The organism is Pseudoduganella albidiflava, assembly GCF_004322755.1.
Taxonomy (GTDB): domain Bacteria; phylum Pseudomonadota; class Gammaproteobacteria; order Burkholderiales; family Burkholderiaceae_D; genus Rugamonas; species Rugamonas albidiflava.
In genome coordinates this window covers 1084484-1199826 of sequence record NZ_CP036401.1, presented here as the reverse complement: position 1 = coordinate 1199826, position 115343 = coordinate 1084484, and the positions used below count along the sequence as shown (strand labels likewise).

Here is a 115343-nt window from a genome sequence, read left to right as displayed (position 1 = left end):
GCAGCGCCAGGTGGTGCTTTTCATCGATGCCGCGGATGCGGCGCAGGCGCTCGACGGCCGCCTTGTCGTCCAGGTGGCACACCAGCGCATAGCACGAGTCGGTGGGCACGGCGACGACGCCGCCGCCGTGGATGATCTGGGCCGCCTGCTTGATCAGGCGGCCTTGCGGGTTGACAGGGTGGATTTCAAAGAATTGGCTCATGCCTCGATTTTTCCGGTTGACCGGGCACCTTACCTCAGTGCCTGCAATGCCGCGATGCGTTCCTCGAACGGCGGGTGGGTGGAGAACAGTGCCGACCAGCCGCCGCCGCCCGAGATACCGGAAGCGGCCATGTTCTGCGGCAGGCCGCCCGGCTCCATGCCGCCCAGGCGGGCCAGCGCGTTCTGCATCGGCGCGGTGCTGCCCAGCAGGCGGGCCGAGCCGGCATCGGCGCGGAATTCGCGCTTGCGCGAGAACCAGGCCACGATGATCGATGCCAGCAGGCCAAACACGATTTCGCAGACAAACACGGTGGCCATGTAGCCGATGCCGCGGCCGCCCTCGTTGCGCAGCAGTACCTTGTCGACGAAGAAGCCGACGATACGGGCGAAGAACACCACGAAGGTATTCACCACGCCCTGGATCAGGGTCAGCGTGACCATGTCGCCGTTGGCGATGTGCGCCACCTCGTGGCCCAGCACCGCTTCCACTTCTTCGCGGTTCATCGATTGCAGCAGGCCGGTGGACACGGCCACCAGCGCGGAATTCTTGAAGGCGCCGGTGGCGAAGGCGTTCGGTTCGCCGTCATACACGGCCACTTCGGGCATGCCGATGCCGGCGCGCTGGGCCAGGCCCTGCACGGTGGACAGCAGCCACTGCTCGGTGGAATTCTGCGGCGCGTCGATCACGCGGGCGCCGGTGGTCCACTTCGCCATCGGCTTGGAAATCAGCAGGGAGATGATCGAGCCGGTAAAACCGACCACCAGCGAGAACGCCAGCAGTCCGCCCATCTCCAGTTGCCCGCCAGCGCCGGGCCGGCCGATGCCGAGCAGCGACAGTACGATGGACAACACCAACATCACGGCGAGGTTGGTGGCGATAAACAGGACGATGCGTTTCATGTAGAAGTCTCCGGATGTGATCCGAGGGGCCATATAAGGCTATAACCACAGAATTACAAGGGTATTTCCGGCCTGGCGCCAGCCACGGAGATGCACTGGCCGGGACTTTTTCCGGCCAGGCGGGCCGTCAGGTCCAGTCGTGCCAGACCGGCGTGACGCTGGCCGGCAGCGGCGGCAGCGCGGCGAAATCCACCCGCGCCTCGCCCGGCGCATGGAAATCGGTGCCGCGCGAAGCCAGGAAGCCATAGGCATTGGCCAGCTGCGCATACACCGGGTACTGGTCCGGCGTATGGCTGCCGGTCACCACTTCGATCGCGCTGCCGCCCAGTTCCTTGAACTCATCGAACAGCACGCCCTGCTGCAACTGGGTGAAGCGGTAGCGGCCCGGGTGGGCGATCACGGCCACCCCGCCGGCGCCCCGGATCCAGCCGACGGCCTGTTCCAGGCTGGCCCAGCGGTGCGGCACGAAACCGGGCTTGCCTTCGGACAGGTACTTGCGGAACACTTCCGGGGTGTTGGCGCAATAGCCCTGCTGCACCAGGAAGCGGGCGAAGTGGGTACGCGACATCAGCGCCGGGTTGTCGACGAATTCCAGCGCGCCTTCGTAGGCGCCGGGGATGCCGGCCTTGGCCAGCTGTTCGCCGATCTCGCGGCCGCGCGCATCGCGGCCCTCGCGGGTGGCGGCCAGCCCCCGCAGCAGCGCGGGATCGTTCTCGTCGATGTTCAGGCCGACGATGTGCACCGTTTCGCCGCTCCACGTGATCGAGATCTCCACGCCGGCCACGAAGCGCATGCCCAGCTCGAGCGCCGCGGCGCGCGCGGCGGCGATGCCGCCCACTTCATCGTGGTCGGTCAATGCCCACACGTCCACGCCGGCCTGGCGCGCGTACTTCGCCACGGCGGCAGGCGCGAGGACGCCGTCGGAAACATTGGAATGGCAGTGCAGGTCGACTTTCAGCATGGGCGGAGGGAAACGGTAACGAGCGGTCATTGTACCGCCGCCCGCCGCGCGGCGCCGCAAGCGCGCATTTATGCGTGGCATGAGACGAGGCGTGGCATGAGCCTATGAACAAGACTCGGATGAACGACATGCGAATGAACGACACGCGAACGCGGCGGGAACTCAGGCCAGGAAGTCCCGGATCATCGCCGCCAGCAGCGCCGGCTGGTCGTGGTGCAGCATGTGGCCGGCATCGGGCACCATCTTCGGCGTGATGTCGGCGATATGCGCCATCCTGCGGTCGACCTCGCGCCGGCCCTCTTCCGGCCCGCCCAGCCACAGCCACATATTGGTGTCCGCCGCTTCCACCCACAGCACCGGGGCGGTGATGCGGCGCCAGCACGCCATGATGTCCTCGGCGTGGTACGGCAGCGGGCTGGCCTGCTTGTGCACCGGGTCGCCGAGGATTTCCCATTCGCCGGCCGCATTGCGGGCTGACCAGTGTTTCGCCAGGAAGGCCGCCCGCTCGTCGGTCAGGCGCGGGTTGGTCTTCTGCAGGCGTGCCGCGACGGCTTCCCGGGTCGGGTAACCCTTCATCGCCGGTGGATCGAGCAGTTCGTCCAGCCATTTCGCATAGCGCTTCGGCGCGTCCTCCGGCTTCGCGCCCGTCAGGCCGAAGCCTTCCAGGTTGACGAAGCGGCGGATCCGTTCCGGCCGCACGCCCGCATAGATGCCGGCGATGTTGCCGCCCATGCTGTGGCCGACCAGGTCGACCTGCCCTTCCGGCTGGTAATGGCGCAGGATCGCCTCCAGGTCGGCCAGGTAGTCGGGGAACCAGTAAGTGTCGGTACCGGACCGCTCGGTCAGGCCGAAACCGCGCCAGTCGGGGGCGATGACATGCCAGTCGCCACCCAGGTGATCGACCACGAACTGGAACGACGCGCCGACGTCCATCCAGCCGTGCAGCATGAAGATCTTCGGCGCGCCTTCGCGGCCCCAGTGGCGGACATGGGTGCGCAGGCCGCGCACGGTGAGGAAATCGGAACGGGACGGTGTCATGGGGCTGGTCTTGAAATGGTCGGTGTCGTCGCAATATGCGGACCTTCGTTGAAGAAAGTCCTTGTCGAAGCAAGTTTAGCACGATCGTGCTTATTCGCCTTGCAAATGTGAACGGCACGGCTTCCGGGGCGCAAGGGCGTAAAATGTCGCCAATATTTTCCCCGGACAAGGCCAAGCCATGACGATCTACCAGTTGGGCACGGATGCGCCCGACATCGACGCCACCGCCTTCGTGGCCGACACTGCCACAGTGATCGGCAAGGTCACGCTGGAGGCGAACAGCTCGGTGTGGTTCGGTGCCACGCTGCGCGGCGACAACGAGCGCATCACGATCGGCGCGAACAGCAATGTGCAGGAAGGTACGGTGATGCATACCGACATGGGCTATCCGCTGACGATCGGCCGCAACGTCACGATCGGCCACCAGGCCATGCTGCACGGCTGCACCATCGGCGACGGCGCGCTGGTCGGCATCCAGGCCGTGATCCTGAACGGCGCGAAGATCGGCAAGGGTTGCCTGGTCGGCGCGGGTGCCCTGGTCACCGAGGGCAAGGAATTCCCCGACAACGTGCTGATCATCGGTTCCCCGGCCAAGGCCGTGCGCGAGCTGGCGGCGGACGACGTGGCGCGGCTGCAAGGCAGCGCCGACAGCTACGTGGAACGCGCGCAGCTGTTCAAGACAAATTTGAAAAAGATTGGATAACGCATGACCCAGGATACCCTGCAAAAATTCATTTTCGAGAACGCCGCCGTGCGGGGCGAGCTGGTCGACATCTCGGCCACGTGGCGCGAGATCCAGGCGCGCCACCAGTATCCGGTGGCCGTCAAGCGGCTGCTGGGGCAGATGGTGTCCGCCGCGGCCCTGCTGTCGGCCAACCTGAAATTCAACGGCTCCATCGTGATGCAGATCCATGGCGACGGCCCGGTGCGCCTGCTGGTGGTCGAATGCGATTCCCAGCTGCGCATGCGCGCCACCGCGAAGCTGAACGAGGACGCCGCCATCGCCGACGATGCGAACCTGACGGACCTGCTGAACCAGACGGGCCGCGGCCGCTTCGTGATCACGCTCGACCCGGCCGAGAAAGTGCCGGGCCAGCAGCCGTACCAGGGCGTGGTGCCGCTCGACGGCGAGGATGTCGCCACCGTGATCGAACACTACATGCTCCGTTCCGAGCAGCTGGACACGCAGCTGTGGCTGGCCGCCGACGACAACGTGGCGCGCGGCCTGCTGCTGCAAAAGCTGCCGCTGCATGGCGGCAAGGCCGAAGCGAATCCCGTCACGCCGGAAGAGGCGCTGGAAACCTGGAACCGCGCCGTCATGCTGGGGCGCACGCTGAAGGAAGAGGAACTGCTGTCCACCGAGATCGACGTGCTGCAAAAGCGCCTGTTCTGGGAAGAAACCATCCGCGTGTTCGATCCGGTGCACCCGTCGTTCCACTGCAGCTGCACGCGCGACAAGGTCGGCAACATGCTCAAGATGCTGGGCCAGGCCGAAGTGGAAGACGCGCTGGCCGAGCAGGGCAAGCTGGGCATCAACTGCGACTTCTGCGGCAAGCACTATGAATACGACGCCGTCGACTGCGCCCAGCTGTTCGCCAGCGACGCCCCCGCCGAAGCGCTGATCCACCCTAGCGAAGCCAAGCACTGACCAGCCTCCCTTCCCTGCCCAAGCCCGCCCTCCCGGTGGGTTTTTTATTGCCTCAACGGTTGAGCTGGTCGCAAAACAACACCGGGGGCGCGGCAGGGGTTTCGCGGAGCATGCTCCGCGCCTGCCAAGCGGTAATGGCATGCATGCCATTACTCCCTCCAGTCCCTCCTGAAATATTCCTTATGAATTACCGTTAGTTATTCAACAGCAGGGACAGTCCCCGAGCTGCTTACAACACTCGTTCGGTGTTTCCTGTAACCGGGGTCAGACCCCGAATCTGAGGTGTTTCCTGTAACCGGGGTCAGACCCCGAATCTGGGAAACATTTCCTGAAACCGGGGTCTGACCCCGGTTTCAGAAAACATTGTTTCGGGCAGTCATCACGCCGTCACATCGTCTCGCTACGCTCCGCGTCGTTGCATTTTCAACCAACTTAACGACGAGCTAACGATGAAGAAACAGATCAAGGCCGCCATGGTGGCGAGCCTGGCGCTGGCGCCGCTGGCGATGGCACAGCAGGTGGCGACGGCGGTGGCGGCGATGGAAAGCGGCGCCGTGGATGCAGGCAGCGAAGCCGCGGCAGCGGCGGCCGGTCCGATGGCGACGGTGGAAGTGGCCACGCGCCGCACCCGCTCCTCGGTGGCGCTGAAGGGCGACGAGATCCAGAAGATCCTGCCCGGCACCAATCCGCTGAAGGCGCTGCAGACGCTGCCCGGCGTCAGCTTCCAGACCGCCGACCCGTGGGGCAACAATGAGCAGAACCTGTCGCTGTTCGTGCACGGCTTCTCGGGCCAGCAGCTGGGCTACACGATGGATGGCGTGCCGCTGGGCGACCAGCAATACGGCAACTACAACGGCCTGTCGCCGCAGCGCGCCGTGATCTCGGAAAACGTGCGCGGCGTGGTGCTGTCCTCCGGCGCCGGCGACCTGGCCACCGCGTCCACCAGCAACCTGGGCGGCACCATCGAAACGTTCTCGTCGGACCCGCTGGCCGAGCGCAACGTCGCCGTGCAGCAGACCCTCGGCAGCCACAAGACGTCGCGCACGTTCCTGCGCTATGACTCGGGCAAGATCGGCGACGCCAGCGTGTATGTCTCCGCCATGCACCACGAAGCGCGCGCCTGGGATTTCCACGGCCGCCAGGGCGGCGACCAGCTCAACGCCAAGTTCGTCAACGACAACGCCACCGGCCGCCTCACCGTCTTCTTCAACTACAGCGACAAGATCGAGCCGAACGAGGACAGCACGGTCCACTCGGCCACCGAGAAATACCAGCCGTACACCCGCCCCTTCCTGTACCCGGACTTCCAGGCCGCGCTCAACTACCTGTCGCCGGCCGGTGCCACGCCGCCCGCCGAAGGCAACAACTACCGCAACTACTACAGCGACGCGCAGCGCGAGGATTACCTCGGCTATGTGAAGTACGACTGGAACATCAACGACAGCACCACCTGGTCGAACCAGGTCTACTACCATTACGACGACGGCGTGGGCGTGGTTGCCGGCCCGATCGGCGTGGCCGGCCTGCCCGCGCTGTTCGCCGTCTACTACCCGAACCAGAACCTGAAGCAGGTGTTCGGCAATTCCGGCTATGCCACGCGCACCACGGAATACCGCATCAATCGCACCGGCTGGCTGTCGACGCTGCGCACCGAGATCGGCGACCACACGCTGCAGGGCGGCCTGTGGTTCGAGAAAAATGACTCGCAAGCGTATCGCCGCTGGTACGCGCTGGACGTCGACAACCCCAGCTCGCCCTACGACCGCCCGGAAAATCCGCTGATCACGCAGTACGGCAGCGAGATCGACAACAAGGTGGTCCAGCTGCACCTGCAGGACGAATGGCGCGTGCGCCCCGGCCTGGTGCTGCAGGGCGGCTTCAAGTCCAGCCTGCAGTTCGCCCGCGGCATGATGCCGGTGCAGCCGAAGGTGGGCGCCATCGCCGGCGGTTCCAGGGCACTGCCGGAAGGCGATATCGACACGAAGAAGTGGTTCCTGCCACAGCTGGGCGCACGCTGGGACATCACGGCGAGCGACCAGGCCTTCGTCAACGTGCAGAAGAACATGCGCCAGTTCGTCACCTATGGCGGCGGCGGCGCATCGCCGTGGAGCCTGGCCAGCCAGTCGGCGTTCGACCTGTTCAAGTCCACCGCGAAACCGGAAACCTCGGTCACGTTCGAAGGTGGCCTGCGCAGCAGCCGTTCGTTCAGCGCCGGCCCGCTGACCGGCTTCGATGGCCAGGTCAGCGTCTACCACGTGAACTTCAAGGACCGCCTGCTGACGATCAGCCCGACCCCGGTGATTTCCTCGATCATCGGCGGCAACCCGGTGCTGGCCAACGTGGGCAACGTGAAGATCGACGGCATCGACCTCTCCGGCACGTTCCACTTCGGCCGCACCTTCTCGTTCTACGACGCGATCTCGTACAACCGCTCGAAGTACGAGGACAACTACCTGAATGGCGCGGCCACCGTGCCGACGGCCGGCAAGAACATCCCCGGCAGTCCGCAATGGATGAACAAGTTCGTCGCCTCGCTGAACCTGGCGGGCGTCGAAGTCCAGCTGACGGGCGACTACGTGGGCAAGCGCTACGCGACGTACACCAACGACCTGTCCGTGAGCAGCTACTTCCTGATGGGCCTCGGCGTATCGGGCAAGCTGCCCTTCCTGGACGGCACCTGGGTGAAGAACGCGCGCTATCGCCTCAACGTGACGAACCTGGCCGATCGCCGCGGCGACCTGAACGTCGTCGTGGGCGCGGCCGACAAGACGTACAATACCTTCCCGATCGCCCCGCGGCAGGGGTTCCTCACCTTGATGGCGGACTTCAGATGACCGGACGATATCTCTCCCGCCGCGGCTTCATCGCGGCGGCCACGAAAACCGCGGCAGCCACCGCCGCGGGCCTGGCCGGTACGCTGCTGCCGGCCGCCGCGACAGCGGGGCCGGCGCGGCCGCTGGTGTTCGCGCACCGCGGCGCCTCGGCGCTGCGGCCCGAGCACACGCTGGCCGCCTATGCCAAGGCCATCGCGGACGGCGCCGATTTCATCGAGCCGGACCTGGTGTCGACCAAGGACGGCGTGCTGGTGGCGCGCCACGAAGCGTTCCTCGCCGAGACGACCGACGTGGCGAAACGCCCGGAGTTCGCCAGCCGCCGCGTGCGCAGGACGATCGACGGCGACACCCACGAAGGCTGGTTCGTCGACGATTTCACGCTGGCCGAGCTGAAGACACTGCGCGCCATCGAGCGCATTCCCGTATCGCGCCCGGAAAGTGCCAGCTACGACGGCATGTTCCAGGTGGTGACGTTCGAGGAAGTGATCGACTTCGTGGCCGCGCAGTCGGCCACGATCGGCCGCGTGATCGGCCTGGTGCCGGAACTGAAGCATTCCACCTACTTTGCCCGCGCCGGCCTGCCGCTGGAAGAGCGTTTCATGGCCACCCTGGCCGCGCACGAATACACGCGCCGCGCGCCGGTCGAGATCCAGTCGTTCGAAGTGGCCAACCTGCGCCTGCTGCGCGAGAAACTGGACAAGCGCACCAACCTGCGCCTGATGCAGCTGGTCGGCATCGGTCCCGTGAAGCCGAGCGACGTGGCCGCCGCCGGCGGTTCGCTCACCTACGCGGAGATGGCGACGCCGGCCGGCCTGCGCGAGATCGCCCGGTACGCCGACGTGTTCTCGCCGCCCACGCGTGCCCTGATTCCGCTGGCGAAGGATGGCCGGCTCGCAGCGCCGACCTCGCTGGCAAGCGATGCCCGCGCCGCCGGCCTTCGTCTGGAAACGTGGACGTTCCGCCCCGAGAACCGCTTCATCGCGGCCGATTTCCGCGATGGCGGCGGCGAGCACGCGCGCAACGAAGCGGGCTCCATTGCCGAGATGCGGCGCTACCTGGAGCTGGGCCTGGACGGCTTCTTCACGGACGATCCGGCCCTGGGCGTGAAGGCGGTCGCCGGCTGATCGTTATGCCGTGGCGCCCGGCGGCGCACCGCTCCTGCAGGCGCCGCCAATAACGGCTAGAGTCCTGCTTTGTCCAACAGGAGCAGAGCATGACCAACAAGGCACTCATCATCGGCAGCAGCGGCGTGGTCGGCAGCGCGCTGGCCGAACGGCTGCTGGCCGAAGGCTGGGCAGTGCATGGCGTATCGCGCGGCCGCACGCCGGGCGTGCCGGGCGTGCGCCAGATCAGCGCCGACCTGACCTCGCCCGACGTGGCGCAGGCGCTGGCCGGCGTCGACCCCAGCCACGTCTTCATCACCGCCTGGTCGCGGCAGGCCAATGAAGAGGAAAACATCCGCGTCAACGGCGCCATGGTGAAGAACGTGCTCGGCGCGGTCGGCCCGGCCGGCAGCGTGCGCCACGTCGCGCTGGTGACGGGCCTCAAGCATTACCTCGGACCGTTCGATGCCTACGGCAAGGGTGCGGTACCGATCACGCCGTTCCGCGAGGAACAGGGCCGGCAGGACGTGCCCAATTTTTACTATGAGCAGGAAGACCGCCTGTTCGACGCGGCGCGGCAGTATGGCTTCACCTGGAGCGTGCACCGGCCGCACACGATCATCGGCTTCGCGGTCGGCAATGCGATGAACATGGGCCAGACGCTGGCGGTGTATGCCGCGCTGTGCCGGCACACCGGCCAGCCGTTCGTCTTCCCCGGCAGCCGCCAGCAATGGGAAGGCCTGGTGGATATGACGGATGCGCGCCTGCTGGCACGGCACCTGCAGTGGGCCTCGACCAGCCCGGCGGGCGCGAACGAGGATTTCAACGTGGTGAACGGCGACGTGTTCCGCTGGCAGTGGCTGTGGCCGAAGCTGGCCGACTACTTCGGCGTGGCGGCCGCGCCGCTGCCCGTGGAGATCAGCCCGCTGGAATCGCGCATGCAGGATGCGCCTGCGCTATGGAGCGAGATCGCCCGGCAGCACGGGCTGGCCGAACCGGACGTCACGCGGCTCGCGTCTTGGTGGCATACCGACGCCGACCTGGGGCGGCCGATGGAAGTCATCACCGACATGACCAAGAGCCGCAAGGCCGGCTTCCTCGACTACCAGGGCACGCCGGAGGCGTTCTTCGACCTGTTTGAAAGGTTGAAGCGGGAAAAACTGATTCCGTGACAGTAGCGGGATGCCAGGGCAAACCCCGCGGCGGATGCCGGGGTCAGACCCGCAAGGCCGCTAACGTTTCCTCTGGCCGTTAGCGGTGTTGCGGGTCTGACCCCAGGTTTGCTTCCGGATTCGCGGGTAACCGTCAGGCCTTCGGCAGCGCGGCCGCCAGGTCCAGCCACGGCTGCGGCTGCGGCTTGCCCCGCTCGCGCACGCCGAAGAACGTGACCACCAGTTCGCCCTTGTCGTCGTAGAACTCCACCGACGTCACGCCGGCGCGCTGCAGCACATAGCCGGCCTTGAGCGCCTTGTCGCGCAGGTGCAGGTTGAAGTCCGGGTCCAGCACGTTGAAGTAGCCGGCCGACTCCTGCACCTTGTTCACCTTGCCGCTGTAGATCTGCGTGACGGCGCCGTTGCCGACGAACGCCATGATCGGCACTCCCTTCGCCGCGGCCTGTTCCAGCAGCTGGCGCACCGCCTGCGGCGCCACCTTCGTGACCACGCCGGCCGGCGCCAGGCGCAACGCCTGCTCGCGCGACAGCTTGAATTCCGAGACGATGCGGTTGAACTGGTGCACGTCCGACATGTCCTTCCACGCCTGCTGGAATTCCTTCACGTCCACCGAAGCATCGGGCGTATCGGCCGCCTTCGCCACGGCCGGCACGATCGCCAGCCTGCCGTCCTGCTGCGGGTGGCGGAAGTCGGCCACCAGCTTGTCGAACACGGCGACCTTGCCGTCATCCTTCAGGTACACCTTGTGCACGGCGGTGCCGTTCTCGTCGAAAAACTGCAGGCTGCGCGACACCGCGCCGTCCTTGCCCGGCTGGACCACGGCGAACGCGTGCTTCCACTTCGTGAAGTGGAAGCGCAGGTCGATCGGGCCGCCCAGGTAGCCGCCGGCGATGTTCAGTTCGCGCGCTTCACGTTCCGCATCCTTGGCCCCTTCGTCACCTTGCTTGGCGATGCGCGTTGCCTCGCCCGTGACTTCGATGACGCCGTTCTCGTTGCGCGTCAGCGCCATCACCTTGCCCAGGTCCAGCGCGCGGCGCATGATCTCGCGCGGCGCGTGGGGGGTGTCGGCCAGGCGCGTGACGGTCTTGCCGATGCCGGTGGCCAGCAGTTCGGCCTCCGATACGCTCAACTGTTTCGCGGCGTCGCGGATGCCCAGTTTCGGCTGCTCGGCGCGCAGCGTGGTCCAGCGCTCGGCGAGCGTGGCGGTACTGGCGTGGCTCGAGGCCATGCCAAGGATCAAGGCGCCGGACAGCGCCAGCAGGCCGGTATAACGACGGTGGGTTTTCATGCTTTCTCTCCTCAGTAAATCACTTTGAGCGTGACGGCGGCATAGCGGCCCGGGCGCGCCTGGCGCTCGATGTCGGCCAGCGTCGCGGCGGTGGTGCCGGCGGCCAGGCTGCGCGACGATGCGTAGTCCCAGTATTTCTTGTCCGTCAGGTTGTAGATGCCGGCCGTGATGGCCGCGTGCTTGCCGATGTTCCAGTACGCCGTCAGGTCCGCCACCGTGGCGCCGGGCACGTCGAAGCGCGCGCCGGTGACGCTGGAGATCACGTCGGGCCCGGCCTGCTTGCCGCGCACGTTGAACACCGACAGCGCCGCGCCGCCGCGCTTGGCCGGGTCGTCCCAGGCAAAGGTGGCGCTGATCTTGCGCGGCAGGGTGGACGCCAGTTCGCCTTCGGCACCGGTGTCGTGGTTGCGCGCCTTGCTGTGCTGGACACCGGCGCCCAGGTTGATGCTCGCGCCGTTCAATGCGGGATACCATTCGCCCAGCGCGAAGCTGGTGGAGATTTCGGCGCCCCAGGTTTTCGCCTCGCCCACGTTCTCGGGCCGGTACAGGCCCTGCGTGATGGTCGGGAAGTTGACCGGATCCGGCGGCTGGGTCGCGTACTCGATGAAGTTCTCGTACTTCGTGTGGAACACCGATGCGTCGAACGTCACGCCGCGCGCCGGGTGGCCGCTCAGCCCCAGCTCGAAGGCATTGCTGGTTTCCTTTTTCAGGTCGGCATTGCCGAGCACCGCGTAGCCGTTGCCGGCACCCGTGTAGCTGAACGAGTCGTAGGTGCCGGTCAGTTCTGCCGCGGTGGGCAGGCGCGTGCCGCGCGTGTAGGTCGCGTAGGCCATCAGCTCGGGGATGAATTTCCAGCTCAGCTTCAGGCTCGGCGTGAAGTAGTCGTCCTTCCGTTCGCGCAGCTCCTTTTGCGCGGCCGGCACGGCCACCACGTACTCTTCGATATTCTTCGGCTTCATTTCGCGCCAGTCGTAGCGCAGGCCCGGCGCCAGCGTCAGGCCCTCGGCCAGCACGATATCGGCGCTGGCGAAAGCCGCCAGCTTCGTCGTGTCGGTATCGACCATGCGGTTCTTGCTGGTGATCTGGTGTGCGCCGGTGGCGAGCACGGTGCGGTCCTCGCGCCACGGACGGCGCGTGTCGACGGTTTCCGCGCTGAAGCCATATGCCAGCTGGTGCGCACCGAGCGCCTTCACGGCATGGCTGGCCAGGCCGCGGCTCTTGTTGAAGTAGCCCGTCTCGATCGAGCGGTCATAGCGCTGGCCCTGGGATACGTAAGGGCCGGTGGTGTGGTCGTCGACCTCGGCGTTCTGCACATAGATGCGCGACTCGAGCTTGTCGAACAGCGCGGCCTTGCCGGTGAATTCATGGTCGAGCGAGAAGCGGCTGCGGCGCGTCTCCGATTGCTGGTCGACGCCGGCCGGGTACAGCGCGCTGGTCTTGTTGAGGTAGGCGCGCGTGTGGCTGGCCTGGTAGGCGTCGACCGTGGCGGTCAGCTTGTGCCCCGCCAGCGGCGACCATGCCAGCTTGGCCAGCAGCGCATCGGAAGTCCAGTCGTCCGGATTGGCGACGGCGCTGCCTTCGGATTCGTATTCCTTGCCGTCGCGGTGCACGAACAGCGTGAGGATCTGCAGGTTGCCGGCCTGCGCGGCGCCGGTCAGCGCGTGCATCCGCATGTTGTTCGAGCCGTCGTAGCCGAACTTGTAGTCGGCGTGGACGGGGCGTTCGGCGTTCAGGTAATCCTCCGGCGCCTTGGTGGTGAACTGCACGGAGCCGCCCAGCCCCGGCGTGCCGGGACCGGCGCCGATATTGCTGGTGGTGCCGGAAACGATGTTCACTTCGCGGAACGTCTCCGGGTCGAAGTAATCGCGGCCGATGCCGAAGCTGTTCAGGGTGGAGCCGTCCGGCTTGGGTGCCGCATCCGGCAGCGCGATGCCGTCCAGGTCCATGCTGACGCGGTTGCCGTCGATACCGCGGATATTGAAGCCCGTATTGCCGCTGCTGTCCCACACGCTGCCCGAGCCGCTTGCCGCATTCGGCACGCTGACCAGCGGCGCATAGCGGGCGATGTTCTGCATGTTCTGCGCGGCCTGGCGGGTCAGGTCGTCCGCCGTGACGGTGGTGGTGGTACCGGCCTTGGCGGCCACGGCGTCGCGATCGGCGGTCACCGTGATTTCGCCCAGGGCGGAGGGAGTTGGCGAAGCCGATTGCGCGTGGGCCAGCGGCGCCAGCGCGGACATCAACAGCGCCGGCAGCAGGCGCCGGCGCGCGGTAAGTGCATCCATGGTGTTCCAGTCAGGGAGTCAGTCGAAAGCTGGCGCCTGAAATGGAACAGGTGGCTGGCGAAGGCCACCATCTTAATGCGAATGATTCTTATTTTCAAGAACTAAAATGTTGCAGTTTCGTATCAGCCATTTACTGTGCGGTACATTCAGAACGTACCGCGACAGCGTGGCCGATGTGCAACGTCACGCCGTCACCCGGCGATGGTTTCCCGCTCCGGCGTGGCGCTGATCTTGTGGATCGACAGGTCGGCGCCGTCGAATTCCTGTTCGGGATCGAGCCGCAGGCCGGCGGTCACTTTCAGCACGCCGTACACGAGCGCGCCGCCGACGGTGGCGACGCAGATGCCCAGCACGGTGCCGGCGACCTGCGACATCAGCGATACGCCGCCCAGTCCGCCCAGTGCATGGCTGCCGAAAATGCCTGCCGCGATACCGCCCCAGGCGCCGCACAGCCCGTGCAGCGGCCACACGCCCAGCACGTCGTCGATCTTCCAGCGGTTCTGCGCCAGGGTGAACATCACGACAAAGATCGCCCCCGCCACCGCGCCGGTCGCCAGCGCACCCAGCGGGTGCATCAGGTCGGAGCCGGCGCACACGGCCACCAGGCCGGCCAGCGGGCCGTTGTGGACGAAGCCGGGGTCGTTCTTGCCCAGCACCAGCGCGGCCAGCGTGCCACCCACCAGTGCCATCAGCGAGTTCACCGCGACCAGGCCGTTGATCTTGTCGAGCGTCTGCGCGCTCATCACGTTGAAGCCGAACCAGCCTACCGCAAGGATCCACGCGCCCAGCGCCAGGAACGGGATGTTGGACGGCGGGTGCGCCGAGATGCGGCCATCCTTGCCGTAGCGCCCGCGGCGTGCGCCCAGCAGCAGCACGGCCGGCAGCGCCGCCCAGCCGCCTACGGCATGCACGACGACCGAGCCGGCAAAGTCATGGAACGGCGCGCCGAAGGTGTGCTCCAGCGTAGCCTGGATGCCGAGGTTGCCGTTCCAGGCAATACCTTCGAAGAACGGGTAGATGAAGCCGACCAGCAGCGCCGTGGCCACCATCTGCGGGTAGAATTTGGCGCGCTCGGCGATGCCGCCGGAGATGATCGCCGGAATGGCGGCGGCAAACGTCAGCAGGAAGAAGAACTTGACCAGCGCGTAGCCGTTGCTGGCCACCAGCGTATCGGTCGGCCCGAAGAAGTGCACGCCATAGGCGATGCCGTAGCCGACGGCGAAATACGCGATCGCCGACACGCAGAAATCGACCAGGATCTTGACCAGCGCATTGACCTGGTTTTTCTTGCGCACCGTGCCCAGTTCCAGGAAGGCGAATCCCGCATGCATCGCCAGCACCATGATGCCCCCCAGCAGGACAAACAAGGCATCGCCACCGCTCTTGAACGACTCCATCGACCGCCACTCCCCAGTAAAGTGCAAAAGCACGCAGGGAGTGCAAGAACTGTGCCGTCAAATAAGGAAATGCCCGCGACTGGTGCGGATTCTCAAATAAAGATATTTCGCACCGTTTTCGATAGCTGATCAGCACCGCCTTGGTGCGTGACGCGCCAAGTTGGGGCTCAACAATATTTCCTGGAAAATGGGGACGTACCCAATTTTTCTGGGGCATTGAAAACGCATGCGTGCACCCCAACGGCGAAGGGCTGGGGTCAGGAGGGAGTCCTGGCAAGCATGCCAGGACCGTTGCGCAGGCGCGAAGCATGCTTCGCGAAACCCCTGCTTCACCCCGCCGGGGCGTAGCCGGGTCTCAAGGAGCATCGCTCCTTGCCGGCGTAGCGGTACTGGCCTGCACGCCAGTACTCTTCCCTGACCCCGGAATTTGCACTTGGGGTGGGCTTATCTAGCGGGATTGGGTCTATCCCAATTTCTTCGCGGTTACCGTGCCGTCTTGCCTGGCTCGGGGGGAGGTGGTGGGGCCGGCGTGGCGCCGTCGCCAGGAATCTGGCCCTTGCGCAGGATTTGCACGTAGATTTCGTTTTGCTTGATCATCGACAGCTCGTAGCGCGCGCGTTCCTCGACGGCGCCGGTGCCGTCCTTCAGGTCGCGCACTTCGGAATCGAGCTTGGCGTTGCGGCGCCGCAGTTCCTCGTTCTTCGCGTGGGCCGCGTCGACCTGCTGTTCGAGGTCCTGCACCTTGAGCCAACCGCCCTTTCCCAGCCACAACGGATACTGAATCAGCAGCAGCAGCGCCGCCAGGACGAGGGTAATCAGACGCATGGAAATAAAAGCACCGGCCGGGAAGCCCGGCCGGTGTCATAGTGGTGAAAGATGCTGTTGTTACTTCACGGGCATTTTACTTGAGTCGCCGCACTTCGAACGCGTTTACCTCCAACGCGTCGACTCAGGGCGGCTACTTCAAGCGCATTACTTCAGGTTGTAGAACGCGTCGCGGCCCGGATAGGAAGCGATGTCGCCCAGGTCTTCCTCGATGCGCAGCAGCTGGTTGTACTTGGCCATGCGGTCCGAGCGGGACATGGAGCCGGTCTTGATCTGCAGCGCGTTCAGGCCCACGGCGATGTCGGCGATCGTCGAATCTTCCGTTTCGCCCGAGCGGTGCGAGATCACGGCGGTGTAGCCGGCGCGCTTGGCCATCTCGATGGCGGCGAACGTTTCGGTCAGCGTGCCGATCTGGTTGATCTTGATGAGGATCGAGTTGGCGATGCCTTTCTGGATGCCTTCCTTCAGGATCTTGGTGTTGGTGACGAACAGGTCGTCGCCCACCAGCTGCACCTTCTTGCCCAGCGCTTCGGTCAGGATCGCCCAGCCTTCCCAGTCGCCTTCGTGCATGGCGTCCTCGATCGAGATGATCGGGTACTTGTCGCACCAGGTCGACAGCAGGTTGGTGAACTCGGTGGCCGTCAGCGACAGGCCTTCGCCTTCCAGCTGGTACTTGCCGTCCTTGTAGAACTCGGAGGCGGCGCAGTCCAGGCCGATGGCGATCTGCGTGCCCGGCTCGTAGCCGGCTTCCTCGATGGCCTGGATGATCAGCTTGATGGCATCTTCATGGTTCGCCAGCGACGGTGCGAAGCCGCCTTCGTCGCCCACGGCCGTGCTCAGGCCCTTCTTGTGCAGGATCTTCTTCAGCGTGTGGAACACTTCGGCGCCGTAACGGATCGCTTCCTTGAAGGTCGGTGCACCGACCGGGATGATCATGAATTCCTGGATGTCCAGGTTGTTGTCGGCGTGCGCGCCGCCATTGATCACATTCATCATCGGCACCGGCATCTGCATCGAGCCCGAACCGCCGAAGTAGCGGTACAGCGGCAGGCCGGCTTCCTCGGCGGCGGCCTTGGCGACAGCCATCGACACGGCCAGCATCGCGTTGGCGCCCAGGCGCGACTTGTTCTCGGTGCCGTCCAGGTCGATCAGGGTGCGGTCCAGGAAGGCCTGCTCGTTCGCGTCCAGGCCCATGATGGCTTCGGAGATCTCGGTGTTGATGTTCTCGCAGGCCTGCAGCACGCCCTTGCCGAAGTAGCGCTTCGGATCGCCGTCACGCAGCTCGATGGCTTCGCGCGAACCGGTCGACGCGCCCGACGGCACGGCGGCACGGCCCATCACGCCCGACTCCAGCAGCACGTCGCATTCGACGGTTGGATTGCCGCGCGAGTCGATGATCTCGCGGCCGATGATATCTACGATTGCACTCATGTGTAGTCTCCAAAGTTGGGGGTAGCAGGCGGTGCGCGTTTCCCGGACATGGCTGCATGCATCGCCGCAGCACGCTGTCGCATTGTTCCGCGCGCAAAATTGCAGCAAGGGTAACAGAGGATGGCCATGTAGGGAAGCGCGGCGGCTTACTACAAAATGCTCCTGCAAGGCGCTGAATGGTGCTGGCATGGCCCGGTAAACGACAAAAACCCAACGACAGATGCCGGGGTCCGACCCGGCGGGTCGGACCCCAGTTTCATGCCGTTGGGTTTTATGGAGCCTTGGCTCGCGAGCGCTTACTCGAAGCTGTTTTCGAGGAAGCCCGACTTCTTGGTGATGCGATCGAGTTCGATCAGCGTGGACAGCAGTTCCTTCATGCGGCCCAGCGGCACGGCGTTCGGACCGTCCGACAGCGCGGTGGCCGGCGTGGGGTGCGTTTCCATGAACAGGCCGGCCACGCCCACGGCGACGGCCGCGCGCGACAGCACGGGCACCATGTCGCGCATGCCGCCCGACGAGGTGCCGTTACCGCCCGGCAGCTGCACCGAGTGCGTGGCATCGAACACCACCGGCGCGCCGGTTTCGCGCATGATCGCCAGCGAGCGCATGTCGGACACCAGGTTGTTGTAGCCGAACGAAGCGCCCCGCTCGCAGGCCATGAAGTTGTCTTCGTTCAGGCCCTTCGCCCTCGCGGCGGCACGGGCCTTGTCGATCACGTTCTTCATGTCGTGCGGCGCCAGGAACTGGCCCTTCTTGATGTTCACCGGCAGGCCGGACTGCGCGCAGGCATTGATGAAATCGGTCTGGCGGCACAGGAAGGCCGGCGTCTGCAGCACGTCCACCACGGACGACACGATCTCGATTTCCTCGATCGAGTGCACGTCGGTGAGCACCGGCACGCCCAGCTCGCGCTTCACGTCGCCCAGGATCTCCAGGCCCTTTTCCATGCCCGGCCCGCGGTACGAGGTGCCCGAGGAACGGTTGGCCTTGTCGAACGACGATTTATAGATATAGGGGATGCCCAGTTCGGCGGTCATTTCCTTCATCGCGCCGGCGACGTCGAACGCCATCTGGCGCGATTCGATCACGCAGGTGCCGGCGATCAGGAAGAACGGCTGGTCGAGGCCGATCTCGAAGCCACAAAGCTTCATGCTGCGTCTCCTTTCGGTTGGCCCGCCGCCTTGTGAGCCAGCGCAGCCTTGATGAACGACGTGAACAGCGGGTGGCCGTCGCGCGGCGTCGACTTGAATTCAGGGTGGTACTGCACGCCCATGTACCACGGGTGCGCGTTGTCGCCCGTGCGCGGCAGTTCCATGATCTCGCACAGGTCTTCGGTCGGCGTGCGCGCCGCCACCACCAGGCCCGCTTCTTCCACGCGCGACAGGTAATGGTTGTTCGCTTCGTAGCGGTGGCGATGGCGCTCGGTGACCACGCCGCCGTAGATGTCGTGCGCCAGCGTGCCCGGCTTGACCGCGCAGGCTTGCGCGCCCAGGCGCATCGTGCCGCCCAGGTCGGAATTGATGTCGCGCTTTTCCACCTTGCCGTCCTGGTTCTGCCACTCGTCGATCAGCGCCACCACGGGCTGGTCGGTCTGCGGTTCGAACTCGGTGGAGTTGGCGTTCACCAGGCCGGCCTTGTGGCGCGCGTATTCGATCAGCGCCACCTGCATGCCCAGGCAGATGCCCAGGTACGGCACCTTGTTTTCGCGTGCGAACTGCGCCGCGCGGATCTTGCCTTCCACGCCGCGCTTGCCGAAGCCGCCCGGTACCAGGATCGCATCGTACTTGGCCAGCGTCTCGGTGCCCTTCGATTCGATCTCTTCCGAATCGATGTACTCGATGTTGACACGGCTCTCGGTATGGATGCCGGCGTGGCGCAGCGCTTCGGTGAGCGACTTGTACGACTCGGTCAGCTCCACGTACTTGCCGACCATGCCGATCGACACCTCCTGCTTCGGATGCTCGAGCGTGTAGATCAGCTTGCTCCACACGGACAGGTCGGCCGGTGCCGGCTCGATGTCCAGCGCTTCGCAGATGATCGCGTCGAGGCCCTGGTCGTGCAGCATCTGCGGCACTTTATAGATGGTGTCGACGTCCCACACGGAGATCACGGCGCGTTCCTCGATGTTCGAGAACAGCGAGATCTTGGCGCGCTCGTCATCCGGGATCTTGCGGTCGGCACGGCACAGCAGCGCGTTCGGCGAAATGCCGATCTCGCGCAGCTTCTGCACCGAGTGCTGGGTGGGCTTGGTCTTCAGTTCGCCGGCGGAGGCGATGAACGGCACCAGCGTGAGGTGCACGAACGCGCAGTTCTTGCGGCCGGCGCGCAGGCTCAGCTGGCGCGCCGCTTCCAGGAACGGCAGCGATTCGATATCGCCCACGGTGCCGCCGATCTCGCACAGCGCGATGTCGTAGCCTTCCGCGCCGCGGCGGATGTAATCCTGGATTTCATTGGTGATGTGCGGGATCACCTGGACCGTCTTGCCCAGGTATTCACCACGGCGTTCCTTGCGGATCACGGATTCGTAGATCTGCCCGGTGGTGAAGTTGTTCACCTTGCGCATGCGGGTGCTGATGAAACGCTCGTAGTGGCCGAGGTCCAGGTCGGTTTCGGCGCCATCGTCGGTAACGAAGACTTCACCGTGCTGCATGGGGCTCATCGTGCCGGGGTCCACGTTGATGTACGGGTCCAGCTTGAGCATGGTGACTTTGAGGCCGCGCGATTCGAGAATCGCGGCGAGGGAGGCGGCGGCAATCCCCTTACCAAGGGACGACACAACGCCACCAGTGACGAAGACAAATTTGGTCATTGCGAGATCGGGCGCCGGAAAGGCGCGATGCGGGAAATTGAAATTATAGCTTAATTCGCCAGCCGGATCATCCGCCGCCCCCGTCTCCCACCCCTGTCGAGGCGGCGTAATTGTGCGCGAACGAACAGACCGCGCGGCTGCCCGGACGGAAAATATCTTTATTTCAACAGGAGGCGACCATGAGTTTCGAACGCGATGGATACGGCAACTATGTCGACCAGGGGCACCAGGGCCCGGGACCGCGCCTGATGGGCGCCGATACGCTGATCGGCGACCACGTGCACAACATGCAGGACGAGCACCTGGGCACCGTGAAGGAAATCATGCTCGACATGCAGAGCGGCCAGGTGGCCTACGTGGTGATGGCATCGGGCGGCGTGCTGACGATCGGCGAAAAGCTGTTCGCGATCCCGTGGGAAGCGCTGGCGCTGGATACGGCCAATCACCAGTTGCGCCTGAACATCGACAAGGAGCGCATCGAGAACGCCCCCGGCTTCGACAAGGACCGCTGGCCCGACATGGCCAACCGTGCGTGGGCCGATGAAATACACAGTTATTATGGCACCAGCGGCGGCACCAGCCGTGCCGCGACCAGTTCCACGAGTTCTGCAGGTTCCACCAGTTCGCCGCTCGGGCACGATTCGGGCCGCGTATTGTGATGGCATGACGGGCCGGCTGTACTGACCCGTCATCTCCCTTGCCGGTTGCGTCCTGCGCGGGCCGCCGGCTTCGGCCATAACCCGGCCGCAACGCACCCTCTACGGAGGGTGCGTCTTTTTCAGCCTCCGGTTCCGCTTTCCTGGCAGCCTGCCCTGCCCTGCCCTGCCCTGCCCTGAGTCTGCCCTGCCCTGAGTCCGCTCTGCCCTGCGGCGGATGTCCTCAGTGGGCGTTTTCCCTGTCCTCCGGTTTTTCCCACCGCATCGGCACGTCGACGATGCCATCGTGCTCGACCGGCCCGCCCGCCTGCACGAAGCCCAAGCGCAGGTACAGCCCGGTGGCGCGCCGCGCCGAGTTGACCGTGAAGCGGCCCGGGTTGCCCCTTGCCATGGCGTCGTCGCGCGCCACCTCCCACAGGCGCCGGCCCAATCCCTTGCCGTGATGCGCTTCCCGGATGAACAGGTGGAACAGATGGGTATTGTCGCGCACGGCGACGACGCCCAGCAGGTGCTCGCCCTGCAGCGCGACGTGGTAGCGGAAAATGTCCTGGCCCAGGTAGCGCCGCTGGGCATCGATGCCGACATTGGCGACGAACTTTTCCGCGCCCAGCCCTTGCGGGTGCACGGTCAGGTACGGCAGCAGGTCCAGGATCAGGGAGCCGATGGCGGACGCATCGGCAACGGTGGCGGGTCGTATTGTCAAATTGTCCATCGGCCTATTTTGCCAGCAAAGGCCGATGGCGGGAATACGCGGTTCAGTCGGCGATCACCCAGTCGACCACGCCCTGCCCGGCGTCCTTCACTTCGCGCAGGCCGTCGACCAGCCGCGCCAGCGAGGCATCGGTGACGAGCGCGCGCCCGGTCACGGGATGGTAGCCCCCCTCGGCAGACGGGTACGCGAACGTGCAGTAGAAATTGAAATGCGGCGTGACGTAGTCATCGAAACCGAGGATGACGCGCGTTTCGTCGGGGCCGCCGAACGGCAGCCCGCCGGCGGCCGGTGCGGCATGGGCGGCGATCTTGGCCAGCACATCGTGCAGGTTTTCCAGTTCGCCGTCGCGCAAGGTGACCGCCGCCGGCAGCGCTTCGCCGTTACTGTCCAGCATCGTGAACTGCACCGGCCAGGCATCGGCCGAAGACAGCTGGACTTCGATCCGCAGCGAGGTGGCGATGCGTTCATCCTGCAATGGCTGGTTCATGGCATTCTCCTTGATGATGAGTGAGGTTGGTAAGGGTTGGTGGGATGGGTGAGGCTGGTGAGACTGGTGAGGTTGGTGAGGTTGGTGAGGTTGGGACGCTGGTGATATCGGTCATCCCGCCATGCTACCCCGGATGCGCCGCGGATTGGCGCTCAGCAAAAATCCCGGCTCGAGGTAGGCAGGCTGCCCAGCATCGGCGACAGGTCGACCAGCCGCTTGGCGACCAGGTGCCGCACGATGCCTTCCTGCTGCCATACACCATACACGCCCAGCAGCGAGGCGCCCAGTACCTCGCGCCGGAACCGGTCGACCAGGTCGGGCCAGACGATCACGTTGACATTGCCCGTTTCATCTTCGATCGTGATGAACAGCACGCCCTTCGCGGTGCCGGGCCGCTGGCGCACGGTGACGATGCCGGCGCCGCGCGCCAGCTGGCCGTCGGCGAAGGTGTTCAGCACGTCGGCCGGCAGGAAGCGCTTCTGCAGCAGTTGCGGGCGCAGCAGCGCCAGCGGATGCCGGCCCAGCGTCAACCCATGCGAACGGTAGTCGCCGACGATGTCGTCGCCTTCGCTGGGCGCGCGCAGGAGCGGGGTTTCCTCGACCGGCTGGGTGGGGCGCAGCAAGTCCTTGTCCGGCACCGCGCCCACCGCTTCCCACAACGCCTGGCGGCGGTTGCCGGCCAGGCTGGCCAGCGCATTGGCGCCGGCCAGCACCTGCAGGTCGTGGCGGTCCAGCTGCGCGCGGCGTGCCAGGTCGGCCACGTCGGCGAACGGCCGCAGCGCGCGGGTCTGCTCGATCCGCTCCGCCGCCTCGAGCCGCATGCCGCGCAGCAGCGACATGCCTAACCGCACGGCAGGCTGTTCGCCGTGCACCTTCCCATCATGCACGGCAGGCTGCTCGCCGTGCGCTCTCCCATCATGCACGGCAGGCTGCTCGCCGTGCGCCCTCCCATCATGCACGGAAGGCTGCTCGCCGTGCGCTCTCCCATCATGGACCGCCGGCTGGCCACCATCGTCCTTTTCTTCCAGCGCCGAATCCCAGCCGCTCACCGTGATGTCGACGGGGCGCACTTCCACGCCATGCCGCCTGGCATCCTGCACCAGCTGGGACGGCCCGTAGAACCCCATCGGCTGGCTGTTCAGCAGCGCGCACAGGAACGCGGCCGGCTCGTGGCACTTGATCCACGAGCTCACGTAGGTCAGCAAGGCAAAGCTGGCCGCGTGCGATTCGGGAAAGCCGTATTCGCCGAAGCCCTGGATCTGTTCGCAGATGCGGTGCGCGAACTCGATATCGTAGCCCTTTGCCGTCATGCCTTCGATGATGCGGCCCCGATATTTGTCCATGCCGCCCTTGCGCTTCCAGGCCGCCATCGCGCGGCGCAGCTGGTCCGCCTCGCCCTGCGAGAAGCCGGCGGCGATCATGGCCACCTGCATCACCTGCTCCTGGAAGATCGGCACGCCCAGCGTGCGCTCCAGCGCCGGCTTCAGGCCTTCCGGGTAATCGATCAGCGTGGGGTCGAGGCGGCGCTGCAGGTAGGGGTGCACCATGCCGCCCTGGATCGGGCCGGGCCGCACCAGCGCCACCTCGATCACCAGGTCGTAGAAGCGGCGCGGGCGCAGCCGCGGCAGCATCGTCATCTGCGCGCGCGACTCGATCTGGAACACGCCCACCGTATCGGCTTCGCACATCATGTCGTAGGTGGCGGCATCGTCGCGCGGCACGTCCTGCATGCGAAACTCCTCGCCGCGGCGCACGCTGACCAGGTTCAGCGCGCGCCGCAGGGCCGACAGCATACCCAGCGCCAGCACATCCACCTTCAGCAGGCCCAGTTCTTCCAGGTCGTCCTTGTCCCACTGGATCACGCTGCGGTCCTTCATCGTGGCGTTCTCGATCGGCACCAGGCGCGACAGCTTGTCCTGGGCGATGACGAAGCCGCCCACGTGCTGCGACAGGTGGCGCGGAAAGCCCAGCATCTTCTGCGCCAGGCTGGCCCACTGGTTGGCCAGCGGGGTTTCCGGATCGAGCCCGCATTCGGCGAAGCGGTTCAGCAGCTCGTGCTTGCTGTCGAACCAGTGGTGCGACTTGGCCACTTTTTCCACGATGGCCAGGTCCACGCCGAGCGCCTTGCCGGCATCGCGCAGCGCGCTTTTCGGCCGGTAGCAGATCACGGTGGCGGCCAGCGCGGCGCGGTGGCGTCCGTATTTCGCGTAGATGTACTGGATCACTTCCTCGCGCCGCTGGTGCTCGAAGTCGACGTCGATGTCGGGTGGTTCGTCGCGCTCGCGCGAAATGAAGCGCCCCATCAGCAGCGTGCTCTCGGCCGGATTGACCTCGGTGATGCCGAGGCAGTAGCATACGGCGGAGTTGGCCGCCGAACCGCGGCCCTGGCACAGGATTTCCTGCTGGCGGGCGAAGCGCACGATGTCGTATACGGTGAGGAAGAAGTATTCGTACTTCAGTTCGGCGACCAGTTCCAGTTCTTCCTCGACCTGCCGCTGCACCTTGGCGGGAATGCCGTCGGGGTAGCGCACCAGCGCGCCCGCATAGGTTTCCTGCCGCAGGTAGGAGGCCGGCGTGTGCCCCGCCGGTATCAGCTCGCTCGGGTATTCGTAGCGCAGCTCGTCCAGCGAGAACGTGCACTGCGCGGCGACGCGCACGGTTTCCGCCAGCGCCTCGCGCGGGTAGACATTGGCGAGCCGCACGCGCGAGCGCAGGTGCTGCTCGGCGTTCTGCGCCAGCGCGTAGCCGCATTCGGCCACCGGCTTGCCGAGTCGGATCGCCGACAGCGTGTCGTGCAGCGGCTTGCGCGAGCGCACGTGCATGCAGACCTGCCCCGCCGCCACGACCGGCAGCTTGTGCTGGGCCGCCACTTCCTCGATGCTTTGCCGGTGGCCTTCGTCGAAGGCGCGCTGCAGCAGCGTGAGGCCGAGCCAGGCGCGCCCGCCGAAGGTGGCGGCCATCCACGCCGCCTGCGCATGCAGCCGGTCCACGTCCGCCGCTTCCCACACGGGATACGTGGGCAGCAGCACCAGCAGGCAATCGGGCATGCCGCGCAAGTGCGCGCGCTCGGGCGGCGGTGCCGCGAAATCATCGGGCTGCAGCAGGTATTCGCCCTTGGCGGCGCGGGTGCGGCCCAGCGTGATCATTTCCGACAGGTTGCCGTAGCCGTTGCGGTTCTTCGCGATGGCGAGCAGCGACAGGGCTTCGCCGCCATCCGGCCTGGTCAGCCGGAACCAGCTGCCGATCAGCAGGCGCTGGTGATCCTCGCCATGCCACTTCGACGCCTTGGCCTCGCCATGTGCCCGCACCACGCCGGCCAGCGAGCACTCGTCGGTGATGGCCAGCGCCGTGTAGTCGAGCTGCATGGCGCGGGCCACCAGTTCCTCGGCATGCGAAGCGCCCTGCAGGAAGGAAAAATTCGTCATGCAGAACAGCTCCGCATAAGGCGGCAGGCTGAAGGGTGGCGTGGCGGCGGACATGATCGGATGGCACTTGATACTGTATAAACATACAGTATTATACGTGGCGGAACCCGTTCGATCCGCGTTTTCGTCATCCGTGCCGGGCAGCGGTTTCCATACCAGAATTTCACGGGCGCGCGGAGGAAAGCTGCGCTATTTGTAAAATAGTCACACTTGGCAATTTGCTCCCTAGGTCAAACGTTGACAGGCCGATAAAATTCCCGCTTTACCCGCCGGGAGACCCCCTTGTCCACGCTACGCCTTGCTGTCCTGTCCGCCCTGTATGGTTCATCCGCCCTCGTTTTCATGCCTGCCGCAATGGCGCAGCAACAACCGGCATCCGAGCCGGTGCAGGTAGCGACGCCGCAGCAGATGCAGACCGTGAGCATCGTCGGTTCACGCCGCGCCACCAGTTCCGCCACCGATACCGTGGTGCCGATCGACGTGATCCCGCTCACCGCCGCCGCCGAGAAAGGCGGCCAGTTCGACCTGTCGCAGACGCTGACCAATATCTCGCCCTCGTTCAACTCCACCCGCCAGTCGGGTGCGGACGGCGCCGACCTGGTCGACTCGGCCGCGCTGCGCGGCCTGGGCTCGGACCAGACCCTGGTGCTGGTGAACGGCAAGCGCCGCCACACGTCGTCGCTGGTGAACCTGTTCGGCGCGCGTAACCGGGGCAACACGGGCACCGACCTGAACGCGATCCCGATGCTGGCGATCCGCGACGTGCAGGTGCTGCGCGACGGCGCCGCGGCGCAATACGGCTCCGATGCGATCGCCGGCGTGATGGATATCGGCCTGAAGAAAAGCCTGGGCTGCGAAGCCGTCACCGGCTACGGCCAGTACTCGGCCGGCGACGGCGAGAACTGGCTGGCATCGGCCTACTGCGGCATCGCGCTGGGCGGCGGCGTGGTCGGCATCACCGGCGAATACCTGGACCGCGGCCGCTCCGACCGCTCCGAGCCGGACAACCCGCGCATCATCGGCGACTCGAAGACCGAGAACCAGACGCTGTACGTGAACGGCGAAATCCCCACCGGCGTGGCCGGCGGCACGGGCAGGTTCTACTTCACCGGCGGCGTGCAGAAGCGCGACGCCTCGTCCGCCGCCTTCGGCCGCGGCGGCGTCGGCACCGACGATATCCCGAGCCGCAACTCGGCGGCCATGTATCCGGAAGGCTTCGTGCCCTTCATCAATGGCGACATGGATGACCGCACCGCCATCATCGGCCACCGCGCCCGGCTGGGCGAGTGGAATGCCGACATCTCGCAGACCTACGGCTACAACCGCCTGATGTACGACATCAGCAACACGCTGAACGCGTCGATCGCCAATGCCGACCTGCTCGGTGGCGGCCAGGGCATCAGCCCCGACCACTTCGATGCAGGCGGCTTCTCGTTCGAGCAGTGGACCACCAATGCCGACTTCGCGCGCTACTTCGACGGCGTGATGGGCAAGGGCCTGAACGTGGCATTCGGTGGCGAATACCGCGTCGAGAAATACAAGATCTTCGCCGGCGAGCCGGGCTCCTACGTGGATGCCGATGGCGTGGGCGAAGGCGGCAATGCCGGCAGCCAGGGCTTCCCCGGCTTCCAGCCCGGCGACGTGACGAATGCGCGCCGCCACAGCACCGCCCTGTACCTCGACCTGGAAGCGGACCTCACCGACGCGGCCAAGCTGCAAGGCGCGGTGCGCTGGGAAAAATACAGCGACTTCGGCTCCACCGTGACCGGCAAGCTGGCCGGCAGCTACCGCGTGGCGCCGGCCGCCCTGCTGCGCGCTTCGGCCAGCACCGGCTTCCGCGCGCCGTCGCTGCAGCAGGCGTTCTTCTCCTCGACCTTCACCGACTTCATCGGCGGCGTGCCGACCGACGTGGTGCTGGCCCCGAACGGCGGCGCCGTCGCCAGGCTGGCCGGCATCCCGAACCTGAAGGAAGAAAAGTCCACCAGCTTCACGCTGGGCACCACGTGGACGCCGACCGACACGATCTCCGTCACGGCCGACCTGTACCACATCAAGATCAAGGACCGCATCGTGCTGTCCGGCCGCTTCGATGCCGACAACTACCCGGAACTGGCCGCGCGCCTGTCGACGCTGGGCGTGGGCCAGGCACAGTTCTTCGTCAACTCGGTGGACACCAAGACGCAGGGCCTGGACCTGACCGCATCGCACCGCGGCACGCTGTTCGGCAACCGGCTGACGACCTTCCTGGCGGCGAACTTCTCGAAGACGACGGTGGAAGACATCCACGCGCCGGCTTCGCTGGCCGGCTTCGAAGACGTGCTGCTGTCCGAACGCGAACGCCTGTTCATCGAGCAGGGCGGCCCGCGCCGCAAGGCCACGCTGGGCTTCAGCTACGTGACCGGCCCGCTGGACACGGACTTCAAGATCATCCACTTCGGCCCGCAGACCTTGGGTACCTTCAGCGGCACCGCCGCCGGCGTACCGAACCTGTACTACAAGGCCAAGACCTCGGCCGACCTGTCGCTGAGCTACAGCGTGAACCAGAACATCAAGTTCACGGCTGGCGCCAACAACATCTTCGGCGCCAAGCCGACCGCGCAGAATCCGGACGAAACCGACAACGGCTTCAAGTACGACAGCGTGCAGTTCGGCCTGAACGGCACGTCGTACTTCGCCCGGCTGCATGTGAAGTTCTGACGTCAACGTTGCTTGAAAATGGGGCGGTTCGGCGATCCGACGTACCCCATTTTCCGGGAAATGTTTCCAAAAACCGGGGTCTGACCCCGGTTTGAAGAAATATTTCCAGGAATCGGGGTCTGACCCCGGTTTTGGGCAACTCTTAAAAAATGGGGACAGGCTCCGATTTTCGAGAAACATTTCCAGAAAATCGGAGCCTGTCCCATTTTTATGTGTCATCTTCGCGTCACATCGCGCCGCTACAGTCGCGTTTTATTTTTGCCGGGGACAATGAACATGAAAACGAATATGGCGATGCTGGCGGCACTGATCGCGGCTGGCGTGGTGGGTTGCGGCAGCGATAGCGACGACCCGGGCGGCGTGACGGCACCGGCGGCCGGCGGCATCCCGGAAGGCACCACCGTCACGTTCGCGCTGATGGAAACCACCGACCTGCACTCGAATGTCCTCGGCTACAACTACTATGCGCTGGCCGACGATGCGAGCCTGGGCATGGACCGCACCGCCACGCTGATCGCCGCCGCGCGCGCGGAAAACCCGAACAACGTGCTGCTCGACGATGGCGACGTGATCCAGGGCACGCTGCTGTCCGACCTGCAGGCGGTCACGAAACCGATCCCCTGCACCGCCACGCTGGCCGTGCACAAGGCCATGAACGCGCTGAAGTACGACGGCGGCGGCTTCGGCAACCATGAATTCAACTACGGCCTGCCGTTCCTGTCGCAGGTAACGAACACGGACCTGAACATTCCCGGCGTGACGAAACCCGCCGGCAACTGCGGCGCGCCCGCGTTCCCGCTGGTGCTGACCAACGTGACCGGCGTGGCCAGCGGCAAGCCGCTGTTCCAGCCCTACGCGGTACTGCCGCGCGCCTTCGTCGGCAAGGCGCCGGATGGCAGCGATATCAACGTCGTCATCAACATCGGCATCATGAGTTTCGTGCCGCCGCAGATCCTGGAGTGGGACCAGAAGAACCTGGCCGGCAAGGTCGCCGTTTCGGGTTCGAAGGAAGCGGCGGCGCAGTATATTCCCGAGTTGCGCGGCAAGGGCGCGCACGTGATCGTGGCCCTGTCGCACGGCGGCCTCGATGTAGGCGCCTACAGCCCGAAGATGGAAAACCAGAGCTACCACCTGGCCGGCACCGGCATCGATGCGCTGATGATCGGCCACTCGCACCTGATCTTCCCGAAGGGGAAGGAAAGCGGCGCCGCCGCGCTCGATCCTTCGCTGGCGGCGCTGCCGGCCAGCGCCAACGTCGATGCGGTCAACGGCTTCGTCAACGGCGTGCCGGCGGTGATGGCGCAGAGCTGGGGCCGGCGCCTCGGCATCATCCGGATGACGATGGTGTACCAGGGCGGCAAATGGGTCACGCAGCCGGCCAAAACCACCGTCGAGTCGCGCGGCTTCAAGTACACCGACGGGGTGACCACCGTGAAGGCCGATCCCGCGATCGCCGCGCTGATCGCCGACGAGCATGCCGCCACCATCGCCTACGCCAAGGAACCGCTGGGCGTGACGACCGACTTCGAGATGTCGTCGTATTTCTCGCTGGTGGGCGACGTGACCGCGATCCAGCTGGTGAACCAGGCGCAGATCGCCTACGTGAAGAACTTCATCGCCACGTCGACCGATGCGACGCTGGCCAGTTACAAGAACATCCCCGTGATCTCGTGCAGCGCGCCGTTCAAGGCGGGCCGCAACGGCCCTTCGGACTTCACCGACGTGGCGCCGGGCGCCACCGCGGCCGCGCCGGTCGGCCTGCAGATCCGCAACCCGGGCGACCTTTACCTGTACGGCAACAACAACCTGCAAGCCGTGAAGATCAAGGGTTCGGACCTGAAGGCCTGGCTGGAAGCTTCCGCGAAACAGTTCGGCCGCATCGACCCGGCCAGCACGGCCGAGCAGGACCTGGTGCCCAGCTACGGCACGATCTACAACTACGACGTGTTCTATGCCGAGGACAATGCGCTGACCTACCAGATCGACGTGACGCAGCCGGCAGGCAGCCGCATCGTCAACCTCGTCTACCAGGGCAAGCCGGTGGCGGATGGCGACGACTTCATCGTGGCCACCAACGATTACCGCGCCGGCGGCGGTGGCGGCGTGCCGGGCATCGACGGCAGCAAGACGATCATCAAGTCGCCGGATGCGAACCAGGCGGTGGTTTCCAGCTACCTGCAAGGCATCGGCAAGGCGGGCGGCGGCAAGGTCACGCTGGCCGCCAACGGCAGTGCGCGCAGCTGGTCGTTCGCGAAGGTGAAGACGGCCGGGCCGGTGATCCTGCGTTCCGCGCCGGGCCACCTGGCCATCGCGCGCGCCAACGGCATCGCCGTCGTGACTGGCGAAAGCGGCCTCGATGCCAGCGGCTTCGGCAAGTACACCATCGACCTGTCGAAATGAGCCGCGCCTTCCGGTCGATGCGGCAGGGATTGCCAACAATGGTGCCAAAAGCGGTGCCAAAAGCGGTGCCGAAAACGGTGCCGAGGTCGATGCTGGCGGCGGTGCTGGTGGCCGTGCTGGCCGCTTGCAGCCACGAACCGCCACCCGATGCGGCGCGGATCGAGGCGCTGTCGATGGCCGCGGCGCAGCGCAACGATGGCGCGGCCGAGCGCGAGCTGCTCCGCCTGGCCGAACACGGCAATGCGGTGGCCGAGCGGGAACTGGGCATCCTGTACCGCTCGCGCCCGGAGCGGCGCGCCGAAGCGATGGCGCTGCTGCGCCGCGCCGCCCTGGCGAACGATGCCCAGGCCGCGTTCCACCTCGGCGAGCTGTATCGCACTGCCGAGGGAAATCCCGCCGGCCCGCCCGCCGCGTGGGCGTGGTACCAGCGCGCCGCCGAGGGGGGCCAGGCCAGGGCCGCGCTGAAGCTGGGCATGATGGCGCGCAACGGCGACGGCGTGCCCCGCGACGCGGCCACCGCCGCGCGCTGGCTGCAACTGGCCAGCGACCTGGGCAACGCGCATGCGATGTTCCTGCTGTCGTATGCCTACCGCAATGGCGACGGCGTGGCCGCCGACCCGCAGAAAGCCCGCTCCTTGCTGGAAGAAGCCGCCGAGCGGGAGTATCCGCCGGCGCTGCAGGAACTGGCGCTGACGGTCGACGACCCGCAGCGCGCCAGCCACCTGATGAAGGAAGCCACCGAACACCGGCGCAACAACTGGAATCGCTTCTAGCTTGCCACGCGGGTACCGGCAGCAGTGAAAAACGAAAAACGGTGACAGTCACCATTTATTGGGAAATATTTCCCGGAAATTGGAGCCTGTCACCGTTTTTTGGAAATTGGAGCCTGTCACCGGTTTTCGGCATGCCCGACGATCAGCATCGTATCCACCGTGAAGCTGCCATCCTCCTCGATGGCGAAATACTCCCGCACCTCCGTCCCGGCGCGCCGCTGCAGCGAACGGATGGCAGCGACGTGCGCTTCCGGCGTCTTCATCCGCTCCACCCATGACGCGAACTCCAGGCGCAGCCGGAAGGTCGTCACCTCGCCGACAGCGAAGCCGGCGGCGGCCAGGGCCGTGCGCCATTCATCCAGCGAGGCGTTGCGCACGTGCGAAGGGTCGCGCAGCAGTTCCAGGCTTTGCAGCCACGTGTCGAGCAGCGGCATGCCGGGCGTGACGACGTCCATGAAGATGGCCATGCCGCCCGGCTTCAGTGCGCGGCGCATCTGCGCGAGGCCGGCGGGCACGTCGCGCCAGTGGTGTGCGCTGTACCGGGTCACCGCCACATCGAAGGATGCAGAAGGACATGGCAGCGACTCCGCGGCGCTGCGCTTGGTGACGACATTGCCGAACCCGCGGCGGTCGGCCTCCCCGGCCACCACACGCAGCATCGGCTCGGAGAGATCGCAGGCGACCACCTTGCCCACCAGCGGCGCCAGGTGGAACGTGGCATGGCCGCCGCCGCACCCCATGTCCAGCGCGACCGCTTCCGGACGCAGGCCCACCAGGCTGGCCATCCGCTCCAGGTCCGCGCCGCTGGCATGGACCGCGCTGGTGAGATAGGCATGCGCCTGCGGGCTGAACTGGCTGTCGACGATATCGTTGTGGCTGGGGGCGTTCATGATGGACTCCTGGGTCAGTGGGAAGACCATTGTGTCCACGTCCTTTAACTGGTACAAGATGGCAATTTATCCTGGTATAAATGGTCCCACGAACAATAGTCCCGTTGACCAGCCTCCCGTGCACCATGCCCCCATTCGCCATCCTCCCATGAACCAGCCCGCCACGCCCCCTTCCCCATGACCCAGCCCGATCCCCGCCACCTGCTCGGTACCTTCATCCGCGCCCACCGCGAGCGCCTGCCCCCACCGGCCAAGGCATTCGGCCGGCGCCGCACGCCCGGCCTGCGGCGCGAGGAACTGGCCGATGCGGCCGGCGTCAGCGTTACCTGGATCACGTGGTTGGAACAGGGGCGCGATGTCGCGGCATCCGCCGCCGCACTGGCCCGCCTGGCCGATGCGTTGCGGCTGACCTCGGCCGAGCGCGCCTCGATGTTCGACCTGGCGCAAAAGCGCGATCCCGCCCCGGCCACCGCCCACGCCGACCTGCCCGGCAGCCTGCTGACCCTGCCATCGCTGGTCACCGTCCCGGCCTACCTCCTCGACCGGACCTGGACGGCCAGGGCCTGGAATGTCCCGGCCGCCGGGCTGTTCAGCGGCTGGCTGGATGACGGGACGGCTGACCGCAACCTGATGCGGTTCGTGTTTCTCTCGCCGCTTGCCCAGGACCTGATCGCGGACTGGCCGGAACGGTCCCGGCGACTGGTCGCCGAGTTCCGTGCCGACTACAGCCGTTGTCCGCACGATGCGGTGTTCCTGGAATTGATCGACGAACTGTCGATGAAAAGCGAGCTCTTCGCGCGCCATTGGAAGGAGCAGGCGGTGCTGCATCGCGAAGGCGGGCAGCGGGTATTCCACCACCCCGAGCGCGGCGTGCTGCGCTTCCTGCAAACCACGCTGCTGGTCGCCGCGCAGCAGGAGTGCAAGCTGGTGTGCCTGGAACCCGCATGAGCGGCCCGGGAAAGGTGGGGCCACCCAGGCGGTGCCTTACAGCTTGCTGTTCTGGCAGCCCGAGCTGACGCATTCGCGCACGCGGTCCTGCAGGAACTGGGCGCGCGAAATCGTGGTATCGGTGGCGCATTGCAGGTCGACGAAGAAGTGGCCGGGTTCCAGCTTGGAGCAGGATTCGTTGCGGGAACGGATCCATGCGAGCTGGCCTTTCTTCAGAGCCTTCTTGCCATCGGCATCAAGCTTGCCGGAGAGCTTCTGGTAGTTGTCGTTCAGTTCGCGGTCGGCTTCCTGGTACACCTTGTTCAGGCAGTACAGGCCATCGAAATCGTTTTTCGGCTTGTCGCAGGCGGAATTGGCCAGGGCGGCGCCCGATGCGGACAGCAGGACAGCAAGTAATAAGCGTTTCATGTTTTCCTCGGCATGCGGCGGGCCCTGCGCCGCCACCGGCGCTGCGGACCCGCGCAAGGGCGGGAAATTATCATAATGAAAACTGTTTGGCAAACCGGGAGCAGGAAGTCATCCGCGTCGATCTCTTCCGAAAGTAATGGTTTTAATGCAATAGTTTTAATGTAATAGTTTTACAATCACGGCTTTTCCCGAAAAGAATTCCATGCGTACAGTCACCGCCATCACATTATTCCTGCTTGCCACCACCGCTGTGCGGGCCGAAGAACCGGAAAGCCGGCCGGGGTCGCTGCACATCACCGCCCTGAGCGACGCGCGCACGGTCATTCGCAGTATTCCCGAGGAAGCCGCCACGGAGCGTTTCGAAGTGCTGACTTCGAACGGCGGCACGGTCAGCTACGTGGGCCTGACGGACGGGCCGACCGGCGGCGTGGTCTTCAAGGACGGCAAGCTGTACGGCACGCTGACCCGTGCGCAGGCGGAAGCGTTCTATTCCTGCCGGGGTTACGCCACGGCGCGGCATCATTACTGGGCCCAGGAAGCGGGCCGATGGGCCGAGTCGCTGGTTCGGGCGGCGCAGCCCGCGCCGGACGTCGCACTGCAATTCAGTGGACAGTCCACGATGAAGAGCATCAAGGCCGTGCTGGAGAACCCGGCCATCGGCCAGGTCAAGGCACTGGTTGAAATGGGCACCAATCCGTTCAAGGTCGTCAAGGTATTGTCCAAGGCGCGCAGCGATCACCGGCAGCGCGAGTTCGACGAAGACATGCTCGAAGAACTTGGCGAACTGGTGCCGGGCGATTCCGAACAGCGCCTGGCCGATGTGTTGCGGCCACAGGACCTGACGTTCCTCGAGCAAGGGATCGTCATGGCGTATCCCAAGTATTCGGTGGAATTCCTCGTCAATGACGGCAAGATCCAGGCCCTGCAGCAGCCCTCCTTCCTGCAGATCGCGCGCGCCAGGCCGGCGATGTTCTATGCTCCCAACACGCTCTGGTCGAGCTGCACGCCCGAGAAATGGGTAGAGGCCGTGCGCCCGGTGCCGCAGGGGTAAGACCCGGCATCGCGCCAGCGCCGGCGGCCACGGCACGCGCCGGTGCGCTGGGCAAGCCGCACGGCCCGGCTGTGCAAGGTCATCTTTCCGCCGGCGCGAGGTGTTTCGCCACCCCGCCCAGCAGGCGGTGCCGGGCCGCGCGCACGCCGTCCTCGACAGCCATCCGGGCCGCGACCACGCGCGCGTTGTCGCGCAGGCCGGCGGCCCGGTCCATCAGGCCGCGCAGCATGGCGCTGTCGAGCTTGCGCGGCGCCGGGCAGACGCCGGCGATGCCGAGGCGGGCCAGCCGGTCGGCCCAGAAGAACTGGTCGCCGGCAAACGGCACGACCACGGAAGGCACGCCGGAGCGCGCGGCGGCGTGGCTTGTACCAGCGCCGCCGTGGTGCACGATGACCGAGGTACGCGGGAACAGCCAGTCGTGCGGGGTATCGTCCAGCACGTGGAAATTGGCTGGCAATCCGGCCGCGTCGATGCCGCTCCAGCCAGGATAGAACAGCGCGCGGCGCCCGCCCACCGCCTCGACGATGGCGTGGCGGAGCGTGCGCGTGTCGAACCCCGCCATGCTGCCGAAGCCGATATAGGCCGGCGGCTCGCCCTGCTCCAGGAACGCGGCCAGCGCTGGCGGCGGGCGCCATGCGCGGTCGGCGGCATGCCAGGCGCCGCACACTTCCACTTCGCCCGGCCAGTCGGCTGGTTCCGGCAGCAGCGTCGGCGAGCAGCCGTACAGGACCGGATAACCGCTCCACATCCTCGTCACGGGCGGCTGGCCGAACACGGCGTGCCTGCCATGGTTGATATTGTCCCGGAAGGATGACCAGGCCAGTCCCGCGAACAGGCGGTGGGAAGCCCGGTTGGCCCAGCGAGGCCAGCGCCGCTGGCGCAGGAACACGGACGGGAAGTCGCCGGTGGGTGTCATCGGCCACAGCCCGGCGCCGACACAAGGCAGGTCGAGTCCCTCGGCCACGGCCAGGCCGGCATAGCTGGCCAGGCCGGAAAACACCAGCGCATCGCTGCCTTCGGCCGCCTCGCGCGCGGCGCGCATCCATTCGACCGTATGGCCGCTGGCGATGGCGGCGAAGGCCCGCGTGATCTTGTCGAGATTGGCCCCCTGCCGCACCACGCGGCCCAGCGAGCCATGCGGCGCCAGGGCTTGCCGGATATCGCCCGCCAGAGGCGTGAAGCCGATGCCGCGGGCCTGGGCGCTGGCGCCGGCCGAGCGATCGGCCAGCAGGTGCACCTGGTGCCCGTGCGCGGCCAGCGCCTGCGCGAGCGCCACCAGCGGCCGGGTGTCGCCCTCGGTGCCGTAAGTCAGGAAGGTGAATTTCATGCGTGGTCCTCATTGCTGTCATCCGCCCGGTGCGGGCGGACGACATCCTCCACGCTCCTGCTAGCCGGTGTCTTGAAGAAAAGCGACAGCGCCGCCATCCAGGCGATACACCCAGTAGTCGGGATCGTGCGCGACCGCCGCGGCCAGCCGCGCCGGCGGCAGGCCGGTCAGGTCGCAGATGTCGCGGGTCAGGTGGGGCTGGTCGGCGAAACCCAGGTCGGCCGCCAGCCGTGCCAGCGGCAAGGGAGCGCCTTCGCCGCGCGGGCCGGCGAGCCTGCCCAGCGCTTGCTCCGCCCGTTGCAGGCGATGCACCCTGGCGGGCGGCAGGCCGATTGCCGCCAATGCCTGGCGCTGCAACTGGCGGTGGCTGACACCGATGGCGCGCGCCGCGTCCGCCGGCTTGCGCACGGCGGGCGCCCGCACCAGGGTACCGATATTCCTGTCCCAGCGCGGCCGCACCGGCAGCCAGCGGCACAGCAGCCATTGTTCCATCCACGCGATCTGCGCATCCGGCTGGCTGGCCCGCGCCTGCAGCGCCGCCGGCCACTCGTTCCATTCGTCCGGCAGCCAGGCCTGGCCGGCATCGTTGCGGTCCTTCAGCCGCGCCGGCTCGCACCCCGTCAACAGCCGGAAGGCATCCGGATACAGGATGGCGGTGACGCAGCGCAGCGGCGCCAGGGTCAGCGATGCCACCGGGCGGGTGCGCGGGCCGGACACGGTCCAGTGCGGAGCGATCCGGCCAGGGCATCCGCCATCGTCCAGCAGCGCGACCTCGCCATCGGTGATCATCGTGACACCGCAGTAGACCATCGCCGGGAAACGGTTGATTGGTGCGCCACGCGGCGGCCACGGCTGGTCCAGCATGGAGACGGCGACGAATCCGCGCACCGCTTCCGCCAGCGGCCCGGAGGCTGCCCGGAGCACGCTGAACATGGTGTCAGGCCAGCTGCGCCAGCTCGCGCGTCATGTTGACGATGGCCGGTTCGTTGTACTGCTCGGCAAACCATGGGTCGGCATACAGCGTGCCGGCATAAGCCTTGCCGCGCAGGTGTTCGAGCACGGCGGCGCGCTGGCTGCCGTAGCGCTCCTCGGGCACGTGGCCATATTCGGCGCGGATGCCGCGCGCGTAGTGGGCGTACACTTCCTCGTCCTGCCCCAGGATCGCCAGGTCCACGCCCAGCAGGATTTCCTTGAGCGGATGGGCCACGTGGCCGCCCTGCAGGTGGTCGGTGGCGCGGATCAGCGTCGCCACTTCGCCGGCCCGGCCGGCATCCGGTTCCAGGCCGCTGCCGAGCCACAACTGCGCGCTGGCTTCCTCGTTCGACACGGCCCCCGGCCCGTGGCCGTAGTACGCGTCGTGGAACCAGAACGCGGCGCGCACCAGGTCCGCGTCGGCCGCGGTCGCGCCCGTGTTGGCGGCCCAGGCGCGGATCTCGGCCAGGCCGTGCACCAGGTGGTCGAGGTTGTGATAATGGCGCGTGGCGCCGCCGTAGGCGTCGGCGCCGGTCAGCCGGGCGAACCAGCCTGGCGCCGCGTCGCCCTGGAACAGCGCCTGCCATTCCTTGTGCAGCCAGCTGAGGATCCAGGCGCGGTAGGCCGGCGCCGGCACGAATTTCTTGGTCGTCCAGTTCCAGCCCACCGGGCCTTCCAGCGCCTTGACGAAGCTGGAGCTGACCGAGCCCAGGTCGCGCGGCGGCATCACGAACAGCGTCTTGGCGCCGCCGATCACTTCCACGTTGGTCTGCTGGATCAGGTTTTCGTAATCGAAATCGGCCGTGGTGCGGATGCCGCGGATCAGGTAGTCGACGCCATGCTTGCGCGCCACGCGCGCCGTATAGTCGCTCTTCACGATCAACACCTGCACGTTGTCCCACTGGCGTTCGGCGCAGCTTTCCAGCACGATCGCGCGCCGTTCCTCGGCCGAGAAACGGGGCTGCTTGGTGGAATTCTGCGACAGGAAGACGATCACTTCATCCGCGATCGAACGGGCTTCGCCGATCACCCACATGTGGCCATTGGTGATCGGGTCCAGCGTGCCCGAGAAACCGATTCTTTTCATGCGCCGCCCTGTTGGCTGTCTGTCAATACGGGCATTCTAGCCCAGCACCAGGGACAACCGCTTCAAAAAACCGGTGACAGGTCGATGCCGCCTGTATAAGCCCACCCCAAGTGCAAATTCGGGGGTCAGGGAGGAGTACTGGCCTGCAGGCCAGTACCGCTACGCCGGCAAGGAGCGATGCTCCTTGAAACCCCGGCTACGCCCCGGCGGGGTGAAGCAGGGGTTTCGCGAAGCCTGCTTCGCGCCTGCGGAACGATGCTGGCATGCATGCCAGCATTCCTCCCTGACCCCAGCCCTTTGCCGTTGGGGTGAATGCATGCGCTTTCAATATGTCGTCGCGCTCTTGGCCAGGGGGACCTTGCTGGTGGCGGCCTTCGCGCCGGGGAACGTCACGCGCACCAGCAGGCCGCCCAGCCGTTCGGAAGCGTCCAGCGACAGCGTGGCGCCATGGCGCTCGGCGATCGCCTTGATGATGGCCAGGCCCAGGCCGCTGCCCGTCGCGGTCGTGCCGGGCACGCGGTAGAAGCGGCTGAAGACGCGCTCGCGCTCTTCCGGCGAGATGCCGGGACCGCTGTCCTCGACGACCAGCTCGGCGGCGCCGCTGCCATCCGCATGCCGCACCGACACGTCGACGGTGCCGCCGGAAGGCGTGTACTTGATGGCGTTGTCGACCAGGTTACGCAGCAGCACGCGCAGCGCGTCGGCCTGGCCCTGCACGGTGGCTTCGGCCACTTCGTGGATGCCCAGGTCGATCTCGCGTGCCTGCGCGGCGCCCACCATGTCGCCCAGCGTGCGCCGCGCCAGCTCGGCCAGGTTGACCGGGTCCATCTTCGGCTCGGCCGCCTCCTGCCGCGCCAGCACCAGCAGCTGCTCGACCAGCCGGGTGGCCCGTTCGATGCCCGCCGTCAGCCGCGCGATGGCCAGCTTGCGGGCATCGGCATCCTCGGCGCGGTCCAGGCTCAGTACCTGCAGCTTGAGTGCCGCCAGCGGCGAGCGCAGCTCGTGGGCGGCATCGGCCACGAAGTGCTGCTGGGCGTCGAACGCCGTGCGCACGCGGCCGAACAGCAGGTTCAGTTCGTGCACCAGCGGCTTCACCTCGTCCGGCAGGTCGGCTTCGGACACGGGCGACAGGTCCTCCGCCTGGCGCGAGGCGACCTGTCGCCGCACCCGGGCCACCGGTGCCAGCGAGCCGCTGACGACCCACCACACCACCAGCATCAGCATCGGCGCCATCAGCGCGATCGGCCCGACGGTGCGCAGCGCCAGCGCGCCGGCCATGCGCTTGCGCACCGACATGTCCTGGGCGATCTGCACCGTCTGGTTACTGGTCTGCACCGAGTACACCCGGTAGACCGTGCCCTTGGCCTTCACGTTGGAAAAGCCGAGCACCGCGCGCTGCGGCAGCTCGGCGCGGGAAATCGAGCGGAACACCTGGATACCGTCCGGCGTCCAGACCTGCACCACCATGTCGTCGTTGCCCGGATCGGCGCTGGGGCCATGGTGGGCGTTCGCCAGCGGCGCACCGGAGCGCAGCGCCAGCGCCATCTGCTGCATGTGGTAGTCGAAGATCTGGTCCGCATCGTGCAGCGCGCTGCGGTAGGCGATCATCGCCTGCGCCAGCGCCGCCATGGTGATCGCCGCCAGCAGGAACCACAGCAGCCGGCCACGCAGCGAGTGCGTGTTGACCTTCATGCGGGAGACCCCCGGCACCTTCATGCTTTCGGCACCATGTAGCCGAGGCCGCGCACGTTCTGGATCAGTTCCGCGCCCAGCTTCTTGCGCAGGCCATGGATATACACCTCGACGGCATTGCTGTTCACTTCATCCTTCCAGCTGTACAGCTTTTCTTCCAGCTGGGCGCGCGACAGCACGATGCCGGGGCGCGCGATCAGCGCTTCCAGCACGGCCCATTCGCGCGCCGACAGGTTGACCTGCACGCCGTTGGCGATCACCTCGCGCGTTTGCGGGTTGATCGACACGCCCTTGTGCTCGAACACCGGTTCGGCGCGCCCCGCCGAGCGGCGCAGCAGCGCGCGGATGCGGGCCAGCATCTCATCCAGGTCGTACGGCTTGAGCACATAGTCGTCGGCACCGGCATCGAGGCCGGCGATACGCTGCTCGACGGCGTCGCGCGCCGTGGCGACCAGCACCGGCGTCAGCTCCTTGCGCGCGCGCATGGAGCGCAGCACTTCCAGGCCATCCTTGCGCGGCAGGCCCAGGTCGAGCAGCACCAGGTCGTAGGTCTGGGTCTGCAAGGCCGTGTCGGCCATCGCGCCATCCTTTACCCAGTCCACGGCATAGTGCTCGGCGCGCAGCAGGTCGAGCACCACTTCACCGATCATCACATCATCTTCCACCAGCAGCAGCCGCATTTTTTATTGTCCTTTCATGTTCGCGGGCCGCCGCGGCGGCCCGTCTTCCAGCGGCGCAGTTTATCCCAATCGCACGGGAATAAAAATGCGTTCCTCGCCGCGCTGGATCAGCAGCGCCACCGATTTCGACGATTTCGACACCACGTCGCGCACCTGTTCGACCGAGTTGACGGGCCGGCCGTTCACCGACAGCAGCACGTCGCCCGGCTGCAGCCCGGCGCTGGCGGCCGCGCCGCCGGCACGCTCGATGACGAGCCCGGAAGCCAGGCCGACCGCCTGTTTTTCCAGCGGGTCGAGCGGGCGCAGGGCCAGGCCCAGGCGCGACTTGGCGACCGGGCTGTCGTCGTCGCCGCCGGCATTGGCCAGCGTGCGCTCGGTAGCATTGCCCAGCTTGCCGGCCAGCGACACGGCCTTGCCCTGGCGCCAGACATCCAGCGTCACCTTGTCGCCCGGCTTGGCCAGCGCCACGTAGGACGACAGGTCGCCGGACGCGACGATCTTCTGGCCATTGATGGCGCGCACCACATCGCCCGGCTTCAGGCCGCTCTGCTCGGCGGCGCTGCCCTTCTCCACGTTGACGATCAGCGCGCCTTCCGGCGACGGCAGGTCGAACGAATCGGCAAAGCTCTGGTCCACTTCCTGCGCCAGCACGCCCAGCTTGGCATGCACCACCTTGCCGGTGGCCACGATCTGGTCGCGGATGCGCTGCGCCACGTCGATCGGGATCGCGAACGACAGGCCCTGGTAGCCGCCGGTCTGGCTGTAGATCTGCGAATTGATGCCGACCACTTCGCCCTTCGTGTTGAACAGCGGGCCGCCCGAGTTGCCGGGGTTGACCGCCACGTCGGTCTGGATGAACGGCACGCTGCCATCGTCCAGCGCGCGGCCCTTGGCGCTGACCACGCCGGCCGTCACGGTGTTTTCCAGGCCGAACGGCGAACCGATGGCCAGCACCCATTCGCCCACTTTCACGTCCATCGACCGGCCCAGCGGCACCACGGGCAGGTTCTTCGCATCGATCTTCAGCACGGCGACGTCGGTCCGCGGGTCGGAACCGAGCACCTTGGCGCGGAACTCGCGGCGGTCCGTCAGCTTCACGGTGACTTCGCTGGCATCACGCACCACGTGGGCATTGGTCATGATCAGGCCATCGGCACTGACGATGAAGCCGGAACCGACGCCGTGGCTGGGTGCCTGGCCGCCCCGTTGCGGGCCTTGCGGGCCCTGGAAGCGGCGGAAGAATTCAAAGAACGGATCGTCCGCGAACGGCTCGCCGCGGTTGTCGTAGCTGGTCTTCACGCTGCCGGTGGTGCTGATGTTGACCACGGCGGGGCCATTGCGGGAGGCGACCACGGAAAAGTCCGGCAGCGCGATCATCGGCGCCGGCGTTGGCGCCGGGGCGCCCGCGGCGGCATTGGCCGGCACGCCGGGTGCCGGCGTGGCTGCGACCTGCGCACCGGCGGCCGGCGCATCGTGGGTTCCCTGCACGGCGATCGCCGCGCCTGCGCCCAGTACGCCCACCGCGCACAGGGCCAGGACCAGGCGTTTCATGTTCAAGACCTTGTCCTTGCTCATTTCTGTACTCCCCATTGGATCAAATTCGATGGTAGCAATATGAGGTCAACAGCTTATACGCTCCTTAACCATGCCACCAGGAGGCCAGGCCACCAGGAGCCGCTCATGGCTGCGTTGCGGCGTCTTGCCGTGCTGAAGCACTGTCTGCGACGCCACGCCTTGCCCTGGGCGCTCCTGGTGGCCTGGCGACCATGGCCGTGGAAACTGCCTGGAACGCAAAAAAGGCCGGGTTGCCCCGGCCTTTCGTATTACCTCGACGCAGGCCGAAGCCTTCGGATTTTATGCGGCGTTGCGCTTCTGTTCCAGCGCGGTCACGTTGCTGGCGGCTTCATTGGTGACGCCGTCGATGGCGATCTTGCGCGGCCGGAAGGCTTCGGGCACTTCGCGCACCAGGTCGATCGTCAGCATGCCGTTGTCGAACGCGGCGCCGGTGACCTTCACGTGATCGGCCAGCTGGAAGCGCTGCTCGAAGTCGCGGGCGGCGATGCCGCGGTGCAGGAAGGTGCGTTCCACCGCATCCTTCTGCTTGCGGCCGGTGATCACCAGCGAATCGCGCTCGGTGTTGATGTCCAGCTCGGAACGGTCGAAGCCGGCCAGCGCCATCACGATGCGGTATTTGTCTTCTGCCACCAGTTCCACGTTGTACGGCGGATAGGTGGGCGCTTCGGCGGCGTTCAGCTGGCTGGCCAGGCGGTCGATGCCGATGGCGGTACGGTACAGGGGAGTCAGGTCAAAAGTACGCATGATCATATCCTTTCATTAAGCGATATCGGGTGCGGCCCCCATGCGGGCAACCGCGGGTACAAGGTGGTTTCCAACGAATTTTTTCAGGGCGGGCACGCGGCCCGCCAGGCCCGCCGGGTGACGGGCCGCCCAGGCTTCAGGCTGCGGCTCAGGCCGCGGCGCGCGATTGCTCGATCGCGGGAGCGCTGTCCGCGCTGCTGCCGATCTCGATCTTGCGGGGCTTCAGGGCCTCGGGCACTTCACGCACCAGGTCGATCGTCAGCATGCCGTTCTGGAACGAGGCGCCGGTGACCTTCACGTGGTTGGCCAGCTGGAAGCGCTGTTCGAAGTCACGTGCCGCGATGCCGCGGTGCAGGAAGGTGCGTTCCGTCGTGTCCTTCTGCTTGCGGCCGGTGATGTGCAGCGTATCGCGCTCGCTGGTGATGTCGATTTCCGACCGGTCGAAACCGGCCAGCGCCATCACGATGCGGTACTGGTCTTCGGAAACGAGTTCGATGTTGTACGGCGGATAGCTGGGCTGGGATTCGGCGCTGTTCAGCATCTGGGCCAGGCGGTCGAAGCCGATGGCGGTACGGTACAGCGGAGTCAGGTCAAAAGTACGCATGATGGATATCCTTTCAAAGTTAAGCGATATCGAGCCGTGGTTCTGGTTCGGCTCACTGTCGGCCCCCTGCTGGGCAACCGATGTACCCAATATACGGCGGGTCAAAAAGGTTTCAAGGGGCACTTTTTGAAAATTTTTCGTTTTACTTTCTGAAACATTTTCGCGTTGCCTGCGTGCTACACTCGCCCGCTCGCATCAACCATGATCCCAACCCCGACCCTATCGCCGATGACCCTGCCTTTGCCCCTGCGCGCAGCGATCCTGCCAGCGCTCGTAGCGACCACTTTTGCTTCCGCCGTCCTCGTCAAGTCCGCCAGCGCCGACCCGCTGCCCCCTTCGGTGGACCAGCCCTATCCCGGCACGATCCAGATGAAGATCGATGCGTCCGATACGGCCCGCAACATCTTCCGCATCCAGCAGTCGATCCCCGTGAAGGCGGGCAAGCTCACCCTGCTGTATCCGCAATGGGTCACGGCCCAGCACGGCCCGACGGGCGCGCTGCACCAGCTGGCCGGCCTGAAGGTATCGGCGAACGGCAAGCCGGTGGCATGGAAGCGCGATCCGCTGAACGTGTTCGCGTTCCAGGTGGACGTGCCGCAGGGCGCGAAAAACCTCGAGGTGGAGTACCAGCACCTGTCGCCGAATGAAACCGGCCAGGGCCGCATCGCGATGACGCCGGACATCCTCGGCATCCAGTGGCAATCGATGACGATGTACCCGGCCGGCTACCACGTGCGCCGCATCCCGATCCAGACCACGCTGACCCTGCCCGCCGGCTGGCAGTACGGCACCGCGCTGGAAACCGCGTCGCGCCAGGGCGACGAGGTGAAATTCAAGACCACCGACCTGGAAACCTTCATCGATTCGCCGCTGTTCGCCGGGCGCCACTTCAAGCAGATCGACCTCGATCCGGGCGCGAAGCTGCCGGTGCGCCTGAACATCGTGGCGGACACGCCGGAAGCGCTGGAAGCGAAACCCGAGCAGATCGCGGCGCACCGCGAGATGGTGAAGCAGGCCTACAAGCTGTTCGATTCGCAGCACTACGCGCACTACGATTTCCTGTTCGCGCTGTCCGATGAATTCGGCGGCGTGGGCCGCGAGCACCACCAGTCCAGCGAGAACGGCGTGAAGGCCAACTACTTCACCGAATGGAACAAGACGGAAGCCGTGCGCACCCTGCTGCCGCATGAATTCACGCACTCGTGGAACGGCAAGTTCCGCCGCCCGAAAGGCCAGGACGTGCCGAACTTCAACACCCCGCTGGACAACAACCTGCTGTGGGTCTACGAAGGCCAGACCCAGTACTGGGGCCAGGTGCTCACCGCCCGTTCCGGCCTGGCGCAGCAGGCCAGCGTGCGCGACATGATCGCCAACATGGCGGCCACGTATGCCAACGTGCAGGGCCGCACGTGGCGTCCGGTGGTGGACACCACGAACGACCCGATCATCAGCCAGCGCCGCCCGCAGGTCTGGCCGAACTGGCAGCGCAGCGAAGATTACTACTCCGAGGGCGCGCTGATCTGGCTGGACGTCGACACGAAGATCCGCGAACTGTCGGGCGACAAGCGCTCGCTGGACGACTTCGCCCGCGTGTTCTTCGGCGTCGACAATGGCGTGATCCAGGCAAAACACTACACCTTCGATGACGTGGTGAAAGCCCTGAACGGCGTGCAGGCGTTCGACTGGGCGCCGTTCCTGAAAAAACGCGTCGAGGAAACCGGCCCGGCGCCGCTGGACGGCCTGGCGCGCGCCGGCTGGAAGCTGGTCTACGCCGACAAGCAGACCGACTTCCTGAAGGGCGTGGAAGACATGAGCAAGACCGCGAACTTCCAGTACTCGCTGGGCTTCTCGGTGGCCAGCGACGGCAAGATCGCCGCCATCGTGTGGGATGGCCCGGGCTTCAAGGCCGGCCTGTCCGGCAACACCACGCTGGTGGCCGTCAACGGGCGCGCCTACAAGCCCGAACTGCTGCGCGCCGCCGTGACCGCGGCCACCAAGGACAGCAAGCCGATCGAGCTGCTGGTCAAGCGCGGCAACGATTACCGCACCGTGCCGCTCGACTACCACGGCGGCCTGAAGTACCCGCGCCTGGAGCGCATCGAAGGCACGCCGGACCGCCTGCAATCGATTTTGCAGCCGCGCAAGTGATCGTAAAGTAAGCCTGTCGCCAGCTGGCCGGCGGGCGCACCTCCTTCGCGGGATGTGCGCCCGCTTTTTTTCGTTCACGCTAGAGTGTGCCGACCTGGAGACCACGATGATCACACTGCATACCTGGACCACCCCGAACGGCCGCAAGCCCATCATCCTGCTGGAAGAACTGGGCGTGCCTTATGACACCGTGCCCGTCGACATCGGCAACGGCGAGCAGTTCCAGTCCGAATTCCTCAAGCTGTCGCCGAACAACAAGATCCCGGCAATGGTTGACGACAATGCGGACGACAATGCGGACGACGAAGCCGGTGGCGGCCCGCTGTCGCTGTTCGAGAGCGGTGCCATCCTCACCTACCTGGCGGACAAGCACGGCAAGTTCCTGGCGCCCTCCGGCGCGGCGCGCTGGCAGGCCATGCAGTGGCTGCACTGGCAGATCGGCGGGCTGGGCCCGATGCTGGGCCAGCTGGGATTTTTCTCGAAGCAGGACGATGCATTCGCGCTGGAGCGCTTCGTCACGGAAGGCGGGCGCCTGCTGACGGTACTCGACACGCAGCTGGGGAAGGCCGACTATGTGGCCGGTGACGCCTACACTATCGCCGATATCGCCTGCTACACGTGGGTCATGGCGGCCAGCGAGCGCCTGCAGGAGCCGCTGGCGGACGCGCTGGGCAAGCCGAACATCCAGCGCTGGCTGGCGCTCGTCGGTGCCCGGCCGGCCGTGCAGAAAGGCATGCGCTGGAAGCCGCGCGGCTGATCCTCGATCAGTAACCGGCGGAGGATGCTTCAGTAGCGCTTGCGCCTTTGGTGTCGGACACCGGCTCTTTGGTGTCGGACACCGGTTTTCCGCAGCGATCGACGACGCCCGCGCAAAATGCTTTACCTTCCGATACGACACACCTCGTGAAGGTTCACTCTTTCAGATAACGTTCGCTCCACGCGGCGATCAGGTTCGCCACGTAGGTTGCATCGTCGCGCTTCGTCAGCAGGTGGTCGGCCGTGTCGAGCGAGATGTAGCTCTTCGGGTGCTTGGCCGCGACGAAGATGTTCATCGCATTCTCGATGCCGACCGTCGTGTCGTTCGGCGCATGCATCACCAGCAAAGCCTTCCTCAGCGCGCCGATCCTTTCCTTCAGCTTGTGCTCGGCCACGTCGTCGAGGAACTGCTTGCGGATGCGGAACGGCCGCCCCGCCAGCTGCACCTCGGCCTCCCCTTCCGCGGTGATGGTGTCGATCTGGTCGCGGAACAGGTGCGTGACATGCGAGGGATCGCTGGGCGCGGCGATCGTCACCACGGCCTGCGCTTCCGGCACGAGCCCGGCCACCGCCAGCGTGGCGGCACCGCCCAGGCTGTGGCCGATCAGCAGGCGCGGCGCCGCGAAGTGCTCGCGCAGGTAGCCAGCCGCGGCCAGCAGGTCTTCCACGTTCGACGAGAAATTGGTGTTGGCGAATTCGCCTTCGCTGGCGCCCAGCCCCGTGAAGTCGAAGCGCAGCACGGCGATGCCATGGTCGGTCAGGGCCTGGGCGATGCGGCTGGCGGCAAACACATCCTTGCCGCACGTGAAGCAGTGGGCGAACAGGGCATACGCCCGCGCCGGGCCATCCGGCGCGTCGAGGCGCGCGGCCAGGCTGGTGCCGTGCGCGCCCATGAAGTCGAGTCGTTGTGCCCGCATGAGGGTCTCCGTTGACGGTTGATGATGCGCCACTGTGCATCGAAAAGGTGGATGGAGACAGTGTACTTTTGGCAGAGCCGCGATGGCGGCGGCCGTGAGGGACACAGCTGGTGCGGCGGATGTGGTGATGCGGTTGATACCTCATGGACGCCTGCTTCCGCAGCGATGGCGGAAGCAGGGAACCCGTGATCCGCCTACAAGCGATTTTCCGGATCGGTCCGTCGTTCAGGAGGATCGCCCTCCTCGAACCCCGCTACAAATAGCAGGAGCAAGTCGCTGGCAACTTTCTCGTGCCCTGCTTCCAGCAAGTCGTTTGCGATCTTTGTCAGCTCGATCGGCTGCTGGCTGACGCCCAGGCGATCGATTGCATGCCTTGTGACCTTGCCAAGCTCGAACACCAGCTCGGCAACCATGTTTTTTTCTGTAGCACTCATTCACTCTCTCCGTTTCTGGGTGCGCGGTACTCCACGCCAATGACTGTCGCAGGCCTGGCCTGCCCCGTTCGGCCCAGCATAGCAGGTCGCTGGCACGCCAGACCTTTCGCCAGGCGTGGCCGGGATGTGCCTTTTCAAGCGATGATCTCGCGGCGCAACCCGCTGGCTTGACTGCCGCCGGGATGATTTGGCATTGCCATTTTCACTGCCGCAGAAGTGCCTTGATCCAGCTCTGCCTTACAAGTGGTAACGAGTGATACAGGTCACGATGTAGCCTGTACCCGCCTCAGCCCTTAATCTACCTCTGCCGGCCAATCAATGGCCATGAGGAGAAAAGATCATGGAAAAAATCGCTACCGCAAGCCGTATCCACCCACTGTTTGCCGCCGCAGCCGTCTCGGTGATCGCCTTGAGCGCCACGGGTATCGCCGCCCTGACCGGCGTCCTGCCATCGAGCAAAGCCGAACCGGCCGCGCAAATCCTTCCAGCGGGCCTGGCGGCGCAGCAAGCCATCGGCGCCCCCCAGGCTGTCGGAGCGCAGCAGCTGGCAGCGGCACAGCCGGCCGCGCAGCAGCTCGCGCCGCAAGCGCTGCAGCAGCCGGCACTCGCACCGGAGCCGGCGCCTGCTGTACGCCAGCCGGCCGCGCCGGAACGCGTGGTCGTGCGGGAAATCGTGTACCGCGAACCCGCACCGCGCAAGGTCGTGCACAAGGCGCCGGTCCGCAGCGAGGCACCGCAGCAGCAGCCGGTGTACGCCGCTGCCCCGGTTGCGCAGGAAAGCAAGCCGAACTATGTGGCCATCGGTACCGGCGCCGTGGTCGGCGGCCTGATCGGCAACCAGATCGGCGACGGCAATGGCAAGAAGCTGGCGACCCTGGCCGGTATCATCGGCGGCGGCTATGCCGGCAACGAGATTGCCAACCGCAGCAAATAAGCATGCATGCAGCAGAACCAGTGGCCGAAAAAGTGCGCGGTTGAAGTATCAAGCCGGCCCCGCATGATCAGCAGGCGGGCGCCGGGCGGTGCTCGCGCGGGCAGGCGGCAGTGCCCAGCAGGTCTTCCACGTTCAATGAGAAATGTGTGGCGGCGAATTGGCCTTCTACCCTGGTGGAATGTCCAAGTTCCACACAGCACTTTGTTACAAAACAGTCATCAAACGTCTTTGACATGGCGTAAGTCGCCGTCGAGAATGGCCGTGTATCCCTTAAGTAAAAATTAAGTGTCAGCGCCTTGCCCGAGCGCTGGCTGGCCCCGCTTACCCTGCGGCGGCGCGGCGATACGAGGTCATTCAACACACAAGGACGACTATGAAGAAGACTTTGACGATGTTGTTGTTGGCTACATTGCAGGCTACCGCCACTGCCGCCGGCAGCACGGTGACTTTTTCGAACGGCCAGGAAGGCTGGCATGGCCTGCAACCGCTGGACGGCAATGGCGGTTCCTCGATCGATCACTCGCTCGGCAACGATGCCCCGTCGCTGCGCACCCGGATGGAAAACTTCGGCGTGGCCTGGAGCACGCGCGACAACACGGACTTCGTGCGCGACTACACCCAGATGGGCGGTGTTACCTTCGGCATCGACGTATCGGCCCAGAGCGTCTTCTTCTTCAACCGCGAAGTCACGCGCGACCTGGTGCTGGAACTGCGCGACTACGACAACATGACCAACGGCCTGCCCTACACGAGCGTCTGGGTCAAGGTCGGCACGCTCGATGCCAGCAAGCCCGGCTGGCAGCACCTGTCGGTCACCATCGACGATACATCGGCCACCGCGCTGCCAGCCGGCTGGGGCGGCTACGGGGCGGAAGACAGCACCGGCATGCCCTACCTGCCGTCGAACCGTACTTTCGCCAGCGTGCTGGCCGGTGTCGATGAAGTGGCGTTCACTACCTATGTACCGGGCATGATGTTCGGCTACACCTATTTCGACGTCGCCGTCGACAACATCTCGATCAGCCCGGTACCCGAGCCGGCGCAAGGCCTACTGCTGCTGACCGGCCTGGCCGGCATCGCCGCCCTCGCCCGCCGCCGGCGCCACTGACGGCAGCGGTGACGACCCGGCCACGATTCGGTAGCCGGTGAATGGCGCCCGTTGTACTGGGCGCTATTGCATGACACTAAACTCATAACCATTCGTCGGCAATTACGGTTTTTGCTGCGTTACTTTTCCCGGCGAATATCGAGATTGGTCCAGTCGTTCCAGTCAAATGTCGTTACATAGGAATACAGCCGGCCCAGGCTGGTGCCGACCGCCCAACTGCCATTCGATGTTGGTGGCGGTGGCTTGAGTAACTCCTTTCCAAACAACACAAGGATCGTGCGAGGGGTAGCGCTGATGACGTAGCCGATGGCGCCCCTGGGCAATGACATCCGTTTGCCGGTGTTGTCGTTGCGTCCGGTAGTGCCCACCCCGAGGCGTATGTGTTTCTCCTTCCAGTCCAAGCCAAAAGTCTGCGCATCGATGAATTCCATGACATTCCCTTTCAGAATAATGAAATGAACACCGTCTTCGCCTGGCTGTGTTGGCGAGCAAGTTTCCTTGACAATTACTGTAGAGGAGCCTGGTTGTCGTACTCAGCCATTTGAGCCGCTGCCAAGGCATGTTCCCGATGCCTTCCGTTAAGTCGACATCACCCGAACAGCCCATGCAGATACCACCGCGGTTCAGCCTCCTCGTCCGCCCCCGGCAGCCGTTCGCGATACACCCAATAATGCGCGTTGTCCTCGCCCTGGGCAATGAAGTAATCGCGCGTCTGCGTATCGCTCCACCAGCCCGCCTCGATGCGTTCGGCGGCCGACACCATGCGCAGCGGCGAGCAGTAGAAAGGCCGGTGATCGCGCACCAGCAGCGCGATCGGCTTCGGCAGCAGCCACGTGGGGCGCGGCAGGCCGCCGGGCGGCAGGCAGGCCGCCACGTCCTGCGGGCGGATCTTTTGCTGCACGGGCACCCACGCATTCGCGTGCTCGGGCCGGTAATCGGCTTTCGGCGCCGCCTGCAGCACGTTGTCCGCCCCCAGGCGCGCCACCAGCACCTCGAACAGGCGCTGCCGGTCTTCGCTGCTGCCGCCCGGTTCGGGGAACAGCGAATCCGACAGCGGCGCCATCGGCTTGACATGCGGCGCTTCCAGCACCAGCCCGATCACGGGCGCTTCGAGTTCCAGCTTGGCGAGCCGTTCCTTCAGCAGGCGCACCAGGTGGTCGTCGCGCCAGACCGCTTCGGCCAGCACGATCTCCACGGGCGTGGGCGGCCGCGCCACCTTGCCCCGCTCGTGCTCCAGCAGCAGCGTGATGCGCTCGACGGCCAGCTGGCGGGCGTTCAGCCAGCCCGTCATCTGCTGCAGCAGGCGGCAGGCGCCGGCCAGCAGCAGGTCCGTATTCTCGATCCGGCCGAACAGCTCCAGCCTGGCATGGAACGTGGTGGGCGCCTCGATCCAGTGGAACATCTCGGCCGCGTGGCCCAGCGCCGCATCGAGCACGTCGAGCAGCGCGCGCCCACAGCGCCGCTGCAGGCCCGGCCGCGGCAGGCGCGCCACGTCGCCCACCGACAGGCAGCCGATACCTTCCAGCCATGTCATGTAGGGCCGCGCCGGCGGCAGCAGGCTGGCCGGCAGCCGGTGCAGCCGCGCCGTCATTTTCTCCAGCCGGATCGCCCGGCTACCGCCGCCGCGCGCCAGCAGCCAGGCGCCGCGTGCCGTGGGCGCCACGCCCAGCACGGCGGTGAAACCCAGCTTGCGCAGGCTGGCGCGCACCAATGCGCACAGGCGGCGGATGCCACCGAACAGGCGCAGGCTGGCGCCCACGTCCATCAGCAGCGTGGCTTCCTCGGCTTCGGCCACCTGCGGCGTGAATTGCAGCATCGCCATCGCCACCGCGTGCAGCGCTTCGCTTTCCCGTTCCGGCGCGCGTTCGTGCAACTGCGCTTCCGGCGCCATCATCAGCGCGCCGCCGCGGCGCATGCCCGGCACGATCCCGGCGCGGCGTGCATCGTCCGACACGGCCAGCACCGCGTCGTGGTCCAGCACCGCGGTGAGCGCGTCAGCCGACCAGCTCGGGCAAAATACTTCGAGCGGGAGCCGGGGCAGGTGCAGGCCGATCCAGAGGCGCATGTCGTTGCAGTAAAGAAGGGGTCAAGGGCAGGAACAATGGCGCATCGCGTTGCGGCCCCCGGCGTTTTACAAAATCGATCTGCAGTCCCCCGGCGGCGGGCCGCAATGCCAGCCGCAACGGCGCCGGCGACGCATCCTGCGCGGCCGCCAGCGGCCGCATCAGGCAGAACAGCGTTTCGCCGCTTTGCGCCGCCAGGTGCAGGCGGCGCAGCGCTTCGCTGCGCACGTGCTGCTGCCACAGCAGCAATGCGCCGCAGCAGCCGCTGCGCAGGATCTGTTCGGCGGCCCACAGCGCATCGGCGCTCTTGCCAGTGTTGCGGATCCATACCAGCTGGGTGGGGGAAATGCCCAGCGCATCGAGCGCCAGCGCCTGCGGGGCATACGGCGGCTGCACCAGCACGATGGGCCGTTTCAAGGCCCCCAGTGCCGGTTGCAGAAGGCGCATTTCGCCGATCCCCGGCTGCTGCAGCAGCAATTCCACCAGCGTTCCCGTCGGCCAGCCGCCGCCCGGCAACTGGGCCGACAGGACCGGGTGTCCGGTGTCGACGCAGCGATCGTGCGATTGCGCCAGTTGCGATGCAAGCCAGAGTGAGGGATGCAAGGCTTCCGGCGCCGCGAGCGGAGCAAGTTGGGCCATGGGTGATGATTCAAAGAAATACTGTATGCATATACAGTACTATCGATGGGCCGTTTTGACAATGACATTCTGGCAATCGTGTGGCGCCAACCCGGCTCGAGGGCGTGCCAAGGCACCATGGCGATGGCTGCTCCTACCGCCGGTGCTTGCCGAAAAACTCCAGCATCATCCTGCTGGCATCCGGCCCTTTCCCGTGGAAGGCGATCATCGTGTCGCCGCCGCTCCACGCATGGTCCAGCGTATCGACCCGCACCACCCGCAGCACCACCTTGCTGCCGACCTGGTAATCGCGGATCTCATGCCCGCTGCGGGTGCCGCGCCGCGTGACCTTGACCGGTGTATCGGCCGGCACGCCGTTCAACAGCAAACTCTGTCGCACGAGCTGCTGCTGGTTCACCGCGTGCACCACGGTATCGGCATCGCCCTGGAACAGGATGGCGGGCATCAGCGGGAAATTGGCACGCCGCGCCAGCACTTCGCGGATGGCCGGCTCGGTCCGCAAGCCACCGCCATGGCGCATCACGCCCAGCGCGCCGACGGTACCGTGGCCGGCGCCGAACACGGGCCCGGAATGCAGGCCGACCGCCGCGAACAGGTCGGGGAAATTGAGCGCCAGGATATTGGCCAGGCCGGCACCGGCCGAGATGCCGCACACGTAGATGCGGCGCCGGTCGATCGGGTACTGCGCCAGCACCTTGCCGAGGATGGCCGCCACCGGCTGCACGTCGCCGCCGCCCTGCTGCGTGGCGCGGTCGAACCAGCGCCAGCAGCGCTGCGCATGCACGGTGACGGATTGCTGCGGATAGAGCACCGCATAGCCCTTCTTTTCCGCCACCGTGTTCATCCGCGTGCCCTGCGCGAACTGGGTGGCGGTCTGCTGGCAGCCATGCAGCATCAGCAGCAGCGGCCAGCCATCGCGGGGCACTTCGCCCTGCGGCAGGTACAGCCAGTACTGCATCTGCTGGGCCCCCGCCAGGTGATGGCCGGCCAGCCAGCGTCCGGGCGCCACCGGCGTGGCCGGCGGCGTGCGCGCGCGGGGCGCCGCCACCGCGGCCTTCTTCGCGGGCCGCTTGCGCACGCTGCTCTTCGGCAACGCCAGCATGGACCCGACCATCTTCACCGCCGCCTTCTGCTGGGCGGTTCCCGCCTTCATCAACGAGCGCACCAGGCGCGCGCCGGCATTTCGCTTGACCATGATTCCTCCGTTTTGCCGGGCCTCCGTGCCACGGAGCCCGGCCACACTATTGAATTCCGGTAAGGACGCGAAAAATCCGCTTGCGCTATTCTGGCATGCGCACCGCCGGGCCACGCGCGGCGGCCTTTCCACAAACTGCATCACAGGAGACCAACATGAGCTATCTCGACCGAGACCCGTTTGGCATTTACCGTGACCGCGACAACGATGGCCCCGGCCCGCACCTGATGGGTGCCGACACGCTGATGGGCGAAGACGTGTACAACCGCCAGGAAGAAGACCTGGGCGACATTAAAGAAATCATGATCGACATGCAGTCCGGCAAAATCGCCTATGCCGTGCTGTCGTTCGGCGGCATCCTGGGTATGGGCGACAAGCTGTTCGCCGTGCCATGGCAGGCGCTGCAACTCGATACCGTCAACAAGCGCTTCATCCTGGACGTGGCGAAAGAACGCCTGGAAAACGCCCCCGGCTTCGACAAGGACCGCTGGCCCGACATGGCGAGCGCCGAATTCGGCAGCCAGATCAGCAGCTTCTGGGGCGGCGCCGCGCAGGCGATGCCTGGCCAGATGACCTCCACCGGCAGCGTGATGAGCAGCGGCAGCAGCACCATGCAGAGCGGCTCGAGCTTTGGCCAGAGCCAGTCGGGCAACCTGTCCGGCGGTTCGGGCAGCAGCATGGGCAGCGGCAGCATGGGCAGCAGCAGCGGCCTGTCCAGCCAGAGCGGCAGCCTGGGCAGCGGCACCGGCCTGGGCAGCGATGCACTGGACCTGGGGCGCGGCGACTCCGACCTGACCGACAAGAACGTCAACCAGGCCGGCGGGCTGTCGAACCAGAACACCAGCATCGACCCGAACAAGAAGTACTGACAGGCCTGGCCGCCGTAGTGCCGTTAAGTTAAGCGTAATCCGGCACATTGGAAGCGCATGCATCCACCCCAACAGCGAAGGGCTGGGATCAGACCCGCCGGGTCTGATCCCGGAATTTGCACTTGGGGTGGACTTAACAGAACGGCATTACCGCTCCGCGCGGCTTTTGACTACCTCTGCATCGACTCCCACACTTTAAACAAGCGCTTGACCGACACCGGCATCGGCGTGCGCAACTCCTGCGCGAACAGCGAAACGCGCAATTCCTCCAGCATCCAGCGATACTCCACCAGTTTTGGATCGGTATTCTTGCCGGCCGATTTCTCGCGCATCACGCGCAGGTAAGGCTGCGCCGCCTGGTGCCAGTCGGCCATCGATTTCGCATCGCGTGCCGGATCGGTGCGCAGCTTTTCCAGCCGCACGTTCATCGCCTTCAGGTAGCGCGGGAAATGCGCCAGCTGCGCGAATTCGGTATCGAGCAGGAAGCGCTTGTGCACCAGCCCTTTCAGCTGCTCCTGCATGTCGGCCGCGGCCTGCGGGTTGATGCCCTGCAGCCGCTTCGGCAAGCCGTGGAACTCGGTCAGCACCTGCGACACCAGCCGGGCGATCTCGTTCACCAGCAGCACCAGCCGCGACTTGCCTTCGTCCTTGCGCTTGTTGAACGCGGCCGCATCGAGCGGCAGCGGATCCTGCAGGCAGGCGATGTCGATCGCCTTGGCGATGATCTGGTCGCGCAGTTCCTCCTGCGTGCCCATGCTCATGAACTGCATGCCCATCTGCTGCAGGTTCGGGATGCTTTTCTCGACGAACTTGATCTGGTCCTTCATCTGCAGCGCGAACAGGCGGCGCAGGCCGATGCGGTGCGTGCGCGCGGCCACGTTCGGATCGTCGAACACTTCCAGGTCGCAGTGCGTGCCCTTGTCCACCAGCGCCGGGAAGCCGATCAGGGTCAGCTTGCCCTGCACGATCTCCAGCAGTTCGGGCAGTTCGCCGAACGACCATGACGTGATGTTCGTATGCGCGGCGGCCGGTGCCGGGGCGGTGGCTGCCGGTGCCGGCACGGCCGCACCCGGCATGCCACCCGCCTTCACCTCGCCCGCGATACCGCCGTGCTTTGCGCCCCTGTCCGGCCCCTTGTCCTGTCCCTTCTCCGCCCGTCCTCCGCCCAGCTGCGCCAGCGAAGCGGCGGATGCGGGCGGCGCGTTTTCCGCCATCCTCTGGAAACTCTGCCGCGCCTGGATGCCGTATTCCGCCTGCAGGGTGGCCAGGTTGCGGCCCATGTCCAGCTGGCGGCCATGCTCGTCGATCACCTTGAAGTTCATGAAATGGTGCGCCGGCAGCTGTTCCGGCTTGAAGTCGGAGGTCAGCACCGTGATCGTGATCTGCTCGCGGATGTCGGCGATGATCGCGTCGACCAGGTCGCCGCGGCCGAACGCCTGCTTCTCGTGGATGCGGTCGCAGAACTTCTGCGCATACTCGGGCAGCGGCACCATGTGCCGGCGCAGTTTTTGCGGCAGCGATTTCAGCAGCAGGTGCACCTTTTCCTTCAGCATGCCCGGCACCAGCCATTCGCAGCGCTCGCGCGACAGCTGGTTCAGCGCATACAGCGGCACGTGCAGCGTAACGCCGTCGCGCACCGTGCCCGGCTCGAAGTGATACGTGAGCGCCATCTCCACGCCGGCGGCCAACAGCTTCTTCGGGAACAGCTCGGTCGTCACGCCGGCCGCCTCGTGCCGCATCAGGTCTTCCTTGACGAGGTACAGGATCTTCGGCTCGGCCTGCGCGGCCTTCTTGTACCAGGCTTCGAAACCGGCACCGTTGACCACGTCGTGCGGGATCAGCTTGTCGTAGAACGCCTCGATCAGCTGGTCGTCCACCAGCACGTCCTGCCGGCGCGACTTGTGTTCCAGGTTCTCGATTTCCTTCACCAGCCGGTGGTTGTGGGCGAAGAACGGCGCGCGCGTGTCATAGTCGCCGGCCACCAGCGCGTCGCGGATGAAGATCTCGCGTGCCTCGGCCGGATTGTGCAGCGCATAGTTGATGCGGCGCTGGCTGTAGATCGTCAGGCCGTACAGGGTGGCCTTCTCGGCCGCCGTCACCTGTGCCGGGCGCTTTTCCCAGCGCGGTTCGCCCCACGATTTCCTCAGCAGGTGCGCGCCGATCTTTTCCAGCCACTCCGGCTCGATCTTCGCGATGGTGCGCGCGTAGAGCCGCGTGGTCTCCACCAGTTCGGCTGCCATCACCCACTTGCCGGCCTTCTTGCCCAGCGAGGAACCGGGCCAGATATTGAACTTGATGCCGCGCGCGCCCAGGTAGCCGGGATCGTCTTCCATCTTGAAGCCGACGTTGCCCAGCAGGCCCGTGAGCAGCGCCATGTGCACCTGCTCGTAGGTGGCCGGCGTTTCGTTCATGCGCCAGCCCTGCTCCTTGACCAGCGTGAGCAGCTGGGAATGCACGTCGCGCCACTCGCGCAGCCGCACCTGCGACAGGAAGTTGGCACGGCAGTTGTCCTGCAGCTGGCGATTGGTCTTCTTGTGCTCGATGGCTTCCTCGAACCAGCGCCAGATCTTGATGTAGGAAAGGAATTCGGACTTTTCATCGGCGAACTTCTGGTGCGCCTGGTCGGCCGCCTGCTGGTGCTCGATCGGCCGGTCGCGCGGGTCCTGCACCGACAGCGCGGCCGCCACGATCAGCACTTCGGTCAGGCAGGTGAAGTCCTGCGCGGCCAGGATCATGCGCCCCACGCGCGGATCGAGCGGCAGCTTGGCCAGCTTGCGGCCCAGGTTCGTCAGCCGGTTGTCGTCATCGACGGCGCCCAGTTCCTGCAGCAGCTGGTAGCCGTCGGCGATCGCGCGCGCCAGCGGCGGTTCGATGAACGGGAACGTCTCCACGTCCGCCAGGTGCAGGGACTTCATCCGCAGGATGACCGATGCCAGCGACGAGCGCAGGATTTCCGGATCGGTAAACTTCGGCCGCTTGTTGTAATCCTCTTCGTCGTACAGCCGGATGCACACGCCATCGGCCACGCGGCCGCAACGGCCGGCGCGCTGGTTGGCCGCGGACTGCGCCACCGGTTCGACCTGTAGCTGCTCGACCTTGTTGCGGTAGCTGTAGCGCTTCACGCGCGCCAGGCCGGCATCGACCACGTAGCGGATGCCCGGCACCGTCAGCGACGTCTCGGCCACGTTGGTGGCGAGGACGATCCTGCGCTGGTTCGTGGTGCGGAACACGCGGTCCTGCTCCTCCACCGACAGGCGGGCGAACAGCGGCAGGATTTCCACGTGCGGCGGATGGTGCTTGCGCAGCGCCTCGGCCGCATCGCGGATCTCCCGCTCGCCGGGCAGGAACACCAGCACATCGCCGGGGCCGATGCGGCATACCTCGTCGACGCCGTCGAGGATGGCATCCATCAGGTCTCGCTTTTCCTTTGCGGCGGCGGCCGTGCGCATTTGCGGTTTCGCCGCGTTTGCCCCTTCCGGCAACCTGACCGGCTCGCGCTCCACCGGCCGGTAGCGCACTTCCACGGCATACAGGCGCCCGGAGACCTCGATCACCGGCACCGGCGGCTTGCCGTGCTGGCTGAAATGGCGGGCGAAACGCTCGGCATCGATAGTGGCGGACGTGATGATCACCTTCAGGTCCGGCCGGCGCGGCAGCAGCTGCTTCAGGTAGCCCAGCAGGAAGTCGATGTTCAGGCTGCGTTCGTGCGCCTCGTCGATGATGATCGTGTCGTAGCCCTTGAGCAGCGGGTCTGTCTGGGTTTCGGCCAGCAGGATACCGTCCGTCATCAGCTTCACGTACGCGCCCTTGTGCAGGGTATCGTTGAAGCGCACCTTGTAGCCCACGTGCTCGCCCAGCGGCGAGCCCAGTTCCTGGGCGATCCGCTTGGCGGTCGAGGAAGCGGCGATGCGGCGCGGCTGGGTGTGGCCGATCAGGCCCTTTTGCCCGCGGCCCAGCTCCAGGCAGATCTTCGGCAGCTGCGTGGTCTTGCCGGAACCGGTCTCGCCCGAGACGATCACGACCTGGTGCTTCGACAATGCCTCGGCAATCTCGCCCCGCCGGCCCGACACCGGCAAGTCTTCCGGGAACGTGATGGGCGGCAGCGGATTGCGGAACAGCCGTTCGGCCTCGCGCGCGGCAAGCTGCTCGGGCGTTGGTTTTTCGCGCGCGCCACCCTGCCTCGGCGCGCGCTTTTCGCCCGCGGCACCCTGCTCCGGCGTTGCTTTTTCCCGTGGCGCGCCGCCGCGGCGGCCGTCATCGCGGCGCGGGGTACGCGCTTCGTTCGTTTTCGGGGAAGAAGAGGAAGGGGACTGCTTGATGGCTTCAGACATTGTTTTTACGAGGTTTTGCTGCGAGTTTTACGACGAATGCCGCGCAGCGAATTATAATGCGGCGCATGGAAAATCCCGTCGAATTCGTCCAGTGGCTGCGTTCCGTCGCGCCTTATATCCACGCCTTCCGCGGCAAGACGTTCGTGGTGGCCTTCCCCGGTGAACTGGTGGCGGCCGGCGCCCTGCCGGTGCTGGCGCACGACCTGTCGCTGCTGCACGCGCTCGGCATCAAGGTCGTTGTCGTGTACGGCTCGCGGCCCCAGGTCGCCGAACAGCTGGCGCTGCGAAACGTCGAGGGCCGTTTCCACAACGGCATCCGCGTCACCGATACCGCGGCGATGGAATGCGCCAAGGAAGCCGCCGGCGAACTGCGCCTCGATATCGAAGCCGCGTTCAGCCAGGGCTTGCCGAACACGCCGATGTCGAACGCGGCGATCCGTGTCATTTCCGGCAACTTCGTCACGGCCCGTCCGCTCGGCGTCATCGACGGCGTCGACCTGGAACTGACCGGCGTGACGCGCAAGGTCGATGCCGAAACGATCCACTCGATCCTGGCCGCCGGCGGCGTGATCCTGCTGTCGCCGCTGGGTTTCTCGCCCACCGGCGAAGCGTTCAACCTGACGATGGAAGACGTGGCCGTCTCGGCCGCCGTGGCGCTGCATGCGGACAAGCTGATCTTCATCACCGAGACCGAGATGCTGCGCGACCTGGCCGGCACGGAAATCCGCGAACTGTCGTCGCACATGGCCGAAGCCGTGCTGCAGGCGAATTTCCTGTCGCCGGAAAGCGCGTTCTACCTGCGCCACTGCGTCAAGGCCTGCAACAGCGGCGTGGAACGTTCGCACATCGTGCCGTTCGCGATGGACGGTTCGGCCATGCTGGAACTGTTCACGCACGATGGCGTGGGCACCATGATCAGCCACGAGAACCTGGAAAGCCTGCGCCCCGCCACAATTGAGGACGTTGGCGGGATTATCAAGCTGATCGAACCGCTGGAAGCGGACGGCACGCTGGTCAAGCGCGGCCGCGAGCTGATCGAACGGGAAATCAATTATTTTTCCGTCATCGAACACGATGGCGTGATCTTCGGCTGCGCCGCGCTGTACCCGTTCCCGGAAGAGAAGATGGCCGAAATGGCATGCCTGACGGTCAACCCCGAAGTGCAGGCGCAAGGCGATGGCGAGCGGATCCTGAAGCACATGGAAAACCGCGCGCGCGCCTCCGGCATCACCAGGCTGTTCGTGCTCACCACCCGCACGGCGCACTGGTTCATCAAGCGCGGCTTCGTGCCGGCCACCGTGGATGCGCTGCCGAAGGACCGCCAGCGCATGTACAACTACCAGCGCAAGTCGCAGGTGCTGGTCAAAACGCTGTGAGCGGCGTTTGCCCGAGAAGCTTTACAATGCACGTTTCTGCACACTGAGGAGCACCCGAGATGGCCCGTACCGTCCAATGCATCAAACTGAACAAGGAAGCCGAAGGCCTGGACTTCCCGCCGTATCCAGGCGAACTGGGCAAGAAGATCTATGAATCCGTGTCGAAAGAGGCCTGGGCGGCCTGGCTGAAGCACCAGACCATGCTGGTCAACGAAAACCGCCTGAACCTGGCCGACGTGCGCGCCCGCAAGTACCTGGCCGCGCAGATGGAAAAGCATTTCTTCGGCGAAGGCGCCGACGAAGCCCAGGGTTACGTGCCGCCGACGGCGTAAGCACTGCTCCCTCAGCAAAACGGCACCCGCGGGTGCCGTTTTTCATTTCAAGGCGCTGTCGGCCTCGTTTGAACCCAGGCGCAAACCTGGGGTCAGACCCCCGTCACCGCAAACGACCGGGCTTGCCGCCAGCGGTATCGGGGGTCTGACCCCGGCAGTTGCCGCCGCTTGCCAGCTCAACAAACCCTGCGGGTCTGACCCCGGCAGTTGCCGCGCTTACCAGCTCAGCGTCTTCACACCCTCGGCGGTACCCAGCAGGCACACATTGGCGCCGCGCGCGGCGAACAGGCCCACGGCGATCACGCCGGTGATCCCGTTGATGGTGTTTTCCAGCCCGACCGGATCGGTGATCGACAGGCCGGCCACGTCGATCAGGTGGCCGCCGTTGTCGGTGACGAACGGCTCATCGGTACCCGGCTTGACGCGCACCTTCGGCTGGCCGCCCAGCGCCGCCAGCTGGCGGAACACGGCATTGCGCGCCATCGGGATCACTTCGACCGGCAGTGCGAACTTGCCCAGCGTGCCGACCAGCTTCGAGCCGTCGGCGATGCAGACGAACGATTTCGACACCGATGCCACGATCTTCTCGCGCGTCAGCGCCGCGCCGCCGCCCTTGATCATCGCGCCGGAAGCGTCGATCTCGTCGGCACCGTCGATGTAGACGGCGATCGAGTCCACCTCGTTCAGGTCGAACACGGGAATGCCGTGGCCTTGCAGGCGCGCCGCGGTGGCTTCGGACGAAGCCACGGTGCCCTTGATGCGGTGCTTGATGGCGGCCAGTTCGTCGATGAAGAAATTGGCGGTCGAGCCGGTGCCGACGCCGATGATTTCGCCGTCGACCACGTAGCCGATGGCGGCGCGCGCCACGGCCTGTTTCAGTTCGTCTTGAGTCATGATTGAGGATAGGGGATTACGGATTCGAGGGCCGCCATTTTAACAGCGCACCGGGCGGCCTTTGTGGGAAAATAGCCAATCTCCATAGGTCAGCCCAACAGAACATGACATCCACGCCCACCGCCCCCACCGACTCGTCCCCCGCCGCGCCCACCACCGCGCCCACGGTCCTGATCGTCGACGACAGCCGCGTTTCCCGCCTGGTGGCGCGGCAATACATCCTCGCGCTGCACGCCGACTGGACCGTGGTGGAAGCGGCAACCGGCGAGGAAGCGCTTGCCAGGGCGCCGGAAGTGCAGCCGCAACTGGTGCTGATGGACGTGAACATGCCCGGCATGGGTGGCATCGCCTGCGCCGAGAAGCTGCGTGCGCTGCTGCCCGATGCGCACATCTCGCTGCTGACGGCCAATGTGCAGGACGCCACCCGCAACCGCGCCAGCGAAATCGGCGTCGGCTTCATGGAAAAGCCGATCACGCCGGAACGCATCGCCCGCCTGACCGCCCTGCTGGGGCATTGACATGGTCGCCGCCATGGTCGCGCTGACCGAGCTGGAACACGACGCGCTGGTCGAGATCTTCAACATCGGCGTGGGCCAGGCCGCCGCGGCGATGAGCGGCATCGTCGGCGAGGAAGTCACGATGTCCGTGCCGTCGATCACCTTCCTCAGCCGCAGCGAAGCGGCCCAGCTGCTCGAGGAGGCGCACCGGAACAACCAGGGTTCGCCCGATAACAGCAGCAACGAACGCATCTGCGGCGTCAGCCAGCATTACGAAGGCGCGTTCTCGACCGAAGCGCTGCTGATGTTTCCCGAGGACAAAAGCCTGGAAATCGTGCGCCTGATGGTGGGCGAGGCGGTGCCGCTGGCCGAGCTGTCCGGCATGGAACAGGAAGCGATGAGCGAGATCGGCAACATCATCCTCAATTCCTGCGTCGGCACGCTGGCCAACATCTTCCAGCAGGAACTGCACGGTTCGCTGCCGGTCTACCACGTGGGTTCCAGCGACGAGATCCTCGACGCCACCGGCACCCGCGCCGATACCGTGGTGATGATGCTGCACATCGACTTCATCCTGGAAAAGCACCAGATCCACGGCTACGTCGCCTTCATCCTCGACGTGACCGCCCTCACCGACCTGAAGGAACAGATCGACCGCTACCTGCAACGCGCGATGGGACTTCAATAAGGATGCACCCGTCCCGCCTGCCATTGCTGGAAAGCGTGCTGGAAGCGGTCAGCGCCGGCATCGTCGTCGTCGACCAGGACCGCCGCATCGTGCTGTGGAATAAATGGATGAGCCGCCATACCGGCTGCGCCGCCCACAAGGCGCTCGGCATGGACCTGTTCGAGCTGATGCCCGAGCTGCGCGGCGGCCGCGTGGAAGCCGCCGTCACGCAGGCCCTGACGAACCATTTTTCCTCGCTGCTGTCCCCCACCCTGAACCGCGCACCGTTTCCGCTGTATTCGAACCCGGCCGCGATCGCGCGCAGCGACCGCATGCAGCAGGCCATCGCCGTCACGCCGCTGGCGTTCCCCGACGGCCAGGGCGGTTCCCACTGCCTGATCCAGCTGAACGACGTCAGCATGGCCGCCGCGCGCGAAAAGCTGCTGCGCGAACAGACCGAACTGCTGCGCATGCAGACCTTCTCGGACGGCCTGACCGGCGTTGCCAACCGCCGCGCCTTCGACGCCGCGATCGACCGCGAAGTGCGGCGCGCCAAGCGCAACGGCGGCATGCTGTCGCTGCTGATGATCGACATCGACCATTTCAAGCCCTACAACGACCATTATGGCCACCAGAAAGGCGACTGGTGCCTGATCCAGGTGTCGGCCGCCCTGCAGGCTTTGCTGCAGCGCTCGGTGGACATGCTGGCCCGCTACGGCGGCGAGGAATTCGCCGTGATCCTGCCGGACAACGATCCGCGCCAGGCGCTGCGCATGGCCGAAACGCTGCACGAACGCGTGCTGCAGCTGGCGATCCCGCACGAGTACGGCGGGCCGGAACAGCAGGTCACCGTCAGCATCGGCGTGGCCACGCTGCAGGCGGGCCAGACGGCCACGCCGGCCGCCCTGATCGGCGCCGCCGACGGCGCGCTGTATGCCGCCAAGCGCCAGGGCCGCAACCGCATCGTCTCGGCACTGCCCGAACAGGCGCCCGGCGGCCAGGCACCGTAAAGTACAGGAACGTGATGTAATGTGATGCGATGTGGCGTCACGTGATGTGACGCGCTGTGACGCGCTGTGACGCGCTCGCGACCGGCGCAGCCGGCCATCGCCACGGCTACCGCTGCTGCAGGATCTCGCGGTCGATCGCCTTCAACGGCACGCTCTTTTCCACGCCGCCGCGCTTCACGGCTTCCTTCGGCATGCCGTAGACCACGCAGCTTTCCTCGTCCTGCGCCACGGTGCGGGCGCCGGCCTTGCGCATTTCCAGCAGGCCGGCGGCGCCGTCGTCGCCCATGCCCGTCATGATGATGCCCAGCGCATTGGCGCCCGCGTGCCGGGCCACGGAGCGGAACAGCACGTCCACCGAGGGCCGGTGCCGGTTCACCAGCGGGCCGTCGATCACGTCGACGCAATAGCGCGCGCCATCGCGGCGCAGCAGCATGTGCTTGCCGCCGGGCGCGATCAGCGCGCGGCCCGGCAGCACGCGGTCATTGTGCCGCGCTTCGCGTACTTCGATCTGGCACAGCTTGTCGAGGCGGTCGGCAAAAGCAGCCGTGAACTTCTCCGGCATGTGCTGCACGATCACGATGCCCGGCGTCACGCGCGGCAGCGCCGTCAGCACTTCCTCGAGCGCCAGGGTGCCGCCGGTCGACGTGCCGATGGCCACCACCCGCTCGGTGGTCTGCAGCGGCGTGCGGGCCTCTGCCGCCGGCGGCAGGATCGCATCGGCGGTCAGCTTGGCGGGCGCCTGGGCGGGCGCGGCCGCGCGGGCGGCGAGCCGGCGCACGTTGACCTGCGCGGCGGCGCGGACCGCGCTCACCAGCTCGGCGGAACTGTCGTTGAGGAAGTCCCGCAAGCCCAGTTTCGGCTTGGCGATCACGGCCACCGCGCCGGCCGCCATCGCCGCCATCGTGGTCTGGGCACCCTTCTCCGTCAGCGTCGAGCAGATGATCACCGGTGTCGGGCGCTCGGCCATGATCTTCTTCAGGAAGGTGATGCCATCCATGCGCGGCATCTCCACGTCCAGCACGATCACGTCCGGCCATGCCTGCTTCATCCGTTCGATCGCCAGCAGCGGGTCCGATACGGCGTGCAGCAGGCGGATGCCGGGCGCCGCCGCCAGCATTTCACCGACGATCTTGCGTACCACGGCCGAATCGTCGACGACCATCACATTCACAGGCTTCATCAATTCCCACGACCCTTCCATGGATGCGGCAACGCCCGCGAACGACGCGCCCGCACGGCGCAGGGGCGGCATGGCCAGGCCACGCGCCGCGCTCCGTCACGGGGTTCGTCCAGGCGCACCTTGCCGATCATGCGCCTTGCCGCTCAGGTACCTTGCGGCCATGCACCTTGGCCGTCATGCGGCCTGGCGATCGCGCGCCTGCCCCGCCGCGGCCTTGCGGTACACCGACGGTACCACGGGCTGCACCGCGTTGCTGATGTCCTGCAGGCTTTCCGAATGGCCGATGAAAAACTGGCCACCCGGCTTCAGGCGCGACGTCACACGCGCCACCACCTGCCGCTTGGTCTCGGCATTAAAGTAGATCATCACGTTGCGCAGGAAGACCACGTCGAACATGCCGAGTTCATTGGGCAGCTGGGTGTTCAGGTTCACCTGCCGGAACTGCACACGCTGGCGCAGCGCCCGGTCGACCAGCAGCGTGCCCTGCTGCTCGCCGATGCCTTTCAGGCAAAAGCGCTTCAGGTAGCCGGGCGGCACATGCGAGGCCCGCTCCATCGGATAGTGCGCGACGCGGGCGCGCTGCAGCACGCGCGTGCTGATGTCGGACGCCACCACTTCCCACGGCGCGTTACCCAGCACGTCGGCCAGCACCATCGCGATGCTGTACGGCTCCTCGCCGGACGAACAGGCCGCGCTCCACACGCGGAACGGCGTGGTGCCGGCGCTGCCGTGCGCCGTGGCCGCTTCGCGCAGCAGGTCGAAATGGCGCGCCTCGCGGAAGAAGTAGGTTTCGTTGGTGGTCAGCAGGTCGACCGCGACCTGGGCCTCCTCCGGATGCCGCCCGTCGGCCAGCAGCTCGAAATACGCGTCATAGCTGTCCAGCCCGAAGTGGTGCAGCCGCTTGGCAAGCCGGCCGCTGACCAGCGCCTTCTTGGCATCGGACATCGTGATGCCGGCGATGTCGAGGATGAAGCGCTGGAAGCGCGCGAATTCGCGCTCGTTGATCGCGATCGCGCTCATGCCGCCTGGGCTTCGCTGTCGACCAGCGTGGCCAGCCCGTCCAGCGCCAGCACGTGCGCAACGTTCAGCAGGATCACGAACTTGCCGTTCACCTTGGCCATTCCGCCGATGAAGTCGCCGCGGATGCGCGTGCCGAACGACGGCGCCGGCTCGATCTCGGCCAGCGCGATGTCGAGCACCGCGCTGACGGCGTCGACCACCACGCCCGTCACCTGCCGTTCGCCATCGGCTTCCAGTTCGACGATGACGATGCAGGTGCGCTTGCCCGGCACCGCCAGCGGGCGGCCGAAGCGGGCCGCCAGGTCCATCACGGGCACCACGGCGCCGCGCAGGTTGATCACGCCGCGGATCGATTCCGGCATCATCGGCACTTCGGTGATGCCGGAGAACTCGATGATTTCCTTCACGGCCATGATGCCGATGCCGAACGCTTCGCCGCCCAGCATGAAGGTCAGGTATTGCGCGGACTCGCTTGCCGCCGCGCCGCTGTCTTGCTTGGTGTGTTTCATGATCGGTCCATCAGAAGTTGGTGAAGCTCTTTTCATCCAGCTCGCCGTGCGTGAAATCGTCGGCCGGGCGCAGGTTGACGCCACGCCGTGCCGGCCGGGCGCTGCCGGTGCGCACCTTGGCCACGACCCGCGCGCCATGGTTGCCGGCCAGGTGGAAGAAGCTCATCGCCTGCTGCAGCTGCTCGGCCTGGCCGCTCATTTCCTCGGCGGTGGCGGCCAGCTCCTCGGAGCTCGACGCGTTCTGCTGCGTGCCCTGGCTCATCTGGCCCACGGCCGAGTTGATCTGGCCCACGCCGGCCGACTGTTCCTCGGAGGCGGCGGTGATTTCCTGCACCAGGTCGGACGTCTTGCGGATGTTCGGCACCATCTGGTCCAGCAGCGCACCGGCCCGTTCGGCCAGTTCCACGCTGGACGTGGCCACTTCGCCGATTTCCTGCGCCGCCACCTGGCTGCGCTCGGCCAGCTTGCGCACTTCGGCCGCCACCACCGCGAAGCCCTTGCCATGTTCGCCGGCGCGGGCCGCCTCGATGGCCGCGTTCAGCGCCAGCAGGTTGGTCTGGTAGGCGATATCGTCGATGATGCCGATCTGTTTCGCGATCTGCTTCATCGCCGTCGCGGTGGCCTTGACGGCTTCGCCGCCTTCGGCCGCCTCGCGTGCCGCCTGGGTGGCCATGCCATCCGTGACGCGGGCATTCTCTGTGTTCTGCGAGATCGACGCCGTCATCTGCTCCAGCGATGCCGAGGTTTCCTCGACGCTGGCGGCCTGCTCGGAAGCGGCCTGCGACAGCGACTGCGCCGTGGCCGACACTTCCTCGGAGGCCGAGGCCAGCGACTGCGCACTGGCGTTGACATCGCCGACCACCTGCGCCAGCTTGTCCATCGTGCCGTTCGAGTATTCCTTCAGCTTGCCGAACGCGCCGTGGTATTCCTTGTCGATGCGCGAAGTCAGGTCGCCTTCGGCCAGTGCCGACATCACGCGCACCACGTCGTCGATGCTGGCGCCGGTCGTCGCCACCAGCTGGTTCAGGCCATCGCCCATCTCCTTCTGGAAGCCCTGCATGCCCGCCGTGTCGACGCGCGCCTCGAAGTTGCCGCGGTTGGCGGCCTCGATCACGGCGCGCTGGCCGGCGATCACCAGGCGCAGCTTGCCCACCATCTGCGCCACGGCGAACAGCATGCTGTGGTTGTCGCCCTTGCGGACGGCGACTTCGCCGGACAGGTCGCCGTCGGCAATGCGCGTCAGCAGTGCGGCCGCGTAGGCCGGTTCGCCGCCGAGCGTGCGCGTCAGGCTGAGGGTGATCCAGAACGCCATGCCGATGCCCATCAGCACGGCCAGCGTGCCCAGCATCACCTGCTGGTTGCGGGCGCTGACATACGCCTCGGTGGCTTCCTGGCCGGATTTCGCCATCGAGTCATCCTGGTGTGCGATCAGCTTGCGGATCGTGGCGATATAGGTCGTCTGGATGCCTTCGAGCTTGTTGACCAGCAGGTCGCGCGCCTCGGCGCGCTGGCCGGCGGCGACCAGGCGCAGGAACTCTTCCTGGATCACGCGGTATTGCTCGCGCGTTTCCACCACGGCCTGGAGCACTTCCTTGCCTTCCGGCGAGGCGACGACCTTCTTCAGCTTCTCGAGCGTCTCGCGCAGCTTGGCGCGTTCCGCCTCGATCGTCGCCAGCTCGCGGCGTGCCACCGCCGCATCGTCGAAGATCACGACATTGCGCATCGCGATGGCGATCGTGGTGATGTTGCCGATCAGGTCGTGGGCCATGGTGACCTTCGGGTACTTGTCGGCGACCAGTTCGTTGACGTTGTCGCTGACGCCGGCCAGGCTGCGGATACCCAGCAGGATGCTGGCCGCCAGCAGGATGCCGACGACGCCGAAGCCCAGGGCCAGGCGGGCGCTTACTTTCAGATTACGGAACAAGATTGTCTCCTTGCGGCCACCGGCCGCGGGTTGTTTGCGGGTTTTTTAACGGATTGAAGCGGTCTTGCAACGGCGCTCAGAAGCGGGTAAAGCTGGCTTCGTCCAGCCCTGCCTCGGCAAAGGCCGGTTGCAGCGCGATGTTCTGGCGCTTCGGCACGGCGGCCGCGCGCGGCACGCGGCCAGCCGGCTTGCGCACCGACGAACCGCTCTCGAGTTTGAAGAAGCCCATCGCGGCCTGCAGCTGCTCGGCCTGGCCGCTCATTTCCTCGGCGGTGGCGGCCAGCTCCTCGGAGCTCGACGCGTTCTGCTGCGTGCCCTGGCTCATCTGGCCCACGGCCGCGTTGATCTGGCCCACGCCGGCCGACTGTTCTTCGGACGCGGCGGTGATTTCCTGCACCAGGTCGGAGGTCTTGCGGATGTTCGGCACCATCTGGTCCAGCAGCGCACCGGCCCGTTCGGCCAGTTCCACGCTGGACGTGGCCACTTCGCCGATTTCCTGCGCCGCCACCTGGCTGCGTTCGGCCAGCTTGCGCACTTCGGCCGCCACCACGGCGAAGCCCTTGCCATGTTCGCCGGCACGGGCCGCCTCGATGGCCGCGTTCAGCGCCAGCAGGTTGGTCTGGTAAGCGATATCGTCGATGATGCCGATCTGCTTGGCGATCTGCTTCATCGCCGTCGCGGTGGCCTTGACGGCTTCGCCACCTTCGGCCGCCTCGCGCGCCACCTGGGTGGCCATGCTGTCCGTGACGCGGGCATTCTCGGTGTTCTGCGAGATCGACGCCGTCATCTGCTCCAGCGATGCCGAAGTTTCCTCGACGCTGGCGGCCTGCTCGGAGGCGGCCTGCGACAGCGACTGCGCCGTGGCCGACACTTCCTCGGAGGCCGAGGCCAGCGACTGCGCGCCGGCGTTGACATCGCTGACCACCTGCGTCAGCTTCACGATCATCTGGTTCATCGCATGCAGCAGCTGGCCCGTCTCGTCGCGCGAATCGCTCTCGATGCGCACGGTCAGGTCGCCTTCGGCGAGGCTGTTCGCGGCATTGACCGCCTTGCGTAGCGCGCCGGTAACGGACAGCGTGATCGACGCGCCGATGATGATCGCCACCAGCAGCGCGCCGCCGGTCATCAGCATCACGGTGGCGCGGGTATCCTCGTAGGTATGCTTGGCGGTCTCGGTCAGATCCTGCATCAGCTTGCCCTGGTGCTTGATCAGCGCGTCCAGAGCCTGGATCAGCTCCCGGTTGGCGGGCGCGTAGTCATTGCTGATGAAATCGGCGCCTTGCTGGCGGTCGGCGCGCATCAGGGCATAGAACTTGTCGTACTTGACGTCCAGCGCCACGCGCTTCTCGGATACGGCGCGCAGCAGTTCCTTGCCGCGCTCGGAGAACACCACTTTTTCCATCTCGGCGATGCGGCGCACCGTATCGGCACGCATGCCCTCGATGGCCTTGCGGTGGCGCTCGATCTCGCTCTCGCTGCTGGTCAGCAGCATGCCGCGCATGTGGCGCCCGGCATCGATCGCGTCGCGCACCATGTCCTGCGCGGCGATCACCTTGGGATAGGCCTCGCCGGTGATCTCGTCGGTCACCTTGTCCATGTCCGCCATGCGGGTAATGGCCAGGAACGCGACGCCCAGCAACAGCAGCAACAGCACGCCGAAGCCCAGCCCCAGGCGAACGCCGATTTTCAAGTTCTTAAGCACGATGGCTCTCCAGGATCAGTAAAAAACAATAAGGTTGTTGGAAGTCATTCGGCGACCGCATGGCGTTCGCTCTCGACGCCGGACAGCAGCGCCGCCATGTCGAGGATCAGTGCCACGTCGCCATTGCCGAGGATCGACGAGCCGGACAGGAAGCGCGCGCCGGCGAACACCTTGCCGAGCGGCTTGATCACGGTCTGGAACTCGCCCAGCAGCGAATCGACGACGAGGCCGGCCCGGCTGCTGCCGTAGCGCACCACCACGATGCTCTGGCGCCGTGCCGGCGCGCCGGCGAGCGCGAAGCGTTCGCGCAGCCGCACGAACGGCATCGGCGAGCCGCGCAGGTCGATGTAGTCGGAAGCGTGCGCACCTTCCGCATCGTCGCGGAACTCCACGCATTCTTCCACCATGTCCATCGGGATCACGAACACGGACTTGCCGACGCCGACCTGGAAGCCGTTGATGATCGCCAGCGTCAGCGGCAGGCGCACGGTCACCGTGGTACCCGCCCCTTCCGTGCTGGCGATTTCCACGCTGCCGCGCAGCGCCACGATGTTGCGCTTGACGACATCCATGCCCACGCCGCGGCCGGACAGGTTGGTCACCTGCTCGGCGGTGGAGAAGCCCGGCTCGAAGATCAGGCCGAAGATTTCCTTGTCCGACAGCACGCGGCCCGGCTCCACCAGGCCCCGTTCGATGGCCTTGGCCAGGATGCGGTCGCGCTTGAGCCCACCGCCGTCGTCGGAGACTTCGATCACGATGCTGCCCGAGTCGTGGTAGGCGTTCAGCGCCACCGTGCCCTGGGCCGGCTTGCCGCGGGCGACGCGCACGTCGGCCGGTTCGATGCCGTGGTCCATCGCGTTGCGTACCAGGTGGGTCAGCGGGTCGCCGATCTTCTCGACCACCGTCTTGTCCAGTTCCGCGTCCTCGCCGGAGACCTGCAGGCGGATATCCTTGCCGATCTCGCGCGACACGTCGTGCACCACGCGCTGGAAACGGTTGAAGGTGGCGCCGATCTTCACCATGCGCAGCTGCAGCGCGCTGTCGCGCACTTCCTCGACCAGGCCGGACAGGGTCGAGGTACATTCGAGCAGGTCGGGGATCTGCGTGCGCCGGGCGATCAGGTTGGCGCCCGCGCCGGCGATGATCAGTTCGCCGACCAGGTTGATCAGGCGGTCCAGCTTGTCGGCGTCGACGCGGATCGAGCGGTTTTCCGGCTGCGCCTTCGGTTCCGGCGCCTGGCGCTGTTTCGCCAGCGCGGCTTCGACGACGGTGGGCAGCACGGCGCCCTGGCCGACCAGGATCTCGCCCAGCGGCACGCTGCCGGTGCCGGCGGCCTGCACGGCCAGCGCCTGTTCCAGCTCGTGCGCCGTGACGCTGCCGCAGCGCACCAGCATTTCGCCCAGGCGCTCGCGCTCGTCCGGCACTTCGTCGAGCCAGGCCAGGTATTCGGTGATGCGGTTTTCCGGCGGCAGGATGCGGATCTCGCAATCGTCGCGCACGAAGTCGAACACGCCATCGATGGCGGCCTTGTCGGCACTGCTCAGGAAGCCGATCTCGAAACCCAGGTAGCACGCTTCGGGATCGAATTCGGCGGCCGGCGGCAGCGCGTCGGCCAGCGTGGCGATGCCCGTGATCGTGCCCATCTGGCCCAGGTAGCGCACGAACGACAGCGGATCCATGCCGTTGCGCAGCACATCACGGCCGAAGCGCAGCGAGATGTGCCACTGCCCGGAAATGCCGGCTGCCGCCGCGGCGGTGGCCGTGGTCCGGGCAGGCGCCGGCGCGCCGGCGCCATCGAGATAGCCATGCAAGGCTTCCAGCAGCGGCGCACCGGCCTCGACCAGTGCCGTGTCGCTGTCCAGCGTGCCGGCCTCGACCGCGTCGACCAGGTGGCCGATATGGTCGCAGCAGCCCAGCAGCAGCGCCACCAGCCCGTCGTCGACCGCAACGGCGCCGTCGCGTACCTTGTCCAGCACGCTTTCAGCCACGTGGGTGAAGTCGACCACCGCGTCCAGGCCGAACATGCCGGCCGAACCCTTGATCGTGTGCGCGGCGCGGAAGATCGCGTTGACCGCTTCCGGGCCATCGTGCGCTACGGCCAGCAGCGCGTTTTCCATCTGTTCGAGCAGCTCGCGGCTCTCGGCGATGAAGGTGTGCATCACCTGGTCGATATTCATGCGGCGCGTCCTTCCACGTTGCTTGCCTCGCTGGTTTCCCGGATACCGGCGAATGCCACGCCGAGCAGTGCGAACACGTCGCGCACGGCGGCGCTGGCGCCCTGCACGCGCAGCGTCTTGCCGAGGCGCGCGGCTTCCTGCCGCGCCACCAGCAGCAATTGCAGGCCGGCGCTGTCGAATTCGGTGACGGCGGACAGGTCGAACACCGGCGCGGCATGCTGCCGCACCGCGTCCAGCAGCACGTCCTTCAGCTCCGCCGCGCGATAGATCGTCAGCTCGCCTTCGACTGCCAGGGCCGCAGCGGGCCCTTGGCTCTCGCCAATACTCATGTGGTTCTCCGTGGGGAATCTGCCGCGGCCGGACGGCCGCGGGCAAGTGGCTTTAAGGCATGACCAGCTTCTGGACGGCCGCCAGCAGCGCTTCGGGCTTGAACGGCTTGACCATCCAGGCACGCGCGCCGGCCGCCTGGCCCTGCGCCTTTTTTTCCTGCTGCGATTCGGTCGTCAGCATCATCACCGGCGTGAACTTGTACGCGGGACGGGTCTTCAGCTCGCGCACGAAGCTGATGCCATCCATGTTCGGCATGTTGACGTCGCTGATGATCAGGTTGACTTTCTGACCGGTCAGCTTGGCCAGCGCATCGACGCCGTCGCTGCCTTCGATGACGTCGTAGCCGGCCTGGCGCAGTGCGATGCCGACAACCTGGCGGATCGATGCCGAGTCGTCCACGACCATGATGGTTTTTGCCATGTGAAGCTCCTAGAAAAAGGTGATTTCTTCGTCCTGCTGCGGCGCCGGCTTGGCGCCGCCCAGGTGAAGCGTGTGTTCTTCGGCCATCGCGTACGTGCTTTCCAGCTCGGCGAGCAGCGGGCGCGGATCGATCTCCAGCGCCCTGCCCGTGGCATCCTGTTCATCCAGGTACGACGGCAGGCGCGCGATGTTCTGCTGCACGTGCGCCAGGATCTGGCTGACACGGTCCTGGAACTGCAGCTGCACCAGCGCCTCGGCCACTTCGGACTTGATGCCGGCGCTCTCCGCCTGCAGCACGTCGGACGACTGCACCAGCGCGTCGGTAACGCCGCGGAACGCGGTCAGCACGTTGCCGATCATCTGCTCGGAAGCCTGTACCGCCTGGCCTTCGGCGCGCATCGACTCGGTCGCCGCGCCACAGGTGGCATTGATCGCCGCGCTGATCTGGCCGACCTGCTGCGCGATATGCTTGCCGGCATCGGCCGAGCGGTTCGACAGCATGCGCACTTCGTTGGCGACGACGGCGAAGCCGCGCCCCGCCTCGCCGGCGCGGGCCGCCTCGATGGCGGCGTTCAGGGCCAGCAGGTTGGTCTGCCAGGCGATGCTGGCGACGTCCGCCGCCATCGTCTGCAGCTGGGCGGTGATCTGCTGCAGGCCTTCGATCTTCTGCAGCATCTGGCCCTTGCTGGACGCGGCGCTGGCCAGCATGTCCAGCAGCGAGCGCAATTCCTTCTCGCTGGCGGCGAATACCTCGACGATGCTGCCGCCTTCATGGTTGCGTGCCGCGCCGGAGGTGGCCAGCGCCTGCTCCAGCTTGTATACGATGCCGGAAAAACGCTCGACCAGCGCGACCACGGCCTGCTCCATCTGCGTGCGCGACGCGTCGATGTGCGAGGTCCACACGCCCGACACCTGCTCGGCGAAGTCGCGCCGGCTGGACAGGTATTCGCGGGCCAGCCCGGATTCCTGCGCTGCCGCGCCCGGGTGGAAGAAGAAGGCACAGGCACCGGCGGCCAGCAGCACGGCGGCGATGGCGAAACCATGCCATTGCCAGCCGGCCAGCGGCACGATGGCGCACGTGGCCGCGACGGCCAGGGCCAGGGGATAACAGGAATGCAGGGGGCGTTGGCGCATCACGCGTCGCTCGTCTCGTCGGCAAGGGTTGAAATGGCAATTAACGATTGCCGCGCTGGTTTGATTCGGTGCCATGGAATGTGAAATCTGTGGCACGGACATATGATTGCAGGGTTTATTGCCGTAGCGCAAGGCAACGTCGAATAAATCGGCGACGGTGGTCGCAAAAAACCGACACCGCTTGAAGAGAAGCTAACGTGTTGTCGCGATTGAATTTTTTTTCCTGCCGGAACGGCCTTGCCAGTATATATAGCCGAAATAAACATCCAAAGCAGTGTGCAGATAAAAGCATTACCCGACTTTTACTACAATGCCTGCTTTCGCCAGCGGAGTGACTTGCCTTATGCATGCCGGATCAGCACGGGAGCAATCGACGTTATTAAATTGAATATTTATTATTGCAATATTAGAATCGGCATACCGCCCAGCTACCGGAGAAAAACGCCGTCGCAGGGCATCCCCCCTTCTAATAATCGCAAGAGGACCGCATGCCAACCAACTCGCCAGTACTTGATATTCCGCTCCCGCCCCCCAGCCGACGCCTGATTCCTCACCTGCTCCCTCTTGCCCTGGCGCTCGCGGTCAGCCAGGCCAATGCCGTGACCGTCAGCGGTCAATCCGGCACTCCGGGCAGGCACGCGACGACACCGGGCGCATCCGGCGGCCACGGTGGTGCCGGCAAGAGCGCCACCGCCGTGGCCGGTGCGGCCGACGATGCAGCGAGCGCCTACGGCGGCTACGGTGGCCGCGGCGGCGATGGCGCCGCGGGCGCACCTGGCCAGAATGGCGGCAACAGCGGCAACGGCGGCAATGGCGGGTCGGCCACCGCAAGTCACATCATCCGTTCGACCGCCGCGACCTTGACGGGCAGCGCATCGGCATCGGGCGGCGAAGGTGGCCGGTTCGGCCAGCCTGGCGAAGGAGGTGCCGGTGCATCCTACGGTACGCTCGGGACCGCTGGCGATGGCGGCTCCGCGCAAGCACTCGTCGATATCGCCGGGACCGGTACTATCAGCGGCACCGCGACCGCGAAAGGCGGTTCGTCGGACTCCGGGTACAGCGGCCAGGCTGGCAAAGCCACCGCGACAACGACCATCGATGGTGGCAACACGGGAGTTGTCCTCGCGCGCGCCAATGCTGTCGGTGGCTCCGGTACCCCCGCTGGTGGCGATGCAGCGTCCGCCATTACCGCCAGTGGCCACTCCCTCGACCTGGCCGCCACGGCCACGGGCGGTTCAGGTTTCGCCGGCAATGGCGGTACGGCCACTGGCGCGATCCGCGCAACGGCCGGAAGCGGCGGCATCAAGGCGAAACTGTCACTGCACGGAGGCACCAGCTATGGTGCGGAACATGGCACCGACGTCGTCAGCCGCAACGCTTTCGCCGCGCAGACCACCGGCGCCCTGGCGCTGACGCTCGAGGGCACTGCCGGTGGTTACGGCGCCGTGCAACATCCAGGCCATGGCGGTAACGCCGACCTGGCGCTGCTGCTCGACGACCAGACCGCCACCAGCGTGACGTCGACCGTCCGCGCAACAGGAGGCTACGGCGGCAACCTGTACCACAACTTCGGCGGTGTCGACGGCGTCGCAGGCAATGGCGGGCAAGCCAGGGCCGACCTGCAGGTCCGGGCGAAGGCACCGGTGACATTGAACGCAGCGGCCGTTGGCGGCAAGGGAGGCGGGGGCAGTATCGGCGTTGCCGGGATTGGCGGACTGGCGGTCGCCAACGTCATCGGCCACGCGGACGGCAGCGCAGAGGCCTCCAGTACCGCTACCGCCACGGGTGGCGCAGGGGGGAGCATATCCAGCGAGGGGAGGCACGGCGGCACCGGCGGGGAGGCACTGGCCCGTGCCGCGGCACACAGCGGCACCGGCACGGCACGCGCCATCTCGACCACGATCGGTGGCGAAGGCGGTACCGGTGGTGCCAGCGCCAGAAGTGGCGACGGCGGCGTCGCCAGGGCAATCAATAGCGTGGCCGGCAGCACTGCCGGCAACCTGGTGCTGCAGCAGGTCGCACAAGGCGGCGCAGGCGGCAGGAATTCTTACGCCGGTGGCGCGGGTGGTCAGGGCGGCAATGCGGTCTCGCGGCTGGCAATGATCGACAGCGCCGCGGCGCGCATCGATGCAAGGCTGGAAGCCCGCGGCGGCGCGGGCGGCTACAGCGCAGCGGGCGTTTCCGGCAATGGCGGCGGTGCCGAGGCGGTACTGGAGCTTACTTCGCGCAAAGCCGGCGCAGCCATTACCGCCAATGTGTACGCGGACGGCGGCACCGCTTCCCGCCAGACCGGCGGCAACTACGGCGACGCGGTCGCGCGCAGCACGGTCTCGGCCCTGGGATCGGTGCGGAACACAGCGGTGGTGGATGCACGGCGGGCCGACCTCCATGCCCCCTACGGAAACGGCAACGCCACCGCGTTTGCGCGCTCGGAATCGACCATGGACATCGAGACGAGAGCCTATGCGCGAACCACCATTATGGCCGGCACCGTGGCGCAGGCCCGCGCCGAATCGGTCAGCACGGGAGCCCACGGTCTGGCCATTGCCGAAGGCCGGGGCGGGAATGTTGACGTGGCCGCAATTGCCCAAGGTACCGGCGCCATCCGTAACTATGCAGTTGCAAGCGGTACCGGCCTGACTGGTACCATCCAGGCAACCAGCATCACGTCGGCAGACGGGGTGCGCGTCGAAACCACCGTCAGCACGCCCGTGTACCACGAGCATTCCATTGAAGTGAGGGCCACCGCCGGCATCCTCGACACCATGCAGTGGCACGGTAACGGCAACGCTTCCACTGCCAGCTACCGGCCATTCAATCCCGCCCTGTTCGACAGGGCACCGACGGTCGGGGCAGCGTTCGCGCAAACGGGCCTGGTCGGCGCTGGTTCCATGAGCTTGACTGGCATCAATGCGGTGACCCCAGGCCTGTATCACCAGGTGACAACGGCCCGTTTCAATTTCGATACCACGGCCGCAGGCGACCTGACTCTCGGCCTGTTCAATTTCTACCCTTATGGCGCGGCGTTCGAGGAGCTGGAACTGACCGTGTCGAACCATGGCGTGGAAATCCTCACCTATACGTTCGACAGCCTGGCCGCGGCCAGTGCGTTCTTCCACGACAATGTGCTATCGCTCGGCACGTTCGGCGCCGGCGGCCAGGACATCTTCATCTCCGCCGATATCGTCTATGGTGCCGAATACGGCCACACGAATTTTGACTATGCGCTGGGAGCGGACAACCTCGCGCCTGTACCAGAGCCCGGCACGTGGGCGATGTTGCTGCTGGGCTTGTCCGTGGTGCTGATCAGGCAGCGCCGCCGGGTCTGACCGGCGGCGCAGGCAGCATGCAAAAAGCCGGGTGAATGCTGCGCAGGTCAGCCGCGTTCACCCGGCCTGAATCCGGCCAGCGCCGCACCGACGCCATACGCGGTGCTGTCCGTCCCCCATCGCGTGTTGGCCTGGCCGCAGGAGCGCCCGAGCATGAACATGGCCAGCAAGGCCAGCACCCAGGCCGCGCCACCCCAGGCAAGGCCGATCGCCAGCGCGAGAAGTGGCAGCGCAATGCGCAGCAGGCGCCGGGAAGTACAGGGTAAGACCAGATCGTGCGGGGAACGCATGGCGGGACCTTTCATGGTTGCCGCAGGCCTGGCGCGGCATTGCTGCCGCCGCGCTAATGCCCTACGGAAATTTTGGGATCCCCGAGTGTACGAAGTGAAAACGCAGCGCGTTCTGATCGGGCGCAAGGAACGCGCTCATTGCCGCACGGTGACGTCATGGCGCAGGTGAAAAGACCTATCCCGGGAACAGGCATTGCGGCCTGACTGCAACGGTCCGGAGCCAGCGCGCGGCCTTGCTGCTCGATCAGCCTGGCCAGCCGATCGAGCACCGCACCGCACCTATCCGGCGCCCACAATGCGCTCGGCGGGCTTAACGCCGCGCGGGTCTCGCGCGCACCAGCAACACCGTCAACCCCAGCAGCATCAGCATCCACACCTGCGGTTCCGGCACCGGTGCCAGGCCTTGGGCGCCGAGCACGTAGTCGAAGTCGAACCTGCCAGAGGCGCCGAAGGTGAAATCGGCGGCGATCAGGATGTCCTGGCTGCCGGCGCCGAGCATGCCCAGGTCGAGCACGTTGTCATCGAAGAAGGCCTGGGCGGCGGCGAGACTGTCGAACGTCCACGAGAACAGCTCGCTGCCATGGTTGCTGACGATCAGCTCGAGCTCGGTGAACCCGATGCCGGCACTGCGGAAATCGAGCAGGCCCAGCGTGAGTGCGCCCGGTGCGAGGGTATCGAAGCGGAAGCTGGCCGTCGTCAGGTGATGCGCGCCCGGCACGGCGGGAGAAGTGCTGACGCCGAGCATGCGTCCGACCGCGGCGATCGGCTGCCCCTCCAGCGCAGCGGCAACGGTGGGCGCGCCGGCGGGAATCACGGCGCCGACCGGCAGCGCGTTGGCGAAGGAACCGGTGTGATAGGCCTGGCCAGCGACGGTGCTGCCGATGCTGGTCCTTGCCTCGAACCCGAAGTATCCGCGCGATGCGAACTTGGCACCGGCGGTCGTCTCCACCCGCATGCCGGACCCGGTCGAGGTACTGGTGGCCAGGGCAGTCGCGTCACCCCGGCTCCCTTCCACTGTCGCGCGGCTGGCGGCGCTGCCGCTTGCCTGCGAATGCGCAGAGATATCGAAGATGCGGCCGCGGCCTTTCGCGAACGCCGTGCTCGATCCGCCGGTGGAGATGGACTCGGCGCGCGCCCGCGCGATGCCGGGATTGCTTGGTTCCGTTTCAGCATCAGCGTCGGCCAATGCCGTGGCGGCCCCGCCGGCTTCCGCGCGGGAGAATGCCGTCGCAGCCGACTGGGCGCCGGGATTCCAGGTCTCCCCCGCCAGCGCGTACGCCCTGCTCTCCGCCTGGCCCGCGGCACGCACGGTCGACCGTGCCAGCGCGTCTCCGGCCAGCGCCCGCATGCCCGCATCGCCGCCCTTTGCGTGCGTATTTCCCCGTACGGCCGCGCCAATGCTGGTCGATGCCAGTTCCAGGATGGCCTGGGCGCCGCCGCCGTTGCCGCCCGCGCCGTGGCCGCCGTGGGCCAGCACGTCCACGGTCAGGGCAGGCGTCACGGCATCGGCCAGCGTCAGTTGCGACAACGCGGCGCCGCCGCTGCCGCCGACACCCCCGCCCGTGTGGAGGCCGCCGGCGCCGCCGTACGCTTCCTGCCGTAACTCCAGCCTGCTGGCCGCGGAGCCGCCGACGCTGTCGACCAGGCTGACCGCACCGCCGTTGCCGGCGATGCCGCCCAGGGTGGTGGCCTTGCCTCCCGCGCCACCGGTCGCCAGCGCCCTCGCCTCGGTGAGGTCGAATTCGTAGACTGTCCTGGAATGCACCGAGGCGGATGCTTGCGCGGTGCCGCCGTCGCCGGCGCGCACGCCGTCGCTCCAGGAGATTCCGCCGGCGCCTCCCACCGCAACGGCCGACACATCGCCCGGGTATCTGCTGCCCCAACGTGGCGGAAGGTGCGTGGTGCCGGAAGCGGCAGCCAGTGCATCGCCACCGTTTCCGGCCGCGCCACTGCGTGAGGCACCGCCCGCGCCGCCGGTGGCGTTGGCCACCAGCTCGATTTCCCCCTTCGTCGTACCCTGCAGTTTTGCCGACGCGTGGCCGCCGCGTGTGGCCTGGCCGCTATCCGTCGTCGAAGCAAGGGAACCTGCGCCGCCCGTCGCGCGCACCCGCATGGCAAGCGACGAGGCGCTCGGGTCGTCGAGCACCAGTTCGAGGTCGGCATTGCCGGCTCGCCCGCCCGTCGCGCCGGGGTTGGCCGAGCCGGCGTCGCCGCCTTTCCCGGAAAGAGACAGGCTCAGGCGGCCGGTGGTGGTCACGTCGAATGGATTACGAGCCACGACATCGGCGCCGTTGGCGCCGCTTCCCCCGGCGCCGCCTTCGAGTGTCAACAATGCCGAGGCGCCGCCCAGCCCCGCCGTTCCGCTGATCTTGCCGGTGGCGCTGCCGCCATCGTTGCCGCCCAGGCCTGTCAGGCCATTGTGATAGGCACCGCTGCCGCCCGTCACCTTGCTGCCGAGACTGAGCTGATAGCCGGTCGCGTGCAGCGTTGCGGCCGCATTGCCACCGCCTTGCGCCCCTGCTGTCGCGTCGGCGTCAGCCGTCACGGTCGCGCTGCTGCCGCCATCGACGGTCGTATTGGCGATGGCCGAGCCAAAGCGCTCGCCGGCGCCGATGGGAGCCAGATAGCCACTGGTTCCGCCAGTGGCGGCCGACGTGGCGGTGATCGTCCCTGAACCCGTCGCGGTGACGCTGGCCGTGGCGTTGCCGCCGCGTCCGCCGGTTCCTTGCGGTCCCCTGGCGGCGCCGGCACCGCCTTCGCCGGGAATGCCCGGGTCGCCGCCCCGTCCCGCTGCCGCGAGCGCCGACGCAAGCAGTTGCGCGGCCGACGATTGCACGGCATGACTTGCCGTGGCATGGCCGCCATGGCCGCCGTTGCCGCCCTTCCCGCCGGCCTGGCCAGGAGCGCCCGCCGCGCCATCACCGCCGCGCCCACCTTGCCCGCCCGTGGCGACGGCACCGGGATCGCCCGCGCCGGCGGTGGCGGTGGCGTCCTCGCCATGGCCAGCGGCACTACCAGCCGTTCCCGGCAATGAAGCGTGCGTGCCGTCGGCACCGGCGGCTCCCGTCACGGTGGGAGCGGCATAAGCCTGGCTGACGGCAAGCGCCAGCATGAGGGGAATGAGACGGGGAGGAACGCGCACGACTGTCCTTTCGGGGAAGTTTGTCCGCACGGCGGCCGCGCGATGGCGCGGGTTCGCCGCGACGGACACAGCGGCGACCGACGCCAGTCTACATTGCCTTTTTATATAGTCAATTGAATAATAAGACTTGCAAAACAGGAGCCGCTTCGCGCTCCGGTTGCGGCATCAGCGCGCCGCCTTGTCCTGCTCGATCAGTTTCGCCAGCTGCGATGCGCCCCCCACCTGCTCGATCGTCATCACCTTGTCGAGCGGGATCGTCATCGACTGCGGACCGTGCCAGTCGTTCTTCTGGCGGCTCACCACCCGGTTGCCCTGGCGGCCGTCCGGTGCCGTGAAGGTCTGCACGTAATACACGTCGTCGAGCTGGAGGTGGCGCGGCCCCACTTCGCGCAGCAGGCCATAGAACATCTGCCCGTTCTGCAGCTGCACGCCGTAGCGCACGCCCAGCGCTCCGGGCGCGAAGGCCGGGTCGGACTGCTGGCGCCAGAAGAACAGCGCCAGCACCACCAATGCCGCGGCCGCCACGGCCGCCACCAGCAACGCGGTGCTGGAACGCCAGCCGGGAGCGGGAATGCCGCCGGGAGTGAATGCGGGATTGGGCAGGTCGCGGTGGTCGGTCATCGAGGTCTCCAGGTTAAGCGGCTGTAGCAGATTCTAAGCGTGCCACGGCGGCGTACCAATACGCCAGATGTAAAAACGGCGCCTGCCGGCGCCGTTGTTTTTCGCATCGTGTGGCGATCAGCCGCGCAGTGCACTGGCCGCCTTGGCCAGGGCCGTGATGTGGGCCCAGTCGCCCGCCTGCATCGCATCCTTCGGCGTCAGCCAGGAACCGCCCACGCACGCCACGTTCTTCAGCGCCAGGAAGGCCGGCGCGTTTTCCTGCGAAATGCCGCCGGTGGGACAGAACGTGATGTCCGGCAGCGGGCCGCCGATGCCGTTCAGCATGCCCACGCCACCCGCCGGCACCGCCGGGAACAGCTTCAATTGCCTGAAGCCCTGTTCGCGCGCCTTCATCACTTCGGATGGCGTCATCACGCCCGGCAGCAGTGGCAGGCCGGACGATTTCGCGGCGCCGATCAGCGCATCGGTCAAGCCCGGCGACACGCCGAACACGGCGCCGGCATCGCGCGCGGCGGCGAATTCTTCCGGCTGCGTCAGCGTGCCGACGCCGACGATCGCGCCTTCGACTTCGCTCATGGCGCGGATCGCGGCCAGGCCGTGCTGCGTGCGCAGCGTGACTTCCAGCACCCGGATGCCGCCGGCGACCAGCGCCTTGGCCAGGGGGACGGCGTGGTCGGGATCGTCGATCGCGATCACGGGGATCACGGCCGAGGTACGCATAATGTCGAGCAGGTTCATGGTCATTTACGCTTTCTTGGCAAGGAAATCTTCATCGGAACCGGGCACGGTATTGCCCACGTCGTCACCGCCGTGCAGCTCGACGGTGGTATCGATCGGCGACGGCAGCGGGAACGTGGCGGCGCCCGCCTCCGCGGCCGACACGCTGTTGCGGAACATGGCGAACAGTTCGCGACCCATGCCGATATGGCTCGGCGTCAGGTCGGCCTGGGCCAGCGCGCGCGAATGCCAGACATCGGCGGGCACGTTCGCTTCCAGCGTGCCGGTGACCGCGTCGACGGTGATGATGTCGCCGTCGCGCACCAGGCCCAGCGGGCCGCCGGCCAGCACTTCGGGCGACACGTGGATCGCCGCCGGCACCTTGCCGGACGCGCCGGACATGCGGCCATCGGTCACCAGCGCCACCTTGCGGCCGGCATCCTGCAGGTTGGCCAGCGCCGGCGTCAGCGAGTGCAGTTCAGGCATGCCGTTGGCGCGCGGGCCCTGGAATCGGATCACGGCCACGAAGTCGCGATCGAGCTTGCCGGCCTTGTAGTCGGCCATGAAATCTTCCTGCGAATTGAACACGATCGCCGGCGCTTCCACGGTGCGGTGCTCGACCTTCACGGCCGACACCTTCATGATCGCGCGGCCCAGGTTGCCCTCCACCTTGACCATGCCGCCATCCTTCGAGAATGGCTCGGCGGCGGTGCGCACCACCTTGTCGTCGCCCGAGACCAGCGGCGAATCGCGGAACACCACGCCCTTGCCGCCTTCGGCCAGGAACGGCTCTTTACAGTGGTTGCGCAGGCCCTTGCCGAGGATGGTGGTGACGTCGTCGTGCAGCAGGCCGGCGTCGAGCAGTTCGCGGATGATGAAACCGGTGCCACCGGCCGCGTGGAAGTGGTTCACGTCGGCTTCGCCGTTCGGGTAGATGCGCGCCAGCAGCGGCACCACGGCGGACAGGTCGTTGAAATCGTCCCAGTCGATCAGGATGCCGGCCGCGCGGGCGATCGCCGGCAGGTGCAGCGTGTGGTTGGTGGAACCGCCGGTGGCCAGCAGCGCCACGATCGCGTTGACGATCGACTTTTCATCGACCACGTGGCCGACCGGGATGTACTCGTTGCCCAGTTCCGTGATCTGCGCCGCGCGCTGCGCCGCCGCGGCGGTGAGCTGGTCGCGCAGTTCCGTGTACGGCGTGATAAAGGCGGCGCCCGGCAGGTGCAGGCCCATCACTTCCATCAGCATCTGGTTGCTGTTAGCGGTACCGTAGAAAGTACAGGTGCCGGGGCCGTGGTACGACTGCGACTCGCCTTCCAGCAATTCCTCGCGGGTGGCCTTGCCTTGCGCATAGCGCTGGCGGATCGCCGCCTTTTCCTTGTTCGACAGGCCGGACGTCATCGGGCCGGCCGGTACGAACACGGCCGGCAGGTGGCCGAAGTGCAGCGCGCCGATCACCAGGCCCGGCACGATCTTGTCGCACACGCCCAGGTACACGGCCGAGTCGAACATATTGTGCGACATGGCGATCGCCGTGCTCATGGCGATCGCATCGCGCGAGAACAGCGACAGCTCCATGCCCGGCTGGCCCTGGGTCACGCCGTCGCACATGGCTGGCACGCCGCCGGCGAACTGCGCCACCGCGCCTACCTCGCGCACCGCTTCCTTGATGATCGGCGGGAAGTGCTCGAATGGCTGGTGCGCCGACAGCATGTCGTTATACGCGGACACGATCGCCACCGAGGGCTTCTTCACCTCTTTCAATACCAGCTTGTCGTTGGCCGGGAAGGCGGCGAAACCGTGGGCAAGGTTGGTGCAGGCAAGCGTGCTGCGTTGCGGGCGGCCCTTGATGCGGGCGGCTTCGAGATGCGCCAGGTAGGCGCCGCGCGACGGACGGCTGCGCTTGATGATGCGCGCAGTGACTTGTTCGAGGACTGGGTGCAAGGCCATTATGCTTCCTTATCGATGAATTCCCGAAATTTTACTACAGAAGGGCAAGGGCGTGCTGCCTGGCGTGGTTTTGACTCGCTTCGCGAGCGCCGCGACCGCCGGAAATCGCACGGCGGCCAGAGCATAAAAACAAACATTTTTACCGCAATTGAAGCTTATCCGTAGTGAAGTTACCGACATTTCCTGTATAGTTCATCTATCCAAAACTGACACAGAAGTCTCATGCGCCAGCCAATGCTCACCACCACCGCCGCCTACCAGGCCCTGCAATCCCACGCCACCGATGCACGACAATGGCACCTGCGCGACCTGTTCGCTGCGGAACCGCAGCGTTTCCCCGCGCTGACCGTCGACGCCGCCGGCCTGTTCCTCGACTATTCGAAAAACCGCATTTCCCGGCGCACCGTGGAATTGCTGGTCGACCTGGCCCGCGAGCGCGGCGTGGAACGCCAGCGCGACGCCATGTTCGCTGGTGAGAAAATCAATCTTACCGAACAACGCAGCGTGCTGCATACGGCCCTCCGTATGCCGCGCGGAAAGCAGCTCGTCGTCGACGGCCAGGATGTCAATGCCGACGTGCACGCGGTGCTCGACCGCATCAAGACCTTCACCGACCGGGTGCGCAACGGCAACTGGCTGGGCTACAGCGGCAAGCCGATCACCGACATCGTCAACATCGGCATCGGCGGCTCCGACCTGGGCCCGAAGATGGCCGTGCTGGCGCTGCGCTCGTATGCCCATCCGCGCCTGAACATGCACTTCGTGTCCAACGTGGATGGCCACGACATGGATGCGGTGCTGACCAGCCTGAACCAGGAGACCACGCTGTTCATCGTGGCCTCGAAAACCTTCACCACCGCCGAGACGATGCTGAACGCGCAGACCGCGCGCCGCTGGTTCCTGTGCGAGGGCAAGGAAGAAGACCTGGCGCGCCACTTCGTGGCCGTGTCGACGAACACCGAAGCGGTCACGAAATTCGGCATCGATCCGGACAACATGTTCCCGTTCTGGGACTGGGTGGGCGGGCGCTATTCGGTGTGGTCGGCGATCGGCCTGTCCGTGGCGCTGGCCGTGGGCTTCGGCTACTTCGAGACCTTCCTGGCCGGCGCGCACGAGATGGACGAGCATTTCCGCAGCGCGCCGCTGGAGCAGAACATGCCGGTGCTGCTGGCGCTCCTCGGCTTCTGGAACCGTGAATTCATCGGCGCTTCCTCCCTGTCGATCGCGCCGTACCACCAGGACCTGAACCGCTTCCCGGCCTACCTGCAGCAGCTGGACATGGAAAGCAACGGCAAGCGCGTCACCAAGGGTGGCCAGCCGGTCGACACCGCCACCTGCCCGGTGGTGTGGGGCGAGTGCGGCACCAACGCGCAGCACGCGTACTTCCAGCTGCTGCACCAGGGCACCGACATCGTGCCGATCGACTTCATCGCCGCGCTGCTGCCCACGCACGACCTGGCCGGCCACCACGATGCGCTGCTGGCCAACTGCTTCGCCCAGTCGGAAGCCTTCATGAAGGGCAAGACGGGCGACGAGGTGCGCGCCGAGCTGGCCGCGCAAGGCGTGCCGGAAGCGAAGATCGACGAACTGGTACCGCACCGCACGTTCCCCGGCAACCGCCCGTCGAACACGATCCTGATGGAACACCTGACCCCGGCCACGCTGGGCGCGCTGATCGCGCTGTACGAGCACAAGACCTTCGTGCAGGGCGTGCTGTGGGATATCGCCAGCTTCGACCAGTGGGGCGTGGAACTGGGCAAGGTGCTGGCGAAGAAGATCCAGGCCGAGCTGGAAGGCGACGTGGACCCGGCCGCGCACGACAGCTCCACCAATGGCCTGATCGTGATGGCCAAGGGAGCGAAGATCGAATGAGCACCTATGATGTCACCGTCGCCTTCGATGGCGTGATGCAGGTGGGCGAAGGCCCGCTGTGGCTGGCGCAGGAACAGGCGCTGTACTGGGTCGATATCGATGGCCTGGCCGTGCACCGGCTGAACACGCGAACGGATGCGGGTAGCGGCGCCCACACGTCGTGGATCATGACCAGCGAACCGTCGTCGCTGGCGCGGCATGCCGGCGGCGGCCTGGTGGTCGCCACCCGCAACGGTTTCGTGCACCTCGATACCGGCACGGGCGCCGTGACCGAGATCGCGCCCTCCCCCTTCGACCGCACCAAGGCCCGCTTCAACGACGGCAAGCCGGACGCCACGGGCCGCTTCTGGGTGGGCACCATCTACGAACCGCGCGACCAGCCCGCCGCCGAGATGTATGTACTGGAAAAGGGCGCGGTGCGCCTGGCCTGGTCCGGCGGCATGACCAATTCGAACGGCCTGGGGTTCAGCCCGGACAACCGCACGATGTACCACGCCGACACCACGTCGCACCGCATCACCCGCTACGATTTCGATCTCGCGGGCGGCACGGTAGCCAATCCGCGCGAAATGCGCCAGTTCTCGATGGACAAGGAGAACGGCTATGGCGGCCGGCCCGATGGCGCGGCGGTCGACAGCGAAGGCAATTACTGGGTGGCGATGTTCGAGGGCGGGCGGATCGTCAAGCTGTCGCCGTCCGGCGAGGAGCTCGATGCGATCGCGCTGCCGGTGCGCTGCCCGACCATGGTGGCCTTCGGTGGCGACGACCTGCGCACGCTGTACATCACCACCGCGGGCAAGCGCCCGGCCGCGGAACTCGAACAATTCCCGCTGTCGGGCCGCGTGCTGTCGGTGCGCGTGCCGGTCGCCGGGCTGGAGCCGCCAGCCTACCAGCCCTGAGCTGCAGGCTTGACGATTTTGTAGTATATTTTCGTCAAATCCAGCAATTCAAGTAGTAAGCTTTCAGCGCGCAGCTTCCGCGAGGCGGTTTCGCCGCCTTGCACCGCGCTTTCTCTACGATCTTACAAGACACCCATCATGGCACTTTCCGATTTTGACCTGGTACTGTTCGGCGGCAGTGGCGACCTCGCGATGCGCAAGCTGCTGCCCGCGATGTTCTCGCGGGACGTTTGCGGCGACCTGCCGCCCACCGCGCGCATCGTCTGCGTCGGCCGGCACGAGAACACCACGGAAGAATTCATCGACATGGTCAACACCACGTCGCGCCCGCACATCAAGACCCCCAAGGTCACCGCCGAGAACTGGGAAAAATTCACGCGCCGTATCGTGTACGTGGCCGTCGACGCGGCCGACCCGTCCAGCTACCGCGGCCTGGCCGATGCGCTGCGCCCGGATGCGGGCCTGACCCGCGTGTATTACCTGGCCACGCCGCCGGCGCTGTTCGCGCAGATCTGCGACAACCTGAAGGAAAACGGCCTGGTCACGCCGGCGTCGCGCGTGGTGCTGGAAAAGCCGCTGGGCCGCGACCTGGCCTCGGCCAAGCAGATCAACCGCGAAGTGGGCGAGGTCTTCGAGGAATCGCAGATCTACCGGATCGACCACTACCTGGGCAAGGAAACCGTGCAGAACCTGCTGGCGCTGCGCTTCGGTAACATCCTGTTCGAGCCGCTGTGGCGCCGCGAATGGATTTCGGACGTGCAGATCACCATCGCCGAGAAACTGGGCGTGGGCAACCGCATCGGCTACTACGACACCTCGGGCGCGCTGCGCGACATGCTGCAGAACCACCTGCTGCAACTGCTGTGCATCGTGGCGATGGAACCGCCGGCATCGACCTCGCCGGACGCGGTGCGCGACGCCAAGCTGCAGGTACTGCGCTCGCTGAAACGCTTCACCCCCACCACGCTGGCGCAGAACATCGTGCGCGGCCAGTACCGCGCCGGCCATGTGGATGGCCAGGCCGTGCCGAGCTACCGCGACGAACCGGATGCGCCGCAGGGCTCGCGCACCGAGACCTTCGTGGCGATGAAGGCCGAGATCGACACGTGGCGCTGGGCCGGCGTGCCGTTCTACCTGCGCACCGGCAAGCGCATGGCCGATGGCCTGGCCGAGATCGTGGTGCGCTTCAAGCAGATCCCGCACTCGATCTTCCAGCAGCCGACGTCGAGCTTCCAGCCCAATTCGCTGGTGATCCGCCTGCAGCCGGACGAAGGCCTGCGCATGAACCTGATGGCGAAGACGCCGGGCGAAGGCATGCGCCTCAAGCCGGCCGAGCTGGAACTGGATTTCCGCGAATCGTTCAAGGCGCCGCGCATGGATGCCTACGAACGCCTGCTGCTCGACGTGCTGCGCGGCCAGCTCACGCTGTTCATGCGCGGCGACGAACTGGAAGCGGCCTGGGAATGGGTCGAGCCGATCCTGACCAACTGGGAACAGGACGACACGGCGCCGCTGCCGTATTCGTCGGGCACGTGGGGGCCTGCCGCCTCGTCCGCGCTGATCGGGCGGGACGGGCTGCAGTGGCGCGAAGAAGCATTGCCCGAAGACTGAGGCGAGGAATAGACACGCATGCTGCTTGACTCCATCCGCACCCAGCTCGATTCGCTGTCCAAGTCCGAGCGCAAGGTGGCACTGGCCGTGCTCGACAATCCGTCGCGCACGGTGAGTTCGAACATCACGGCGCTGGCCAAGAGCGCCCAGGTGTCCGAACCCACGGTCGTGCGGTTCTGCCGCACGCTGGGCTACGATGGCTGGCACGAGTTCAAGCTGAAGCTGGCGCAGGGCCTGGCCGTGGCCCTGCCCGGCCTGAACGAAGCACCCTCGCAGGACGATCTCGCCGCGGACCTGATCAACAAGATCTGCAGCCGCTCGATCAACACGCTGCTCGACCTGCGCAACAACCTGCACCACGAGCCGGTGCAGCGCGCGCTGGACATCCTGTCGCTGGCCAACAAGATCGAGTTCTACGGCCAGGGCACCTCCGGCATCGTGGCGGCCGACGCGCAGCACAAGTTCTTCCGCTCCGGCGTGCCCACGGTCGCGTACAGCGATCCGGCCATCCACAACATCGCCGCCGCGCTGCTGCGCAAGGGCGATGCGCTGGTGGCCATCTCCCAGCGCGGCAACAGCCCGGCACTGGTGCGCTCGGCCCAGCTGGCGCGCGACGGCGGCGCGGACGTGATCGTGCTGGCGCCGTCCGGCACGCCGCTGGCGGACCTGGGCACGGTGCTGATCCCGATCGACCTGATCTTCAACACCGATCCCTACACGCCGATCTCGGCGCGCCTCGCCTACCTCGTCGTCATCGACGTGCTGGCCGTGGGGCTGGCCCTGCAGCGCGGCCCGGAATTCCGGCGCAAGATGCAGAACGCGCAAAAGGCGCTGCAGGAGTTCGAGGTGCAGTTCGATTCGTTCATCGGATAAGGCAGTCGGCACTACATGTTTTCCCACGTTTTCATCGGCGTCACCGACTTCGACCGCGCGCTGGCGTTCTATGAACCGCTGATGCGCATCCTCGGCATCGAACAGCGCTTCTGCGACCGCGGCCGCCCCTGGGCCGGATGGCAGAGCGCCAGCGACGATGCCCGCCCCCTGTTCCTGATCGGCGCACCGCAGGATGGCCGGGTGCACGAGGCGGGGAACGGGCAGATGGTGGCATTCATGGCCGGGGACCGGGAAATCGTCCGGCAGGCCCACGCCGAAGCGCTGGCGTGCGGCGGGACATGCGAAGGCGCGCCGGGCCCGCGGCCCGCATACCACGCGCATTACTATGGCGCGTACTTCCGCGATCCGGACGGGAACAAGATCTGCGTGGTGTGCCACGCACCGCCGGCGTAGCCTCCCTTTCAGGCCGCCAGCGGCGAACGCGCCGCGCCCGGCTGCATGGTTTCTTCGACTTGCCGCGCCACCTGTTCCGCCGTGGCGGCTGCCAGCGTCCAGCCCAGGTGGCCGTGGCCCGTGTTGTAGAACATGCGCGGCGATTTCCCCTTGCCGACGCGCGGCAGCAGGTCCGGCATCATGGGCCGCAGGCCCGCCCAGGGCTGCACGCGGGCCGTGCGGACTTCGGGGAATTCGCGGTGGACCCAGTCGAGCAGCGGCCGGATGCGGTCGTGGCGGATGTCGCGGTCGAAGCCGGCGAATTCGGCGGTGCCGGCCACGCGGAAACGGTCGGCGCCGAAACGGCTGGCCACCAGCTTGGGCGCATCGTCGACCAGGCTGACGGTGGGCGCGGCGGCGCGGCTGGCCGCGTCTTCCAGGTGCACGGTGATCGAATACCCCTTGACCGGGTAGACGTCGATCCGGTCGCCGGCCATCCGGCCCAGCGCGCGGCTGGCCGTGCCGGCGCAGATGATGGCCGCGTCGAAGCGTTGCACGGCGGTTTCGCCGCCATGCCGCAGCGTGAGCGTGACGCCATCGTCATGCGGCGCCAGCGCCAGCACATCACGCTCGCACAGCAGCTGCACGCCGCGGCGCACGCAGGCGGCGGCCAGGCCGGTGGTGAAACGGTGGATGTCGCCGCTGCTGTCGCTGTCCGTGTAGCAGCCGCCATAGTAGTCCCCGCTCAGCGCGGGTTCGATGGCGCGCATTTCCGACGGTGTCACCGCCTGGCGCACCAGCCCCGCTTCCGCCAGCAGGCGCGAGACCTGCTGTGCATGGTCGAAACCGGCCTTGTCGCGATACAGGTGCAGGATGCCTTCGCGGCGCAGGTCGAAATCGATGCCCTCCTCTTCCGCCCAGGCGAACAGGTGCCTGCGCGCCGCGACGGCCATGCGGGCCAGCGCCACCGTGTTGTCCCGGTAGCGGGGAATCGCCGCCACGAACTTCGCCAGCCATGACAGCTTGTGCCAGGTGGGCGCCGGGTGCAGCAGCAGCGGCGCATCCGGCTGCGTCATCCACCGCAGGCCCTTGCGCAGCGTGGCCGGGTGATTCCAAACTTCCGCATGCGAAGCCGACAACTGGCCGCCGTTCGCATACGAGGTTTCCATCGCCGGATAGCGGTGCCGCTCGACGATTGTGACCGAAAAGCCACGCCGCGCCAGCGCGTAAGCCGTGGTGACACCGGTAACGCCGGCGCCGATGACTGCGATGTGTTTCATGGTGGACGAGCCTGTGCGGAGTGGCGCAAGGATACCCGAGTTGTCGGAATGTTTCCAAAAAACGGGGACGGCCCCCTGCCTTTTGAAGCCTTATCGTATAAGCCGGGCACTGGCCAATGCGGCACTATTTCGAATAATGCCATCAAACGCTGGTCGTTTTGCAACGGGGGACAGTCCCCGATTTGAGGAAATATTTCCGTGGATTGGGGACAGTCCCCGATTTCTGGAAACTATTCAGGCGGCGCGATTCGGTACAATTGCGGTTTCTCCCCAATCGCCTGGCCCAGTCATGAATCAACTCGAACAGCTCAAGAAGTACACCAAAGTCGTTGCCGATACCGGCGATTTCCAGTCGATCAAGGCGTACACGCCGCGCGACGCCACCACCAACCCTTCGCTGATCCTGAAGGCGGTGCAGAAGGATGAGTACAAGCCGCTGCTGGAAAAAGCCGTGCGCGACAACCCGCACGCTTCCACCGGCGAGGTGATCGACCGGCTGCTGATCGCCTTCGGCGGCGAGATCCTGAAGATCGTGTCCGGCCGCGTGTCCACCGAGATCGATGCGCGCCTGTCGTTCGACGTGGAAGCCAACGTGGCCAAGGGCCGCGAACTGATCGACCTGTACGAGCGCGCCGGTTTCGACCGCGAGCGCGTGCTGATCAAGATTGCCTCCACCTGGGAAGGCATCAAGGCCGCCGAGATCCTCGAAAAGGAAATGATCCACACCAACCTGACGCTGCTGTTCTCGCTGCCGCAGGCCATCGCCTGCGCCGAAGCGGGCGTGCAGCTGATCTCGCCGTTCGTCGGCCGCATCTATGACTGGTACAAGAAGCAGACCGGCATCGAGTACGAAGGCGCGGAAGATCCGGGCGTGCAATCGGTGAAGAAGATCTACAACTACTTCCGCAAGTTCGGCTACGAGACCGAGGTGATGGGCGCCAGCTTCCGCAACACCAGCCAGATCCTGGAACTGGCCGGCTGCGATCTGCTGACGATCAGCCCGGACCTGCTGCAAAAGCTGGCCGACTCGAACGAACCGGTCGAGCGCAAGCTGACGGCGGAGAGCGCCGGCGCAATGGCCAAGATGTCCGTCGACGAAAAGACCTTCCGCTTCATGCTGAACGAAGATGCGATGGCCACCGAAAAGCTGGCCGAAGGCATCCGCGCCTTCTGCGCCGACTCGGGCAAGCTGAAACAGATCATTTCCGGCATGCGCTAATAGCGGGAACCTGGCAATACGCGCCGCAACGTCGCGTATCTGCCGGTAACTTGCAAAAAGAAAGGGAGCTTCGGCTCCCTTTCTTTTTATGGGCTTATGCGAAAACGTTATCTTGGCTGTTATAAAATAACTATCGCACCTTCCGCAGTTCCGCCGCCCTGCCGTTCTTTCGCGAGACATCATCCATGAGTCATGTCGCACGTTGCACGCCTGCCGCTGTCGCCGTCCTGTCCCTGTCACTGCTTGCCGCCTGCGGCAAGAAGGAAACCGCTCCCCCCGCCCCGCCGCCGCCCACCGTTTCGGTGATCACCGTCTCGCAGGCCGCCGTGCCGGTGACGGATGAACTGCCCGGCCGCGTGGAAGCGTTCCGGGTCGCGCAGGTGCGGGCGCGCACGCCGGGCATCGTGCTGAAACGGGAATTCGAGGAAGGGTCGGACGTGAAGGCCGGGCAGGTACTGTTCCGCATCGACCCGGCCGAATTCAGGGCCGGTTTCGCCAGTGCCGAGGCGGCCGTGCAGAAGGCCGAAGCCAACCTGGCGCAGGCCAACCTGCGCGAGAAACGCTACAAGCCGCTGCTGGCCGCGCAGGCCGTCAGCCAGCAGGAATACGACGACGCCGTCACCGCGCAAAAGCAGGCCGCCGCCGACCTGGCCACCGCCAAGGCGGCGCGCCAGACCGCCGGCCTCACGCTGGGCTACGCGACAGTGACGGCGCCGATCGCCGGCCGCGTGGGCCGCGCGCTGGTGACAGAGGGCGCGCTGGTCGGCGAGGGCGAAGCCACGCCGATGGCCCTGGTGCAGCAACTCGACCCGATCTACGTGACGGTGACGCAATCGGCCACGGAGCTGCAGCAGCTGCGCCAGGCGCTGGCCAGCGGGCGCCTGAAAAGCGTGGGCAGCGAGGCGGCGCGCGTGACGCTGATGCTGGAAACCGGCGAGCCATACCAGGCCGCCGGCAAGCTGCTGTTCTCGGATGCCTCGGTCGATGAAAGCACCGGTACCGTGTCGCTGCGGGCCCAGTTCCCGAACCCGAAGCGCGCGCTGCTGCCGGGCATGTACGTGCGGGCCCGCCTCGAGCAGGGCATCGACGAAGCCGCGATCACGGTGCCGCAGCAGGCCATCGTGCGCGGCGCGGAAGGCGCCTCCGTGATGATCGTGGGGGCCGACAACAAGGTGATCGCCCAGCCTGTGAAGGCCGAGGCGTCGATGGACAACAAATGGATCGTCAGCGAAGGCCTGAAAGGCGGTGAACGGATCATCGTCGAAGGCTTCCAGAAGGCCAAGCCCGGCTCGCCCGTCACGCCGCAGGCATGGCAGCCGGCGCAGGGAGGTTCCCAGGCAGCACCGGCCGCCAAGGGGGCGTAGATGCCACGCTTCTTCATCGACCGGCCCGTGTTCGCATGGGTGATCGCGCTGTTCATCCTGCTCGGCGGCGCGCTGGCCATCACGGTGCTGCCGATTGCCCAGTACCCCACCATCGCACCGCCGTCGATCGTGGTGACGGCCAACTACCCGGGCGCGACCGCCCAGGTGCTCGACGATGCCGTGACCAGCGTGATCGAGCAGGAAATGAACGGCGCCGAAGGCTTGCAGTACGTGGAATCGGAAAGCAACGCGGCCGGCGGCGTGACGATCACCGTCACCTTCCAGCCCGGCACCAATCCGGACATCGCCGCCGTGGATGTGCAGAACCGCATCAAGCGGGTGGAATCGCGCCTGCCGCAGGCGGTCACCCAGCAGGGCGTGCAGGTCAACAAGGCACGCTCGAACATCCTGATGTTCGTCGGCGTGTATTCGACCGACGGGCGGATGGACCCGAACGCCATCGGCGACTACATGGCGCGCAACGTCGTCAACGAGATCAAGCGCATTCCCGGCGTGGGCCAGGCGCAGCTGTTCGGTTCCGAGCGCGCGCTGCGTGTGTGGGTCGACCCGAACAAGCTGACCGGTTTCAAGCTGAACATGAGCGACGTGACGGCGGCGATCCGCGCGCAGAATGCCCAGGTCACCTCCGGCACGATCGGCGACCTGCCCAACCCCACCACGCAGAAGTACCAGGCGCCGGTGGTGGTGACGGGGCAGCTGACGTCGATCGAGCAGTTCTCCAGGGTGGTGCTGCGCGCCAATCCGGACGGCTCCACGGTGCGGCTGGGCGACGTGGCGCGCCTGGAGTTGGGCGGCTCCAGCTACAACATCAGCGCGCGCCTGAACGGCCAGCCGTTCGTGGCGATCGCCGTGCAGCAGTCGCTGACCGGCAACGCGCTGGCCACGGCGGACCTGGTGAAAGCCAAGATGGAGGAGCTGCAGAAGTTCTTCCCGCCCGGCCTGAAGTACACGGTGCCGTACGATACCTCGACCTTCGTGCGCATCTCGATCGAGGAAGTGGTCAAGACGCTGCTCGAGGCGGTGCTGCTGGTGTTCATCGTGATGTACGTGTTCCTGCAGAACTTCCGCTACACCATCATCCCCACCATCGTGGTGCCGGTCGCGCTGATGGGCACCTTCGCCGTGATGCAGCTGGCCGGCTTCTCGATCAACGTGCTGACCATGTTCGGCATGGTGCTGGCGATCGGCATCCTGGTCGACGATGCCATCGTGGTCGTCGAGAACGTCGAGCGCATCATGAGCGAGGAAGGCCTGTCGCCGCGCGAGGCCACGCGCAAGGCGATGACGCAGATCACCGGCGCGATCATCGGCATCACGCTGGTGCTGATCGCCGTGTTCGTGCCGATGGCCTTCTTCGGCGGCGCGGTGGGCGCCATCTACCGGCAGTTCTCGCTGTCGATGGTGGCGGCGATGGCGTTCTCGGCCCTGATGGCGCTGACCCTGACGCCGGCGCTGTGCGCCACCATGCTCAAGCCGGTGGAAAAAGGCCACCACGTGGAAAAGCGCGGCTTCTTCGGCTGGTTCAACCGCACGTTCGCGAAAACCGCCACGGGCTACCAGGGCATGGTAGCCAGGATCATCGCGCGCACCGGGCGCTGGATGCTGGTCTTCGCCGTGCTGCTGGCGCTGGTGGCGTGGCTGTACGTGCGCCTGCCGTCGTCGTTCCTGCCCAACGAGGACCAGGGCTACATCATCACCAACGTGCAGCTGCCGCCAGGTGCCTCGCGCTCCCGCACGGACGCGGTGCTGGCGAAAGTGGATGCGTATTTCCGCCAGCAGCCGGAAGTGGCGCGCACCATCGCCGTGGCCGGCTTCTCGTTCTCGGGCAACGGCCAGAACGCCGGCCTGGTGTTCGTGCCGCTGAAGGACTGGAGTGAACGCGGCAAGGACCAGTCGGCCGACGCGCTGGCCGCCCGCGCCTTCGGCGCGCTGTCCGGCATTGCCGATGCGATCGTGTTCCCGCTGTCGCCGCCGCCGATCCGCGAATTGGGCAACGCCACCGGCATCACCGCCCGGCTGCAGGACCGCAGCTCGCTGGGCCACGCCGCGCTGATGAATGCCCGCAACCAGCTGCTGGACATGGCCGGCAAGAGCGCGGTGCTCAGCGGCGTGCGGCCGGAAGGGCTGGAGGACGCGCCGCAGCTGCAGGTGGACATCGACCGCGAAAAGGCGCAGGCGCTGGGCGTCACGTTCGCCGACATCAACACCACGCTGTCCGCCGGCCTGGGCTCCTCGTACGTGAATGACTTCAACAGCAACAACCGCCAGCAGCGCGTGATCGTGCAGGCCGAGCAGAGCCGCCGCATGCAGCCGGAAGACATCCTGCGCCTGAACGTCCGTTCCGGCAGCGCGGCGAACGGCGGCGGCAACATGGTGCCCTTCTCCGCCTTCGCCACCACGCGCTGGATCAACGGCCCGGTGCAGCTGGTGCGCTACAACGGCTACCCGGCGATCAAGCTGACCGGCAATGCCGCGCCGGGCTACAGCACCGGCGATGCGATGGCCGAGCTGGAACGGCTGGCCGCCCAGCTGCCGCCCGGCTTCGGCATCGACTGGACCGGCCAGTCGCTGGAAGAGCGTACCTCCGGGGCCCAGGCGCCGATGCTGTTCGCGCTGTCGCTGCTGGCCGCGTTCCTGGTACTGGCGGCCCTGTACGAAAGCGAATCGATCCCGATCGCCGTGCTGCTGGTGGTGCCGCTGGGCGTGCTGGGCGCGCTGCTCGGCGCCCATCTGCGCGACTTGCCGAACGACGTGTACTTCAAGGTGGGCCTGATCGCCATCATCGGGCTGTCGGCCAAGAACGCGATCCTGATCATCGAATTCGCCAAGGACCTGCAGGCGCAGGGCATGGGCCTGGCCGAGGCCACGCTGGAAGCGGTGCACCTGCGCTTCCGCCCGATCATCATGACATCGCTGGCGTTCATCCTCGGCGTGCTGCCGCTGGTGGTGGCCAGCGGCGCCGGTTCGGCCAGCCAGCGCGCCATCGGCACGGGCGTGATGGGAGGCATGATCACGGCCACCGTGCTGGCCGTGTTCCTGGTGCCCGTATTCTTTGTCGTGATCCGCCGCATCTTCAAGGGCAGCGAGCGGCAGCGCCGCGTCGCCGCGCATGAACTGGACCTGCCGGAGACCAAGCCATGAAGCCGATACTATTGCCCTTGCTGTCAACATCACTTTCGCGCCGCGCCACGGCCCTGCTGGCCGCCGGCGCGTTGTCGACCCTGTTGCCGGCCTGTTCGCTGGCGCCGAAGTACGAGCGCCCGGCCGCGCCGGTGGCCGCCGACTTCCCCGCCACGCCGGCCGCCGCGGACGGCAAGGGCGCGCCGCCCGCGGCCGATGCGAAAAGCGCCGTCGATACCGGCTGGCGCGAATTCTTCCCCGACGGGCGGCTGCAGGCGCTGATCGCCACGGCGCTGGAAAACAACCGCGACTTGCGCACCGCCGCCCTGCGGATCGAGGAGGCGCGTGCGGCCTACCGCGTGACGCGGGCCGACCGCCTGCCGAACGTGAATGCGGCGCTGTCCGGCACGCGGGCGCGCACCCCGGGCTTCCTGACCCCCGCCACGGGCCAGCCATCGATCGGCGAGCGCTTCGACGCCGGGCTGTCGATTTCCGCGTTCGAGCTGGATTTCTTCGGCCGCGTGCGCAGCCTGTCGGAAGCGGCGCTGGCCACCTACCTGGCCAGCGACGAGGCGCGGCAGGCGGCGCAGATCAGCATCGTGGCCGAGGTGGCCAAGGCGTATTTCACCGAGCGCGCCTTTGCCGAACAGCTGGCGCTGGCGCAGCGCACGTATGAGGCGCGCCGCCGCACGTTCGAGCTGACGCGGCAACGGCTCGATGCGGGCGCGTCGTCCCTGCTCGACCTGCGCTCCAACGAGACGCTGATGGAAACGGCGCGCGCGGCGGCCCTGGCGCTGGCCCGGCAGCGGGCGCAGGCCGCCAACGCGCTGACCTTGCTGGTGGGCGCGCCGCCCGCGCAGCCGGCCGACACCGCGCCCCCGATGGCCGACGATGCGCGGATCGACGCGATGAGCGCCGTGCCGGCCGGCCTGCCCTCCGACCTGATCACGCGCCGGCCGGACATCCGCGCCGCCGAGCAGCGGCTGATCGCGGCCAATGCCAATATCGGCGCCGCGCGCGCCGCGTTCTTCCCGCGCATCTCGCTGACGGCGGCGATCGGCAGCGCCAGCCCGGAATTCTCGCAACTGTTCGACGGCGGCAACGACACCTGGTCGTTCGTGCCCCAGCTGACCCTGCCGATCTTCGACGCCGGCCGCAACCGCGCCAACCTCACGCTTTCCGAAGTGCGCAAGAATATCGCCGTGGCCGACTACGAACGCACCATCCAGGCCGCGTTCCGCGAAGTGGCCGACGCGCTGGCCGCCCGCAGCTACCTGGGCGACCAGGTGGCCGCGCAGCGGGCGATCCAGGATGCCCAGGCCGAACGCCTGCGGCTGCTCACGCTGCGCTTCGAGAACGGCGTGGCCAGCTCGCTGGACGTGCTCGACGCGCAGCGCGAGCTGTTCTCGGCCGAGCAGGAACTGGTGCAGGCGCGGCTGCTGCGCACCACCAGTGCCATCGACCTGTATCGGGCGCTGGGGGGCGGCTTGCGGTAGCGGACTGGGATCTACACTTCCCCACCGGCAGAAACTGGGGTCAGACCCGACGGGTCTGACCCCGGCAGTCGCACCAGGGTCTGGTAAGCTCCGTCGGCACCTCAGTATAACGACGACACATGGACTCCCCCATCACCATCCGCCTGGGCGCCCGCGCGCGCCAGCGCATCGCGGCCGAAGGCCTGCAACCCGCCGACATCGCCATCATTCCCGCCGCGGCGGGCGGGCCGAAAGGCCTGATCCTGAACGGCATCGACACCTGGCTGTCCGGCGACTGGCTGCTCCGCGCGCCGCGTGAACGGCGGCTGATCGGCGCGTCGATCGGCGCCTGGCGGATGGCCGCGATGGCGTTCGCCGATCCCGTGGCGGCGCACAAGCGGCTGGCTTACCACTACACGCACCAGACCTACCCGGCCAGGATCGACGCGGCCTACGTGACGCGCACGGTGCGGGGCCTGCTGGAAGAAGTGCTGGGCGGGCATGGCGACGAAGTGCTGGCCCATCCGCATCATCGGGTAACCGTGATTACCGCGCGCGGCATCGGGCCGCTGGCCGATACCGGCGGCGTGCGCTGGCGCGAGATGGCGGGTTTCCTGCGCGCCGCGGCCGGCAATGCGGTCTCGCGCAGCCGGCTGGCGCGCGGCATGGAACGCGTGCTGTTCCACGATGCGCGCGACGACAGCGCCTGGCTGCGCGAGCGCTTCGATGCCTTCGCCTCGCATTTCGTCGGCCTGGACGCGGCCAACCTGCGCGGCGCGCTGCTGGCCTCCGGCTCGATTCCCCTCGTGCTGGAAGCGGTACGCGACATCGCCGGCGCGCCGCCCGGCACGTATTGGGACGGCGGCCTGGTCGACTACCACCTGCACCTGCCCTACCAGCGCGATCCCGGCCTGGTGCTGTACCCGCACTTCACCGACTACATCGTGCCCGGCTGGCTCGACAAGTCGCTGCCGTGGCGCCGCGCGCGTGCGCAGTCCGGCGACCTCGCGCTGGACAACGTGGTCCTGGTCAGTCCTTCGCCATCGTTCGTGGCCCGGCTGCCGAACCGCAAGCTGCCGGACCGGAACGACTTCAAGCACTACGGGCAAGACCACGCCGCCCGCATCCGCGACTGGACGCGGGCGATCGGCGAAAGCGAACGGATGGCCGAGGCGCTGGCCAGGTGGGCGGAAAAGCCGGACCTGAAGGTAGCGGCCGCGTTCTAGGCGCGGCCGCCACGGGTCAGCCGAGGAAGATCTGCTGCAGGTCGTTCAGGAAGCGGTGCCCCAGCTCGGTCGGGCGGATGATGGCGTGGTCGCGGTAGATCAGGCCTTTCGCCTCGGCCGCGTTGAGCTGCTTCTCGATGGTGTTCAGCGCCAGGCCGGTGCGTTCGGTAAACAGGTTGGGGGCGAAGCCATCCTGCAGCCGCAGTGTATTGAGCATGAACTCGAAGCCCATCTCGTCGCGCGCGATTTCGTTCTCTTCCTGTACCGGCGTGCCGTTCGCCACCTGTTCCATGTACGACTTCGGCTGCTTGTAGCGCGCCTGCCGCAGCACGCGGTGGGGGAACGACAGTTTCGAATGCGCGCCGGCGCCGATGCCCAGGTAGTCGCCGAACTGCCAGTAGTTCAGGTTGTGCTTGGCCTGGTGCCCGGGCCGCGCGTAAGCCGACACCTCATAGTGGCCATAGCCGGCCGCGCCGGTCATCTCGGCGACCAGGTCCTGCATGTCGGCGCTGGTGTCGTCGTCCGGCAGCTCGGGCGGATACTTGGCGAACACCGTGTTCGGTTCCATCGTCAGGTGGTACAGCGACAGGTGCGGCGGCTGGAACGCCAGGGCGGTGGCCAGGTCGGCGCGCGCCTCGTCCAGGGTCTGCCCGGGCAGCGCGTACATCAAATCGAGGTTGAAATTGTCGAACGTGGCGTGGGCGATATCGACCGCGCGGCGCGCTTCGCCATCGTCGTGGATGCGGCCCAGTGCCTGCAGGTGCCGCGCGTTGAAGCTCTGGATGCCGATCGACAGGCGGTTGATGCCGCTGGCGCGGTAGCTGCGGAATTTCTCCACTTCGAAGGTGCCGGGATTGGCTTCCATCGTGATCTCGGCATCGCTGTCCAGCGGCAGCAGGGTGCGCAGGTCGGACAGCAGCCGGTCCAGGCCCGCGGCGGACATCAGGCTCGGCGTGCCCCCGCCGATGAACACCGTGTGGATCTTGCGGCCCCAGATCAGCGGCAGCGCCATTTCCAGGTCCAGCCGCAGCGCGTCGAGGTATGCCTTCTCCGGCACTTCGCCCTTGGCTTCGTGCGAATTGAAATCGCAGTACGGGCACTTGCGCACGCACCATGGCCAGTGCACGTACAGCGACAGCGGCGGCAGCGCGGCCAGGTTCAGCGCCCCCGGCTGCAGGTATTGCGCGGCCACGCCGGCCGCGGCATCGATGGTGCGCGCCGGCGCGATGCTCTTGCCGGCACCCGCGCCGACCGGTTTGATGGGAATCATTTCAGCTTTTCTACCAGTGCACGCAGGGCCTGGCCGCGGTGCGACAGGCGGTTCTTCTCTTCCGGCGCCAGCTCCGCCGTGGTCTTGCCCAGCTCGGGAATGTAAAAATGCGGGTCGTAGCCGAAGCCGCCGGCGCCGCGCGGCTCGGCCTGGATCACGCCGCGCCATGTGCCGTCGGCGATCACCGGCTGCGGGTCGTCGGCATGGCGCACGAACACCAGCACGCAGTAGTAATAGGCCGACTTGTCGCCATGCGCTGCCAGGTCGGCGACCAGTTTGGCGTTGTTGGCGGCATCGGACTTCGGTTCGCCCGCGTAGCGCGCCGAGTAGACGCCGGGCGCGCCGCCCAGCGCGTTGACGCAGACGCCGGAATCGTCCGCCAGCGCCGGCAGGCCGGTCAGCCGCGACGCATGGCGCGCCTTCTGCAGCGCGTTCTCGACAAAGGTGTGGAACGGCTCGTCCGCTTCCGGCACGTTGAATTCGCCCTGCGCATGCACCTCGAAGCCGACGGTGGACAGCAGCGTGTTGAATTCCTTCAGTTTGCCCGCGTTGTTCGAGGCGAGGATGAGTTTCTGGGTCATGGTAAAGATGTCGTTCAGTGCAAAAAAACCGGTGACAGGCACTTATTATTTTGAAATGTTTCTCAAAAAATGGTGCCTGTCACCGGTTTTCGGGCAACTATTTTACCCCGCCAGCCCCAGTTCCCGCTTCTGCAGCCGGATCAGGTCGGCGATGCCGGCATCGGCCAGGTCGAGCAGCCGGTTCATCGTGGCGCGGTCGAAGGCGGCGCCTTCGGCGGTGCCCTGCACTTCGACGAAGTGGCCGGCGTCCGTCATGATCACGTTCATGTCGGTGTCGCAGGCGGAATCTTCCGGGTAGTCCAGGTCCAGCACCGGGGTGCCCTGGAACACGCCGACGGAGATCGCGGCGACGAAGTGCTTCACCGGCACGGCCGGGATCGCACCTTTCTCCACCAGTTTCGTGAACGCGTCATACGCGGCAACCATCGCGCCGGTGATCGACGCGGTGCGGGTACCGCCGTCGGCCTGGATCACGTCGCAGTCCAGGTGCAGCGTGCGTTCGCCGAAAGCCTCCAGGTCGAACGCGGCGCGCAGCGAACGGCCGATCAGGCGCTGGATTTCCTGGGTACGCCCGCTCTGCTTGCCCTTGGCGGCTTCGCGGTCCATGCGCGAGTGCGTGGAGCGGGGCAGCATGCCGTATTCGGCGGTCAGCCAGCCCTGCCCTTTGCCCTTCAGGAAGCCCGGCACTTTCTCTTCGATGCTGGCGGTGCAGATCACCTTGGTGTCGCCGCATTCGATCAGCACGGAACCTTCGGCATGCTTGGTGTACTGGCGGGTCAGGCGCACGGTGCGCAACTGGTCGACGGCGCGGCCGCTGGGGCGGGTCTGGAGGATCATGGACGCTGGTATCGCTTTCTGTTTGAGTAGTTGATTGAGTAGTTGATTGAGCAGCTGCCCGCGTTATGGCTTACTTCAGCAAGGGGCCGCTTCGATAAGCGCTTACTTGAGCAACTGGGAAGATTTTTCGATCGCCAGGCGGATCTCGGCGATGGCCCGGTCGATCTCGGCTTCGTCGAACGGATCGGCCGCGATCGACGTGCCGAGCCGGCCACTGGCCAGCGATTCGGTGGAGACGATCGTCGACCCGGCGGCCGGCGCATCGGCTGGCCGCCCTTCGGCTGCTTCCTGCCAGGCGATGGCCAGGCCGGTGACGTTGTCGCTGCCGGTACCGGCTACCCGCAGCGCGCTGCGCAGCAGGTCGGGAACGGCACGCTCGACGGCGCCGGTGGAAAGCGCGGCCACCAGCTCTTCCTCCGGCAGCACGGCCCACAGGCCATCCGAGCATAATAGCATCACGTCGCCCGTCTCCAGGCCGGCCTGCCCCGACAGCTCGACCTTCGGCGCGGCCTGCGCGCCCAGGCAGTTGTACAGCTTGTTGCGGTCCGGGTGCGTGTGGCGCGCCGACTCCGGCACGCGGCCGCCGTGGATCAGTTTTTCGATGTGCGAATGGTCGCGCGTGCGCGCCAGGATACGCCCGCCGCGCAGCAGGTAGAGCCGCGAATCGCCGCAATGCGCCCAGGTGGCCGTGTTGTGCTGCACCACGCAGGCGACGATGGTGGTGCGCGGCGTTTCCGGCCAGCCCTGCGCGCTGGCGTGGCGGTGGATTTCGCGGTGCGCGGCATGGCAGGCATCTTCCAGGAAGCGCGCCGGCCCCTTCACGTAGGGATCGGCCTGTTGCTGGAACAGCACGGAAATCGTCCGCAGCGCGATGGCGGCGGCCACTTCGCCGCGCGGGTGGCCGCCCATGCCGTCCGCCAGCACCAGCAGCAGCGCGTCGCGGGTGTAGCAGTAGCCCATCCGGTCCTGGTTCATGCTGCGCCCGCCGATGTGGCTTTCCTGGTAGACCGAGAATCGCATGGCCTATCCCTGTACCGTATCGGATGCTTCGCCGCCGCGCCGCGGGCGCAGGCGGCGCGCCAGCGTCCGCAGCCGGGCGAAGGTGCCGGCCGGCGCCGTTGACGTCGGCGATGCCGGTGGTGCCGGCAAGGCCTGGCCCGCTTCCAGCGCCTGCAATGCCTTCTGCATTTCAAACAGGCTTTGAGGGCGGGCCAGCGGATCGAGCGCCAGCGCGCGGCGCACCAGGGCGATCAGCGGCGCCGGATAGCGTTCGGCCAGTTTGGCGAAATGCTGCTCCATGCCATCACCCTTGCGGCGTTCCTCGGCGGGCTGCGGTGGCGCGCCGGCCATGCAGGCGAACATCGCGGCGCCGATGCCGTAGGCGTCCGTCCAGGGCCCCAGCGGCGATGTCTTGATGGTCAGTTCGGGTGCGGCAAAGCCGGGCGTGTACATCGGCGTGAGAGTCAGCGCGCCGGAATCGATGGTGCGGCGCGCCGCGCCGAAATCGAGCAGCAGCGGTGTGCCGTCGGCGCGCAGGTAAATATTGGCCGGCTTTAAATCGAGGTGCAGCAAGCCATTGGCATGCACTTCGCGCAATCCTTTCAATACCTGCATGAAAACCTGCCGGATAAATGCCTCGCCGATCTGGCCGCCTTTGGCGCGCTGCCGCGAGATTTGCTCCTGCAATGTGTGGCCGGATTCATACGCCATTACCATGTACACGGTTTCGTGCGCGCGAAAGAAATTCAGCACGCGCACCACATTGGGATGGGCGATTTTCGCCAGCGCGCGCCCTTCCTCGAAAAAGCATTTCAGGCCGAGGCGGAATACCGGCAGGTTTGCCGCTGAAACGGCGGGCGCCAGTTCACCCTCTTGACGCAATGCCAACGCGCTTGGTAAATACTCCTTGATGGCCACCGCATTGCCCTCGGCGTCATAGGCAAGATAGACAATACTGAACCCGCCGGACGCAATTTTCTTTACAATGCGGTATCCAGCCAGCTCCAGCCCATCCGGCAACGGGACGTTGTTTTGTGCAGCCATGTATTTCCTCGCGTCAACCAACGCACTGAGACCGGATTGTGTGGACAAAACCAGGCATTTGTAAAGATAAAATCGGGGATATCCATTGAGCATTTCCAGCATGACGGGCTACGCGGTTGCCACCAGCGAAAGCGCGGCGGGAACTCTGACCATTGAAATCAAGAGCGTCAATTCCCGTTTTCTCGACCTTCAATTCCGCATCAACGACGATCTGCGCGCGCTCGAACCCGACCTGCGCGCCGCGATCATGGCCGCCATCACGCGCGGCAAGGTGGAAATCCGGTTGAGTTTCGGCCGCAAGGCCGCCGGCGCCGGCACCCAGGCGCTGAATATCCCCTTGCTCAATGAACTGGCCCGCCTGCAGAACGAGGTGACCACCCATTTCGCCGGCGCGCATGCGATGTCGGTCGCCGAACTGCTGCGCTGGCCGGGCGTCGTCGAGGAAGCACAGATCGGCCAGGAAACGCTGCAGGCCGACGTGGCCGCGCTGATGGCGACCACCGTCGAAGCCTTCGTAAACAGCCGCCAGCGCGAAGGCGCGGCGCTGGAAGCGATGCTGGTCTCGCGCATCGAAGCCATGGAAGCCATCGTCAAGCGCATCACCCCGCTGATCCCGCAGGTGGTGGCCGCTTTCCAGCAAAAGGCGATCGAGCGCATGCAGGAAGCGCTGGGCCTGGCGTCGCAGGGATCGAACGCGGCGCTGTCGCGCCAGGACGCGATGGAACGCATCCGCCAGGAAGTGATCCTGTATGGCATCCGCATCGACGTGGCCGAGGAACTGGGCCGGCTGTCCGCGCACCTCGGCGAGACCCGCCACATCCTGAAAAAAGGCGGCCAGGTCGGCAAGCGGCTCGATTTCATGATGCAGGAACTGAACCGCGAAGCCAACACGCTGGGCGCGAAAGCCTCCGTCAAGGAATTGGCAGACGCATCGATGGAATTGAAACTGCTGATCGAGCAGATGCGCGAACAGGTGCAGAACCTGGAGTAACAGCGGGGCGATGCAACGCGGGCAGGTGCAAAAGTTCGATTGCTCTTGGTAAAATACGCCTTTTGGGCCCTCGCCCGCGAATCGGAATTGAACATGAATCAACACTTCTCCGGCAGCCTGTTCATGGTTGCGGCCCCCTCCGGCGCCGGCAAGTCCACCCTGGTCAACGCGCTGCTGGCGCAGGAGCCGGCGATCAGGCTGTCGATTTCAACGACGACGCGGCCGCCGCGCCCGGGCGAAGAGCACGGCCGTGAATACTTCTTCACGACCACCGAGGATTTCATTGCCCGCGCCGACGCGGGCGAGTTCCTCGAATGGGCCGAAGTGCATGGCAATTACTATGGCACGTCGCGCCTGTTCGTCGAGGAACAGATGCGGGCCGGCACCGACATCCTGCTGGAGATCGACTGGCAGGGTGCGCGCCAGGTGAAGAAGCAGTTCCCGCAGGCGGCCGGCATCTTCATCCTGCCGCCATCGATCGCGGCGCTGGAAGAGCGGCTGCACAAGCGCGGGCAGGATGAACCGAACGTGATCACGCGGCGCCTGCTGGCGGCCGGCGGCGAAATCGCCCACGCTCCCGAGTTCGAGTATGTTATTATCAATGAAGAGTTTCCGGTCGCCTTGCTTGAGCTGAGCGCGATCGTCCGATCGGCCCGTTGCCGGTTTGCGCAACAGGCGGCCCGCAATGCATCGCTGTTTGCCCAGCTGGGCATTCACGCCGAGCAGCACGATTGACAGCGTCCGAGACAGCGTTCCCGAGACAGAATCCAATAAAAAGAATGCGCGATTCAGTGTTTTCGATACTGAATCGGCAAGACGGCGTTTTTGAATACAACGTGTTTCAGGACGTTTTTTACAACGTTTTTTTACGACGTTCAATAGCGTTTCCAATCCATCCTTTCCAGAATTAGCCCAGGAGTTACCATGGCCCGTATTACGATCGAAGATTGCCTGCAGAATGTGCCGAACCGCTTCCAGCTGACCCTGGCTGCGACCTACCGCGCCCGCCAGCTGCTGCAGGGCCACACCCCGAAGGTGGAAGCCAAGGACAAGCCGACCGTGCTGGCACTGCGCGAGATCGCTGCCGGCAAGGTCGGCATCGAGATGCTGAAAAAGGTTCCGATGTAAATTTGGTGCCACGGATTCACCGCACCGCCACAGGTTCTCCAGTTGAATTACACTGCGAACACCATGAACCTGAACTCCACTGAATCCGGCATCACTGAACGCCCCGTTTCGCGGGGCCGCCGCTCGGCCGCCCGGCCGGACGGCGATGCCGGCCAGCCCCCTGCCATTTCCACGTCGCCCCTTGCCGCGCCGATGACGCCCGCCGGCGTTGCCACGATCAGCCACCTCACCGAAAAGCTTGCCGAGTACATGAGCGAGGCCGACCTGAAGAAGGTCAAGGAAGCCTACCGTTTCTCGGACGAGATGCACCTGGGCCAGGTGCGCAAGTCGGGCGAACCCTATATTTCGCACCCGATCGCGGTGGCCGAGATCTGCGCGGACTGGAAGCTCGACGCCCAGGCACTGATGGCGGCGCTGCTGCATGACGTAATGGAAGACCAGGACGTCAAGAAGGAAGAGCTGATCGAACGCTTCGGCGCGCCGGTCGCGCAACTCGTCGACGGCCTGTCAAAACTGGAAAAGATCGAGTTCCAGAGCCAGATCGAGGCGCAGGCGGAAAACTTCCGCAAGATGCTGCTGGCCATGGCCTCGGACGTACGCGTCATCCTGATCAAGCTGGCCGACCGCCTGCACAACATGCGCACGCTGGACGTGATGGCGCCCGCCAAGAAGCAGCGCATCGCCAAGGAAACGATGGAAGTGTATGTGCCGATCGCCCACCGGCTCGGCCTGAACAACATCTACCGCGAGCTGCAGGACCTGTCGTTCTCGCACCTGTACCCGCTGCGCTACCACGTGCTGGCGAAGGCGGTGAAGGCGGCGCGCGGCAACCGGCGCGAAGTGGTCGGCAAGATCCTCGACTCGGTGAAGAACACGCTGGGCATGGCCGGCATCCACGCGGAAGTGTACGGCCGCGAAAAGACGCTGTACGGCATCTACAAGAAGATGCGCTCGAAGCACCTCACTTTCTCGCAGGTGCTCGACGTGTATGGCTTCCGCGTCGTTGTCGACAGCTTCTCGAACTGCTACGTGGCGCTGGGCACGCTGCATTCGCTGTACAAGCCGATGCCGGGCAAGTTCAAGGATTACATCGCCATCCGCAAGCTGAACGGCTACCAGTCGCTGCACACCACGCTGATCGGCCCCTACGGCACGCCCGTGGAGTTCCAGATCCGCACGCAGGAAATGCACCGCACCGCCGAATCTGGCGTGGCCGCGCACTGGCTGTACAAGAACAGCGACGCGAACATGACGGACATGCAGCAGCGCACCCACGCGTGGCTGCAATCGCTGCTCGACATTCAACAACAGACCGGCGACTCGGCCGAGTTCCTCGAACACGTCAAGGTCGACCTGTTCCCCGACTCCGTGTACGTGTTCACGCCGAAGTCGAAGATCATCGCGATGCCGCGTGGCGCCACGCCGATCGATTTCGCGTATGCGATCCACACGGGCATCGGCGACCATACCGTGTCCGTGACGATCAACGGCGAGCCGGCCCCGCTGCGCGCCGAGCTGCGCAACGGCGATATCGTCGAAGTGGTGACCGACCCGAATTCCCGGCCGAGCCCGAGCTGGCTGTCCTTCGTCCGCACGGGCAAGGCGCGCTCGGCGATCCGGCACCACCTGCGCACCATCAACCTGCCCGAATCGATCGGGCTGGGCCGGCAACTGCTGCAGCAGGCGCTGGCCGGCATCAGCATCTCGCCGGACTTGCCGGAACCGCTGGTGGAACGCCTGCTGAACGAATCGTCGGCCAAGTCGATGGACGAACTGTATGCCGACATCGGCATCGGCAAGCGCATGGCGGCGCTGGTGGCGCGGCACATCTTCGGCCTGCTGGGCGGAGAATCGGCCTCGGTGCCGATCGACCACAATTCGGCGGCCGACCTCGACCCGGTCACGATCTACGGCAGCGAAGGCGTGTCGGTGCAGCTGGCCCCGTGCTGCCTGCCGATCCCGGGCGACCAGATCATCGGCCAGCTGCGCCGCGACCAGGGCCTGCAGGTGCACACCTCGGACTGCAGCGTGGCGCGGCGCCAGCGCCAGAAGGAGCCGGACCGCTGGATCGCTGTCAAGTGGGGCACCGAACTGAACCGCCGCTTCGACAGCCGCATCCGCCTGCTGATCAACAACGAAAAGGGCATCCTCGCCCGCGTGGCCGCCGAGATCGGCGAATCCGACGGCAACATCACCTTCGTCGGCATGGATGAAGACAACGACCACGTGCTGCACCAGCTGCGCTTCACCATCCAGGTGAAGGACCGCGTGCACCTGGCCGGCCTGCTGCGCAACGTGCGCAAGGTGACTGGCGTGAACCGGGTATCCCGCGAACGGGGGTGAGCGCTGGCAAGCCGGCGCGGCGTCTGGTGTCGGACACCGGTTTTTCCTTGCGCCTGCGCACTCCGCGAAAGACAAGCCAACAGGTTGTTGGCGCTTGAAAAACCCAACGGCAGAAGCCGGGGTCAGACCCGACGGGTCTGACCCCAGGTCTTGCACTTGGGGTTGATATTACGTCGGCGACTCGCCACCATCAGAACCCATCGCAGCTATGCGTTCCATGAAAGCCTGCGTGCCAATTGCAAATTCCGCCTCTGTCGCGGTGCGAATACGCATCAGATCCTTCATCGACAGGGGTTGCCCGAACAGTGATCGATAAGCTCCGCGCCGAAGTTCGCCTTCATGCCCAAGCCCCGCATACAGGGGATGTGGAGTGACCAGAGGATTTTCCTTCCCTTCTCCGTTGCACCGGTAACTCGACCACCGGTACTGTCCCGGATGGTCGGCCAGTCCAGCACGCACTGGGTTGAGCTCGACATACCGGTGGCAGGTTAGCAAGTAGGTTTCGCTTTCGACATACGCTGCCTTGTAGCGGCCTTCCCATAGACCGCCGGAGCGCCGGTATCGCCAACTGATGTACTGTGCATGGGCCTGCGCAACGCTCTTCATCATGTGTTGAACGTTGCCTGGGTCTTGAGGAGTCAGCAATAGATGCACATGGTTCGACATCAGTACATATGCATGTAGTGCGCAGACATGTAGCTCGACTGCCCGGCGCAAATGGTCGAGGAAATGTGACCGGTCGTTGTCGTTGAAAAAGCATGGTTGCCTGTTATTCCCTCGCTGAATGACGTGCAAAGGCAGACCCGGCAACAGCAAACGGGGGCGCCGCGGCATAGTTCTCTCCCATGAAAGAAATGCCGCATTTTCTGTTCTGTTGGCAGCGGTCGAACTGTGCGAGCGCAAGAAAAGAGGCTCGCCTCAGGCTACTCCGCAGCCGCCGGATAGCTCACTTCCAGTATCTCCAGCTCCTCCACGCCGGTCGGCGTATGCAGCGTGACGGTGTCGCCCTCGCGAGCCTTGGTGATCGTGCGGGCGATGGGCGAGATCCAGCTGACCTTGCCCTTCAGCGGGTCGAATTCGTCGATGCCGACGATCGTGATGGTGTTCTCGACACCGTCCTGGTTGCTGTAGGTGACAGTCGCGCCGAAGAAGATCTGGTCGCTGCCGTGGTGCACGCTGGGGTCCACCACTTCGGCCAGGTCGAGCCGCTTGGTCAGGAAGCGGATGCGGCGGTCGATCTCGCGCAGGCGCCGCTTGCCGTAGATGTAGTCGCCGTTCTCGGAGCGGTCGCCGTTCGAGGCGGCCCAGTGCACCACCTTCACTACCTCGGGCCGCTCGACGTCGATCAGCTGCAGCAGTTCATCCTTGATGCGGCGGTAGCCGGCGGGCGTGATGTAGTTCTTGGCACCGGCAGGAATCGGCGGCGCCAGCTGGACGTCGTCGTCATCGTCCTGCTCGGTTTCTTTCACAAAAGCTTTGTTCATGGGGAGTGGCGTTTCACGTATCATCCTGCTAATACGGAACGATTGTACACATTTATGCGCATTGCCCATTCCTGCCACGACGCCGTCTGGCAAGCCACCCGTTCCCAGCTCTTCCTGATCGATCCGCACACGCTGCACCTCCTCGACGCCAATCCTGCGGCCGCCAGGCTGTCGGGCGCCGGCGCGGGCGGCGATTTCGCTGCCATCGCCCCATTGCTGCCCCGCGAACAGTTCGACGCGGCCCTGGAAGGCGGCGGCCTCCTCCACACCGTGCTGGCGCGCGCCGATGGCACGCCATGCCGGGTGACGCTGCGCCTGGCCCATGTCCGGCACGGCGAGCGCGACTGCGTGCTGGCAATCGCCGAGGACGACAGCGCCGCCGAAGCGCTGCAGCAGGTGCAGTCGCGTTTCGACGCCATCGTGGCGCATTCGCCTGGCCTGGTCTACCAGTTCCGCCGCGAGCCGGATGGCCGGGTCTCGTTCCCCTACCTGAGCGAAGGCTGCCAGGCGCTGCTCGGCATGCCGGCGGCCGAACTGGCGGCCGACCCGGACCGCTTCGCCCACCTCGTGCTGCCGGAAGACCGCCAGTCGTACCTGGACTCGATGACATCGTCCGCGGCCACGCTATGGAGCTGGAACTGGGAAGGCCGTATCTGGATCGAGGCGTGGAAGGACGTCAAGTGGATCAACCTGCGCGCCACGCCGCACGTGCTGCCGGGCGGCGCGGTGCAGTGGGAAGGCATCATGACGAACATCACCGAAAGCAAGCTGGAGCAGATGGAAGTGCGTGCCAGCCGGGCCCGGCTCGCCGAGCTGACCGCGCACATCGAGAAGGTCAAGGAGCAGGAACGCACGCGCATCGCGCGCGAGATCCACGATGACCTGGGCGGCAACCTCACCGCCATCAAGATGGCGCTGGCGATGCTGGCCGCGCGCTTGCCGGACGGCGACCCGGTGCTGGCGCAGAAAGCGGCCTATGTCGACGAGCTGGCCGACCGCACCATCGATGCGGTGCACCGCATCACGCTCGACCTGCGCCCTTCCATCCTCGACTTCGGCCTGGTGCCCGCGCTGGAGTGGCAGGTCAAGGAATTCGCCGCGCAGGCTGGCCTGGCGTGCAGCTTCCAGTCCAACGAAAAGGACGTGAAGCTCGATTCGGACCAGGCCACCGCGCTGTTCCGTATCGTGCAGGAAGCGCTGACCAATATCGCCAAGCATGCCCAGGCGTCCAGCGTGGCGGTGCGCCTGCAGAGTACCCGGCAGCATGTGGGCGTGAAGATCACCGACAACGGCCGCGGCATCCGCGCCACCGATCGCGCCAAGCCCGGCTCGTTCGGCCTGCGCGGCATGGCCGAGCGGGCGCGGGCCCTCGGCGGCACGCTCAGCCTGTCCCATGCGCCGGGCGGCGGCACCGTGGTCGCGATCCGCATCCGGCGCGCCTCCCCGGGCGACGGCCTGGAAGCGGCTACAATTCGGCCTGCAATCACCAAACAGGACGTACCATGAGCGACAAGGCAGCCATCAAGGTTTTCATCGCCGACGATCACGCGATCGTGCGCGAGGGGCTGAAGCAGATCCTGGCCGATACCCGCGACATCGTGGTCTCCGGCGAGGCGGAAAACGGCAGCGATGCACTGCGCCTGTTCCGCAAATCCGGGTGCCACGTGGTGCTGCTCGATATCTCGATGCCCGACCGCAGCGGTATCGAGGTGCTGAAACAGATCAAGAAGGAAAAGCCCGAGCTGGCGGTGCTGATGCTGTCGATGCATCGCGAAGACCAGTACGCGATCCGCTCGCTGAAGGCCGGCGCGGCCGGCTACCTCACCAAGCAGAGCGCACCGAAGGAACTTGTCACTGCGATCAGGCAAGTCGCTGGCGGGTTAAAATACATCAGCCCCGCGCTGGCCCAGGAACTGGCCAACCACGTAGGCGAGGATCACGAAGCGGCACCACATGAAACGCTGTCCGACCGCGAGTACCAGACCCTGACGCTGATCGCCTCGGGATTGACAGTGGGAGCCATCGCCAAGGAATTGTCGCTGTCGGTGAAGACCGTCAGCGAATACCGGGCGCGGCTGCTGGTCAAGATGAAATTGAAGAACAGTGCGGAACTGACGCACTATGCGATCAGGAATGGCTTGATCGATTGACGGTGCAGCCGAATCGAGAGCTGATCGGATTGACGGCTCGATCGCTGCGGGTCGATCGTTGACGGCTCGATCATTGGCGGCTCGATCATCGGCGGCTCGATCATCGGCGGCTCGATCATCGGCGGCTCAACTGCCGGCCTGGTCGATCGATCTCCGGGATGGATAAGGTTTGGCAACTTCTGGTTCCGAAAATAAAGGAAATATGCCTCGCTACTCCGTGCTTCGGCTTAGCCTTCGTTGCCGTAACATACAGGCTATCGGTAATCCTTTGTAAAGGCTGCAAGCCAGATGTCGAGCAAACCCCCAGGTCAGGCGGACCAGAACCCGGCCGAAATCGCGCGAGAGGCATTTCGCCGCCTGGCGGTACGCCGCATCGCGCCCACGCCGGACGCGTATCGGGACATCTACAACGAAATCGCCGGTATTCCCGCGCCGCCACCCGTGGTGGCGGTCCCTGCCGATCCGGGGCCCGAAAACGTCCTGAACCGCTTTGCCGCGCGCATGTCCGAGCAGGCCTCCGGCGAGCTGGCCGACTTCGGCCGCCGCTTCAACCGCGCCGTGAAAACCCGCGACTGGGATGCGTATGCCACGGCGCTGTCGCAACTGGCCGAGCGGCCGATGAAAAAGGGCGGCATCGAACTGGCGCCGATGGCCGAAGGCGAGCAAACGCGGCTGCTGCGCGACCTGCTCAGCCGTACGCTGACCCTGGCGGTGGCCTCGCTCCTCTCCGGCGCGCCGGTCATGGCGGCGGAAGCCGAGGCGCTGGGCACCGCCACCAAGGAAGCCCATACCGAGGCCGACCTGTCCGAGATCGCCGTGCGGCTCAAGCAGCTGTGCTACCAGATCGAACTCAAGCATGGCGACACGGCGGAACAGCAGGAATTGCTGCTGCGGCTGTTCCGGCTGCTGCTGGAAAACGTCAGCGAATTGCTCGATGACGATTCCTGGCTGCGCGGCCAGGTCGATACCGTGCAGGCGCTGATCGCCGGCCCGCTCGATGCCCGCGCGCTGGAAGCGGCCACCCGCAGCCTGAAGGACGTGATCTACAAGCAAAGCCAGCTCAAGCACAGCGTAGCCGACGTCAAGGCCACCGTGAAAAACATGGTCATGACGTTCATCGACCGGCTCGGCCAGGTCGCCGCGTCGACCGGCGACTTCCACCAGAAGATCGGCGCCTATTCGGAAAAGATCAGCCATGCCAACGACATTACCGAGCTGAACTCGATCCTCGACGAAGTGCTGCACGAAACCCGCGTGGTGCAGAACGAAGCCCTGCAGGCGCGCGACAACATGGTCAGCGCGCGGCAGGAAGTGCAGGAAGCGGAAGAACGCATCAAGGCGCTGGAAACCCAGCTGCAGCATATGAGCGAGCTGGTGCGTGAAGACAGCCTGACGGGCAGCCTGAACCGCCGCGGCCTGGACGATGTGTTCGAGCGCGAAACGGCGCGTGCGGACCGGCGCGGCACGCCGCTGTGCATCGCCGTGCTGGACCTGGACGATTTCAAGAAACTCAACGATACCTATGGCCACATTGCCGGCGACAGCGCCCTGAAGCACCTGGTCAAGGTGGTCAAGGAAACGCTGCGCTCGATGGATGTGATCGCCCGCTTCGGCGGCGAGGAATTCCTCATCATGCTGCCGGAAACCACGGTCGATGCGGCCGTTGCCACGATGACCCGGCTGCAGCGCGACCTGACCCGGCATTTCTTCATGCATGAAAACGAAAAGCTGCTGATCACGTTTTCCGCCGGCGTGGCGCTGCGGCGCCAGGGCGAAGACCAGGCCGCGCTCGTCAAGCGGGCCGACGCGGCCATGTACACGGCGAAGAAAACAGGCAAGAACCGGGTTGTCGTGGCGGAGTGAGGTTTTTCCTGCTGCCGCGGCACAGTTACTGATGAGTTTTACTGATGAGCCCGGCGCTGCCGGGCTTTTTCTTTGGCCAGCAAGATCGGCCAATTCCTGCTCAACAGTACGCATCCCGCGATTATTTCTTCAGAAAAATCCGTTTTCTCAGGAAAAAGCCCTAAAGCTTTCCGCACGGATACCGTTACCTGGAACAACAGCGGCTTGATCGTCACAGGAACAGCGTGGCGGGCCAAAGTTACCGAGCAAATCGCCCAACGGCAGCACCGTCTGGAGAGTCACCATGGCATCGGTCATCAACACCAACATCTCGTCCCTGAATTCGCAACGTAACCTGACGGGCTCGCAAGGCGCCCTGTCGACTTCCCTGCAACGCCTGTCTTCCGGCCTGCGCATCAACAGCGCAAAAGACGACGCTGCCGGCCTGGCGATTTCGGACCGCATGAACTCCCAGATCCGCGGCATGAACCAGGCGACCCGCAACGCGAATGACGGCGTGTCGATGGCGCAGACCGCGGAAGGTGCCCTGTCCTCGTCGGGCGACATCCTGCAGCGTATCCGCGAACTGGCCGTGCAATCGTCGAACAGCACCAACTCGGCTTCCGACCGCCAGGCCCTGCAGACCGAAGTCGGCCAGCTGGCCTCGGAACTGAACCGTATCGCCCAGACCACCACGTTCAACGGCCAGTCGCTGCTGGACGGCACGATGGGTACCGCGAACTTCCAGGTCGGCGCCGATGCCAACCAGCTGATCTCGGCAAACGGCTCGAACTTCCTGACGAACACCTACGGCAACAACCGTATCGCTGCCGGCCAGGCCGATATCGCCGCCGAAGACGGCACCAGCGTCGTCGATGCGATGGAAGTCACGATCAACGGCGCGCGTGGCTCGAAGACGGTCACCACCGAAACGGGCGACACGGCGAAATCGATCGCCGACAAGATCAACAAGCAGACCGGCGACACCGGCGTGAGCGCGACCGCCCGGACCGACATGAACATGGGCCTGACCGCCAGCACGGCCTACTCGTTCGCACTGAAGGGCGACAACGGCGAAGCCAAGACGGTTTCGTTCACCACCGGCTCGGGCAGCTCGGCCAGCGATTTCGCCTCGGGCATCAGCGCCATCAATGCGCAATCGGCTTCCACCGGCATCACCGCGCAGTACGACCAGGAAAACGGCGGCATCAAGCTGACCCACGCCAGCGGTGCGGACATCGCCATCAGCGACAGTTCGGCCAACATGACGCTGTCGACCTATGACGCCGCCGGCGCCATGGGCAACTCGGCGGCGCCGGCGACCGGTGGCACCGCCAACGGCCGCATCACGCTGGACTCGTCGCAGAGCTTCTCGGTGACCGATGGCGGCTCGGGCCTGAACATCCAGGACACCGGTTCCTCGGCGCTGAACTCGGTTTCCGACCTGGACGTGACGTCGTTCGAAGGCGCCCAGCTGGCCATCAAGATCGCCGACGCGGCACTGTCGACGGTGAACGGCCAGCGTGCCGAATTCGGTGCACTGCAGTCGCGCTTCGCCTCGACGATCGCCAACCTGTCGACCACGTCGGAAAACCTGTCGGCATCGAAGAGCCGCATCGTCGACACCGACTTCGCAGCGGAAACCGCGAGCATGACCCGCGGCCAGATCCTGCAGCAGGCCGGTACCGC

Annotated in this window: 96 protein-coding genes (2 of these 96 running past the window's edge); 41 read left to right on the top strand and 55 right to left on the bottom strand. The window is 66.1% G+C overall.

Translation table 11 applies throughout. From position 1 onward, the window contains the following. From EYF70_RS05085 to EYF70_RS05070, 4 genes are all read right to left on the bottom strand, one after another. Nucleotides 1-202 carry the beginning of an L-threonylcarbamoyladenylate synthase gene (locus EYF70_RS05085; RefSeq protein WP_131144438.1) on the bottom strand. Its footprint begins 422 nt before the window's first position, so 202 of the gene's 624 nt are visible here — the first part of the coding sequence; it begins with the start codon at nucleotides 200-202; its stop codon lies beyond the left edge, outside the window. A 29-nt stretch (nucleotides 203-231) separates the two neighbouring features. Further along, entirely contained in the window at nucleotides 232-1101 is an 870-nt protein-coding gene (htpX, locus tag EYF70_RS05080) for a protease HtpX (protein WP_131144437.1), read from the bottom strand. Nucleotides 1102-1228: 127 nt separating this feature from the next. Continuing rightward, complete coding sequence (locus EYF70_RS05075; RefSeq protein ID WP_131148899.1) at nucleotides 1229-2062, bottom strand: 3',5'-nucleoside bisphosphate phosphatase; 834 nt, start codon at nucleotides 2060-2062, stop codon at nucleotides 1229-1231. Between the two features lie 162 nt (nucleotides 2063-2224). Next, nucleotides 2225-3100, bottom strand: a complete 876-nt coding sequence (locus EYF70_RS05070; RefSeq protein ID WP_131144436.1) for an alpha/beta fold hydrolase — start codon at nucleotides 3098-3100, stop codon at nucleotides 2225-2227. Between the two features lie 178 nt (nucleotides 3101-3278). Between EYF70_RS05070 and EYF70_RS05065 the strand changes: the two genes are divergently transcribed. The 5 genes from EYF70_RS05065 to EYF70_RS05045 all read left to right on the top strand — a co-directional run bounded on the left by EYF70_RS05065 (nucleotide 3279) and on the right by EYF70_RS05045 (nucleotide 9857). Further along, nucleotides 3279-3803, top strand: coding sequence for a gamma carbonic anhydrase family protein (locus EYF70_RS05065; protein ID WP_131144435.1), 525 nt, complete (start codon nucleotides 3279-3281; stop codon nucleotides 3801-3803). Between the two features lie 3 nt (nucleotides 3804-3806). Next, nucleotides 3807-4748, top strand: a complete 942-nt coding sequence (gene hslO / locus EYF70_RS05060) for an Hsp33 family molecular chaperone HslO (protein WP_131144434.1) — start codon at nucleotides 3807-3809, stop codon at nucleotides 4746-4748. Between the two features lie 449 nt (nucleotides 4749-5197). Next, nucleotides 5198-7582 carry a TonB-dependent receptor gene (locus EYF70_RS05055; protein ID WP_131144433.1) on the top strand — a complete coding sequence of 795 codons (2385 nt, stop codon included), beginning with the start codon at nucleotides 5198-5200 and terminating at the stop codon, nucleotides 7580-7582. Then, nucleotides 7579-8706 carry a glycerophosphodiester phosphodiesterase gene (locus tag EYF70_RS05050; protein WP_131144432.1) on the top strand — a complete coding sequence of 376 codons (1128 nt, stop codon included), beginning with the start codon at nucleotides 7579-7581 and terminating at the stop codon, nucleotides 8704-8706. Before EYF70_RS05055 ends, EYF70_RS05050 begins: the two co-directional genes overlap by 4 nt. Nucleotides 8707-8795: 89 nt before the next feature. Beyond that, entirely contained in the window at nucleotides 8796-9857 is a 1062-nt protein-coding gene (locus EYF70_RS05045; RefSeq protein ID WP_131144431.1) for an SDR family oxidoreductase, read from the top strand. A gap of 133 nt (nucleotides 9858-9990) precedes the next feature. Here EYF70_RS05045 and EYF70_RS05040 read toward each other — a convergent pair whose 3' ends face one another. The 7 genes from EYF70_RS05040 to pyrG all read right to left on the bottom strand — a co-directional run bounded on the left by EYF70_RS05040 (nucleotide 9991) and on the right by pyrG (nucleotide 19889). Next, nucleotides 9991-11145, bottom strand: coding sequence for a hemin-degrading factor (locus EYF70_RS05040; RefSeq protein ID WP_131144430.1), 1155 nt, complete (start codon nucleotides 11143-11145; stop codon nucleotides 9991-9993). Between the two features lie 11 nt (nucleotides 11146-11156). Beyond that, the gene (locus EYF70_RS05035) at nucleotides 11157-13427 is read right to left on the bottom strand and encodes a TonB-dependent hemoglobin/transferrin/lactoferrin family receptor (protein WP_131144429.1); all 2271 of its coding nucleotides are present in this window, start codon (nucleotides 13425-13427) and stop codon (nucleotides 11157-11159) included. Nucleotides 13428-13618: 191 nt separating this feature from the next. Next, nucleotides 13619-14824: an ammonium transporter gene (locus tag EYF70_RS05030; RefSeq protein WP_131144428.1), complete on the bottom strand. Its 1206-nt coding sequence runs from the start codon at nucleotides 14822-14824 to the stop codon at nucleotides 13619-13621. Nucleotides 14825-15307: 483 nt separating this feature from the next. Next, on the bottom strand, nucleotides 15308-15649 hold the full coding sequence (ftsB, locus tag EYF70_RS05025) for a cell division protein FtsB (RefSeq protein ID WP_131144427.1): 342 nt from the start codon (nucleotides 15647-15649) through the stop codon (nucleotides 15308-15310). A gap of 147 nt (nucleotides 15650-15796) precedes the next feature. Beyond that, a complete protein-coding gene (gene eno / locus EYF70_RS05020; protein ID WP_131144426.1) occupies nucleotides 15797-17080 on the bottom strand; it encodes a phosphopyruvate hydratase in 1284 nt (427 codons plus the stop codon). A gap of 296 nt (nucleotides 17081-17376) precedes the next feature. Further along, nucleotides 17377-18231, bottom strand: coding sequence for a 3-deoxy-8-phosphooctulonate synthase (gene kdsA, locus EYF70_RS05015; RefSeq protein WP_131144425.1), 855 nt, complete (start codon nucleotides 18229-18231; stop codon nucleotides 17377-17379). Next, nucleotides 18228-19889: a CTP synthase gene (pyrG, locus tag EYF70_RS05010; protein ID WP_131144424.1), complete on the bottom strand. Its 1662-nt coding sequence runs from the start codon at nucleotides 19887-19889 to the stop codon at nucleotides 18228-18230. Before pyrG ends, kdsA begins: the two co-directional genes overlap by 4 nt. A gap of 179 nt (nucleotides 19890-20068) precedes the next feature. Here pyrG and EYF70_RS05005 point away from each other — a divergent pair, with 179 nt between their 5' ends. Continuing rightward, the gene (locus EYF70_RS05005; protein ID WP_131144423.1) at nucleotides 20069-20548 is read left to right on the top strand and encodes a PRC-barrel domain-containing protein; all 480 of its coding nucleotides are present in this window, start codon (nucleotides 20069-20071) and stop codon (nucleotides 20546-20548) included. A gap of 220 nt (nucleotides 20549-20768) precedes the next feature. On the opposite strand, the gene EYF70_RS05000 is transcribed toward EYF70_RS05005, so the two are convergent. The 3 genes from EYF70_RS05000 to EYF70_RS04990 form a co-directional block, all read right to left on the bottom strand. Beyond that, complete coding sequence (locus tag EYF70_RS05000; protein ID WP_131144422.1) at nucleotides 20769-21257, bottom strand: GNAT family N-acetyltransferase; 489 nt, start codon at nucleotides 21255-21257, stop codon at nucleotides 20769-20771. 43 nt (nucleotides 21258-21300) lie between these two features. Then, nucleotides 21301-21744 carry a hypothetical protein gene (locus EYF70_RS04995; protein WP_131144421.1) on the bottom strand — a complete coding sequence of 148 codons (444 nt, stop codon included), beginning with the start codon at nucleotides 21742-21744 and terminating at the stop codon, nucleotides 21301-21303. A gap of 152 nt (nucleotides 21745-21896) precedes the next feature. Continuing rightward, on the bottom strand, nucleotides 21897-25223 hold the full coding sequence (locus EYF70_RS04990) for an error-prone DNA polymerase (protein WP_131144420.1): 3327 nt from the start codon (nucleotides 25221-25223) through the stop codon (nucleotides 21897-21899). Between the two features lie 288 nt (nucleotides 25224-25511). On the opposite strand from EYF70_RS04990, the gene EYF70_RS04985 reads away from it, so the two are divergent. From EYF70_RS04985 to EYF70_RS04975, 3 genes are all read left to right on the top strand, one after another. Then, nucleotides 25512-27866 carry a TonB-dependent receptor plug domain-containing protein gene (locus tag EYF70_RS04985; protein WP_131148898.1) on the top strand — a complete coding sequence of 785 codons (2355 nt, stop codon included), beginning with the start codon at nucleotides 25512-25514 and terminating at the stop codon, nucleotides 27864-27866. Nucleotides 27867-28142: 276 nt separating this feature from the next. Continuing rightward, complete coding sequence (locus EYF70_RS04980; protein ID WP_131144419.1) at nucleotides 28143-30266, top strand: bifunctional 2',3'-cyclic-nucleotide 2'-phosphodiesterase/3'-nucleotidase; 2124 nt, start codon at nucleotides 28143-28145, stop codon at nucleotides 30264-30266. A 38-nt stretch (nucleotides 30267-30304) separates the two neighbouring features. Next, a complete protein-coding gene (locus EYF70_RS04975; protein ID WP_229420707.1) occupies nucleotides 30305-31039 on the top strand; it encodes a tetratricopeptide repeat protein in 735 nt (244 codons plus the stop codon). 116 nt (nucleotides 31040-31155) lie between these two features. Here EYF70_RS04975 and EYF70_RS04970 read toward each other — a convergent pair whose 3' ends face one another. Further along, nucleotides 31156-31929, bottom strand: coding sequence for a class I SAM-dependent methyltransferase (locus EYF70_RS04970; RefSeq protein WP_131144418.1), 774 nt, complete (start codon nucleotides 31927-31929; stop codon nucleotides 31156-31158). Between the two features lie 177 nt (nucleotides 31930-32106). Between EYF70_RS04970 and EYF70_RS04965 the strand changes: the two genes are divergently transcribed. Then, nucleotides 32107-32877, top strand: coding sequence for a helix-turn-helix domain-containing protein (locus EYF70_RS04965; protein ID WP_131144417.1), 771 nt, complete (start codon nucleotides 32107-32109; stop codon nucleotides 32875-32877). Nucleotides 32878-32913: 36 nt separating this feature from the next. Here EYF70_RS04965 and EYF70_RS04960 read toward each other — a convergent pair whose 3' ends face one another. Continuing rightward, nucleotides 32914-33285 (bottom strand): lysozyme inhibitor LprI family protein, encoded by a 372-nt coding sequence (locus EYF70_RS04960; protein ID WP_131144416.1) that lies wholly within the window; start codon nucleotides 33283-33285, stop codon nucleotides 32914-32916. 202 nt (nucleotides 33286-33487) lie between these two features. Between EYF70_RS04960 and EYF70_RS04955 the strand changes: the two genes are divergently transcribed. Continuing rightward, a complete protein-coding gene (locus tag EYF70_RS04955) occupies nucleotides 33488-34336 on the top strand; it encodes a hypothetical protein (RefSeq protein ID WP_131144415.1) in 849 nt (282 codons plus the stop codon). Nucleotides 34337-34415: 79 nt separating this feature from the next. Here EYF70_RS04955 and EYF70_RS04950 read toward each other — a convergent pair whose 3' ends face one another. The 8 genes from EYF70_RS04950 to EYF70_RS04915 all read right to left on the bottom strand — a co-directional run bounded on the left by EYF70_RS04950 (nucleotide 34416) and on the right by EYF70_RS04915 (nucleotide 43017). Further along, nucleotides 34416-35663, bottom strand: a complete 1248-nt coding sequence (locus EYF70_RS04950; protein ID WP_131144414.1) for a glycosyltransferase — start codon at nucleotides 35661-35663, stop codon at nucleotides 34416-34418. Between the two features lie 60 nt (nucleotides 35664-35723). Further along, nucleotides 35724-36596, bottom strand: a complete 873-nt coding sequence (locus EYF70_RS04945) for an AraC family transcriptional regulator (protein ID WP_131144413.1) — start codon at nucleotides 36594-36596, stop codon at nucleotides 35724-35726. Between the two features lie 4 nt (nucleotides 36597-36600). After that, entirely contained in the window at nucleotides 36601-37722 is a 1122-nt protein-coding gene (gene coaD / locus EYF70_RS04940) for a pantetheine-phosphate adenylyltransferase (protein ID WP_131144412.1), read from the bottom strand. Nucleotides 37723-38046: 324 nt separating this feature from the next. Continuing rightward, a complete protein-coding gene (locus tag EYF70_RS04935) occupies nucleotides 38047-39414 on the bottom strand; it encodes an ATP-binding protein (RefSeq protein WP_131148896.1) in 1368 nt (455 codons plus the stop codon). 20 nt (nucleotides 39415-39434) lie between these two features. After that, on the bottom strand, nucleotides 39435-40094 hold the full coding sequence (locus tag EYF70_RS04930) for a response regulator (RefSeq protein ID WP_131144411.1): 660 nt from the start codon (nucleotides 40092-40094) through the stop codon (nucleotides 39435-39437). Between the two features lie 60 nt (nucleotides 40095-40154). After that, nucleotides 40155-41645, bottom strand: coding sequence for a Do family serine endopeptidase (locus EYF70_RS04925; RefSeq protein ID WP_229420706.1), 1491 nt, complete (start codon nucleotides 41643-41645; stop codon nucleotides 40155-40157). A gap of 303 nt (nucleotides 41646-41948) precedes the next feature. Next, nucleotides 41949-42413, bottom strand: coding sequence for an Hsp20 family protein (locus EYF70_RS04920; RefSeq protein ID WP_131144409.1), 465 nt, complete (start codon nucleotides 42411-42413; stop codon nucleotides 41949-41951). Nucleotides 42414-42561: 148 nt separating this feature from the next. Next, nucleotides 42562-43017 (bottom strand): Hsp20 family protein, encoded by a 456-nt coding sequence (locus tag EYF70_RS04915; protein WP_131144408.1) that lies wholly within the window; start codon nucleotides 43015-43017, stop codon nucleotides 42562-42564. 228 nt (nucleotides 43018-43245) lie between these two features. Here EYF70_RS04915 and EYF70_RS04910 point away from each other — a divergent pair, with 228 nt between their 5' ends. Next, nucleotides 43246-45165 (top strand): M61 family metallopeptidase, encoded by a 1920-nt coding sequence (locus EYF70_RS04910; RefSeq protein WP_218943753.1) that lies wholly within the window; start codon nucleotides 43246-43248, stop codon nucleotides 45163-45165. Nucleotides 45166-45271: 106 nt separating this feature from the next. Next, nucleotides 45272-45922 carry a glutathione S-transferase family protein gene (locus tag EYF70_RS04905; RefSeq protein WP_131144406.1) on the top strand — a complete coding sequence of 217 codons (651 nt, stop codon included), beginning with the start codon at nucleotides 45272-45274 and terminating at the stop codon, nucleotides 45920-45922. A 154-nt stretch (nucleotides 45923-46076) separates the two neighbouring features. Here EYF70_RS04905 and EYF70_RS04900 read toward each other — a convergent pair whose 3' ends face one another. Beyond that, nucleotides 46077-46838 carry an alpha/beta hydrolase family protein gene (locus EYF70_RS04900; protein WP_131144405.1) on the bottom strand — a complete coding sequence of 254 codons (762 nt, stop codon included), beginning with the start codon at nucleotides 46836-46838 and terminating at the stop codon, nucleotides 46077-46079. Between the two features lie 194 nt (nucleotides 46839-47032). Further along, nucleotides 47033-47272, bottom strand: coding sequence for a hypothetical protein (locus EYF70_RS04895; protein ID WP_229420705.1), 240 nt, complete (start codon nucleotides 47270-47272; stop codon nucleotides 47033-47035). Between the two features lie 340 nt (nucleotides 47273-47612). Here EYF70_RS04895 and EYF70_RS31905 point away from each other — a divergent pair, with 340 nt between their 5' ends. Together EYF70_RS31905 and EYF70_RS04885 are read left to right on the top strand one after the other, a co-directional pair. Continuing rightward, nucleotides 47613-48206, top strand: a complete 594-nt coding sequence (locus tag EYF70_RS31905) for a glycine zipper 2TM domain-containing protein (RefSeq protein ID WP_131144404.1) — start codon at nucleotides 47613-47615, stop codon at nucleotides 48204-48206. A gap of 442 nt (nucleotides 48207-48648) precedes the next feature. Continuing rightward, the gene (locus EYF70_RS04885) at nucleotides 48649-49314 is read left to right on the top strand and encodes a PEP-CTERM sorting domain-containing protein (protein WP_229420704.1); all 666 of its coding nucleotides are present in this window, start codon (nucleotides 48649-48651) and stop codon (nucleotides 49312-49314) included. 119 nt (nucleotides 49315-49433) lie between these two features. Here EYF70_RS04885 and EYF70_RS04880 read toward each other — a convergent pair whose 3' ends face one another. The 4 genes from EYF70_RS04880 to EYF70_RS04865 form a co-directional block, all read right to left on the bottom strand. Next, on the bottom strand, nucleotides 49434-49745 hold the full coding sequence (locus tag EYF70_RS04880) for a hypothetical protein (RefSeq protein ID WP_131144402.1): 312 nt from the start codon (nucleotides 49743-49745) through the stop codon (nucleotides 49434-49436). Nucleotides 49746-49903: 158 nt separating this feature from the next. Beyond that, complete coding sequence (locus EYF70_RS04875; protein ID WP_131144401.1) at nucleotides 49904-51379, bottom strand: Y-family DNA polymerase; 1476 nt, start codon at nucleotides 51377-51379, stop codon at nucleotides 49904-49906. Further along, the gene (imuA, locus tag EYF70_RS04870) at nucleotides 51309-52016 is read right to left on the bottom strand and encodes a translesion DNA synthesis-associated protein ImuA (RefSeq protein WP_131144400.1); all 708 of its coding nucleotides are present in this window, start codon (nucleotides 52014-52016) and stop codon (nucleotides 51309-51311) included. Before imuA ends, EYF70_RS04875 begins: the two co-directional genes overlap by 71 nt. A gap of 133 nt (nucleotides 52017-52149) precedes the next feature. Beyond that, nucleotides 52150-53211, bottom strand: coding sequence for an extracellular catalytic domain type 1 short-chain-length polyhydroxyalkanoate depolymerase (locus EYF70_RS04865; protein ID WP_131144399.1), 1062 nt, complete (start codon nucleotides 53209-53211; stop codon nucleotides 52150-52152). Nucleotides 53212-53366: 155 nt separating this feature from the next. Between EYF70_RS04865 and EYF70_RS04860 the strand changes: the two genes are divergently transcribed. Next, complete coding sequence (locus EYF70_RS04860) at nucleotides 53367-54080, top strand: PRC-barrel domain-containing protein (protein ID WP_131144398.1); 714 nt, start codon at nucleotides 53367-53369, stop codon at nucleotides 54078-54080. Nucleotides 54081-54250: 170 nt separating this feature from the next. Here EYF70_RS04860 and hrpA read toward each other — a convergent pair whose 3' ends face one another. Next, entirely contained in the window at nucleotides 54251-58411 is a 4161-nt protein-coding gene (hrpA, locus tag EYF70_RS04855; RefSeq protein ID WP_131144397.1) for an ATP-dependent RNA helicase HrpA, read from the bottom strand. 65 nt (nucleotides 58412-58476) lie between these two features. On the opposite strand from hrpA, the gene argA reads away from it, so the two are divergent. Together argA and EYF70_RS04845 are read left to right on the top strand one after the other, a co-directional pair. After that, nucleotides 58477-59787 (top strand): amino-acid N-acetyltransferase, encoded by a 1311-nt coding sequence (argA, locus tag EYF70_RS04850; protein WP_131144396.1) that lies wholly within the window; start codon nucleotides 58477-58479, stop codon nucleotides 59785-59787. A 59-nt stretch (nucleotides 59788-59846) separates the two neighbouring features. Next, nucleotides 59847-60119 carry an oxidative damage protection protein gene (locus tag EYF70_RS04845; RefSeq protein WP_131144395.1) on the top strand — a complete coding sequence of 91 codons (273 nt, stop codon included), beginning with the start codon at nucleotides 59847-59849 and terminating at the stop codon, nucleotides 60117-60119. A gap of 216 nt (nucleotides 60120-60335) precedes the next feature. On the opposite strand, the gene rpiA is transcribed toward EYF70_RS04845, so the two are convergent. Then, the gene (rpiA, locus tag EYF70_RS04840) at nucleotides 60336-61013 is read right to left on the bottom strand and encodes a ribose-5-phosphate isomerase RpiA (protein WP_131144394.1); all 678 of its coding nucleotides are present in this window, start codon (nucleotides 61011-61013) and stop codon (nucleotides 60336-60338) included. A gap of 104 nt (nucleotides 61014-61117) precedes the next feature. On the opposite strand from rpiA, the gene EYF70_RS04835 reads away from it, so the two are divergent. Genes EYF70_RS04835 through EYF70_RS04825 form a run of 3 tightly spaced genes read left to right on the top strand, consistent with a single transcriptional unit; the run spans nucleotide 61118 to nucleotide 63187 of the window. Further along, nucleotides 61118-61531, top strand: coding sequence for a response regulator (locus EYF70_RS04835; RefSeq protein ID WP_131144393.1), 414 nt, complete (start codon nucleotides 61118-61120; stop codon nucleotides 61529-61531). A 13-nt stretch (nucleotides 61532-61544) separates the two neighbouring features. Next, nucleotides 61545-62198: a chemotaxis protein CheC gene (locus EYF70_RS04830; protein WP_131148894.1), complete on the top strand. Its 654-nt coding sequence runs from the start codon at nucleotides 61545-61547 to the stop codon at nucleotides 62196-62198. 2 nt (nucleotides 62199-62200) lie between these two features. After that, a complete protein-coding gene (locus EYF70_RS04825) occupies nucleotides 62201-63187 on the top strand; it encodes a sensor domain-containing diguanylate cyclase (RefSeq protein WP_131144392.1) in 987 nt (328 codons plus the stop codon). A 106-nt stretch (nucleotides 63188-63293) separates the two neighbouring features. Here the strand turns inward: EYF70_RS04825 and EYF70_RS04820 are convergent, their stop codons facing one another. The 9 genes from EYF70_RS04820 to EYF70_RS04780 all read right to left on the bottom strand — a co-directional run bounded on the left by EYF70_RS04820 (nucleotide 63294) and on the right by EYF70_RS04780 (nucleotide 73583). After that, a complete protein-coding gene (locus tag EYF70_RS04820; RefSeq protein WP_131144391.1) occupies nucleotides 63294-64367 on the bottom strand; it encodes a protein-glutamate methylesterase/protein-glutamine glutaminase in 1074 nt (357 codons plus the stop codon). 174 nt (nucleotides 64368-64541) lie between these two features. Next, nucleotides 64542-65387 (bottom strand): CheR family methyltransferase, encoded by an 846-nt coding sequence (locus EYF70_RS04815; protein ID WP_131144390.1) that lies wholly within the window; start codon nucleotides 65385-65387, stop codon nucleotides 64542-64544. Beyond that, nucleotides 65384-65896: a chemotaxis protein CheW gene (locus tag EYF70_RS04810; RefSeq protein ID WP_218943752.1), complete on the bottom strand. Its 513-nt coding sequence runs from the start codon at nucleotides 65894-65896 to the stop codon at nucleotides 65384-65386. Before EYF70_RS04810 ends, EYF70_RS04815 begins: the two co-directional genes overlap by 4 nt. 10 nt (nucleotides 65897-65906) lie before the next feature. Further along, complete coding sequence (locus EYF70_RS04805) at nucleotides 65907-67820, bottom strand: HAMP domain-containing methyl-accepting chemotaxis protein (protein WP_131144388.1); 1914 nt, start codon at nucleotides 67818-67820, stop codon at nucleotides 65907-65909. Between the two features lie 76 nt (nucleotides 67821-67896). Next, complete coding sequence (locus EYF70_RS04800; protein WP_131144387.1) at nucleotides 67897-69522, bottom strand: methyl-accepting chemotaxis protein; 1626 nt, start codon at nucleotides 69520-69522, stop codon at nucleotides 67897-67899. Nucleotides 69523-69566: 44 nt separating this feature from the next. Then, nucleotides 69567-71699: a chemotaxis protein CheA gene (locus EYF70_RS04795; protein ID WP_131144386.1), complete on the bottom strand. Its 2133-nt coding sequence runs from the start codon at nucleotides 71697-71699 to the stop codon at nucleotides 69567-69569. Continuing rightward, nucleotides 71696-72028 (bottom strand): STAS domain-containing protein, encoded by a 333-nt coding sequence (locus tag EYF70_RS04790; RefSeq protein WP_131144385.1) that lies wholly within the window; start codon nucleotides 72026-72028, stop codon nucleotides 71696-71698. Before EYF70_RS04790 ends, EYF70_RS04795 begins: the two co-directional genes overlap by 4 nt. Nucleotides 72029-72080: 52 nt before the next feature. Then, a complete protein-coding gene (locus EYF70_RS04785) occupies nucleotides 72081-72449 on the bottom strand; it encodes a response regulator (RefSeq protein ID WP_131144384.1) in 369 nt (122 codons plus the stop codon). Nucleotides 72450-72458: 9 nt separating this feature from the next. After that, nucleotides 72459-73583 (bottom strand): methyl-accepting chemotaxis protein, encoded by a 1125-nt coding sequence (locus EYF70_RS04780; protein WP_131144383.1) that lies wholly within the window; start codon nucleotides 73581-73583, stop codon nucleotides 72459-72461. Nucleotides 73584-74071: 488 nt separating this feature from the next. Between EYF70_RS04780 and EYF70_RS04775 the strand changes: the two genes are divergently transcribed. Continuing rightward, the gene (locus EYF70_RS04775) at nucleotides 74072-76912 is read left to right on the top strand and encodes a beta strand repeat-containing protein (RefSeq protein ID WP_131144382.1); all 2841 of its coding nucleotides are present in this window, start codon (nucleotides 74072-74074) and stop codon (nucleotides 76910-76912) included. Nucleotides 76913-76959: 47 nt separating this feature from the next. Here the strand turns inward: EYF70_RS04775 and EYF70_RS04770 are convergent, their stop codons facing one another. The 5 genes from EYF70_RS04770 to edd all read right to left on the bottom strand — a co-directional run bounded on the left by EYF70_RS04770 (nucleotide 76960) and on the right by edd (nucleotide 83632). Then, nucleotides 76960-77202 (bottom strand): hypothetical protein, encoded by a 243-nt coding sequence (locus EYF70_RS04770; protein WP_131144381.1) that lies wholly within the window; start codon nucleotides 77200-77202, stop codon nucleotides 76960-76962. A gap of 310 nt (nucleotides 77203-77512) precedes the next feature. Next, entirely contained in the window at nucleotides 77513-80344 is a 2832-nt protein-coding gene (locus tag EYF70_RS04765; RefSeq protein ID WP_131144380.1) for a hypothetical protein, read from the bottom strand. Nucleotides 80345-80509: 165 nt separating this feature from the next. Continuing rightward, the gene (locus tag EYF70_RS04760) at nucleotides 80510-80965 is read right to left on the bottom strand and encodes a hypothetical protein (protein WP_131144379.1); all 456 of its coding nucleotides are present in this window, start codon (nucleotides 80963-80965) and stop codon (nucleotides 80510-80512) included. 117 nt (nucleotides 80966-81082) lie between these two features. Next, the gene (gene eda / locus EYF70_RS04755; protein WP_131144378.1) at nucleotides 81083-81709 is read right to left on the bottom strand and encodes a bifunctional 4-hydroxy-2-oxoglutarate aldolase/2-dehydro-3-deoxy-phosphogluconate aldolase; all 627 of its coding nucleotides are present in this window, start codon (nucleotides 81707-81709) and stop codon (nucleotides 81083-81085) included. Beyond that, nucleotides 81710-83632, bottom strand: a complete 1923-nt coding sequence (gene edd, locus EYF70_RS04750) for a phosphogluconate dehydratase (RefSeq protein ID WP_131144377.1) — start codon at nucleotides 83630-83632, stop codon at nucleotides 81710-81712. It abuts the gene before it with no gap. Nucleotides 83633-83854: 222 nt separating this feature from the next. On the opposite strand from edd, the gene pgi reads away from it, so the two are divergent. The 5 genes from pgi (at nucleotide 83855) to EYF70_RS04725 (ending at nucleotide 89301) form a co-directional block, all read left to right on the top strand. Beyond that, on the top strand, nucleotides 83855-85504 hold the full coding sequence (pgi, locus tag EYF70_RS04745) for a glucose-6-phosphate isomerase (protein ID WP_131144376.1): 1650 nt from the start codon (nucleotides 83855-83857) through the stop codon (nucleotides 85502-85504). Further along, nucleotides 85501-86403 (top strand): SMP-30/gluconolactonase/LRE family protein, encoded by a 903-nt coding sequence (locus tag EYF70_RS04740; RefSeq protein WP_131144375.1) that lies wholly within the window; start codon nucleotides 85501-85503, stop codon nucleotides 86401-86403. The genes pgi and EYF70_RS04740 overlap by 4 nt, the downstream gene beginning before the upstream one ends. Before the next feature lie 138 nt (nucleotides 86404-86541). Next, nucleotides 86542-88014 carry a glucose-6-phosphate dehydrogenase gene (gene zwf, locus EYF70_RS04735; protein ID WP_131144374.1) on the top strand — a complete coding sequence of 491 codons (1473 nt, stop codon included), beginning with the start codon at nucleotides 86542-86544 and terminating at the stop codon, nucleotides 88012-88014. 18 nt (nucleotides 88015-88032) lie between these two features. Then, nucleotides 88033-88887 carry an SIS domain-containing protein gene (locus EYF70_RS04730; protein WP_130187991.1) on the top strand — a complete coding sequence of 285 codons (855 nt, stop codon included), beginning with the start codon at nucleotides 88033-88035 and terminating at the stop codon, nucleotides 88885-88887. A gap of 15 nt (nucleotides 88888-88902) precedes the next feature. Continuing rightward, the gene (locus EYF70_RS04725) at nucleotides 88903-89301 is read left to right on the top strand and encodes a VOC family protein (RefSeq protein WP_131144373.1); all 399 of its coding nucleotides are present in this window, start codon (nucleotides 88903-88905) and stop codon (nucleotides 89299-89301) included. Nucleotides 89302-89309: 8 nt separating this feature from the next. Here the strand turns inward: EYF70_RS04725 and EYF70_RS04720 are convergent, their stop codons facing one another. Further along, nucleotides 89310-90560 (bottom strand): D-amino acid dehydrogenase, encoded by a 1251-nt coding sequence (locus EYF70_RS04720; protein WP_131144372.1) that lies wholly within the window; start codon nucleotides 90558-90560, stop codon nucleotides 89310-89312. Nucleotides 90561-90849: 289 nt separating this feature from the next. On the opposite strand from EYF70_RS04720, the gene tal reads away from it, so the two are divergent. From tal to EYF70_RS04695, 5 genes are all read left to right on the top strand, one after another. Further along, on the top strand, nucleotides 90850-91779 hold the full coding sequence (tal, locus tag EYF70_RS04715) for a transaldolase (protein WP_131144371.1): 930 nt from the start codon (nucleotides 90850-90852) through the stop codon (nucleotides 91777-91779). A gap of 185 nt (nucleotides 91780-91964) precedes the next feature. After that, nucleotides 91965-93143 (top strand): efflux RND transporter periplasmic adaptor subunit, encoded by a 1179-nt coding sequence (locus EYF70_RS04710; protein WP_131144370.1) that lies wholly within the window; start codon nucleotides 91965-91967, stop codon nucleotides 93141-93143. Next, nucleotides 93144-96305: an efflux RND transporter permease subunit gene (locus EYF70_RS04705; protein WP_131144369.1), complete on the top strand. Its 3162-nt coding sequence runs from the start codon at nucleotides 93144-93146 to the stop codon at nucleotides 96303-96305. After that, nucleotides 96302-97780, top strand: a complete 1479-nt coding sequence (locus EYF70_RS04700) for an efflux transporter outer membrane subunit (protein ID WP_131144368.1) — start codon at nucleotides 96302-96304, stop codon at nucleotides 97778-97780. The genes EYF70_RS04705 and EYF70_RS04700 overlap by 4 nt, the downstream gene beginning before the upstream one ends. A 119-nt stretch (nucleotides 97781-97899) precedes the next feature. Further along, complete coding sequence (locus EYF70_RS04695; protein WP_131144367.1) at nucleotides 97900-98985, top strand: patatin-like phospholipase family protein; 1086 nt, start codon at nucleotides 97900-97902, stop codon at nucleotides 98983-98985. A 16-nt stretch (nucleotides 98986-99001) separates the two neighbouring features. On the opposite strand, the gene hemW is transcribed toward EYF70_RS04695, so the two are convergent. The 5 genes from hemW to EYF70_RS04670 form a co-directional block, all read right to left on the bottom strand. After that, nucleotides 99002-100255, bottom strand: coding sequence for a radical SAM family heme chaperone HemW (hemW, locus tag EYF70_RS04690; protein ID WP_131144366.1), 1254 nt, complete (start codon nucleotides 100253-100255; stop codon nucleotides 99002-99004). Then, a complete protein-coding gene (gene rdgB, locus EYF70_RS04685) occupies nucleotides 100252-100836 on the bottom strand; it encodes an RdgB/HAM1 family non-canonical purine NTP pyrophosphatase (protein ID WP_131144365.1) in 585 nt (194 codons plus the stop codon). The genes hemW and rdgB overlap by 4 nt, the downstream gene beginning before the upstream one ends. Nucleotides 100837-100938: 102 nt before the next feature. Beyond that, on the bottom strand, nucleotides 100939-101673 hold the full coding sequence (rph, locus tag EYF70_RS04680; protein ID WP_131144364.1) for a ribonuclease PH: 735 nt from the start codon (nucleotides 101671-101673) through the stop codon (nucleotides 100939-100941). Between the two features lie 102 nt (nucleotides 101674-101775). Beyond that, a complete protein-coding gene (locus EYF70_RS04675; RefSeq protein ID WP_131144363.1) occupies nucleotides 101776-102693 on the bottom strand; it encodes a PP2C family protein-serine/threonine phosphatase in 918 nt (305 codons plus the stop codon). A 3-nt stretch (nucleotides 102694-102696) separates the two neighbouring features. Further along, nucleotides 102697-103716, bottom strand: a complete 1020-nt coding sequence (locus tag EYF70_RS04670) for a serine/threonine-protein kinase (protein ID WP_131148893.1) — start codon at nucleotides 103714-103716, stop codon at nucleotides 102697-102699. A 100-nt stretch (nucleotides 103717-103816) separates the two neighbouring features. Between EYF70_RS04670 and EYF70_RS04665 the strand changes: the two genes are divergently transcribed. The 4 genes from EYF70_RS04665 to EYF70_RS04650 all read left to right on the top strand — a co-directional run bounded on the left by EYF70_RS04665 (nucleotide 103817) and on the right by EYF70_RS04650 (nucleotide 108178). Next, nucleotides 103817-104707, top strand: coding sequence for a YicC/YloC family endoribonuclease (locus EYF70_RS04665; protein WP_131148892.1), 891 nt, complete (start codon nucleotides 103817-103819; stop codon nucleotides 104705-104707). A 93-nt stretch (nucleotides 104708-104800) separates the two neighbouring features. Then, complete coding sequence (gmk, locus tag EYF70_RS04660; RefSeq protein ID WP_131144362.1) at nucleotides 104801-105442, top strand: guanylate kinase; 642 nt, start codon at nucleotides 104801-104803, stop codon at nucleotides 105440-105442. A 189-nt stretch (nucleotides 105443-105631) separates the two neighbouring features. Then, nucleotides 105632-105835: a DNA-directed RNA polymerase subunit omega gene (gene rpoZ / locus EYF70_RS04655; RefSeq protein ID WP_131144361.1), complete on the top strand. Its 204-nt coding sequence runs from the start codon at nucleotides 105632-105634 to the stop codon at nucleotides 105833-105835. Nucleotides 105836-105898: 63 nt separating this feature from the next. Continuing rightward, nucleotides 105899-108178, top strand: coding sequence for a RelA/SpoT family protein (locus EYF70_RS04650; RefSeq protein WP_131144360.1), 2280 nt, complete (start codon nucleotides 105899-105901; stop codon nucleotides 108176-108178). Nucleotides 108179-108346: 168 nt separating this feature from the next. Here the strand turns inward: EYF70_RS04650 and EYF70_RS04645 are convergent, their stop codons facing one another. Continuing rightward, on the bottom strand, nucleotides 108347-109012 hold the full coding sequence (locus EYF70_RS04645; RefSeq protein WP_131144359.1) for a transposase: 666 nt from the start codon (nucleotides 109010-109012) through the stop codon (nucleotides 108347-108349). Between the two features lie 89 nt (nucleotides 109013-109101). Beyond that, on the bottom strand, nucleotides 109102-109662 hold the full coding sequence (gene greB, locus EYF70_RS04640) for a transcription elongation factor GreB (RefSeq protein ID WP_131144358.1): 561 nt from the start codon (nucleotides 109660-109662) through the stop codon (nucleotides 109102-109104). A gap of 54 nt (nucleotides 109663-109716) precedes the next feature. Between greB and EYF70_RS04635 the strand changes: the two genes are divergently transcribed. Both EYF70_RS04635 and EYF70_RS04630 read left to right on the top strand, forming a co-directional pair. Next, a complete protein-coding gene (locus EYF70_RS04635) occupies nucleotides 109717-111168 on the top strand; it encodes a sensor histidine kinase (protein ID WP_131144357.1) in 1452 nt (483 codons plus the stop codon). Continuing rightward, nucleotides 111165-111812, top strand: a complete 648-nt coding sequence (locus tag EYF70_RS04630) for a response regulator (RefSeq protein WP_131144356.1) — start codon at nucleotides 111165-111167, stop codon at nucleotides 111810-111812. Before EYF70_RS04635 ends, EYF70_RS04630 begins: the two co-directional genes overlap by 4 nt. Here the strand turns inward: EYF70_RS04630 and EYF70_RS30995 are convergent. After that, nucleotides 111782-111931: a hypothetical protein gene (locus EYF70_RS30995; RefSeq protein WP_165497575.1), complete on the bottom strand. Its 150-nt coding sequence runs from the start codon at nucleotides 111929-111931 to the stop codon at nucleotides 111782-111784. The genes EYF70_RS04630 and EYF70_RS30995 overlap by 31 nt on opposite strands. Before the next feature lie 169 nt (nucleotides 111932-112100). Between EYF70_RS30995 and EYF70_RS04625 the strand changes: the two genes are divergently transcribed. The 3 genes from EYF70_RS04625 to EYF70_RS04620 form a co-directional block, all read left to right on the top strand. Continuing rightward, entirely contained in the window at nucleotides 112101-113675 is a 1575-nt protein-coding gene (locus EYF70_RS04625) for a GGDEF domain-containing protein (protein WP_131144355.1), read from the top strand. Nucleotides 113676-113747: 72 nt separating this feature from the next. Further along, nucleotides 113748-114008: a hypothetical protein gene (locus EYF70_RS30990; RefSeq protein ID WP_165497574.1), complete on the top strand. Its 261-nt coding sequence runs from the start codon at nucleotides 113748-113750 to the stop codon at nucleotides 114006-114008. Then, nucleotides 113959-115343, top strand: partial view of a flagellin N-terminal helical domain-containing protein gene (locus tag EYF70_RS04620; protein WP_131144354.1) — the 5' portion only. It continues 55 nt past the right edge of the window; only the first 1385 of its 1440 coding nucleotides appear in the window; its start codon is at nucleotides 113959-113961; the stop codon falls past the right edge of the window. Before EYF70_RS30990 ends, EYF70_RS04620 begins: the two co-directional genes overlap by 50 nt.

Coding starts and splice junctions, on each gene's coding strand:
- htpX (WP_131144437.1), bottom strand. CDS start 1,101: ATGAAACGCATCGTCCTGTTTATCGCCACCAACCTCGCCGTGATGTTG.
- EYF70_RS05075 (WP_131148899.1), bottom strand. CDS start 2,062: ATGCTGAAAGTCGACCTGCACTGCCATTCCAATGTTTCCGACGGCGTC.
- EYF70_RS05070 (WP_131144436.1), bottom strand. CDS start 3,100: ATGACACCGTCCCGTTCCGATTTCCTCACCGTGCGCGGCCTGCGCACC.
- EYF70_RS05065 (WP_131144435.1), top strand. CDS start 3,279: ATGACGATCTACCAGTTGGGCACGGATGCGCCCGACATCGACGCCACC.
- hslO (WP_131144434.1), top strand. CDS start 3,807: ATGACCCAGGATACCCTGCAAAAATTCATTTTCGAGAACGCCGCCGTG.
- EYF70_RS05055 (WP_131144433.1), top strand. CDS start 5,198: ATGAAGAAACAGATCAAGGCCGCCATGGTGGCGAGCCTGGCGCTGGCG.
- EYF70_RS05050 (WP_131144432.1), top strand. CDS start 7,579: ATGACCGGACGATATCTCTCCCGCCGCGGCTTCATCGCGGCGGCCACG.
- EYF70_RS05045 (WP_131144431.1), top strand. CDS start 8,796: ATGACCAACAAGGCACTCATCATCGGCAGCAGCGGCGTGGTCGGCAGC.
- EYF70_RS05040 (WP_131144430.1), bottom strand. CDS start 11,145: ATGAAAACCCACCGTCGTTATACCGGCCTGCTGGCGCTGTCCGGCGCC.
- EYF70_RS05035 (WP_131144429.1), bottom strand. CDS start 13,427: ATGGATGCACTTACCGCGCGCCGGCGCCTGCTGCCGGCGCTGTTGATG.
- EYF70_RS05030 (WP_131144428.1), bottom strand. CDS start 14,824: ATGGAGTCGTTCAAGAGCGGTGGCGATGCCTTGTTTGTCCTGCTGGGG.
- ftsB (WP_131144427.1), bottom strand. CDS start 15,649: ATGCGTCTGATTACCCTCGTCCTGGCGGCGCTGCTGCTGCTGATTCAG.
- eno (WP_131144426.1), bottom strand. CDS start 17,080: ATGAGTGCAATCGTAGATATCATCGGCCGCGAGATCATCGACTCGCGC.
- kdsA (WP_131144425.1), bottom strand. CDS start 18,231: ATGAAGCTTTGTGGCTTCGAGATCGGCCTCGACCAGCCGTTCTTCCTG.
- pyrG (WP_131144424.1), bottom strand. CDS start 19,889: ATGACCAAATTTGTCTTCGTCACTGGTGGCGTTGTGTCGTCCCTTGGT.
- EYF70_RS05005 (WP_131144423.1), top strand. CDS start 20,069: ATGAGTTTCGAACGCGATGGATACGGCAACTATGTCGACCAGGGGCAC.
- EYF70_RS05000 (WP_131144422.1), bottom strand. CDS start 21,257: ATGGACAATTTGACAATACGACCCGCCACCGTTGCCGATGCGTCCGCC.
- EYF70_RS04995 (WP_131144421.1), bottom strand. CDS start 21,744: ATGAACCAGCCATTGCAGGATGAACGCATCGCCACCTCGCTGCGGATC.
- EYF70_RS04990 (WP_131144420.1), bottom strand. CDS start 25,223: ATGTCCGCCGCCACGCCACCCTTCAGCCTGCCGCCTTATGCGGAGCTG.
- EYF70_RS04985 (WP_131148898.1), top strand. CDS start 25,512: ATGCCTGCCGCAATGGCGCAGCAACAACCGGCATCCGAGCCGGTGCAG.
- EYF70_RS04980 (WP_131144419.1), top strand. CDS start 28,143: ATGAAAACGAATATGGCGATGCTGGCGGCACTGATCGCGGCTGGCGTG.
- EYF70_RS04975 (WP_229420707.1), top strand. CDS start 30,305: ATGGTGCCAAAAGCGGTGCCAAAAGCGGTGCCGAAAACGGTGCCGAGG.
- EYF70_RS04970 (WP_131144418.1), bottom strand. CDS start 31,929: ATGAACGCCCCCAGCCACAACGATATCGTCGACAGCCAGTTCAGCCCG.
- EYF70_RS04965 (WP_131144417.1), top strand. CDS start 32,107: ATGACCCAGCCCGATCCCCGCCACCTGCTCGGTACCTTCATCCGCGCC.
- EYF70_RS04960 (WP_131144416.1), bottom strand. CDS start 33,285: ATGAAACGCTTATTACTTGCTGTCCTGCTGTCCGCATCGGGCGCCGCC.
- EYF70_RS04955 (WP_131144415.1), top strand. CDS start 33,488: ATGCGTACAGTCACCGCCATCACATTATTCCTGCTTGCCACCACCGCT.
- EYF70_RS04950 (WP_131144414.1), bottom strand. CDS start 35,663: ATGAAATTCACCTTCCTGACTTACGGCACCGAGGGCGACACCCGGCCG.
- EYF70_RS04945 (WP_131144413.1), bottom strand. CDS start 36,596: ATGTTCAGCGTGCTCCGGGCAGCCTCCGGGCCGCTGGCGGAAGCGGTG.
- coaD (WP_131144412.1), bottom strand. CDS start 37,722: ATGAAAAGAATCGGTTTCTCGGGCACGCTGGACCCGATCACCAATGGC.
- EYF70_RS04935 (WP_131148896.1), bottom strand. CDS start 39,414: ATGAAGGTCAACACGCACTCGCTGCGTGGCCGGCTGCTGTGGTTCCTG.
- EYF70_RS04930 (WP_131144411.1), bottom strand. CDS start 40,094: ATGCGGCTGCTGCTGGTGGAAGATGATGTGATGATCGGTGAAGTGGTG.
- EYF70_RS04925 (WP_229420706.1), bottom strand. CDS start 41,645: ATGAAACGCCTGGTCCTGGCCCTGTGCGCGGTGGGCGTACTGGGCGCA.
- EYF70_RS04920 (WP_131144409.1), bottom strand. CDS start 42,413: ATGCGTACTTTTGACCTGACTCCCCTGTACCGTACCGCCATCGGCATC.
- EYF70_RS04915 (WP_131144408.1), bottom strand. CDS start 43,017: ATGCGTACTTTTGACCTGACTCCGCTGTACCGTACCGCCATCGGCTTC.
- EYF70_RS04910 (WP_218943753.1), top strand. CDS start 43,246: ATGACCCTGCCTTTGCCCCTGCGCGCAGCGATCCTGCCAGCGCTCGTA.
- EYF70_RS04905 (WP_131144406.1), top strand. CDS start 45,272: ATGATCACACTGCATACCTGGACCACCCCGAACGGCCGCAAGCCCATC.
- EYF70_RS04900 (WP_131144405.1), bottom strand. CDS start 46,838: ATGCGGGCACAACGACTCGACTTCATGGGCGCGCACGGCACCAGCCTG.
- EYF70_RS04895 (WP_229420705.1), bottom strand. CDS start 47,272: ATGAGTGCTACAGAAAAAAACATGGTTGCCGAGCTGGTGTTCGAGCTT.
- EYF70_RS31905 (WP_131144404.1), top strand. CDS start 47,613: ATGGAAAAAATCGCTACCGCAAGCCGTATCCACCCACTGTTTGCCGCC.
- EYF70_RS04880 (WP_131144402.1), bottom strand. CDS start 49,745: ATGGAATTCATCGATGCGCAGACTTTTGGCTTGGACTGGAAGGAGAAA.
- EYF70_RS04875 (WP_131144401.1), bottom strand. CDS start 51,379: ATGCGCCTCTGGATCGGCCTGCACCTGCCCCGGCTCCCGCTCGAAGTA.
- imuA (WP_131144400.1), bottom strand. CDS start 52,016: ATGGCCCAACTTGCTCCGCTCGCGGCGCCGGAAGCCTTGCATCCCTCA.
- EYF70_RS04865 (WP_131144399.1), bottom strand. CDS start 53,211: ATGGTCAAGCGAAATGCCGGCGCGCGCCTGGTGCGCTCGTTGATGAAG.
- EYF70_RS04860 (WP_131144398.1), top strand. CDS start 53,367: ATGAGCTATCTCGACCGAGACCCGTTTGGCATTTACCGTGACCGCGAC.
- hrpA (WP_131144397.1), bottom strand. CDS start 58,411: ATGTCTGAAGCCATCAAGCAGTCCCCTTCCTCTTCTTCCCCGAAAACG.
- argA (WP_131144396.1), top strand. CDS start 58,477: ATGGAAAATCCCGTCGAATTCGTCCAGTGGCTGCGTTCCGTCGCGCCT.
- EYF70_RS04845 (WP_131144395.1), top strand. CDS start 59,847: ATGGCCCGTACCGTCCAATGCATCAAACTGAACAAGGAAGCCGAAGGC.
- rpiA (WP_131144394.1), bottom strand. CDS start 61,013: ATGACTCAAGACGAACTGAAACAGGCCGTGGCGCGCGCCGCCATCGGC.
- EYF70_RS04835 (WP_131144393.1), top strand. CDS start 61,118: ATGACATCCACGCCCACCGCCCCCACCGACTCGTCCCCCGCCGCGCCC.
- EYF70_RS04830 (WP_131148894.1), top strand. CDS start 61,545: ATGGTCGCGCTGACCGAGCTGGAACACGACGCGCTGGTCGAGATCTTC.
- EYF70_RS04825 (WP_131144392.1), top strand. CDS start 62,201: ATGCACCCGTCCCGCCTGCCATTGCTGGAAAGCGTGCTGGAAGCGGTC.
- EYF70_RS04820 (WP_131144391.1), bottom strand. CDS start 64,367: ATGAAGCCTGTGAATGTGATGGTCGTCGACGATTCGGCCGTGGTACGC.
- EYF70_RS04815 (WP_131144390.1), bottom strand. CDS start 65,387: ATGAGCGCGATCGCGATCAACGAGCGCGAATTCGCGCGCTTCCAGCGC.
- EYF70_RS04810 (WP_218943752.1), bottom strand. CDS start 65,896: ATGAAACACACCAAGCAAGACAGCGGCGCGGCGGCAAGCGAGTCCGCG.
- EYF70_RS04795 (WP_131144386.1), bottom strand. CDS start 71,699: ATGAATATCGACCAGGTGATGCACACCTTCATCGCCGAGAGCCGCGAG.
- EYF70_RS04790 (WP_131144385.1), bottom strand. CDS start 72,028: ATGAGTATTGGCGAGAGCCAAGGGCCCGCTGCGGCCCTGGCAGTCGAA.
- EYF70_RS04785 (WP_131144384.1), bottom strand. CDS start 72,449: ATGGCAAAAACCATCATGGTCGTGGACGACTCGGCATCGATCCGCCAG.
- EYF70_RS04780 (WP_131144383.1), bottom strand. CDS start 73,583: ATGCGCCAACGCCCCCTGCATTCCTGTTATCCCCTGGCCCTGGCCGTC.
- EYF70_RS04775 (WP_131144382.1), top strand. CDS start 74,072: ATGCCAACCAACTCGCCAGTACTTGATATTCCGCTCCCGCCCCCCAGC.
- EYF70_RS04770 (WP_131144381.1), bottom strand. CDS start 77,202: ATGCGTTCCCCGCACGATCTGGTCTTACCCTGTACTTCCCGGCGCCTG.
- EYF70_RS04760 (WP_131144379.1), bottom strand. CDS start 80,965: ATGACCGACCACCGCGACCTGCCCAATCCCGCATTCACTCCCGGCGGC.
- eda (WP_131144378.1), bottom strand. CDS start 81,709: ATGACCATGAACCTGCTCGACATTATGCGTACCTCGGCCGTGATCCCC.
- edd (WP_131144377.1), bottom strand. CDS start 83,632: ATGGCCTTGCACCCAGTCCTCGAACAAGTCACTGCGCGCATCATCAAG.
- pgi (WP_131144376.1), top strand. CDS start 83,855: ATGCGCCAGCCAATGCTCACCACCACCGCCGCCTACCAGGCCCTGCAA.
- EYF70_RS04740 (WP_131144375.1), top strand. CDS start 85,501: ATGAGCACCTATGATGTCACCGTCGCCTTCGATGGCGTGATGCAGGTG.
- zwf (WP_131144374.1), top strand. CDS start 86,542: ATGGCACTTTCCGATTTTGACCTGGTACTGTTCGGCGGCAGTGGCGAC.
- EYF70_RS04730 (WP_130187991.1), top strand. CDS start 88,033: ATGCTGCTTGACTCCATCCGCACCCAGCTCGATTCGCTGTCCAAGTCC.
- EYF70_RS04725 (WP_131144373.1), top strand. CDS start 88,903: ATGTTTTCCCACGTTTTCATCGGCGTCACCGACTTCGACCGCGCGCTG.
- EYF70_RS04720 (WP_131144372.1), bottom strand. CDS start 90,560: ATGAAACACATCGCAGTCATCGGCGCCGGCGTTACCGGTGTCACCACG.
- tal (WP_131144371.1), top strand. CDS start 90,850: ATGAATCAACTCGAACAGCTCAAGAAGTACACCAAAGTCGTTGCCGAT.
- EYF70_RS04710 (WP_131144370.1), top strand. CDS start 91,965: ATGAGTCATGTCGCACGTTGCACGCCTGCCGCTGTCGCCGTCCTGTCC.
- EYF70_RS04705 (WP_131144369.1), top strand. CDS start 93,144: ATGCCACGCTTCTTCATCGACCGGCCCGTGTTCGCATGGGTGATCGCG.
- EYF70_RS04700 (WP_131144368.1), top strand. CDS start 96,302: ATGAAGCCGATACTATTGCCCTTGCTGTCAACATCACTTTCGCGCCGC.
- EYF70_RS04695 (WP_131144367.1), top strand. CDS start 97,900: ATGGACTCCCCCATCACCATCCGCCTGGGCGCCCGCGCGCGCCAGCGC.
- hemW (WP_131144366.1), bottom strand. CDS start 100,255: ATGATTCCCATCAAACCGGTCGGCGCGGGTGCCGGCAAGAGCATCGCG.
- rdgB (WP_131144365.1), bottom strand. CDS start 100,836: ATGACCCAGAAACTCATCCTCGCCTCGAACAACGCGGGCAAACTGAAG.
- rph (WP_131144364.1), bottom strand. CDS start 101,673: ATGATCCTCCAGACCCGCCCCAGCGGCCGCGCCGTCGACCAGTTGCGC.
- EYF70_RS04675 (WP_131144363.1), bottom strand. CDS start 102,693: ATGCGATTCTCGGTCTACCAGGAAAGCCACATCGGCGGGCGCAGCATG.
- EYF70_RS04670 (WP_131148893.1), bottom strand. CDS start 103,716: ATGGCTGCACAAAACAACGTCCCGTTGCCGGATGGGCTGGAGCTGGCT.
- EYF70_RS04665 (WP_131148892.1), top strand. CDS start 103,817: ATGACGGGCTACGCGGTTGCCACCAGCGAAAGCGCGGCGGGAACTCTG.
- gmk (WP_131144362.1), top strand. CDS start 104,801: ATGAATCAACACTTCTCCGGCAGCCTGTTCATGGTTGCGGCCCCCTCC.
- rpoZ (WP_131144361.1), top strand. CDS start 105,632: ATGGCCCGTATTACGATCGAAGATTGCCTGCAGAATGTGCCGAACCGC.
- EYF70_RS04650 (WP_131144360.1), top strand. CDS start 105,899: ATGAACCTGAACTCCACTGAATCCGGCATCACTGAACGCCCCGTTTCG.
- EYF70_RS04645 (WP_131144359.1), bottom strand. CDS start 109,012: ATGCCGCGGCGCCCCCGTTTGCTGTTGCCGGGTCTGCCTTTGCACGTC.
- greB (WP_131144358.1), bottom strand. CDS start 109,662: ATGAACAAAGCTTTTGTGAAAGAAACCGAGCAGGACGATGACGACGAC.
- EYF70_RS04635 (WP_131144357.1), top strand. CDS start 109,717: ATGCGCATTGCCCATTCCTGCCACGACGCCGTCTGGCAAGCCACCCGT.
- EYF70_RS04630 (WP_131144356.1), top strand. CDS start 111,165: ATGAGCGACAAGGCAGCCATCAAGGTTTTCATCGCCGACGATCACGCG.
- EYF70_RS30995 (WP_165497575.1), bottom strand. CDS start 111,931: ATGATCGAGCCGCCGATGATCGAGCCGCCGATGATCGAGCCGCCAATG.
- EYF70_RS04625 (WP_131144355.1), top strand. CDS start 112,101: ATGTCGAGCAAACCCCCAGGTCAGGCGGACCAGAACCCGGCCGAAATC.